We start from the raw sequence: 110,602 nt of genomic DNA on the forward strand, positions 1-110,602 counted from the left end.
TTGGAGCAGCGGGGTCATCGCTTCGTGCGCTATGCCGACGACGCCAACATTTATGTGCGGAGTCGTCGTGCTGGCGAGCGAGTGCTGGTCAGGGTTGAGCGCTTCCTGAATCAACGCCTGAAACTGACGTTGAATCAGGAAAAGAGCCGAGTAGCACGGCCGTGGGCGTGTGATTACTTGGGTTACGGGATGAACCTGCATAAACAGCCGAAGCTGAAAGTAGCTACGATGAGCCTGAATCGCTTGCGCGATCGGCTCAGAGAACTGCTGCGCGGAGCGCGGGGCCACAAGATGGCAAGCGTCATTGAGCGGATTAACCCGGTGCTACGTGGTTGGGCGGGTTACTTCAAGCTTAGCCAGAGCAACCGCCCCCTTGAGGAGTTGGATGGCTGGATGCGCCGTAAACTTCGCTGTGTCATTTGGCGTCAATGGAAGCAGCGCCCAACGAGGGCGCGCAACCTGATACGTCTGGGGATCAGCGAAGCACGCGCCTGCAAATCAGCGTTCAACGGGCGCGGGCCATGGTGGAACTCGGGAGCGTCACATATGAATCACGCGCTGCCGAAGAAGCTGTGGGACAGCCTGGGGCTGGTCTCAATACTGGATACGATAAAACGGCTTATCCGCATAACCTGAACCGCCGTATACGGACCCGTACGTACGGTGGTAATGGAATGGACGCCCCCTGTCCTAACGGCATCGATGTGCCAAAGTGAAAGTGTTAATAGCACTTAACGGAAGGGAGCGTCCTCATGAAGCTTACGACTGTTGGTATCGATTTGGCAAAAAACGTGTTTCAAGTACACGGAGTTGACGAGCGAGGGAAACCAGTACTGAAGAAGCAGCTCAAACGTGACCAGTTTGCCCCTTTCTTTGCAGTATTGGCGCCGTGCTTGATCGGTATGGAGGCTTGCGGAAGTGCCCATCACTGGGCAAGAAAGCTGCAAGCATTTGGACATACGGTCAAGTTGATGGCTCCACAATTTGTTAAGCCCTATGTGAAAACGAACAAGAACGACGTAGCCGATGCAGAGGCCATTTGTGAAGCGGTCGCTCGACCCAATATGCGCTTCGTACCGATCAAGACGACAGAGCAACAAGGGATATTGGCCATGCATCGGGCGCGGCAGGGTTTTGTGAAGGCTCGTACTGCGCAAGCTAACGCAATTCGTGGGCTGCTCGGTGAGTTCGGCATTGTCATCGCACAAGGATCGGGCATATCGCCGAGCGTTTGCCAGGCATCCTGGAAGATGGCGAAAACGGTCTGCCCGGTTCATTCCGGCAGTTGATGCAGCGCCTGGGCGATCATCTGAAGGAGTTGGACCGGCAGGTGGGTCAACTTGAACGGGAAATTCAACAATGGCATCGAGGGAATGAGGCCAGTTGCAAGCTTGCAGAAATACCGGGTATTGGACCGATCACCGCAAGCGCTCTGGTCGCTTCGGTAGGTGATGCGAAGAGTTTTGCCAACGGTCGGCAGATGGCGGCATGGTTGGGATTAGTACCGCGACAGCATTCGAGCGGAGGCAAGTCCACGCTGTTAGGTATCAGCAAGCGAGGCGATAGCTATTTGCGCACATTGCTGGTTCATGGTGCGCGAGCGGTGGTTCGTTACGCCGAAGGTAAAACCGACCCCTCATCGGATTGGCTGAAGGGTTTGTTGGCGCGTCGCAACACGAATGTGGCAGTCATCGCGCAGGCCAACAAGAGTGCCCGGATTGCCTGGGCGCTGCTGGCCCACGACCGCAGATTCCGGTCTGGTTACACCCCTGCTGTCGCAGGCGCGTAACCAGACCGGTGGAGTCAAGCGATGAAGCGTTAGAAAGGAGTACTACCAAGGTTGCCCAGGCAATCATGACGTGATGGCAAGACAGGTCGGACCGGGATCGGGTAACTCTGCCCTCTCACAGGCGCTTCGAGCGCGTGGTGGTGATAAGAGCCCGATCAGCGAATTCCATCAGGGACAGAGGCAGAGCCTCACATAAAGTCCGGATGTATGGCTGCAATCTCAACCCCGTCTGTGTTGTCACGAATTGAAAGCTCGGCAAGCTGGGGGCGTCCATGTATGTGAGAGGACGGCGGATGTAAATCCGCCTCCTACTCGATTGTTGGAACCACAAAACGAACTTCCATTTCTCTATAAAAGCTCCTTTGAAGGCTGTTGTAGGAAAAAGACATTTCCTTTTGACGAAACTTCTTAATCGTTCTTTTGACCCTGCCTTGAGCGTCGCGACGCTGTTAGCGTCCCTCGACATTTCCCGTCGTAGCCTGGTGGACCTCTGTGACAAGGCCGGGACACCGGGCAGGGTAAGTTAAAGCAGGACTGCGAAATTCGAACGGCACCGGAAGGTGCCGTTTTTTCGCCCAAGTAGAACGCCCCTCCTGATTTCAAGACGGCTCTGAATCCATCCGCCGCGCAATCACATCCAACACATCACAACCATCGCGCAACGGCACGCAGCACAACAACGCAAAGTCGCTGAGAACTACCGTATCGCTGGTGATGTCACCACGCATCGCCAGATTTTCAAGAATCTGCGTTACAGCTCGGATTCTGTAACTGGCCGTGCTGAGCAGTGAATGCAGAGGTTGGGTGGTGTTGACGAACAGCGAGGGCAGGTCATCGGCATTGCTGGTTAAAGCGATGTACTCATTCATAAGTGAAGCTCCATTAGTTCATGAGAGCTATCACTCAATCGTCGCCAAACGAGAGGGTGGTAGCCGTACGCGGGTTGGCGAACCGGGCAATGGAGAAACCGGCAGACCCTGAGGTCTCCCGCGCACAGCCACCATAAAACAGGCAGCTAGGTGCGTTCCGAAGCGCTCCGAAATGGTCGAAGACTTCAGTTCAATTGCAATCGAGTCGCCAAACCCGACACGCCGTGAGGGCGTGGGCCGGACTATAGGACTCGTGGCAAAGGCGCAGCAATGGCGGAGTGTACGGACAATTCCTGATGTCGTGTAGGACGCTGCTCTTTTTGAGCAGTGGCACCGTTTTTTAAGACATCGCATTGCCTGAACCAACGCTGACTTGCCGAAAAGTTTCATGATGTGTCGTTGAAATGAGGCATAGGATAACCACCAAAGGTCATGTCCCCCGCGCCTCAACCCACAGGAATAAAAAAATGATCGCAAACCTCGTCAAAGTCTCGCTGATAGCCGGTGCTTTGTTGTTGAGCGCCTGTTCCGGTGTGAGCTCCCATAGCGATTATTCGACCGACTCGGTGCAGCCGGCTGGCTTTGGCCCGGGGCCGACCAACAGCAATGCCGCCAAGATGAATTTCCATGGCAGCGCGCTCGGCAATAGCTTCGGCGAGTACAGTTCAGGATTGCTGCACGACGATTGATACGCGGTCCGCAATGAAAAAAGGGCGCTCCCATGGGAGCGCCATTTTTTGTGCGGGTGAAGAGCGCCCCATTACTTTGCGTCAGGCACCACCAGCCACTGCCGCCGAATCTTCTGGTAGTTGCCCGTCGCCTTGGCCAGATGCAGCCATTGATCGACGTACAGCTTCCAGGTGATGTCGTCGCGGGGCAGCAGGTAGGCTTTTTCGCCGTATTGCAGGTAGTGCGTGGGGTTGACGGCGCACAGGCCCGGTTTGAGCTTCTGCTGATACAGCGCCCCCGATGCGTCGGTGATCATCACGTCTGCCTTTTTATCCAGCAGTTCCTGAAAAATGCTGATGTTGTCGCGCAGCTGCAATTGCGCCTGGGGCAGGTAGGCGTGAACGAACGCTTCGTTGGTGCCGCCGGCAGGTTCGACCAGACGAACCGAGGGCTGGTTGATCTGTTCGACGGTCTGGTACAGCGCCTGGTCTTCGCAGCGCACCAGCGGGATTTTGCCGTCGACGTCCAGGGTGGTGCTGAAGAAGGCTTTTTTCTGCCGTTCCAGGGTGACCGAGATGCCGCCCATGGCGATGTCGCACTTGCCGGCGAGCATGTCGGGCATCAGGGTTTTCCAGGTGGTGGGCACCCACTCGACCTTGACGCCCAGGCTGTCGGCCAGGGTGCGGGCCATGGCGATGTCGATGCCGGAATATTCGCCGTCCCCGGCTTTGAGGGTGTAGGGCTTGTAGTCGCCGGTGGTGCAGACGCGCAGTTGTCCCTGTTGCATGACGCTGTCCAGATGCGAAGGTTCTGCCTGGGCGCCAAGGGCGAGTGCGAGCAAGCCGCCGAGCATCATTGCTCTGTTGATTTTCTTCATTGTTATCGGGCTTTTTTGCTGGAGTGGTTTTGAAGGGGAGTGTAGTGAAACTTTCACCGGTGTGAAAAATCCTGTCCGGGAAGATGTCGTTTTTTAGTTAATCCATCGGACTACGCTCGCACGTGAAATAACCACACACACACAGCGGGCTTCCACTGCGCAAAAAAATACTTCTTGTAACTCCCGTTGTAGGAAATGGGTTGTTGGTTATTGCGAAAATTCCTATTCGTTCATTTTGGCTATGCCATTGGATTGCGTTCAGCAAGCGTCCCACCGTCTTATTCGTCGTCGCCCAATATTCTCTCTGCTCGGCGCTTCTGCCGAGATGAGAAGGAAAGGCAACTCAAACCGATGACGATAAGGAAGTTGCAAATGAATGCACCTGCGCATCCCTTGTATACCAAAGAAGTCTCCGCTGAACTTCTTCGCAGTCTTGACGCCCCCCACTTCACTGAAGGGCGGCTTGCGCACTTTTGCGACGAAGCTCTGGCAGTTGTTCGCCAGGGGCAGGCATACATGGAAGCTCATCCCGCTCACGCCATTTACCGAATCGCAACCGAGGACTTTCTGCCTTCCATCAAGGAGGAAGAACATCAATGAACGAAGGACATTTCATTGGTCTGCATGACAAGACCACCTGTGGCGGTAAGGTCCTGGATGGTGACACCCGGATCATGATGTACGGCATTGCCCATGCCCGCGAGGGTGATCGAGTCACCTGTGGCAAGGACGGCAAGACTTACAAAATTGTCGGTGGCATTTCGCACATGATCAGTCATGGCAAAGCCATGGCGGGCACGCTGGACAGCCACAGCGAATGCCCCTGCAAGGCCCGGCTGATCCCCTCGGTGGTCACGGCGACCTATCGCAGCGCTAACTCCGCACCGCGAACGGGCAGGGACGTTGTGCAACCCGTTTCCAGTGCGGCAACCAGTCAACCGGCCGCGCCACGTCAGCCTGGTTTCGCCCCTTCGTACCCACCGGCGCCTGTCATATTCGCCCGCGTAGACCCTCAAGAACCGGGCTTCTATGTGGTGCCCAAAAGCATGACCCGGGAGGCATTGGAGGCCACGCTGTTCGCCACGCCCGGTGCCGCCGTGATGCGCAAGTTTCGGGCACTCAACCCAGTATCAGACAACATCAAAGCCGGCTCGTTGATCGTACTGAGCGACCCGAACAACACCTCCTGCACCTACCAGGAAGCGCAGCTGATGCAGGCCGCGCAGCAGGTCAAGGCAGCCCTTGATCCCCTGACGCCGGAGGAAGCTGAGTTCATGTTCCGCCATGCAGCGGAAATCGCCAGTTTTACCGGCGAGACTTCGACCTGGCTCGGCGTCAGCGCGGTGGTGATGGAAAAACACCTGGCCCGACTGCGCGACACCCTGCAAGCCATGGAGCGCCTGCATCAAGACAGCTATCGTCAACATGGCCACCTCAAATCACCGCAGTTCTTCGCCGAACGCCAGCGCCTGCTCGCCCAACTCGATGCTCATCTGCTGAACTCCACTCGCCTGCGTGGCCAGACCACCCTGGGCGATCACCCGAAGCTGAAGACGGCGCTCGGCATTTCCAGTCGCAGTCTGGTGCACCACTGGGACAAGGCCGGAGCGCCGGGGCAGATACCGGGTTACGCCACTCATGTGAATGCGATCAGTCGGGCGGCCAAGTACATGAGCACCGGCGGTTACATCGGTGTTGGTATTGGCGGGATATCTTCGTTGTTGGCTGTTCAGGAGGTTTGTGTCGGTGACACTGGAACGGCTTGTGAGAAGGTCAAGTTTACTGAGGGTGGCAAGTTCGTGGGGTCCACCATCGGAGGTGTTGTGGGTGGGGGGATAGCTCAACGTGCCAGTGGTCCGATCTGCCTCGCGCTTGGAGTATCTACAGTAGTCGGTGGAGTTGTCTGCGTCGCGACTGTCATAGGTGTTGGCGCATGGGTGGGTACGACTTATGTTGGTGAAGGCGGCGAGTTCGCTGGTGAGATCTTGTACAAAAAAACACAGCAATGATAGGGGAAGAGACTCGGACCTCTTGGTTAGTTTTCTGGCTTCTGGCTGGTCCAATCCTATTGGGGGCTGTGCATATCGTATTCAGTCTGTACCTGAGCCGGCGTCATCTGGACGCCATGCTAGAAGCCTTGAAAAATAGTCGCTACATCTATATTTGGGGGCCGGGCCTACGGAATCAGGGCTGGTTTGGGGGGGTCGTATTGATCAATAAAATTGGAGGCATGGTGTTATGGCCGAGGGCATACATCCGCATTGGTGACGTGGACCCTGTCGACATCAAAACCTTCCCTCCTCATCTCAAACGACTTCTGCAAATAGATGCAGTGATGCTTTTTGGTAGTGCAATTGGGGTGTTGATTGGATATGTGCTAGTGAAAATAGGGTAATTTATGGCCGATCACCTCAAGAAAAAAACGGCGCTCGGCATTTCCCGCCGTAGCCTGGTGGACCTCTGTGTGACAAGATCGGGACACTGGGCTCGATAAGTTAAAGCAGGACTGCAAAATTGAACGGCACCGGAAGGTGCCGTTTTTTCGGGGGTGTGAAAGGTGAACGATCCCTCTAAACATTGCTCATTTCCACTTCCGGACTCAACGTCCCCAGCCACGCCACCAACCCCACAATCAACACCGCTGCGGCCATTTCCACCACCACACTGCGTCGAAGTGCATGGGCCGCCGCGCGATATTGGCCCTCTCGCAACGACTGCTCCAGCAAGGGGCCAAGATGAAAGCGGTTCAACGCCGCCAACACCAGCATCCCGGCAAACAGCAACACTTTGATCGTCAGCAAAACTCCGTAGTGGCTGCGTAAAACCTCATCGAGCTTCGGCCCGACGATGAACAGGTAGTTCACCACGCCCGTCAGGGTGATGATCACGACGATCAGCGCGCCAGCAAGTTCGAATCGTTTGACCGCGCGAGCCAGCAAGCGAATGTGTGCTTCGGTTTGCAGGGCCCGGGTTTGCGCCATCAGGGCAAACGCAAGCAACGCACCGAGCCAGGCGCCCGCTATTTGCAGGTGCAGGATGTCCGCGGTGAAGTGCCAATAGCGGCGACTTCCGTCGTCCATAGCGCCGTGCCCGCTCCAGGCCAGGCCGGCGAGGGCGATGCCGCCGGCCGTGGCGGCGATCACCAGGCTGATGCCGGGGGCGCGTGAGTGGAACGTCAATGCCAGCCCTACGACCGCCAATGCAATCATCCGCACAGCCCAGGCCAACCCGACATCGGTCTCGAACAGCATCATCTCGATGTGAGGTCGCAACTCGGCAACGTCTGATTCGCCGCTCATGGTGCTGGCCATCAGCACCATGCCGGCGCTCGACAACAATGCCCCGAGTCCGGCAAAACCCGCCAACAATCCGCAAAAGGGCAGCACGGTCCCCGAACGTCGTTCCCGTCCTTTAAGGCTATACAGCCCAAACAGCGCCACGCCAAACAACAGCATCAAATCCACATACAACACAAACCGCAGCACGACGTTGGCCGAGTCGCTCATCGATCATTTCACTTTGAAGGTGACGTTGCCGGTGATCGGGTGGGTGTCCGACGACACTGCGCGCCATTCGACCTTGTAGGTGCCGGCAGTCAAGGGCGCTGTCGGGGTGATGAACATGGTCTTCGGATCACTGCCGCCGCTGACTTTGGCCTTGACCGGCATCGGGGCGTGGGCCATACCGGACATTTCGGTCATCAGCAGTTTGGCGCCAGAAAACTGGGTGACGAGGTTTTCGGAAAAGTGCAGCTCGATCTTGTCGGGCGGCGTACCTTCTGCGCCTTCCGCTGGGGTGGAGGCGAGCAGTTTGGGGTGCGCTTGAGCGAGGGTGCTCATGAGCAGGCCGCTGAGCAACGTGATAACGACGGCGGTGGGTTTGATGAGGCGCATGCAAGGTCCTTTACCGCTTGAAGCGGTTGTTGTTGGTTTGAGGTGAGTCTGTTCAGAACCACAGCCGAATACCGAGCACCAGGCGGGTTTCGCTGCGGTCCTCGCCTTCGTCACTGGCGTAGTCGGCGGTGTTGCCGTAGGTGCGGTTCCAGGTCACGCCGAGGTAGGGCGCGAATTCCCGGCGGATTTCGTAGCGCAGGCGCAGGCCGGCTTCGGTGTTGGACAGCCCCGCGCCGATGCCCCGTTGCGGGTCGTTTTTGCCATAGGCGTTGAGTTCGACGGTTGGCTGCAGGATCAGCCGATTGGTCAGCAGGATGTCGTAGTCGCCTTCCAGCCGCACGGCGCTCTGGCCGCCTTCGCCGATGAAAGCCGTGGCTTCGGCCTCGAAGTTGTACAGCGCCATGCCTTGCACGCCGAACGCGGCCCAGGTTTGCGGGGCGCCGGGCTTGAAGTCCTGGCGCACGCCGCTGACGACGTCCCACCACGGAGAAATGGCGTGGCCCCACAGGGCCTGGATTTCCGCGTCCTCGGTCACGCCATTGCTGCGTTCGCCTTCGGAGCGCAGCCACAGGCGATCGATGTCACCGCCGACCCAGCCGGACAAATCCCAGGCCAGGGTGCTGCCGTCATCGGCGTCCTGCCATTCCAGTTTGTCGGCGAGGAAGAATGAATTGAGCGTGCTGTCATGTACGTGGTGACCGGCGGGATCGGCATACACGGCAGCGCGATCGGCATCGGTCAGCACCGGGATCGGTGTGCGACTTTCGCTGGCGGCGGCGGGCTGCATCTGGCCCTCGTCCATGCTTTGCATCTGACTGTGGTCCATCTGGCTGTGATCCATGCCTTGCATGTCATCGCTGGCGGCCATCGCCGTCGAGGTCGCGAGTGCGAAAAAAACCGGGGTGAATCGAATCATGGGGTGCGCCTCATTCTTCCACGCGAACTTCACGGAACATGCCCATTTCCATGTGGTACAGGAGATGGCAGTGATAGGCCCAGCGGCCGAGCGCATCGGCGGTGACCCGATAGCTGCGCCGGGAGCCCGGTGGCATGTCGATGGTGTGTTTGCGCACCATGAACTGGCCGTTCTCGTCTTCGAGGTCGCTCCACATACCATGCAGGTGGATGGGGTGCATCATCATCGTGTCGTTGACCAGCACGATCCGCAGCCGCTCGCCGTACTTGAGGCGCAGAGGTTCTGCATCAGAGAACTTCACGCCGTTGAACGACCAGGCGAATTTTTCCATGTGCCCGGTCAGGTGCAGTTCCAGGGTGCGGCCGGGCTCGCGGCCGTCCGGGTCTTCGAAGGTGCTGCGCAGGTCGGAATAGGTGAGCACACGGCGACCGTTGTCGCGCAGGCCCATGCCGGGATCGTCGAGTTTCGGTGAGGTGGACATGGCTTGCATGTCCACCAGCGGGTTGTCGGTTTCCGAGGCCGGGTGGGACTGCATGCCGGGCATGTCGCCCATGGCCATGTTGCCGTGATCCATGCCCGCCATGCCCGCCATGCCCGCCATGCTGCCGTGGTCCATGCCGCCCATACCCATGTCATCCATGGTCACCAGCGGGCGCGGGTCCAGTGGCGGCAGCGGCGCAATCAGTCCCGCTTTTACCGCCAGGGTGCCGCGTGCGAATCCGGTGCGATCCATCGCCTGGGCGAACAGGGTGTAGGCCGCTTCGGTCGGTTCGACGATGACGTCGAAGGTTTCCGCCACGGCAATGCGAAACTCGTCGACGCTCACCGGTTTGACGTGCAGGCCATCGGCGGCGACCACGGTCATTTTCAGGCCGGGGATGCGCACGTCGAAGTAGGTCATGGACGAGCCGTTGATGAAGCGCAGCCGCAGCTTTTCCCCCGGGCGGAACACCCCGGTCCAGTTCATGTCCGGCGCCTGGCCGTTCAGCAGGTAAGTGTAAGTGGCGCCGCCGACGTCGGCCAGGTCGGTGGGGTTCATCTTCATCTCGGCCCACATCTTGCGGTCGGCGACGGTCGGCCCCCAGCCTTTTTCGCTGACGTCGTGGATGAAGTCGCCCACGGTGCGTTTGTTGAAATTGTAGTAATCAGACTGCTTTTTCAGGGTCTTCATCAGGCCGACCGGGTCTTCGTCGGTCCAGTCGCTGAGCATCACCACGTAGTCGCGGTCGTACTGGAACGGCTCCGGGTCTTTGGCGTCGATCACCAGCGGGCCGTAGACGCCGGATTGCTCCTGAAAGCCCGAATGGCTGTGATACCAGTAGGTGCCGTTCTGTCGCACGGTGAACTGGTAGACGTACATGCCACCCGGCTCGATGCCCTTGAAACTCAGCCCCGGCACGCCGTCCATGTTGGTCGGCAGCAAGATGCCGTGCCAGTGAATGGAGGTGCTGTCCTTGAGTTTGTTGCGCACCCGCAGCGTCACCGTATCGCCTTCACGCCAGCGCAGCAGCGGGCCGGGGATGCCGCCGTTGATGGTCATCGCGGTGCGCGGGCTGCCGGTGAAGTTGACCGGGGATTCGCCGATGTACAGGTCGAAATCGTGACCGGCCAACACCTGCGGTTCGCCGGGACTGCTGATCGCCCAGACCGGCGTGCGCCATAACCCGAGGCCGCCGAAGAGCCCGCCGATGGCCAGGCCTTTGACGAAGGTGCGTCTTGAAGTGTGGGAGTGCATGCCGTTTGTTCCGCCCGTCAGCCTGTTGAACTTGTCGACGAGGCTAACGGGCGGTGCCTTTCAGCAGGCTGAGGCGGGGATTACAGTTTTGACAGGTTGGGGCGTTGCTTACTGGCGCGAAGTGGTCTTTTCCCTCGAGGCCACGGTATCGCTGCCGCAGTTGATGTAGGAAGACGACTTCAACCAGCGCTGGTCCGGGTAGTAGGAAAACAACAACTGCCCGTCCTTCATCGAATCGATCAGTCGATGGGCAATCGCCGGTCTGACGGCCGGGCAACCCAGGCTGCGGCCGATCCGGCCATTCGCGCGGGCCAGCACCGGGCTGACATAGGGCGCGCCGTGAATGACGATGGCCCGGTCAAAGGCGTTATCGTTGAAGCCGGGCTCCAGGCCTTCCATGCGCAGCGAGTAACCGTTCTGGCCGAGGTAGCTCTCTTGTGTGCGGAACAGGCCGAGGCTGGTGGCGTGGCTTTCATTCTGGTTGGAGAACAGCGTGGCCATGTTTTCACCGCTGTTGCGGCCATGGGCGACCAGTTCGTGAAACAGCAACTTGCGCCGTTTAAGGTCGAAGACCCACAGGCGTTGTTCGGTCGAAGGCAGGGAATAATCGATCACCGCCAGTCTTTGGGCTGGGGCGACACCTTGGGCGCGGCTGCATTGGGTTGCGCGAACCGCCAGGGCAATCACTTTGGCGTCGGCGCCTGGAGCTGCTTTGACCAGCGCGTTTTCAAGCGAATCGGCGTAGGCTGACGTTACTGAAAGGCACGTCAGTAAAATGGCAAATAAAGGGCCAAAGCGGTTGAGCGCCATCGTCGGGTCTCATCATGATAATTTCGAGTCTAGCTGGCAGCGAGTGGAAAGCTAGCCGTTTGAAACGGGTGATTAAGGATTATCCATGGTGCAATTAACAAGGTCATTCGTCATAAGCCGCATATTTTTTATGGGCTTTCTGATCAGCGGTGCGGCGTTTGGGCAAACTTCGCCGATTGAGCCGGTATCTGCGGCAAGCAGCACAATCGATGCCGCAGCGCCCGACGATGCGGTCGGCCAGGCGATTCAGGCAACACTGGAACCGCTGCGCTCGGCCTTTCCGCCGTTGCTCACTTCGCGGCGCTATCAGCGCGTGGATGTCAGCCGGGTGGTGCTGGATTTCTATATGCATCGCAACTATCGCGCCGCGTGGACAGATGAACGTGACGTGGCCCAGTTACTCAAGAGCCTTGAAGACACCCGGATCGACGGCCTGAATCCGGCGGATTTCCGCATCTCCGAACTGGCTCAGGCCCATGAATCGCTGGTAGTGGCCATGCCTTCCACGGCGCAACGGGCGATGTTCGACATGGCGGCGACCCGCACGTTCATCACCGCGCTGCTGCAACTGCGGCGGGGCAAGGTCGATCCGTCGCGGCTGGACATTCACTGGAATTTCGAGCCTTCCGGCGGCGATGCCCGCGAAGACATGAACAACCTGTTCGCCGCCCTCGATGCCCATGACGTGGCGCGTGCCTTTGCCGAGGCGCCTCCTCAGGAAGAGATTTACCGCAACTTGCGTGAGGGCCTGGCCCGGTTGCGCCAGGTTCGTGATGCGGGCGGCTGGCCGAAAGTCACCGAAGGGCAATCGCTCAAGCCCGGCATGGACGGGGTGGCTGTCGCACAATTGCGTGCGCGTCTGGTGGCGGGCGGATACCTGGACCCGCAGCTGTCGAAAAAGGCCGGTTACGACGACAAGGTCATTGCCGCGGTGAAGAAGTATCAGACCGAGCAATACCTGGGTGCCGATGGCGTGGCGGGGGCGGCGACGCTGGCGGCACTGAACGTGCCGGTCGAGGCGCGGATCGATCAGGTGCGGGTCAACATGGAGCGCGCCCGGTGGCTGTTGTACAAGCTTCAGGGCACGTTCGTGATCGTCGATATCGCCGGATACAAGGTGGCGATGTACCGCGACGGTCTGCCGATCTGGCGTTCGCGGGTGCAAGTCGGTAAACCGGTGCGCAGCACGCCGGTGTTCCAGGCCGAAATCACCTACATCACGTTCAACCCGACCTGGACCGTGCCGCCGACCATTCTCAAGCAGGACGTGATTCCAAAAGTCCAGAACGATCCGGGCTATCTGGAGGCCAACCGGATTCGCGTGCTTGATCGCGAAGGCAATGTGCTCGATCCGTCGAGCGTTGACTGGAGCAACCCGCGAGGCATCCACCTGCGTCAGGATGCCGGGCCCGACAGTTCGCTGGGGCAGGTGGCGATCCGCTTCCCCAACGACTATTCGATTTACCTGCATGACACGCCGCACCGCGAACTGTTTGCCAAAACGGTTCGGGCCACCAGTTCAGGCTGCATCCGCGTGGAAAACCCATTGCAACTGGTCGAGTTGTTGTTCAACGACCCGGTGCGCTGGAACAGCGAAGGCATTCAGAAGCAGTTGGCCAATGGCAGGACCGAGAACATCCAGCTACCGGTGAAAGTGCCGGTGCTGTTGGCTTACTGGACCGTGGACCTGAGTAAGGATGGGCGGGTGACATTCAAGCCCGACATTTATGATTACGATGCCAGGGTGCTCCAGGGCTTGAGTCAGCCTGTGAAGTTGCCCGCTCTGGACTTGCGTCGTGCAGAGATACCGCTGGTGGTGAAGGGACAGAACCAACAGTAATGAATAGACGCGGACACTGTAGGAGCGAGCTTGCTCGCGATGGACGTTAACGATAACGCGTGTTGTCTGGATGAACGCGTCGCCCTCAGGTCCATCGCGAGCAAGCTCGCTCCTACAGGGAAGGGCGGTATTCAGCTCCCCCCTAAAGCGCCAACCCTTGTTGCACTACTAAAAGCAGATCGCTTTCCGTCAGCGCCACCGCATCCAGCTGCGCTGTGGCCTGCTCGATCGTTTGTAGCCACCAGTGTGTTTCACCGTGTTCGTCCACGGTACGCAACAGGGCGAATTCGTTGCCTTGGGAGTGAATCTCGACCCGCCCTTCGCCATCGGCGGTGAAGCGTGCAACCGGGTCAAAGGTGAGGCTGTGCTCGTTGCCGGCAATCACCAACTGGTCGATGGCGTAGTTATAAGCGTCGCCATTGGGGTGACTCTCGAACACGTGGGTGGGGTTGCGCCGCAGGACCAGGCCCGCTTCGGTCAAGGGCAGCAGCCAGGCCTCTATCCGTTGATACAGTTCGTAGACCTGGCCCGGCCAGCCATCGATCGCCTGATCCGCGCTGGTCAGCCGTGTCTGTTTCAATTTTGCGGCGAGTTCGTCTGCCTTGCTCATGTCGATTCCCTGTGTGGAGTTCAGACTAATCGTAGCTCGTTGATGCGGGGGGCGCGCTTGCCTTGGGTCATGTTTGCGGCACATGCCGGGTGCAGGCGCTGTGCTTGGGCAGCACCCCCGGGCAGGTGTGATACCGCTGGGCAAGTGGCCACCCATTTATCATGGATAACCCCGTAAACTACGGCCCATAAAGATTGAGGGCTTTGGGTCGGTGCCCATGCCTTGCCCCCGACAGGATGAACTTTTGCCCACTCGCTTTAACGACCCGGACCACGCCCCTGGCGTCGCATTGAAACGCATACCGCTGCGCAAGGCCGCGGTGTTGTTCATTGCCACGGTGTGTCTGTGCCTGTGCGGTTTGCTCTACCTGCAACTGGAACAGTCCCGTCGCCATGATCTGAGCCTGGCGCAAGTGGCGTCTTCGAACCTGACGCGGGCCATGGCGCAGCAAGCCGAAGACACCTTCATGAAGGCCGACCTGGTGCTGACCAGTCTGGTGGACTGGATTCAGGTCGACGGTTTCGGCCCGGACCAACGACCACGCTTGCAGCAGACCTTCGCCCGGCGGGTGCTGGCGCTGGATCAGTTGCACGGCATCCTGCTGTTCGACCAGAAGGGCCAGTGGGTGGTGACCTCGTTTGAGAACCTGCCCCGGGGTGCCGGGGTCGCGGATCGCGAGTACTTCAAGTATCACCAGCAGAACGTATCGTCGGTGGCGCACATCGGCCCGGCCATCCGCAGCCGGGAAAACGGCGAGTGGATCATTCCGGTTTCCAAACGGGTCAACGACAGGAACGGGCATTTCCAGGGCGTGTTGCTGGCCGGCATCAAGATGTCGTACTTCGACCAGTTCTTCAAAAGTTTCAGCCTCGACGACAACGGCTCGATGTTTCTCGGCCTGACCGATGGCACGCTGTTGGCGCGTCGACCTTTTGTAGAGGCGCAGATCGGCGTGTCGCTGGCCCAGGGCGAGATTTTCCAGAAGTTCCTGCCACTGGCCACCTCCGGTAATGCGATGTTCACGTCCATCATCGATGGTGTGACACGCCTGTACGGTTACCGCCAGCTGGAGGCGTATCCGCTGGTGGTCGCCGCTGCGTCGTCCACGGAGACCATTCTCGCGGACTGGTACGACACGGCGTTTCGCTCCAGCCTCATCGTTGCCCTGGTGTTGCTGGTCGTGGGTTTGTTCGGGTGGGTGTTCCTGCATCAGGTGCGTGTTGGCGAGCGGGTCGAGTCGGATTTGCGCAGGGCCCAGCAAGCACTGGAGCTGATCGCCACCCACGACAGCCTGACCGGGCTGGCCAACCGCCGACTGTTCGAGCGGGCGCTGGGCATCGAGTTCGGGCGCGGCGCCCGGCAGGCCAGCCCCTTGAGCCTGATCATGCTCGATATCGATTACTTCAAGCGCTACAACGACACCTACGGCCATGTGGTGGGGGATCACTGCCTGGCCGAAGTGGCACGCGCGTTGAAGAGTTGTTGCCACCGCAAGGCCGATCTGGCGGTGCGTTACGGCGGTGAAGAGTTTGCGGTGTTGCTGCCGGACACCGACATCCACGGTGCCATGACGATTGCCGAGCAGATCCGCCGCAGCGTCATTGACAAGAGCATCAGTCACACCGGCTCGCCCAATGGCTACGTAACGGTCAGTCTGGGTTGCTATTCGTTCGTGCCGTCGGGGCGTGACAGCATGGACGTGTTTGTCGAGCGGGCGGATGCGGCGTTGTATCAGGCCAAGCATTCGGGGCGAAACCGCGTGGCAACGTTGTCGATGGCGGGCGGTGTCGAGGCATTGATGCGTTCCGATCGTTGAAGTGTTGTTCCTGCCGGTGGTCCGCCTCTCGGGCCTGGCTGAATTGATCGTCTAGAGTTCCGTTAGCGCTGCCGAACCCGGCAGGCTCCCCCTCGCACGGACGATCGCCAACATGTTGATACCCCAAGCGTTGACAGCCGTTGCTCTGACCGTCGCAGCCGCTGCCATCTTCCCGCTGGCCAGCCACGCGCAATCGAAAATCACTGCCGCAGAAGCTCACGCGATCGGCGTGGATGCCTACATCTATTTTTACCCGCTGCTGAGCATGGACATTACCCGCAAGCAATTCACCAACATCGAACCGGGCAAGGAATTCGGCAAAGGCCCGATGAACATGTTTGTGAGTGTGCCGCAGTACCCGCCTGCCGATTTCAAAGGGGTGGTGCGTTCCAATTTCGACACCTTGTATTCGATTGCCTGGCTGGACTTGACCAAGGAACCGCTGGTGATCGCCGCGCCTGATACCGATGGGCGTTTCTACCTGTTGCCGATGCTGGATATGTGGACTGATGTGTTCGCTTCGCCGGGCTGGCGCACCACGGGCACCGAGGCCGGGCAATTTTTGGTGACGCCACCGGGGTGGACCGGCACGGTGCCCGCCGGGATGAGTCACCTGTCGGCACCCACGCCCTTTGTCTGGATCATCGGCCGAACCAAGACCGACGGTGCGGCGGATTACGCGGCGGTGCACAAGATCCAGGCCGGCTACACGGTGACGCCGTTGTCCCGGTTGGGTAAGGAACCTGAAGCCGTCACCGTGAAGGTCGACCCGGCGGTGGACATGAAAACGCCGCCGAAGATTCAGGTCGATTCCATGTCGGCTGCCAATTACTTCACTTACGCGGCTGACCTGCTGAAGGTGAACCCGCCGCACAGCACCGACCAGCCAATGCTGGCGCAGATCAAGCGTATCGGCATCGAAGCCGGCAAGCCGTTCGACATGGACGCGCTGGACCCGCAGATCCGGGCCGCGCTGCAAACGGTGCCGCAGGATGCACAGGCCTTGATGACCTGGAAAGTGCCGACCCTGGCGCGGGAGGTCAATGGCTGGTCGATGAACACCGACACCATGGGCGTCTACGGCAACTACTACCTCAAGCGCGCCATCGTTACGCAGATGGGGCTCGGTGCCAACCTGCCCGAGGATGCGATTTATCCGTTGAACATCGGCGACAGTGACGGCAAGCCGCTCGAGGGTGCAAACAAGTACGTGCTGCATTTCAACAAGGGCGAGGCGCCGCCGGTGAACGCCTTCTGGTCGATCACCCTGTATGACCCGGAAGGTTTCCAGGTCGGCAACTCGCTCAATCGTTTTGCGGTCAGTAGCTGGATGCCGTTCAAGGCCAACGCCGATGGCTCGCTGGACCTCTATTTCCAGAACGAAAGCCCCGGCAAGGATCTGGAGGCCAACTGGCTGCCGGCGCCCAAAGGCCCGTTCAACCTGACCATGCGTTTGTACGGCCCGAAAGCCGAGGCGCTGAATGGCCAATGGAACCCGCCGGCGGTCAAGCCGATGTAAGCCCCAGGCGACAAAAAGCAGCCAATGACTGCACGTCATCGGCTGCTTTTGCCTGTCCAGCTGCCCGTCCCGCCGCCAGCACCGCCGGTTCCACCTCCGGGGGCGCCGGTTCCACCACCCGCGCCGCTACCCGGACCATTGACGCTGGTGCTGCCGATTGACGAGCCGGGGCCATGACTGCGGCTGTAGTCACCCGAGGGTGCGCTGGGTCGGTTGTTGTCTGGCCGCATGGCTGGGTTGCGGGTGGCGCCCGATGTCGTACCGGGCGTGCCAGTGCCATTGCCATTGCCATTGCCGGACGCCGCCAACGTGGCCAGGGGCGTTGCCGACAACAATCCCGCCAAGAGCAGCGAAGTCATTCTGATGTTCATCATGGTCGTCTCCAGGGATGAGTCGTTACCTGATGCCGGTGTGTAGGGTTGCGCAAGCGCAGTAGAGTTTTTTCATTTCCGGTGATTGGCTAAATCAATTGTCGGTGGCAGTGCTTGATCCCGTATACATAGCGGCCACTGGCGGAGTAATCCGCCGCTTGCGTGCAAAAGGATTGAGCGATGAGCGAGCCATGCCTGACTGACCGTGCTTTGTATCTGCGACGCCTGGGCTTCGACGCACCTCCGGCACCGACCCTGGAAACCTTGCGCCAACTGCAACTGCGCCATACCGGCGTTTTCCCGTTTGAAAACCTCACCACATTATCCGGCGATCCGGTGCTGATCGATTTGCCGTCCATCGAGCAGAAGGTCTTGCATGACGGTCGTGGCGGTTACTGCTACGAACTCAACAACCTGTTCCTGGCCTTGCTTCAAGCGCTGGGTTTCGACGCCCGTGCCATCAGCGGCCGGGTGGTGATGGGCCAGCCGGAGGGTGCCTGGACTGCCCGGACCCATCGCTTGAGCCTGGTCATCATCGATGACGTGCGCTACATCACCGACGTCGGCTTTGGCGGCATGGTACCGACCGCGCCCCTGTTGCTCGATTCCCGCGCCGAACAACTCACCCCTCACGAGCCGTATCGCATCGACCTGCACGTTGACGGCTTTACCCTGCGCGCCAACGTTGCGGGGGAATGGCGAGCGATGTACATCTTCGACCTGCAACGCCAGGAGGATATCGATTTTGCCGTGGGCAACTGGTACGTCTCGACCCACCCCGAGTCGACTTTCGCCGAGCAATTGATGGTGGCGCGCACCGGGGAGGGGGGGCGGCGTACGCTCAACAACGGCAACTTCGCGATCCACCGGATTGGTCACGACAGCGAGCGGCGGCAGGTGACGGATGTGCAGGAATTGATCGGCCTGCTGGGCAGCGAATTCGGCATTCGCGTACCGGAACAGGCGCAATTGGTGCGGACACTGGAACGATTGATCGCAGCGCCGCAATAGCGGGCTGATCGTAGACATCACCAAGGGCTGATCCGATTGATCGGCCCTTGGTGTTTCAGGGCCGAATACCCGGCTCCATCACCCGTTGAATTTCGCGCAAGGCCTCTGCCAGTTTCTGCTCCAGGCCCTTGAGTTCGGCAGGGGTGAGGGTTGGTTTCAGTTGTGTGGTCTTGCTTTCGTTGAGCAGGGCCCGGCGCAACGTATTGTTGATCGCCGTCTGGTAGCCGTACCCCTCGTTTTCTGCCAGTGCGCGGGCGGCTTCGATGACAGCGTCATCGAGCATGATGGTAATGCGGGTCTTGCCTTTGGCGGGCACCACGGCCCCGCGCCTGGCGTTGCTGAAATCGTATTCGTCTTTCATCGGTCATGCCTCCAGGTACTGACGGCGCTCGCTTTTGGTGGCGATGCGCGCGGAAATGATTCGAACGAAATCCGGATCGCGATGGGTGTACGCGACGACCAGCAATCGGCCTTTGGCATCCAGCCCCAGGGTGATTCAGCGTTGTTCATCATGGTGGTTGTCCTCGATGGTCAGCGCTCGTTCGTCATGGAATACCGGTTCAGTCTCTGCGAGGCTGATGCCTTGGTGCTTGAGTTTGTTGGCTGCGTTCTTTGCCTTGTGGAACTGAATTTCGAATGGCTTCATTATGCATACTTTATATGTATATAGAAGAGGCGGGCCTTACCGATGGTCGCCAGGAATTCGAAAGACTAGCCAGCACCCGCGTTTGGACAGGGAGGGATGTATTTCAAGGTTTTTTGGCGGGGCCTGGAGGGTGGGTAGCAGGTGGAAATGGACAGGTATCCATTTTGTGACTGATAAGTTGTATACAACTCTATAGACATTTGTCCTGACTATTGCATACAGTGTGCGAATAACAAAAACCAGGGAACCCCCTACCATGAAAACGCCCCATGTTTCACACCAACGGCCCGAGGACGAAAATCTTGGGATCGGCGCGAATATGGCTTATGGCCTGCAACATGTTCTGACCATGTATGGCGGTATTGTCGCGGTGCCATTGATCATCGGCCAGGCGGCCGGGCTCTCGCCGGCGGACATCGGTTTGTTGATTGCTGCTTCATTGTTTGCGGGGGGGCTGGCAACGTTGCTGCAAACCCTGGGTTTACCGTTTTTTGGTTGTCAATTGCCGCTGGTACAGGGCGTGTCCTTCTCCGGCGTCGCGACCATGGTGGCGATTGTCAGCAGTGGCGGGGAGGGCGGGTTTCAGTCGGTGTTGGGTGCGGTGATAGCGGCGTCCCTGATCGGGTTGCTGATAACCCCGGTGTTCTCGCGTATCACCAGGTTCTTCCCGCCGCTGGTGACCGGGATCGTGATTACCACCATCGGCCTGACGCTGATGCCGGTAGCCGCGCGCTGGGCTATGGGCGGCAACAGCCACGCGCCGGAATTCGGCAGCATGGCGAACATCGGTCTGGCGGCGGTGACATTGGTGCTGGTGCTGCTGCTGAGCAAAATCGGCAGTGCGACCATCTCCCGCCTGTCGATTCTGCTGGCCATGGTCATCGGTACGGTGATCGCGGTGTTCCTCGGCATGGCGGATTTCTCGTCTGTAACCCAGGGCCCGATGTTCGGCTTCCCGACGCCGTTCCATTTCGGCATGCCGACCTTTCACTTCGCTGCGATCCTGTCGATGTGCATCGTGGTGATGGTGACGCTGGTGGAAACTTCGGCGGATATTCTGGCCGTCGGTGAGATCATCGGCACCAAGGTCGATTCCAGGCGCCTGGGCAACGGTCTGCGTGCCGACATGCTGTCGAGCATGTTCGCGCCGATCTTCGGATCCTTCACCCAGAGCGCTTTCGCCCAGAACGTCGGCCTGGTGGCGGTCACCGGCATCAAGAGCCGCTACGTGGTGGCCACTGGCGGTCTGTTCCTGGTGATCCTCGGCCTGCTGCCGTTCATGGGCCGGGTTATCGCCGCCGTGCCGACCTCGGTACTGGGTGGCGCCGGCATCGTGCTGTTCGGCACCGTCGCGGCCAGCGGCATTCGGACCTTGTCCAAGGTCGACTACCGCAACAACGTCAATCTGATCATTGTCGCCACCTCCATCGGCTTCGGCATGATCCCGATCGCGGCGCCGAACTTCTACGATCACTTCCCAAGCTGGTTCGCGACCATTTTCCATTCGGGCATCAGCTCGTCAGCGATCATGGCTATCGTGCTGAACCTGACCTTCAACCATCTCACCGCCGGTAACTCTGACCAGCAATCGGTGTTTGCGGCCGGTACCGAGCGGGTGCTGCGTTATCAGGATCTGGCGGCGTTGCGCGAAGGGGACTACTTCAGCGACGGTAAACTGCACGATTGCGACGGCAAGGAGATTCCGGTGCTGGAATCGGAACACGGCGTGGCAGAACCACGGGCGGTGCACGCGAAAAGCAGTGAGCATGTCTAAAGGCTGGTAGATCAAAAGATCGCAGCCTGCGGCAGCTCCTACATGGAGCTGCCGCAGGCTGCGATCTTTTGACTTTATGAAAAACTACAAAAAAGCCCCTGATCCTTTCGATACCCCATGAACAGGGCCGCAGCATGTGTGATCGCTCGGAAAAGTCGTTCAAAACGGTCGATTTGTGACTATAAAACTAATCGGTCACAAGTTGTCAGTCTTCGATAGGGTGAGTAAGCTGTGCTCATGAATCAGCCATCAAAATCTTCATCTTCGCCCAGCCCCCGTGGCCCAGCCGATCACGACATTCGAGACCAGATTGTCGCGGCGGCCAATGAACATTTCAGTCAGTACGGCTACGGCAAAACCACGGTTTCCGACCTGGCAAAGGCCATCGGGTTTTCAAAGGCCTACATCTACAAATTTTTTGATTCCAAGCAGGCGATCGGTGAAGCCATCTGCGCAAATTGTCTGGCAGAAATCGTCGCGGCTGTGGAGCAGGCAATCAATGTAGAAGACCTGTCGCCGACGGAGCGCTTTCGACGCTTGGTCAAAACTGTGATCGCCACAGGTGTGAATCTGTTCTTCAACGACCGAAAACTGTATGACATTGCAGCGTTCGCGGCGTCGGAAAGCTGGCCCAGTTCGCAGGTTTATGACGCACAGATCAAACACTTCGTGTTGCAAATCGTGCGGGAAGGGCGAGAAATTGGCGAATTTGAACGCAAGACTCCACTGGACGAGACAGTAGAAGCGATACATCTCGCGCTGCGGCCATTCGTCAATCCTTTGCTGCTGCAGTACAACCTCGATTTCGTCGAGGAAGCGCCCACGCTCACCTCCAACCTCATCTTGCGTAGCCTCATGCCTTGACCCTCGGCTAAAGGTTTACGGCATACCCGGGTAAGCACCAGATCATCAAAACGGCTTTTCGCTTTGCCCTTCTTCTCATCCGTCGAAGGGCATTTTATTTATCTGCCTTGTGACTATTGACTGAATTGGTCACATGAATAAGTATGGGGATGCGTCGCTTCTACTGTTTCATCTCAGTGATACCCATAGAGTTCAAACAATGAAAACAATATTGCTCAAGAGCCCATTGGGCCTTGCTGTCGTGCTCGCATCCTCAAACGTTTTTGCAAGCGGCTTCGCTCTCAATGAACAAAGCATCAGTGGGATGGGATCGGGGTTTGCCGGTCGCGCCTCCTCCGCTGAAGATGCGAGCACGGTCTTCGGTAATCCCGCGGGAATGTCTCGCTTGAAAAGAGAGCAGGTCAGCGTGGGGGCGGCGACTCTTTTCGCCAAGTCCGACATAAGCCAAACCCGCAGTACATTCGGAGGCCAGGAAGACGGCGACATGGTTCCAACCACCACGGTACCTATGGGGTACTACGTCAAACCTATCGATGAGCATTGGGCGTTTGGTGTGGGTTTTTATGTACCTTTCGGTCTGATGACTGACTATGGCAGCGGTTTTGCCGGGCGTTACTACGCCAATAAAAGCGAGGTCACGACTTTTACGTTCCAGCCCACCATCAGCTATGCCTTTAACGACAAAGTTTCGATCGGGTTCGGTCCGACCATCAACCGTATCAGCGGTGAGCTGTCCGGTATGGTGCCCAACCCACTCAGTCCTGGTCGCAACGACGGAAAACTCAAAAGCTCTGGCGACGACACGGCCCTCGGTTTCAACGCCGGTATCCTGGTGCAGGCTACAGACCGAACCCGTTTGGGCATGACCTACCATTCCAGGGTCAGTTATCAATTGGATGCCAAGACCAAGGTCACTGACGGCATCTTTAGCGTGTTGGGGGTCAGCGGCCGGAGTTATGACGCTTCGCTGGATGTGGATACACCAGAGTCAGTGGATTTCTCGGTGACTCATCAGCTTGATAACGACTGGACCCTCTACTTGGGGAGCACCTGGACTCGCTGGAGTCGCTTCAAAGAGTTAACCATCGAGAACACAGGTTTACCCCCTGCGTTGAGCGGCGCGCTAGGCACCATTACCGAAGAACAGAATTGGCACGATACATGGGCTCACGCTATTGGTACGGCGTATCAACTGAACAACCAATGGGTACTTCGCGCAGGTTTGTCGGTTGATCAGTCGCCCACCAACAACACCAACCGGGGACCACGCATTCCTACAGGCGACCGGAAGGTTATCAGCTTCGGTGCTGGCTGGACTCCGGCGGACAACGTCACGATCGATGTTGCTTATTCCTACCTGTGGGAGGAGAGCGTGCAGGTCAACGAAACCTCGCCGACCAGAGGTGCATACAGTGCCAAATATAAGAACAGTGCGAGCGGGCTCGGTACTTCTGTCAGTTACCGTTTCTAGTTGAGTACTGTTACACGATAACTGTCCGGTCGGGAGCACGCGTTGCCTCCCGACCTTTAAGAGCACATCTCGAGCCTTTCTGTAGTGCTACGTCACCTTATCAGGTCATCGTGTCGCAACAGGCTGGGCTTCAAGAGGTTGCCAGCCACCACCTAGCGACTTGAATGCCGCAACCGCCGCTCGTGCCGATTCCGTTCGTGCTTGCGCTCGGGCATCAGAAGCCTGCAGCATCGTCTCGTCGGCGTGCAGCACATCGATCAGGCTGGCCGTGCCTTTCTCATAGGCAATGAACGACGATTGGCGAGCCTGCGTCAGAGACGCCTCTCCCCCGGTGAGGATGGTTGCTTGAGCTTCCCGATTCACCAGGGCGGAGAACGCGTTCTCGACATCCTCGGTGGCGCGCAGCACGGACTGACGGTAAGCGGCCAGGGTTTCGGCTTCCTGTCCCTTGGCTTGGTCGATTTGGGCGTTAATACGACCGAAGTCGAAGAGTCTCCAGCGTAGACCCAATACGCCCGCCGACTGGCTGGCGCCGCTGGTGAAAAGGTTGCCTGCGGATACAGCCGTGGCACTGCCCAGCAATGCGCTAAGGGAGAATTTCGGGTAGTACTCGGCAATCGCCTCCCCGATGCGTGCGTTTGAGGCGGCGAGACGGCGCTCAGCCACAATGAGATCTGGTCTGCGGCGCAGCAAATCGGCCGGCGTTCCCATCGCCTTCAACTGCGGTGCTACAGGAATGCTCCCCGCACTTGCCAGTTGCGTGCGGTGAGTGCCGGGTGGCGTGCCGAGCATCACATCCAGCGCATTCATGGCAGCATCCAGACCGGTCTGCAGGACCGGCACTGTCGCTTGGCCCTGCGATAGCTCCCCCTCGGTCTGACGAACCTGGTAGTTGGCGGCGAGCCCCTTGCTGTAGAGCAATTGGACTTTCTCTAGTAGCGCCTGCTGCGTTTTGACTTGCCGATTCGCAATGTCCAGCCGGGCCTGCAGTCCGCGGATAGTGATGTAGATATCAGCGGTCTGCGCGGCGATGGCCAGTCGTGTGGCAGCGGCGCCCGCCTGGGAAGCCTGGTACTCGGCCAGAGCAGCCTCGCGTCCGCGGCGCAATCCGCCAAAGACATCTGCCTCCCAGCTGGCATTGAGGTTGGCCTCGTAGGAACTTGCGTACCGATCATTGCCAGGCGTTGAGTTCAACACCTGGCCGAGCGGCGTCTCGATTGACTGGTAGGAGCGCGCGGCCTGTCCGCTGATGTTCCCTGAGGGGAGTAAAGCGGCATTTGCAGCACCTAGTCCGGCCCGCGCCTGCGTGACTCGCGCCGACGCCTGCGCCAGGTCCAGATTCTGCTCAAGCGCCTTGGAGATGAATTCGGTTAGCACTGGATCGCCAAAGCCTTCCCACCAGGCTGCAAGGTTGGTCGGCGTCGCTCCACGCCGCTGTTCGACAGAAGGCTGACCCAGGTAACGATCCGAAAGCGGAGCCTCTGGACGATGGTAGTCCGGACCGACCGCGCAACCTGCCAATAAGCCGGCGCTGACCAAAAGAGCAATGGGACGGAGGGGCGGCATTGAGATTCCTTCGATAGAGGATGTTTGTGACCATATTACTTAATAGTCACACTCTGTCAATTGAGGCGATTTGAGCAAATTTTTGGTTTTCCTCGTTGATAACGGTGGTTTCTGTGTTGAGCTTGAGACACTGGATGTTTCATGGTTTGTGACCATTGACACTTATAGTCACCTGGCTGAGAATATGACGCTCGTCCTATTTTTAAGTAAGGGAACCTATGCGCCGGCTTCGACCTTTCCCTATTGCCGCTTGCTTGTTGCCTCTCGTCCTGACGGCGTGCGGTGATTCATCCACCGTTGAAGATCCACGCACGCATGCCCCTTTGGTGAGGTCCACTGCTGTTCAGGCTTCGTCCGACGTCTCGCGTTCTTTCACGGGTGTCGTGGCTGCCCGCGTCCAGGGCGACCTTGGCTTTCGGGTATCAGGCAAGGTACTTGAGCGTCTGGTTGATACCGGTCAGACCGTTAAACGTGGTCAGCCACTCATGCGCCTCGACCCAATCGACCTGGGGTTGCAGGCGCGAGCACAGCAAGAGTCGGTCATAGCGGCTCGGGCCCGAGCCAGGCAGACAGCCGATGACGAGGCGCGATACCGCAGTCTGGTTGCCGCAGGCGCTATTTCTGCATCGGCCTATGACCAGATCAAAGCCGCAGCCGATACCGCAAAGGCGCAACTCAGCGCTGCAGACGCGCAGGCTGACGTTGCCCGTAATGCTTCTGGTTATGCGGTGCTGTTTGCGGATTCCGACGGCGTTGTGGTGGAGACGCTCGCCGAGCCAGGACAAGTTGTCAGCCCGGGACAGCCCGTGGTTCGACTGGCGCGGGCAGGGCAGCGCGAAGCGATCGTGCACCTGCCCGAGACGTTGCGCCCCGCAGCAGGATCCACCGCGCAGGCGACGCTTTATGGCAATGCCACGGATGCTGTTACAGCGAAGCTGAGGCTGCTTTCTGACTCGGCCGACCGAATGACACGTACCTTCGAGGCGCGGTATGTGCTTGACGGCGCGCTGGCCAATGCACCGATAGGTTCGACCGTCACGCTTCGGATCGCTGAGGGCACCACGCAAGGGCAGGGGCTGCAAGTACCGATCGCAGCCGTTTATGACCCAGGCCAAGGCACTGGCGTGTGGGTCATCGCCGGTACACCGGCGAAGGTGGCCTGGCGACCTGTACAAGTCCTGGGCTTGAGCGACGACACAGTGCGAGTCGCGGGCGACCTTAAAGTCGGCGAGCAGATCGTAGCGTTAGGCGCACATCTGTTGCGCGAAGGTGAAGAGGTGAGATTGCCTCAACAGGATGGCGTCAAAGTTGCCGGGGGTCGTCCATGAGCGAGGGGCGCTTCAATCTTTCCGCGATCGCCGTTCGTGAGCGCTCTATCACGGTGTTTCTGATCTTCCTGATTGCCGTTGCGGGCATCTTGTCGTTCTTTCAGCTGGGGCGTGCGGAAGATCCTCCGTTTACGGTCAAGCAGTTGACGGTCATTACCGCGTGGCCGGGCGCCACGGCACAGGAGATGCAGGATCAGGTAGCAGAGCCACTTGAAAAACGCCTGCAAGAACTGAAATGGTACGACCGCACGGAAACCTACACCCGTCCTGGCCTTGCTTTCACGATGGTGTCACTGCTCGATAGTACGCCGCCCTCGCAAGTGCAGGAGGAGTTCTATCAGGCGYGTAAAAAACTCGACGACGAGGCCAGGAAGCTGCCGGCGGGTGTCATCGGGCCAATGGTCAACGACGAGTTTTCGGACGTGACATTTGCGCTTTTCGCCCTGAAAGCCAAAGGCGAGCCGCAGCGACTGTTGGTGCGTGATGCAGAGTCGTTGCGCCAACAACTGTTGCATGTGCCGGGCGTGAAGAAGGTCAACATCATTGGGGAGCAGCCCGAACGTATCTTTGTTTCCTTTTCGCATGATCGGTTGGCCACCTTGGGTGTATCTCCTCAGGACATCTTTGCCGCGCTGAATAATCAAAACGTGCTCACGCCCGCCGGTTCGATCGAAACCAATGGGCCACAGGTCTTCCTCCGGCTGGATGGCGCCCTCGATAAGGTGCAAAAGATTCGTGACACACCCATTGCGGTTCAGGGGCGCACGCTCAAACTCGCCGACGTGGCGACGATCGAACGTGGGTATGAAGATCCGGCAACCTTTCTCGTGCGCAATAACGGTGAAGAAGCCTTGTTGCTGGGGATCGTGATGCGTGAGGGCTGGAATGGTCTTGACCTCGGCAAGGCGTTGGACGCAGAGACGGTCAAGATAAATGAAGGCATGCCTTTGGGCATGACGCTCTCCAAGGTCACCGATCAATCTGTAAATATCGATTCGGCCGTCGGCGAGTTCATGGTCAAATTCTTCGTCGCGCTGCTTGTGGTGATGCTTGTCTGCTTTCTCAGCATGGGCTGGCGTGTAGGCGTTGTGGTCGCTGCGGCTGTGCCGTTGACGTTGGCCGTGGTGTTTGTGGTGATGGCGGCCACTGGAAAGAACTTTGACCGTATTACCCTCGGCTCGTTGATTCTGGCGCTCGGACTGCTGGTGGACGACGCCATCATTGCTATCGAAATGATGGTGGTGAAGATGGAAGAGGGCTACGACCGGATCAAAGCTTCCGCGTACGCCTGGAGTCATACGGCCGCGCCGATGCTTTCCGGTACGCTAGTGACGGCTATCGGCTTTATGCCCAACGGCTTCGCGCAATCGACAGCCGGCGAGTACACCAGCAACATGTTCTGGATCGTGGGCATTGCCCTGATTGCCTCCTGGGTGGTTGCGGTCGCTTTTACCCCATACCTGGGGGTGAAGATGTTGCCGAACATCAAGAAAGTCGAGGGTGGTCACGCGGCCATCTACAACACCCCTAACTACAACCGCTTCCGCCAGGTTTTGACGCGAGTCATCGCTCGCAAATGGCTGGTGGCCGGCACTGTCATCGCTTCGTTTGTCGTGGCGATCCTCGGCATGAGCCTGGTCAAGAAGCAGTTTTTCCCGACCTCGGACCGTCCCGAGGTATTGATTGAAGTGCAAATGCCTTATGGAGCCTCCATTGAGCAGACCAGCGCGACCACCGCCAAGATAGAGACCTGGCTGCAAAAGCAGGCTGAGGCAAAGATCGTCACGGCCTATATCGGGCAAGGCGCGCCGCGCTTCTATCTGGCAATGGCGCCGGAACTCCCTGATCCGTCGTTCGCGAAGATTGTGGTGCTGACGGACAGCCAGGAGGCGCGCGAGACCCTCAAGTTCCGTATCCGCGAAGCGGCGGCCGAGGGACTTGCCCCAGAAGCGCGTGTCAGGGTGACTCAGCTTGTGTTCGGGCCGTACTCGCCATTCCCTGTTGCCTACCGGGTGATGGGACCTGATCCGTCAACGTTGCGCGAGATTGCGGGCCAGGTACAGGACGTGTTGCAGTCGAGCCCGATGATGAGAACCGTCAACACCGATTGGGGGCCGCTGACGCCGACGCTGCATTTTGCTCTGGATCAGGATCGCCTGGAGGCGGTAGGGTTGACGTCAAACTCAGTCGCGCAGCAACTGCAGTTCCTGCTGGCCGGAGTACCGATCACCGCAGTTCGTGAGGACATTCGTTCGGTGCAGGTGGTTGGTCGCGCAGCGGGTGATATCCGGCTCGATCCCGCCAAGATAGAAGGCTTTACGTTGGTAGGTACGGCGGGTCAGCGGATTCCGTTGTCTCAGGTGGGAGCGGTCGATGTGCGTATGGAAGATCCGGTCCTGCGGCGTCGTGACCGCACACCGACCATCACCGTGCGTGGTGACATTGCCGAAGGCTTGCAGCCACCGGACGTCTCGAGCGTGATCATGAAGGAGCTACAGCCGGTCATCGACAAGCTGCCTGGCGGATACCGGATTGAGCAGGCGGGTGCCATCGAGGAGTCGGGCAAGGCCGGTAAAGCGATGTTGCCGTTATTCCCGATCATGATTGCCATGACGCTGCTGGTCATCATTGTGCAGGTCCGTTCGATCTCGGCGATGATCATGGTGTTCCTCACCTCGCCACTGGGGTTGATTGGTGTGGTGCCGACACTGCTTATCTTCCAGCAGCCGTTTGGTATCAACGCTCTGGTCGGTCTAATCGCCCTTTCGGGCATTTTGATGCGCAATACGCTGATTCTGATTGGGCAAATCCATCACAACGCGCAAGAAGGGCTGGACCCGTTTCACGCAGTGGTCGAAGCCACGGTACAACGTGCCCGCCCGGTACTGCTGACAGCGCTGGCGGCAATCCTGGCATTCATTCCGCTGACACACTCCGTCTTCTGGGGGACGCTGGCCTACACGCTGATCGGAGGCACGTTCGTCGGAACCATCATGACGCTGGTGTTCCTGCCAGCGATGTACGCCATCTGGTTCAAGATCCGTCCTGACAATTCGGGTCAAACTGAAACAGCGAATAAGCTGGCAAGCCTGGTGGAGAGAACGCCACCCCGTCCTCTCGTCGATCACCTGACCACAAAGCTTTAGCCGTAGGCCATAGCGTGCTGCTTTTAGCCCAGGCTGTTGAAGAAGTCCGAGCGGGCAAGCTCACCCTGCATGAGTTCTACTGCAAAAGGGGATGCGTTCGAGCGTCGAGCTTTTTCCGCGGTCAGAGGAACACCGCCATGAATGGACGCACGATGTTGCCGCAGAGCATGAATGAAGAAACCATGAACAATTACCACGAATGTGAAACGCTGCTCATCCATATGCCTATTCAAGCGTTACCGCGTGGCATTCATCGTAGGCACGTGACAGCGCCTGAAACGTGTTTGTCCCGGAGCGTTGCGCAGAAAAGGGCACGGTGCCCTGCAGCTCGGCCAGCCATTCGCTGTCCTATTTCTTGCTCAGCGCATTGGCCAGACGCAGCATGGCCGCTTCGATTTCATAGGCGGTCAAGGACGAATAGCCCAATAGCCAACCTTGTTTCTTCTCCTGGCCGGCGTACAGCCGGCTGAGGCCGGGCAGTTGCACGCCCGCGCTGGCAGCTTGGCGGATGGTCTTTTCCTCCGACCAGCCATCGGCCAGCAGGCAGGGAATCTGCAGCCCGCCTTGGGGGCGTAAGGCCGTGGCGATGCCGTCCAGGTGCTTGCCGATGGCATCGAGCATGGTTGCACGGCGTCCGGCGTAGAGTTTGCGCATGGCCCGGACGTGGGAGTTGTAGTGGCCGTCTTCCATGAAGCGCGCCAGGGTCAGTTGAAGGATCTGTGGCGTGTGGCCGTCCATGATGCTGCGCGCGTAGGTGAAGGCTTTGACCAGTTCGAAAGGCAGCACCATGTAGCCCATCCGCAACCCCGGATAGAGCGTCTTGCTGAAGGTACCGAGGTAGATCGTGCGCTGGTATTTGTCCAGGCCCTGCACGCACGCGGTCGGCAGCCCGTCGTAGTGGAACTCGCTGTCGTAGTCGTCCTCGATGATCCACTTGCCATGCTCGGTCGCCCAGCTGATCAGCTCGAGTCGGCGTTCCAGCGGTAAGGTCGCCCCGGTGGGATATTGATGAGAAGGCGTGACATAAACGCAATTGGCGCCGCTGCGGTCTGCCTGCAGCAGGTCCGTGCGTATGCCCAGTGCATCGACGTCAATGGGCACGACCTTGGTCTCAGCCGTTTCAAAGGCCTTCTTGGCGCCGTAGTAGCCCGGGTTTTCCAGCAGGATCGGTTTGCCGGCGTCCACTAGCAACTGGGCACACAGGAACAGGGCTTGGCGAGTACTGCTCAACACCAGGATCTGGTCGGGGGAGCATTTGGCCCCGCGTTCGAGGTTCAAGTAAGTGGCGATCGCCTTGCGCAGAGGCTCGGCGCCTTGCGGGTCGCCATGCAGCAGGACATTGCCCCGATAGTCCTTCATGACCTGGCGCTGCAGGCGTTCCCAGACATCGGTGGGGAAGGTGCGGGTTTCCGGCAGACCTGTGGCAAAGGCCTTGATCACCTGTTGATCGGTAACTCCACCACTGTCGAAAATCATCCGGCCGCGCCGGCTCAAGCCCGATCCTGGCGCCGCCTCGCTGCGTTTGGTGTCTTGCAATTTCATGCGCCGGCGCGCAGCCCCGCGCAATTCGGTGCCAACCGTCTCGGATACATAGCTGCCCGAGCCCTCGCGCCGCACGATGAAGCCATCACGGTGCAATTGCACATAGGCGTTCTCGACCGTGTCGCGGGCAACGCCGAGCGTCTTGGCCAGGGCCCGGGTCGCCGGCAGCTTCAGGCCAGAGTCAAGGGCACCATCGAGGATCAGTGCACGCAGGGCTCGCTGAATCCGCTGGTGCAGATCCAGCAGCTGAAACTCGGCATCGTTGAGTCGCATCTTCAGCGTTTCGAGCTCGAAGGTTTTCGCCATGCGGTCTGCCCTATATGAATAAATTGGCCTGCAAAGGCAGGCCAGTCTATCCGTAGACTCTGTCCGTCGCTATTGCCTTTGTGCTCGGCGATCTATCGCTTGGTGGGCAACTTTGAAAAGGGCGGGATTAAGGTATGGCAAGGTCACACAACTTCAGCGCAGGGCCAACCGCGCTGCCGCTTGAAGTGCTTCGGCAAGCGCACGAAGAGTTTTTCGACTTCGCTGGTACCGGCATGTCAGTGATGGAAATCAGCCATCGCTCAGAGGTGTTCATGGAACTTGCCTATCAGGCCGAACAGGACCTGCGGGCGATTCTGCAGGTGCCCAGCCAGTACAAGGTGCTGTTCGTACAGGGCGGCGCCTCGTTGCAGTTTGCCCAAGTGCCGATGAACCTGTTGGGCGACAAAGGGACTGCGGACTATTTGCATACCGGGCTCTGGTCGGGCAAGGCCATCCAGGCTGCTCAGCGCTATTGCGACGTTCGTATCGCCGCCAGCAGCAAGGCTTCTGGCTTTGATCGCATCCCCGCCGTGACGGACTGGAACCTCAACCCGAACGCCGCCTACCTGCACTACACGGAGAACGAAACGGTGCATGGTGTGCAATTCGCCGGCGCGCCATGCGTGTCGGTTCCTCTGGTCTGCGACGCCTGCTCAAGCCTGCTCTCCAAACCCATGGATGTGGCCAAACACGGCCTTATCTATGCCGCCGCGCAAAAGAACATGGGGTCGGCGGGCCTTACCATCGTGATCATTGACGCCGCGCTACTCGATGCCGCACTGGAGGTCACCCCCGACATTCTCAATTACGCGCACATCGCCAACGCGGAATCGATGCTCAATACGCCGGCAACCTTCCCCTGGTACCTCACCGGTTTGACACTCAAGTGGATTCAACGCTGCGGTGGTATCGAGAAGATCCACCAGACCAACCAGGCCAAGGCCGAACTGCTGTATCGCACGATTGACGACAGCGACGGGTTCTATCGCAACAGTGTGCAAGCGCCGTTTCGCTCGATCAACAACGTGCCGTTCGTGCTCGCCGATACCGCAGTTGAAAAGGACTTCTTGCGCCTGGCCGATCAGTCCGGATTCAAAGGCCTCAAGGGCCATGCCTCGGTTGGTGGCGTCAGGGCCAGCATCTATAACGCGGTCACGCGGCTTGCGGTCGAGGCATTGACCGATTTCATGAAGGACTTCGCCCGCGTGCATGGCTAGGCAAGGACCGCCGCAGGTCCGACAAGTGGTCTGGTTTTATGCGCAAAAGTGTGTGGGTAAAACAGGCCATTTCAGCGCTATAAATCACTTTCCAGTCGAGGCCAAGCACCTCGCTTTGCAAGGAGCAAAGTAAAACCATGCCTTCTTCAGCATCCAGGTCACCTGTTCGCCCCAGCGATCTCATCCCTCCGATTGTCGCCGGTCTGATCTCGGTCCTTGTCAACTATGGCGGCACCTTCATTCTGGTCTTCCAGGCAGCCAAGGTAGCCGGGCTGAGCCCTGAGTTGACGGCTTCGTGGGTGTGGTCCGTGTCGATTGGCGTGGGCGTTACCGGGCTGTTCCTCAGCTGGGTTTCCCGCGCACCGATCATCACCGCCTGGTCGACACCTGCGGCGGCATTCCTGGTCGTCGCCCTGGCCACCACACCCTATGCCGAGGCGGTGGGCGCCTACATGATCTCGGCCGCTGCCTTCGTGCTGCTGGGCTTGTCCGGCTATTTCGAAAAAGTCATCCGACTGATCCCGCCGGGTGTGGCCGCAGGGTTGCTGGCCGGTATCCTGCTGCAGTTCGGCGTCGGTGCTTTTGGCGGCATGAGCCTTGACCCGATGCTGGTCGGGTTGCTGATTGTTGCCTACATCGTGCTCAAACGCTTTACCGCACGCTACGCGGTGGTGGGCATTCTGGCACTGGGGCTGGCCTTCCTGCTGATTCAGGGACGTGTCGATTTGTCGGGGCTGGAGCTGCAACTCGCGGCACCAGTGTTCACCCTGCCTGAGTTCTCGCTCAATGCCTTGCTCAGTGTCGCGCTGCCGCTGTTTCTGATCACCCTGACCGGTCAGTACATGCCTGGCATGCTGGTGCTGCGCAACGATGGGTTCAGCACCAGTGCCAATCCGATCGTGACCATCACCGGGCTAGGTTCCTTGCTCATGGCGCCCTTTGGTTCCCACGCGTTCAACATCGCGGCGATTACAGCAGCCATCTGCACCGGCAAGGAAGCCCACGAAGAGCCCTCCAAGCGCTGGATCGCCGGCATTGCTGCGGGCGTCTTCTACATCCTCGTCGGGGTCTTCGGCGTGACCCTTGCTGCGCTGTTCATGGCCTTTCCGGCAGCCTTCATCACTACTCTGGCCGGGCTCGCCCTGCTGGGCACTATCGGCGGCAGCCTGGCCAGTGCCATGGCCGATGCCAAATCCCGCGAAGCCTCGCTGATTACCTTCCTGGCAGCCGCCGCCAACATCACGTTGTTCGGGATCGGCGGGGCGTTCTGGGGGCTGCTGATTGGTCTGGCGGCGTACGCCGTACTCAACGGCCGTTTGCCGCGTCGCGAGCCGGTCGTCAATCCTGCTGCCGAGCCTGTCACCCGTAAAGGAGCCGCCAACTGATGCAAGCCCGTATTGAAGAGGTCGCCGCTGTCGACACCCTGACCCTGCACGAGTGCCACGGCCGTGACCACCCGCGGGTTCGGAGTGCCTGAGTGCGAGCAACTGGCAGGCTGGCTCTGTGACGTGCTGGACGCACTGGAGTCCGGCGGCAGCGAGCAGGTTGCACATCATGTGCGCGAACAGGTGGTGGCGCTGTGCCGTCGTCATCCTGTATATCGGTAAACCCCATGTCCATTGTGGATGCCGGCCGTCGCCTCGTATTTTGAGCAGAAAAGGGGACTCCCATTCGCCGGTCCCAAGTCGAGGCTAAAAAGCCTACTCGCCCTGCAATTCTGACTGCAGGGTTGCTCCCCAAACTCAATCTGCCCTTTGCGGCCATTGGGTTGGACTAGAAGGTAAAGTCCGTCGCCGTCGAAAAGCTTGTAGGCGCGGTCTGTGGGCTTGGCCGCACGACAGAACGCCAAAACGAAAAAACCCGCCAGAAGGCGGGTTTTTCGGGGGTTTCAGAGATTTTGAAAGCCTTCTCTGGAACCTTGTCTGGCTCCACGACCTGGACTCGAACCAGGGACCCAGTGATTAACAGTCACTTGCTCTACCAACTGAGCTATCGCGGAATGGCGCGTATCTTACTGATTCAAAAAGGGAAGTCAAGCATCGAATGACAATTGGAGCGAATCATCGGGACGGGCGGTGGTTTAGCGGCGATTGGCGGTTACCAGGATCGCCCCAGAGGTCTACCATGGCCGCCCGGAAGTGGTGACACGCGCTGCCGGCCATTCGCCGAAAAGGTACGCGCCATGAATCATTTGACCCTCACACCTCGACACCACGGGGTGCACCCATGAGCATCTCTCAGATCAGCCTGCCCAAAGGTGTCGGCCCCCACGCCGAAAAGTTGTTCGACGCCATCACTCAGGCCGGCACCGCTGAAGCATTGAACCGCGCTGGCGGCAAGGCCGAAGGTTTTGTCCTGGGGCTGGAAAGCACTAAAACGATCAAGAGCCAGGTCGCGGAATCGCTGTATGTCGCCTACGACGACGCTGCCAGCCAGCGTGCGACCGAACTGGCTTAACCGCCGAAGGTAATCGTGCCAAGCATCAGTTTGGCGTAGAGCGCCGTGGCCCCCATTTGCACCAGCCACAGGGCCAAGCCGCCGAGAAACACACCGGCGGCCACTTGCATCACCAGGTTGTTGCCGCGCTTTGTCGGGGGGCGGGGGATGAAGTGATCCAGGTCATCCAGGTCATCGCGGTCGGCGCGAAGGTCATCGTTTTTCATGTGGGTTCTCGAAACATCTGGGTGAAGACAACCTGTAGGAGCTGGCTTGCCAGCGAAGAGGCCATAACGGTCAACATTGATGTTGGTGGATCGACCGCCATCGCCGGCAAGCCGGCTCCTACAGGGTAGATGTGTGCAGTTTAGAGGGGTGGGACAAGGCTTTGAGATTTATCTGCGACAAATAAAAAACGGGAAGCCCCATGGCTTCCCGTTTTTCGTGTCACGACGCGATTCAGATCACCTGAACGATGGCATCCGTAACGGCCTTGATGTTGCTCTGGTTCAGCGCGGCCACGCAGATGCGGCCGGTGTCCAGGGCGTAGATGCCGAACTCGTTGCGCAAGCGGTGAACCTGCTCAACGCTCAAGCCGGAGTACGAGAACATGCCGCACTGACGACCGACGAAGCTGAAATCGCGCTGAGGCGCTTTTTGTGCCAGCAGATCGACCATCTGGGTGCGCATGCCACGAATGCGCAGGCGCATCTCGGCCAGTTCGGCTTCCCACTGGGCGCGCAGTTCCGGGCTGTTCAGCACCGCAGCGACGACGCTGGCACCGTGGGTCGGTGGGTTGGAGTAGTTGGTGCGGATCACGCGTTTGACTTGCGACAGCACGCGCGCGCTTTCTTCTTTCGATTCGCTGACGATCGACAGGGCACCCACGCGCTCACCGTACAGCGAGAACGACTTGGAGAACGAGCTGGAGGCGAAGAAGGTCAGGCCCGACTCGGCGAACAGACGCACGGCAGCGGCGTCTTCGTCGATGCCATCGCCGAAACCTTGATACGCCATGTCGAGGAATGGCACGTGGCCTTTGGCTTTAACGACTTCCAGGACGTTTTTCCAGTCGGCCGGGCTCAGGTCCACGCCAGTCGGGTTGTGGCAGCAGGCGTGCAGCACAATGATCGAGCCGTTTGGCAGCGCGTTCAGGTCTTCCAGCATGCCGGTACGATTCACATCGTGGGTCGCGGCGTCGTAGTAGCGGTAGTTCTGCACCGGGAAACCGGCGGTTTCGAACAGCGCGCGGTGGTTTTCCCAGCTCGGGTCGCTGATGGCCACAACGGCGTTCGGCAGCAGTTGCTTGAGGAAGTCGGCACCGATTTTCAGAGCGCCAGTACCGCCGACGGCCTGGGTGGTGATGACGCGGCCAGCGGCGATCAGCGGCGAGTCATTGCCGAACAGCAATTTCTGCACGGCCTGGTCGTAGGCAGCGATGCCGTCGATTGGCAGGTAGCCACGGGAAACGTGTTGAGCGGCGCGAATGGTTTCGGCTTCGACAACGGCGCGCAGGAGTGGAATTCGCCCCTCCTCGTTGCAGTAAACACCGACCCCCAGGTTGACCTTGTTGGTACGGGTATCGGCGTTGAATGCTTCGTTGAGGCCCAGGATTGGATCGCGTGGTGCCATTTCGACAGCGGAGAACAGGCTCATTATTGCGGCGGCTCTGAATGGAGAGTGGAGGGACGTGTCGCGCTCCAGCCGAATGCACTAGAGCGGTGCACAAACGGGGAGCTAGTATAGAGGCCATCGACGAGTGCTGGCGACAGGCGATTCAGCTTTTCGGGTAAGTTTTTCCGATTATTTTTCGACCGTTAGTCGATTGGTCGTGTCGGAGACTTTACCGGATGTAGGACGTTTGCCTTGAAAGCGCTGGCAATCGGCTCCACATTGAGCACAATCCAGTTTTTTTCTCGGGCGACATCGGTCGTTTGCGGTCTTTCTCGTTCGTGCCGGTTTTGCCGGCAAGAGTGATCCAGAGGTATTTCATGTCTGAATTCCAGCTAGTCACCCGTTTCGAGCCCGCCGGCGATCAGCCGGAAGCCATCCGCCTGATGGTCGAGGGTATCGAGGCCGGGCTGGCGCACCAGACGCTGCTCGGTGTGACCGGCTCGGGCAAGACCTTCAGCATCGCCAATGTGATCGCCCAGGTGCAGCGCCCAACTCTGGTGCTGGCGCCGAACAAGACCCTGGCGGCGCAGTTGTACGGTGAGTTCAAGGCGTTCTTCCCGAACAACGCGGTGGAGTATTTCGTTTCCTACTACGACTACTACCAGCCCGAAGCCTATGTGCCGTCGTCGGACACCTTCATCGAGAAAGACGCCTCGATCAACGACCACATCGAACAGATGCGTTTGTCGGCGACCAAGGCATTGCTTGAGCGCAAGGACGCGATCATCGTCACCACGGTGTCCTGCATCTACGGCCTGGGCAGCCCGGAAACCTATTTGAAAATGGTGTTGCACGTGGATCGCGGCGACCGGCTCGATCAGCGTGAATTGCTGCGACGCCTGGCGGACCTGCAATACACCCGCAACGACATGGATTTTGCCCGCGCGACCTTCCGCGTGCGTGGCGATGTGATCGATATCCACCCGGCGGAATCCGATTTCGAGGCGATCCGCATCGAGCTGTTCGACGATGAAGTGGAAAGCCTGTCGGCGTTCGATCCGCTGACCGGCGAAGTCATTCGCAAACTGCCGCGTTTCACCTTCTACCCGAAGAGCCACTACGTGACGCCACGGGAAACCCTGATGGGCGCGGTCGAAGGGATCAAGGTCGAGTTGCAGGAGCGCCTGGAATACTTGCGCTCCAACAACAAACTGGTGGAAGCCCAGCGCCTGGAGCAGCGCACCCGTTTCGACCTGGAGATGATTCTCGAACTGGGTTACTGCAACGGCATCGAAAACTACTCGCGCTATCTGTCCGGTCGTGAAGCCGGCGCGGCGCCACCAACCCTTTACGATTACCTGCCGGCCGATGCCTTGCTGGTGATCGACGAGTCCCACGTCAGCGTTCCGCAGGTTGGCGCCATGTACAAGGGCGACCGCTCGCGCAAGGAAACCCTGGTCGAATACGGTTTCCGCCTGCCTTCGGCCCTGGACAACCGGCCGATGCGTTTCGATGAGTGGGAAAGCATCAGCCCACAGACGATTTTCGTCTCGGCGACCCCGGGCAACTACGAAGCAGAACACGCAGGGCGCGTCATTGACATGGTGGTGCGTCCGACCGGGCTGGTGGACCCGCAAATCGAGATCCGCCCGGCACTGACCCAGGTCGATGACTTGCTCTCGGAAATCTCCAAGCGTGTCGCTGTCGAGGAGCGGGTGCTGGTCACCACGCTGACCAAGCGCATGGCCGAAGACTTGACCGACTATCTGGCCGACCACGGCGTGCGCGTGCGTTATCTGCACTCGGACATCGACACCGTGGAGCGGGTCGAGATCATCCGCGACCTGCGCCTCGGCACCTTCGATGTGCTGGTGGGCATCAACCTGTTGCGTGAAGGCCTGGACATGCCGGAAGTCTCGCTGGTAGCGATCCTCGATGCCGACAAGGAAGGCTTCCTGCGCTCCGAGCGCTCACTGATCCAGACCATTGGGCGCGCGGCACGTAACCTCAATGGCCGGGCGATTCTCTATGCCGACCGCATTACCGGCTCCATGGAACGGGCGATCGGTGAAACCGAGCGTCGTCGCGACAAGCAGATCGCCTTCAACCTGGCCAATGGCATCACGCCAAAAGGCGTGTTCAAGGACGTTGCCGACATCATGGAAGGCGCCACCGTACCCGGTTCGCGCAGCAAGAAGCGCAAAGGCATGGCCAAGGCCGCCGAAGAGAACGCCAAATACGAAGCGGAATTGCGCTCGCCGGGCGAGATTGCCAAGCGTATCAAGGCCCTGGAAGAGAAGATGTATGCGTTGGCGCGTGATCTGGAGTTTGAAGCAGCGGCGCAGATGCGCGATGAGATTGGCAAGTTACGCGAGCGGTTGCTGACGGTTTGAGAATAGCGCTGACTGTGCGGGCCTCTTCGCTGGCAAGCCAGCTCCTACAGGGAATGTGTGGACACAAAAAATGACGGTGTGTACGCGTTTTTGTAGGAGCTGGCTTGCCAGCGAAGACGGCCGAAAGCGCACTGCAAGTTTCAAAAACGCCTTCGCCGGCAAGCCGGCTCCTACAGCCAGATGGCATCCCACAGTGAGTAGTCATGCACCCGTTTGACCAACCCTGCGCGTAATGGATTGGCAACGATGTAGCGGGCTACCGCCTGCAAATCTTCTTCGCGACGAATCGCTCGGTCATGGAAACCTTTCTGCCACAGCTGCCCCTTGCGTGCCAGACAGGCATTCACTGCTCTCGCACTGCGGGACTTGGTGGCGAGCATCAACCCTGGCAACGTGCTGTTCCTGAGTTCGAGCAACCAGTGAAAGTGGTCGGGCATCACTACCCAGGCAAGGGAGTTGGCCCGTTCGTCTATCTGGGCCTGACGAAATTGATCCACCACCAAACGCCCCACACGCCAGTCACTGAAGAGCGGTTCACGCAGATGGGTGACTGTGGTGAGCAGGTAGATCTGCCCGGATTGAGAGTGGCGCCCTGTGCGCAGGTGGCTGGCGTGTAGACGAGTGAGCAATCCGTTGCCCTCCTTTATCGATCGGAAAGGGTAAGGCTAGTGCGCAGATGAATTTACGTCGTACAGGTTTGGGGCCGGATGTGACAGGACTACCGCCTTCGCCGGCCAGCCGGCTCCTACGGGGAATGTGTGGACACAAAAAATGACGGTGTGTACGCGTTTTTGTAGGAGCTGGCTTGCCAGCGAAGACGGCCGAAAGCGCACTACAAGTTTCAAAAACGCCTTCGCCGGCAAGCCGGCTCCTACAGGGCTCTCGGGTGCACGCAAAACCGTAGGAGCGGGCTTGCCCGCGAAGGCGTCCTGACAATCGCCGCAGAACCTGGTCAGTGCGCTTCGCCAGCCTTCAACCCCTCCGGCAGCTTCCTGGTCAGCAACACCGCCACCATGCTGATCCCCAGCGCAATCCCGACAAAATGAAACGCATCGTTATAGGCCATGATCGACGCCTGTTGATGCGCGATCTCGCTGAGTTTGCCCAGTGCCGCCGTTTCACTGCCCAGTCGGTCGGTCAACGAGGTAATGCGCTCGGCCACCTGCGGATTGCTCGGCACGATGGATTCACGCAGGTAGTCAAAGTAAACCTTGGTCCGCGCATCCAGTAGCGTGGCGAGCAGGGCGATGCCGATGGCGCCGCCGAGGTTGCGCAGGATGTTGAACAGGCTCGACGCCGATCCCGCATCCTGGGGCAGGATGTAGGCGGTCGCGATCAGCGAGATGGTGACCATGATCAGCGGTTGGCCCAGGGCGCGGATGATCTGGATCTGATTGAACTGTGGCCCGGCAAAGTCAGGGTTCAGCACGCCCGAAGAGAAGCTCGCCAGGCCGAATAACCCGAATCCCAATGTGCACAGCCATTTTGGCGAGACGAACTTCATCAGCTTGGGCACCAGTGGAATCAGAAACAGCTGCGGTACGCCCATCCACATGATCACTTCACCGATCTGCAGGGCGTTGTAGTTCTGGATCTGCGCCAGGTACAGCGGCAGCAGATAGATCGAGCCGTACAACCCGACCCCCATTCCGACGCTGGAAATACTGGATAGCCCGAAGTTGCGGTTGCCGAGGATGCCGAGATTGATCAGCGGATTGGGTTTGGAAAACTGCACGATCACAAAGGTGATCAGGCTGACCAGCGCGATGCTGCCCAGGGTCACGATCAGGTTCGACTCCAGCCAGTCCTTGCGATGGCCTTCCTCCAGAAAAACCTGCAAACAACCAAGCCCGACGCCGAGAGTGAGAATGCCGGCGTAGTCGGTGCTTTTCAGCAACTCCCAGTGCGCTTCTTTCTTCTCCAGGCCGTACATCAGGCCGGCGATCATGATCAGGCCGGGCGGGACGTTGATGTAGAAGATGTATTCCCAGCCCCAGTTTTCCGTCAGCCAGCCGCCGAGGGTCGGGCCGATGGAGGGGGCGAAGGTGGCGGTCATGGCGAACATGGCCATGCCCTTGGCGCGGTGGTGTTCCGGGAGTTTGATCAGGGTCAGGGTGAATGCCAGCGGGATCAGCGCGCCGCCGGTAAAGCCCTGCAAGGCGCGAAACATGATCATGCTTTCCAGGCTCCAGGCCATGGAGCAGAGCAGGGAGGCCGCTAGAAACCCGAGGGACACCCACACGGCAAGCCGTCGCGCCGACAGCAACTGCACCAGCCAGGCGGTGAGCGGGATCATGATGATTTCCGCCACCAGGTACGAGGTGGAGATCCACGAACCTTCTTCCAGGGTCGCCGACAGCGCGCCCTGAATATCCTTGAGCGAGGAGTTGGTGATCTGGATGTCCAGCACCGCCATGAACGCACCGAGCATCACGCTCATCACCGCAATCCAGTCCCGCCGGGTCGGTTCGCCGATCGGGCGGATCAGTTGATCACCGGCCATTGTCAGCGGCGTCTTTGCTGCTCACTTTGGTGGTGACATCTTCAGGCGCGTCCTTGATGTTCACCTTGGCGGTCACTGACATGCCCGGACGAATCTTGCCGCGCAACGGGTTGTCCGCGGCGAAGGTCAGTTTTACCGGAATCCGTTGTACGACCTTGGTGAAGTTGCCCGTGGCATTGTCCGGCGGCAACAGGCTGAACTGCGCACCCGAGGCGGCGAACAGGCTGTCGACCCGGGCTTCGATAGGGGTGTCGCTGTAGGCGTCGAAGGTCAGCTCGGCTTTCTGGCCGGGCTGCATGTGGCCGATCTGGGTTTCCTTGAAATTGGCCTGAATCCAGATGTCTTCATCCGGCACGATCGATAACAGGTAAGCGCCGGCCTGCACGTATTGGCCTTCGCGGGCTGCACGCTGGCCGATCAGGCCGCTGATAGGTGCGTGGATTTCGCTGCGGGTCAGGTTCAGTTCTGCCTGGGCGAGGTCGGTCCTGGCGTTGGCGATCTGCGCGTCGAGGCGTTTGATCTCGGCGGTCAGTGCATTGACCTGCTGGCGCTGACTTTGCGCGTCGGCCTGGGCCTTGGCCACTTGCGAGCGGGCAATGTGGGATTCGGCGGAGAGGGTGGTCACCCGTTCTTCCGAGACATAACCGGGTTTGCGCAAGGTCTCGGCGCGGGTCAGGTCGATCTGCGAACGGCCCAGGCTGACCTGGCTGGACGCGACTTGCGCTTCGCTGGCGGCAATCAGGCTGGCCTGCTGGGTCAGTTTGCTCTGGGCTTGCAGGCGCTCGGCCTGGCGGGTGGCCAGGGCGGCATTGGCGCGGTCGACAGCGAGGCGGAAGTCGTCGCCTTCGAGTTTGACCAGCAACTGGCCTTTCTCGACATGCTGGTTGTCCTGCACCAGCACCTGATCGATACGCGCGCCCAATTGGCTCGACACACGGGTGATCTCGCCCTGGACATAAGCGTTGTCGGTGCTTTCATAAAAGCGCCCCTTTAAAAACCAGTGGGCAAACAGGCCCCCGGCAATCAACAGGATGATCAGCAGGAAAAAGGACAGGCGACGCTTGAGTTGGGCAGGCATGGGGAAAACTGTAGTCGAGAAATTGTAAGGGAAGTTATCAGCAGGTGAATCTGGCATACAGCCGATAAACGGTAAATGCCGTCGGCCGATATTCGCGGCATACGGGCGTTACAGCCGCAACCTTGGCTTAAATGCCCTGTTCGCTGGAGCCGGGCGGGTGTCGCCTGTTACCATTCGCGCCTTGTTTGAACTTTGCTTTTTTTCTTTTCGAGACATGCCATGACCACCGTCCGCACTCGCATCGCGCCATCGCCTACCGGGGATCCCCACGTAGGTACCGCTTACATCGCCTTGTTCAACTACTGCTTTGCCAAGCAGCACGGCGGTGAGTTCATCCTGCGGATCGAAGACACCGACCAACTGCGTTCGACCCGCGAGTCCGAACAGCAGATTTTCGACGCCTTGCGCTGGCTCGGCATCGAATGGAGCGAAGGCCCTGACGTCGGCGGCCCGCACGGTCCATACCGTCAAAGCGAGCGCGGCGATATTTATCAGAAGTATTGCCAGCAACTGGTCGACCTGGGTCATGCGTTCCCGTGCTTCTGCACCGCCGAAGAACTGGACCAGATGCGCGCCGAGCAGATGGCCCGTGGCGAAACCCCGCGCTATGACGGCCGCGCGCTGCTGCTGTCCAAGGAAGAAGTCGCCCGTCGCCTGGCCGCTGGTGAGCCCCACGTTATCCGCATGAAGGTGCCGAGCGAAGGCGTCTGCGTGGTGCCGGACATGCTGCGCGGTGACGTTGAAATCCCGTGGGACCGCATGGACATGCAAGTCCTGATGAAGACCGACGGCCTGCCGACGTACTTCCTGGCCAACGTGGTCGACGATCACCTGATGGGCATCACCCATGTCTTGCGCGGCGAAGAGTGGCTGCCATCGGCACCGAAGCTGATCCTGCTTTACGAGTACTTCGGCTGGGAACAACCGGAGCTGTGCTACATGCCGCTGCTGCGTAACCCGGACAAGAGCAAGCTGTCCAAGCGCAAGAACCCGACTTCGGTGACGTTCTACGAGCGCATGGGCTTCATGCCCGAAGCGATGCTCAACTACCTGGGCCGCATGGGCTGGTCGATGCCGGACGAGCGCGAGAAGTTCTCGTTGCAGGAAATGGTCGACAACTTCGATCTGAAGCGCGTGTCCCTTGGCGGGCCGATCTTCGACATCGAGAAACTGTCCTGGCTCAACGGTCAGTGGCTGCGTGACCTGCCGGTGGAAGAGTTCGCTGCGCGCGTGCAGAAGTGGGCGTTCAATTCCGATTACATGATGAAGATCGCACCGCACGTGCAGGGCCGTGTCGAAACCTTCAGCCAGGTGGCACCGCTGGCCGGGTTCTTCTTTGCCGGTGGCGTGAACCCCGATGCCAAGCTGTTCGAATCCAAGAAGCTGTCGGGCGATCAGGTCCGCCAGTTGATGCAGTTGATCCTGTGGAAGCTCGAAAGCCTGCGTCAGTGGGAGAAGGACAGCATCACCGCAACCATTCAGGCGGTGGTCGAATCCCTGGAGCTGAAGCTGCGTGATGCCATGCCGCTGATGTTCGCTGCGATCACCGGCCAGGCCAGTTCGGTGTCGGTGCTCGATGCGATGGAAATCCTCGGGCCGGACCTGACCCGTTTCCGTCTGCGCCAAGCGATCGACCTGCTGGGCGGTGTGTCGAAGAAAGAAAACAAAGAGTGGGAAAAGCTGTTGGGCGCTATCGCTTAAGCGCTTGCGGTCTACTGTAGGAGCTGCCGAAGGCTGCGATCTTTTAATCTTGTTTTCAAAAAGCAAAGCCAAAAGATCGCAGGCTGCGCCAGCTCCTACAGGTCTGCGTTGGTTGCAAACCTCCCGGATTTTCCGGGGGAGGGCGGTAAGTGATTGTTATGTCGGCAAAAAATTTTAAATTTTTTGAAAAATAAGTTTGACAGGCTTTCGATACACCCTTAAGATTCGCCCCGTCCTCAGCGATGACATCAACGATGAGGGGCTATAGCTCAGCTGGGAGAGCGCTTGCATGGCATGCAAGAGGTCGACGGTTCGATCCCGTCTAGCTCCACCAATTTACACTTCAAGGTCTGGCCACACCGGCCTTGAAGCGATCAACACTCAGCGTTGATCTGTTGTATAGAAGGGTTTGCGTCCCCTTCGTCTAGTGGCCTAGGACACCGCCCTTTCACGGCGGTAACAGGGGTTCGAGTCCCCTAGGGGACGCCAGTTTTACAGAAGCGATGTTGCAAGATGTCGCTCCGCCGCGAGGCGAAAAATCCGGGGCTATAGCTCAGCTGGGAGAGCGCCTGCATGGCATGCAGGAGGTCAGCGGTTCGATCCCGCTTAGCTCCACCAATTTTACAGTTCAAGGTCTGGCCACACCGGCCTTGAATCGATCAGCTCTCAGCACTGATCAGTTGTATAGAAGGGTTTGTGTCCCCTTCGTCTAGTGGCCTAGGACACCGCCCTTTCACGGCGGTAACAGGGGTTCGAGTCCCCTAGGGGACGCCACGATTACCCGCTCTGCGGGATTTATAAGGGTCATTCAATTATTGAATGGCCCTTTTGTTTGTCTGGCGTTTGGCCAAATTCCTCCATTTTCCAAAAAACTGTTCTTCAGACCAGCGGTCACACCCATGACTTGCTAAAATTTATTATGAGAATAATATTTCAATCGTAATATTCGGAGGCAACGATGAACGATAAAAAAGCTCAAACCCGCGAACGCATCCTCAAGGCTGCCAGCGCAGCGCTGATTCAGCGCGGCCCGGCCGAGCCAAGCGTGGGCGAAGTGATGGGCGCAGCGGGCCTGACGGTCGGCGGCTTCTACGCACACTTCGAAAGCAAGGACGCGATGATGCTGGAGGCGTTCAAGCAATTGCTCGGTCACCGCCGCGACCTGATTGCCGACATGGACGCGGAGTTGACCGGCGAAGAGCGCCGCACTCTGGTGGCAGCGTTTTACCTGTCGCGCAAGCACCGTGATTCCTCCGAATCGGCGTGCCCGATCCCGGCATCGGTCGGTGAACTGGGGCGGCTGCCGGAAGCGTTTCGTATTGCATTGAATGAACACGTCGAAATGATGGTCGCGCAGTTGGCGGCCAGTCCTGAAGAAACCGAAAAAGCCCTGGCCGATATGGCCTTGATGGTGGGTGGGCTGGCTCTGGCGCGGGCGCTGGGGCCAGGAGAGTTGTCCGATCGATTACTGCGCGCCGCCAAATCGGCAGTGCGTTGACCTGAAGGCTGCGGCCTGAGGAGAATGCGATGAGCGCGTTAAAGTGGGTTCGTGGCGTTAATGGCACCTTGGGCTGGTTTGCCCCGAAACTGGTCGCTAGCAAAATGCGACTGGCCTTCATGACACCGCGGGATCTGCCGCCCCGTGACTGGGAGCTGCCGCTGCTGGCGAGGTCCGAGCGGATCACCTTGCGTTTCGGCCTCTCGGCGTTGCGTTGGGGGCAAGGCCCGGCCGTGTTGCTGATGCACGGTTGGGAAGGGCGGCCAACGCAGTTTGCCAGCCTGATCACGGCGTTGGTCGATGCCGGTTACTCCGTGGTCGCGCTGGATGGTCCGGCTCACGGCCGCTCGCCGGGCAGCGAGGCGAATGTGGTGCTCTTTGCTCGTGCCATGCTCGAAGCCGCCGCCGAACTGCCGCCACTGCAAGCGGTCATCGGCCACTCCATGGGGGGCGCCAGTGCGATGCTAGCGGTGCAGTTGGGCCTGCGCACGGAAACCCTGGTCAGCATCGCTGCCCCGGCGCGGATTCTTGGTGTGTTGCGTGGGTTCGCCCGCTACGTCGGACTGCCACCAAAAGCCCGTTCGGCGTTCATTCGCCAGGTCGAGCAAGACGTCGGCATGCGCGCCGCGACGCTGGATGTCGCACACTATCAACTCGACATGCCCGGACTGATTGTCCACGCCGAAGACGACAATCTTGTCTCTGTGAAGGAATCCCAGCTGATTCACGAAGCGTGGTTCGACAGCCGTTTGCTGCGCCTGCAAGAAGGTGGGCATCAGCGGGTGCTGGCTGACCCTCGGGTGATTGATGGCGTGTTATCACTGCTGGCCGGTCGCCGTCTGCAATCGCGCCAATCCGCTTGAGCATCCGTTACACTGCCCTGGTCGAAATTATCTGACCAGGGAGTCGGGCATGGGCTGGGATCGGGAAACGCCATTTATCATTGATCTGCAAGTGGACGCCGAGGACATTGACGGGTTGGGGCACGCGAACAACGCGGTCTACGTGACCTGGCTCGAACGCTGTGCCTGGCGCCACTCCCAACGCCTTGGCCTGGACCTGGTCGAATACCGGCGGCTGGACCGCGCGATGGCAGTGGTGCGCCACGAGATCGATTACCTGGCGGCAGCCTATGAAGGCGATGAGTTGCAATTGGCGACCTGGATTGTCGATTGGGATCAGCGCCTGAGAATGACCCGGCATTTCCAGTTGAAGCGACCCAGCGACAATTCGACCTTGCTGCGCGCGCAAACCACCTTCGTCTGTATCGAGCTGTCCAGCGGCAAGCCCAAGCGCATGCCGGTAGAGTTCATCGAGGGTTATGCTCCGGCATTGCTATCGCTCTAACCAATGTAGGAGCGAGCTTGCTCGCGAAAAACCTGAGACCGCCGCGGGGCGTCAGGCTGGTCGCGTTAACGTTGACGACCATCGCGAGCAAGCTCGCTCCTACAGGGGATCTGCGATGTTCTGCAGAGTCCTGCTGAAACCAGTAAACTGCCGCACGTTTTTCCTCGAGTGTGTTTTTCATGCAAATTGCTTTGGCGCCCATGGAGGGGTTGGTCGACGACATCCTGCGCGATGTGCTGACCCGCGTGGGTGGTATTGACTGGTGCGTGACCGAGTTCATTCGGGTCAACGACCAGCTGCTGACACCTGCCTATTTCCACAAGTTCGGCCCGGAGTTGCTCAACGGTGCCCGGACGGCCTCCGGTGTGCCGCTGCGTGTGCAACTGCTCGGTTCCGATCCTGTGTGCCTGGCAGAAAATGCCGCGCTGGCTTGCGAGCTGGGTTCTGAAGTGATCGACCTGAACTTCGGCTGCCCGGCCAAGACCGTCAACAAATCCCGTGGTGGCGCGGTGCTGCTCAAGGAACCCGAGCTGCTCAACCAGATCGTCGAATACGTCCGCCGCGCCGTTCCCGCACACATTCCGGTCACCGCCAAGATGCGCCTGGGCTTCGACAGCCCGGACGGTTCGCTGGTGTGTGCCACGGCCCTGGCCGAAGGCGGTGCGGAACATATCGTGGTGCACGCGCGGACCAAGGTTGACGGCTACAAACCGCCCGCGCACTGGGAGTGGATTCCACGGGTGCAGGACGTGGTCAAGGTGCCAGTGTTCGCCAATGGCGATATCTGGAGCGTCGAAGACTGGCGTCGCTGCCGCGAGATCAGCGGCGTGGAAGACATCATGCTCGGTCGTGGCCTGGTGTCGCGTCCGGATCTGGCCCGGCAGATCGCTGCCGCGCGGGCCGGGGAGGAGGTGGTCGAGATGACCTGGGCCGAGTTGCTGCCACTGATCCAGGACTTCTGGCTGCAAGCCAAGGCGCAGATGACACCACGCCAGTCGCCGGGGCGCCTGAAGCAATGGCTGGCGATGCTGACCCGCAATTATCCCGAGGCGGTGGAGCTGTTCACCGTGCTGCGCCGTGAGACCGAACTGGATAACGTCTCGCGTTTGTTGGGTCTGCCGGTGGCTGAAGCGGCCTGAAACTTTTTTGTGCCTTGTCCTCTAAAAACGCTACTTCAGCAGTTTTTGAAACTCCTCAACCGGCAACGGCTGACTGTGCAAATACCCTTGGTAGAAGTGACAATCCAGCCCCTGCAAGAACTCCAGTTGCTCCGCTGTTTCCACCCCTTCGGCAATCACTTTCAAGTCCAGGCTGTGGGCCATGGCGACGATGGCGCGGATGATCTCGGCGTCGTTCGGGTCGCTGGTGGCATCGCGGATGAACGACTTGTCGATTTTCAGGGTGTCGACCGGCAAGCGCTTGAGGTAGGTCAACGAGGAATAGCCGGTGCCGAAGTCGTCCATGGCGAAGCTCACGCCGAGTTTTTTCAGGCGGCGCATTTTGCTGATGGTGTCTTCCAGGTTCTGGATCACGATACCTTCGGTGATTTCCAGCTTCAGCAGGGAGCAGGGCAGGCCATAGCTGTTCAGGCTGTTTTCGACGCGCTCGACGAAGTCGTTCTGGCGGAACTGGCGCGGGCTGATGTTCACGCACAGGCTGAATCTTAGCGGGTCTATCAGGCCGTTTTCGATCAATTGCTTGAAGGCCTGGCAGGCTTCGTCGAGGATCCAGGTGCCGACTTCCAGAATCAGTCCGCTGTCTTCCAGTACCTTGATGAACTCGTTGGGTGACTGCGGGCCAAGCTCCGGATGATTCCAGCGTACCAGGGCCTCGGCACCGACGATGCGGTCGCCCCGGGCGTCGACCTGGGGTTGGTAATGCACGCGAAACTCGCCCCGGGAAAGCGCCAGGCGCAAGTCGGTTTCCATGCGCAGGCGTTCGCTCGCGGCCTTTTGCATGGTGTTGTGGTACATCTGCGCGGTATTGCGCCCCGAGTCCTTGGCGCGATAGAGCGCGATGTCGGCGCGCTTGAGCAGGTCGGTCGGGGTCGAACCGTGATCGGGGATCAGCGCAATGCCGATGCTTGGTGTCACTTGCAGGCGCTGGCCATCGAGGAACATCGGTTCGGACAGCAGTTCGCGGATGGTGTCGGCCAGTTGGCGTACCTGATCGCTGACCTCGCTGCGCGAGCCTTCGAGACCGCTGAGCAGTACCACGAATTCGTCACCGCCCAGGCGCGCAACGGTGTCTTCCATGCGCACGCTGGCCTCCAGGCGCGCGGTGATGATTTTCAGCACGGTATCGCCCACCGGATGCCCGAGGGAGTCGTTGATGTGCTTGAAATGGTCGAGGTCGAGGAACATCAGCGCGCCGCGCAGGTTATGGCGTTTGAGCAGGGCGATCTGCTGGCTCAGGCGGTCCATCAGTAATGCCCGATTGGGCAGGTTGGTCAGTGAGTCGTGGTAGGCCAGGTGGCGAATCTGCGCTTCGGCGTTTTTCAGCAGGCTGACGTCTCGCGCGGTCAACAGCAGGCAGGCGGTTTCATTGAGTGTGATCGGCTCCACCGAGACTTCGACAGTGAGCAGTTCGCCGCGCTTGTTACGCCCGAGCATTTCCTGGTGATGAACCCGGCCCTTGATCTGCAATTCCGCCAGCAGCGCCGAGCGTTGTTTTTCTTCAGCCCAAATCCCCACCTGATACACCGTGCGGCCCACCACTTCTTCGGCGCGGTAGCCGGTCAGGCGGCAGAAGCCGTCGTTGACCTCCAGATAGCGCCCGGTGTCGCGCTCGGTGATGGTGATGGCGTCGGGGCTGGAGTGGAACGCCTTGGCGAATTTCTCTTCACTGGCCTTGAGCGCCGCTTCCGAGCGCTGTTGCTGGGTGATGTCGCGCAGCGTGGTGACAATGCAGGGCTGGTCGCCGACGCTGATCTGGCGGCTGGAAATCACGCAAGTCAGGACCTGTCCGTCCTTGTGCTGGACGAGAATGGCGACGTTGTTCAGGCCTTGTTCGCGGATCACTTGTTCGATCCGTCGCAGGCTTTTCGCTGAAGCGTCCCACAGGCCTATTTCGTCGGCGCTGCGGCCGATCACATCGGCGGTGCTCCAGCCGAAGGTCTGGGTGAAGCTGGAGTTGATTTCAATGAACTGGCCGCTGTCCTGGTGGGTGACGCAGATCGGGTCGGGGCTGACCTGGAACAGCGTGGCGAATTTCTCTTCGGAGGCCACCAGCCGTTGTTCGCGCTCCACCTGGTCGGTGATGTCGAGCAATGTGCCTGCCATGCGCACCGGCACGCCGTTGTCATCGCGGTAGAGGCGGGCGCGGCTTTCCAGGTAGCGCGAGCTGCCGTCAGGCAATTGCACGCGGTAGGTCAATTGATAGTTGCCGGCCGGGCCTTCACGCAGGCTGCGGTAAGCGTCGCGCATGGTGTCGCGTTCTTTGCCGGGCACGCCTTCGAAAAACTCGTCGAAGGACTCGTGAAAGGGTTTGGCGTCCAGGCCGTGCAGTTGGGCGGCCCGTGCCGATCCGTAGAGCATGCCGCTGGGAATGTGCCAGTCCCAGGTGCCGAGCTGCGCGGAGTCCAGGGCCAGGTCGAGGCGTTCCTGGCTGTCCTTGAGGGCATGTTCGGCGACTTTGCGTTCGGTGGTGTCCAGGAACGTGCTCAGTAGATAGGGCTGGCCTTCGAGCTCGACTTTTTGCGCACTGAGGATACCGTCATGGACCTGGCCATTGCTGGCGCGAAACTGCACTTCCATGCTCACCAGGTCGCCTTTGGCCTTGGTGGCCTTGACCAGGTCGGCCCGTTGCTCGGGATGCACCCACAGCCCCAGTTCCAGGGTGGTGCGGCCGATCGCGTTTTGTACCGGCCAACCGAACAGGCTTTCGAAATGCTGGTTGGCTTCGGAAATCAGGCCGTCTTCCTGGCGGGTCAGCAGGACCATGTTCGGGCACAGGTGAAACAGGGTGGCGAAGCGTTTTTCCGAGCTGCTCAACGCCTGCTCGCGCTGGCGCTGGTGGGTAATCTCGCGGATCACGCCGATCATCCGTGGCCTGCCGTGCTTGTCCGGCAACAGGCTGCCGTTGATTTCCAGCCAGTGCAGGCTGCCATCGGGCCAGCGGATGCGGTGATGCATCGCTTGCTCCAGTGGCGCGCCAGCGATGACCGCGTGGAAGGCGCGAAGGGTTTTCGCGCGATCTTCCGGAGGCAGCAGGTCGAGGTATTCCAGATCCGATGGCAATGGTTTGCGGGGGTCGAAGCCGAACAGCGCCTGCGTGCCCCGGGACCAACTGATCTGCCCGCGCTCGATGTCCCAATACCAGGCGCCCAGGCGCGCGCCGTTGAGCGCGGCCAGTAATTGCGAGGCACTTTCCCAGCTCTGTTCGGAGCTTTTCGGATCAAGTGCCTGAATTCGCGGCATCGGCGGAATACGGTCTACAGATTTCGGCATTGGCAAGCCTTGAGCTGAGTTTGGGCGTTTGTTGCAGGAATTCTCGGCTCTATAGGAGTAGCACAAGTTAGCCTTGAGTCCCTGGCGGATCGAGTTGAGCGTCCAGCAAGGCCATGAAGGCCCGCGCAGCATTCGACAGCGTCCTTTCCGTGTGCAGGATATAGCCTAGCTGGCGAGTGAGCTGTATGCCCGGCAAAGGTATGCGTGCTACCTGGTCATCGAGCATGGTGCGCGGCAAAACGCTCCAGGCCAGGCCAATCGAGACCATCATCTTGATGGTTTCCAGATAGTTGGTGCTCATGGCGATGTTTGGCGTCAGGCCCTGGGCTTCAAACAGCCGTTGCACAATGTGGTGGGTAAAGGTATTGCCGCCGGGGAAGACCGCCGGGTGCCGGGCGATGTCTGCCAGGCTGACCTTGCCGTTGTTGAGTAGAGAATGCTCCGGGGCGACCACGAAATCCAGCGGGTCGTTCCACACCGGGGTGGCCTTGACCAGCGCATGGGGCTCTGGCGCGAGGGTGATGACCGCCAGTTCGGCGCGACCATGGAGGATCTCCTCATAGGCTACTTCCGAATCGAGAAACTGGATATCCAGCGCCACCTCGGGATAACGTCGGGTGAACTCCCTTAATAAAGGCGGCAAGCGGTGCAGGCCGATGTGGTGACTGGTGGCCAGGGTCAGACGGCCGGTCACCTCGCCCGTGAGGTTGGTCAAGGCGCGGCGCGTATCATCGAGGACATTCAGAATCTGGTAGGCCCGCGGCAGCAGGGCGCGCCCGGCCTCGGTCAGGCCCACTTCACGACCCAGGCGATCGAACAGCCGCACCTTCAATTGCTGCTCCAGCCCGGCGATGCGTTTGCTGATGGCCGGCTGGGTCAGGTGCAGCCGTTCCCCGGCGCCGGAGAAGCTTCCGGTCTCGGCGATGGCAATAAAAGCATTGAGGTTGGCCAGGTCCATGGTTGTATTCCAGTTGGTTATCCAAAGCATAAAAAATATGAATTTGAGTTATTTAATGTAACCCCATAGGATCAGCCTCACAAGCCAAAGGGTTATTGAGACTTTCAAAACCCGGGGCATAGAAACAAGCTGATGAGGAACCGTCTGATGGCCGGCAAAACGCTCTACGACAAGCTCTGGGATTCGCATTTGGTCAAGCAGCGCGACGATGGCTCTGCGCTGATTTACATCGACCGTCACATCATCCACGAAGTGACCTCGCCGCAAGCCTTCGAAGGCCTGCGTCTGGCCGGGCGCAAGCCATGGCGCATCGATGCCAACATCGCGACCCCGGACCACAACGTACCGACCACGCCGGAGCGCAAGGGCGGCATCAACGCCATCGTTGACCAGGTCTCGCGTCTGCAAGTGCAGACTCTCGATGACAACTGCGATGAATACGGCATCGTCGAGTTCAAGATGAACGACGTTCGCCAGGGCATCGTCCACGTCATCGGCCCGGAGCAGGGCGCAACCTTGCCGGGCATGACCGTGGTCTGCGGCGACTCCCACACCTCGACCCACGGCGCATTCGGCGCGTTGGCGCACGGTATCGGTACTTCCGAGGTCGAGCATGTGCTCGCCACCCAGTGCCTGGTCGCCAAGAAAATGAAAAATATGCGGGTAGCGGTCGAAGGCCAGTTGCCGTTCGGCGTGACCGCCAAGGACATCGTGCTTGCCGTGATCGGCAAGATCGGCACCGCCGGCGGTAACGGCCACGCCATCGAGTTCGCCGGCAGCGCGATTCGCGACCTGTCCGTGGAAGGCCGCATGACCATCTGCAACATGTCCATCGAGGCCGGCGCTCGCGTAGGCCTGGTGGCCGCGGACGAAAAAACCGTGGCTTACGTCAAGGGCCGTCCTTTCGCACCGAAAGGCGCGGAGTGGGACCTGGCTGTTGAAGCCTGGAAAGACCTGGTTTCCGATGCCGACGCCGTCTTCGATACCGTTGTCGAACTCGATGCGGCCGAGATCAAGCCACAAGTCAGCTGGGGCACCTCGCCGGAAATGGTCTTGGCTGTTGATCAGAACGTGCCGGATCCTGCGAAGGAAATGGACCTGGTCAAGCGCGACTCCATCGTCCGCGCCTTGAAATACATGGGGTTGACCGCCAACCAGGCGATCACCGACATTCAGCTCGACCGCGTGTTCATCGGTTCCTGCACCAACTCGCGGATCGAAGACCTGCGTGCGGCGGCCGTGATCGCCAAGGGCCGCAAAGTGGCCTCGACCATCAAGCAGGCCATCGTCGTTCCGGGCTCGGGTCTGGTGAAGGCCCAGGCCGAATCGGAAGGTCTGGACAAGATTTTCCTCGAAGCCGGATTCGAATGGCGTGAGCCGGGTTGCTCGATGTGCCTGGCGATGAACCCGGACCGTTTGGAAAGTGGCGAGCATTGCGCTTCGACCTCCAACCGTAACTTCGAAGGCCGTCAGGGCGCCGGTGGTCGTACCCACCTCGTCAGCCCGGCCATGGCCGCGGCCGCCGCGGTGAACGGTCGTTTCATCGACGTCCGTGAATTGATCCAGGGAGCGCAGTAAGCATGAGAGCATTTACCCAACATACTGGACTTGTCGCGCCTTTGGATCGTGCCAACGTCGACACCGACCAGATCATTCCGAAACAATTTCTGAAGTCGATCAAGCGCACGGGTTTTGGCCCGAACCTGTTCGATGAATGGCGTTACCTGGATGTGGGCCAGCCTTATCAGGACAACTCCAGGCGTCCGCTGAACAAGGACTTCGTCCTCAACGCCGAGCGTTACCAAGGTGCCAGCGTATTGCTGGCCCGCGAGAACTTCGGTTGCGGCTCCAGCCGTGAACACGCGCCGTGGGCGCTGGAAGAGTACGGTTTCCGCAGCATCATCGCGCCGAGCTATGCCGACATCTTCTTCAACAACAGCTTCAAGAACGGCTTGCTGCCGATCATCTTGAGCGATGCCGAAGTCGATGAGCTGTTCCAGCAGGTCGAGGCCAATCCGGGCTATCAATTGCAGGTCGATCTGCAAGCCCAGACCGTGACCCGCCCTGACGGCAAGGTGCTGAGCTTCGAAATCGATGCCTTCCGCAAACACTGCCTGCTCAACGGCCTGGACGATATCGGCCTGACCTTGCAGGACGGCGATGCGATTGCGGTGTTTGAAGCCAAGCACCGGGCGAGCCAGCCTTGGTTGTTTCGTGACGCTTGATTGATCCGAGATTGATGTAGTCAGGGCGGGCCCCTTCGCTGGCAAGCCAGCTCCTACAGTTGAAACGCATTCCCCTGTAGGAGCTGGCTTGCCAGCGAAGAGGCCCGCCCAGACACCCCAAGACTCACCCCAAAAAAGGAAGTCCCCATGACCAGCACCGCCCGACACACCCAAGTAGTCCAGAAGCAATTCGGTGAACAGGCCTCGGCCTACCTGAGCAGCGCCGTACACGCTCAAGGCACTGAATTCGCGCTGCTACAGGCCGAGCTGGCCGGGCAGGGTGATGCGAGGGTCCTGGATCTGGGCTGCGGCGCCGGTCACGTGAGTTTTCACGTAGCCTCATTGGTGAAAGAAGTGGTGGCCTACGACCTGTCGCAGCAGATGCTCGACGTGGTGACCGCTGCCGCCGTCGATCGTGGTTTGAGCAACGTGTCCACGGTCAACGGTGCCGCCGAGCGCCTGCCGTTCGCCGATGGCGAATTCGATTTCGTCTTCAGCCGTTATTCGGCGCACCATTGGAGCGATCTCGGCGTGGCGTTGCGGGAAGTGCGCCGGGTGTTGAAGCCGGGCGGTGTGGCGGCGTTCGTCGACGTATTGTCACCGGGTAGCCCGCTGTTCGACACTTACCTGCAAAGCGTCGAAGTGCTGCGCGACACCAGCCATGTGCGCGATTATTCCGCCGGCGAGTGGTTGCGCCAGGTCAGCGAGGCGGGGCTGCACACCCGCAGTACCACTCGTCAGCGCCTGCGTCTGGAGTACAACAGCTGGGTCGAGCGCATGCGCACACCTGAAGTGATGCGCGCGGCGATCCGCGCGTTGCAGCAGTCGATGGGCAACGAAGTACGCGAATATTTCGAGATTGAGGCCGATGGTTCGTTCAGTACCGATGTATTGGTGCTGATGGCTGAACGATAAGCTTTGAAAGATAAGCTCTGAAAAAAAAAGCACCGAGCGATAGACTTTTTCCGGGAGCGCCGCAGGGCGCACCGACTGATGACATGAGGAACGCATGAGCAAGCAGATTCTGATTCTCCCAGGTGACGGTATTGGCCCGGAAATCATGGCCGAAGCGGTCAAGGTGCTGGAGCTGGCCAGCGACAAGTTCGCCCTGGGCTTCGAGCTGAGCCACGACGTGATCGGCGGCGCTGCCATCGACAAGCACGGCGTGCCGCTGGCCGATGAGACCCTGGAGCGTGCCCGCGCGGCCGACGCCGTGTTGCTGGGTGCCGTTGGCGGCCCGAAATGGGATGCCATCGAACGTGACATCCGCCCTGAGCGCGGCCTGCTGAAAATCCGTGCGCAACTGGGCCTGTTCGGCAACCTGCGCCCGGCGATCCTGTACCCGCAACTGGCCGAGGCTTCCAGCCTGAAGCCGGAAATCGTGGCCGGCCTGGACATCCTGATCGTCCGTGAGCTGACCGGCGGCATCTACTTCGGCGCGCCACGCGGTACCCGTACCCTGGAAAACGGCGAGCGTCAGTCCTATGACACCCTGCCGTACAGCGAAAGCGAAATTCGTCGTATCGCCCGTGTCGGTTTCGACATGGCCATGGTCCGTGGCAAGAAGCTGTGCTCGGTGGACAAGGCCAACGTACTGGCCTCCAGCCAGCTGTGGCGTGAAGTGGTCGAACAAGTGGCCAAGGATTATCCTGAAGTCGAACTGAGCCACATGTACGTCGACAACGCCGCGATGCAGCTGGTGCGCGCACCGAAGCAGTTCGACGTGATCGTCACCGACAACATGTTCGGCGACATCCTGTCCGACCAGGCCTCGATGCTCACCGGTTCCATCGGCATGCTGCCGTCGGCGTCCCTGGACACCAACAGCAAAGGCATGTACGAGCCGTGCCACGGTTCGGCGCCGGACATCGCGGGCAAGGGCATCGCCAACCCGTTGGCGACCATTTTGTCGGTGTCGATGATGCTGCGTTACAGCTTCAACCAGCAGGCCGCGGCCGATGCCATCGAGAAAGCCGTCAGCCTGGTGCTGGATCAGGGCTTGCGCACCGGCGACATCTGGTCGGCAGGTTGCACTAAAGTCGGTACGCAGGAAATGGGTGACGCAGTAGTCGCCGCGCTGCGGAATCTGTAATCTCTCGGGCCCGCTGCCAAATTCAAGACAAGGCAGCGGCCCACATTTCAAGAAGGTGTAGTTGCGATGAAACGTGTAGGTCTGATCGGTTGGCGCGGTATGGTCGGTTCCGTGCTCATGCAGCGGATGCTGGAAGAGCAGGATTTCGATCTTATCGAGCCGGTGTTTTTCACCACTTCCAATGTCGGTGGCCAAGGCCCGTCCGTGGGCAAGGACATTGCTCCGCTCAAGGACGCTTACAGCATTGAAGAGCTGAAAACCCTCGACGTGATTCTGACCTGCCAGGGTGGCGACTACACCAGCGAAGTATTCCCCAAGCTGCGTGAAGCCGGCTGGCAGGGTTACTGGATCGACGCCGCTTCCAGCCTGCGCATGCAGGATGACGCGGTGATCGTTCTGGACCCGGTCAACCGCAAGGTGATCGACCAGCAGCTGGACGCGGGCACCAAGAACTACATCGGCGGCAACTGCACCGTCAGCCTGATGCTGATGGGTCTGGGTGGCCTGTTCGAAGCCGGTCTGGTGGAGTGGATGAGCGCCATGACCTATCAGGCGGCCTCCGGTGCCGGCGCGCAGAACATGCGTGAACTGATCAAGCAGATGGGCGCGACCCACGCCGCTGTTGCCGATCAACTGGCCGATCCGGCCAGCGCGATCCTCGACATCGACCGTCGTGTTGCCGAAGCCATGCGCAGCGACGCGTACCCGACCGAAAACTTCGGCGTACCGCTGGCCGGCAGCCTGATCCCGTGGATCGACAAGGAACTGCCGAACGGCCAGAGCCGCGAAGAGTGGAAGGCCCAGGCCGAGACCAACAAGATCCTTGGTCGCTTCAAGAGCCCGATCCCGGTCGATGGCATCTGCGTACGCATTGGCGCCATGCGCTGCCACAGCCAGGCGCTGACCATCAAGCTGAACAAAGACGTACCGATCGCTGATATCGAAGGGTTGATCAGCCAGCACAACCCTTGGGTCAAGCTGGTACCGAACAGCCGTGAGACCAGCATTCAGGAGCTGAGCCCGAACAAGGTCACCGGCACCCTGAACATCCCGGTTGGACGTCTGCGCAAGCTGAACATGGGTTCGCAGTTCGTCGGCGCGTTCACTGTTGGCGACCAGTTGCTGTGGGGCGCGGCCGAACCGCTGCGCCGCATGCTGCGGATCCTGCTCGAGCGTTGATCGGTTGATGCAATGAAAGAACCCGTGCCTTGAGAGAGGTGCGGGTTTTTTTATCCTTGTAGGAGCGAGCTTGCTCGCGATGAGGCCGGCACGAACACCACAAATCTCCCGCCGAATTGCCTGCATCCCCACCACCCGGTAAAGTGCCGCTCCCCCCGTTTCGCCAGAGGTCAAACCATGAGCCAGTCCATTGATATTGCCGTGATCGGCGCCACCGGTACTGTCGGCGAAACGCTCGTGCAGATTCTCGAAGAGCGCGATTTCCCGATCGGCACCCTTCATCTGTTGGCCAGCAGCGAATCGGCCGGCAGTTCCGTACCGTTTCGCGGCAAGAATGTGCGGGTGCGGGAAGTCGATGAGTTCGACTTCAGCAAGGTGCAGCTTGGGTTTTTCGTGGCCGGCCCGGCGGTTTCGTTGAGTTTTGCTTCCCGCGCGATCGATGCCGGATGCTCGGTGATCGATCTCTCCGGTGCCTTGCCGGCCGAAAAGGCGCCGCAGGTCGTGCCTGAGGCCAACGCTCAGGTGTTGGCCGGCTTGAAAAAACCGTTTCAGGTCAGCAGTCCAAGTCCGTCGGCCACCACGCTGGCGGTGGTGCTCGCGCCGCTGATGGATTTGCTCGATTTGCAGCGCATCAGCCTGACCGCCAGCCTGGCGGTATCGGCCCAGGGCCGCGAAGCCGTGAGCGAGCTGGCGCGGCAAACCGCCGAACTGCTGAATGTGCGGCCGCTGGAGCCGAAATTCTTTGATCGGCAGATGGCCTTCAACCTGTTGGCCCAGGTCGGCAAACCGGATGAGCAAGGTCATACATTGCTGGAAAAACGCCTGGTGCGTGAGCTGCGCCAGGTCATGGCGCGGCCGTCATTGAAGATTTCCGTCACATGCATTCAAGCCCCGGTGTTTTTTGGCGATAGCTATAGCGTGACCCTGCAGTCCGCGAGTGAAATCGACCTGGCGAAAGTCAATGCGGCCCTGGAAGACGCACCCGGCATCGAGCTGGTGGAGGCTGGTGATTACCCGACCCCGGTGGGCGATGCGGTAGGGCAGGATGTGGTCTACGTCGGTCGGGTTCGCCAGGGTATCGACGACCCGTCGGAACTTAATCTGTGGCTGACGTCAGATAACGTACGCAAAGGCGCCGCGCTCAACGCGGTGCAGCTGGCCGAGTTGTTGCTTAAAGACCTGCTGTAAAAGATACTTTGCAACAATTTGTCGAATGATTACGCGCGACGACCCTCGCCGTTGCGCGCAATGCCTTACGGCAGCGGCTATCAATACCTTCTCGCTGGCCGAGGAATGTTCAAACTAAGGATGTGCTAATGGTTCAAGTTCGCAAACTGGTGTTAGCAATAGCGGCCGCCTCGGCGCTGTCCTCCGGTATGGCGCATGCCCTCGGGCTCGGGGAGTTGACCCTGAAATCGACGCTCAACCAGCCGCTGGTAGCGGAAATCGAGCTGCTCGATGTCAAGGATCTCACCGCCGCCGAAGTGGTGCCGAGCCTGGCCTCACCAGACGATTTCGCCAAGGCCGGTGTCGACCGCCAGGCGTTTCTCAACGACTTGACCTTCACCCCGGTGCTTAACGCCAGCGGCAAAAGCATCCTGCGCGTGACCTCCAGCAAGCCACTCTCCGAACCCATGGTGAAGTTCCTGGTTCAGGTCATGTGGCCGAACGGTCGTTTGCTGCGCGACTACAGTGTATTGCTCGATCCGTCCAAATTCTCGCCGCAAACCGCTGAAGCGGCTGCGCAACCAACGTCAACGGTTGCCGCGCCCGTCACCGGTGCGACCAAAGCGTCCCAATACACCACCACACCGCGCGATACCCTGTGGGTAATCGCCGCGAAGGCGCGTAATGGCGGTTCGATCCAGCAAACCATGCTCGCCATCCAGGCGCTGAACCCGGACGCCTTCATTGACGGCAATATCAACCGCTTGAAAACCGGCCAGGTGCTGCGCCTGCCGGACCAGGTGCAGAGCGCGGGCCTGCCGCAAGCCAAGGCCATTGCCGAAGTGGCTGCACAGAACACCGCATGGCGCCAGGGGCGTCGCTACGTGGCCAAACCCGGGGCAGGGCAGCAACAGCTCGACGCTACCAATCGCGCTCGCACCGATGGTGCGCCCGCTCAAGCGGCCACCGACAAACTGAGCCTGGTTTCTGCCGAGTCCGGCAAGAACCGTGGCAAAGGGGCCGCTGGAGATGCCACGGCCCTCAGCAACAAGCTGGCGATGACCCAGGAAAGCCTCGATACCAGTCGTCGTGATAACGCCGAACTGAAAAGTCGCATGACCGACCTGCAAAGCCAGGTGGACAAGCTGCAGCGCCTGATCGAGTTGAAGAACAATCAACTGGCCAAGTTGCAAACCGAGGGCGCTGCGGGTGCACCAGCGGCTGCGACAGCTCCGGCGATGTCGGCCGAGCTGGCTGCCAACCCGGCAGCGCCTGCTCCGGCTGACACTGCACCAGTGCCCGAGAAGCCCGTTGAGGCGACACCGGCAGCATCCGACGATCAGAAATTCAATGAGTTGCTGAGCAATCCGGTGCTGCTGGGCCTGGTGGGTGGCGGTGCGGTGGTTCTGCTGCTCTTGCTGCTGTTGCTGGCGCGCCGCCGCAAAGCCCGGCAAGAAGCCGAAAAGCATATGCGCATGGCCCGTGCCTTGGCTGAAGAACAGCCGTTCTCGGCCGATTTCGACTTGCCGGAAACCAGCTTCGAAGGCCTGGAAGTTCCATCGCCGAGCGTGAAGCTGGCGACTGCCCCGACGCCTGCTCCCGCGCCAGCGCCGGTGGTTGCCCCGGTCGTGATGACCACGCCGATCGCCGCGCCATTGGTGGCGCCGGCTGCCGAGCGTTCCGACGATGTGCTGGGCCAGGCTCAGTCGCACATCAATGCCGGTCGCCTGAACCAGGCTGCCGCGTTGCTGGAGGACGGCGTCAAGCAAGAGCCGAAGCGCAGCGACTTGCGCTTGAAACTGATGGAAGTCTACGGCCAGCAAGGCGACCGCGATGCGTTCGTCGGCCAGGAGCGTCAGTTGGTGGCCAATGGCGACAACTTCGCCCAGGTTGAAAAGCTCAAAAGCCGCTTCCCGGCCATGGCGCTGGTGGCTGCCGGTGGCATCGCCGCAGCCGCCGTTGCTGCCGAGCTGGATGCGCAATACGTCAAGGACCTGTTGCTCGATGAGCCGCAAGCACCGGCGCCAGAGCCGGTGCCAGCGCCGTTCGAGGATGACCTCGACAGCGCCTTCGACCTGAGCCTGGATGATCTGGACGCGATCACGCCTGTGGCGCCTGCGCCTGCACCTGCGCCGGAGCCTGAAGTGACGGCGCTGGCGGACCTGGACGAGTTCCCGCTGGATGACGATCTGAGTTTTGAGTCGGTGTTGCAGCAACAGACTGAAATCAAGGAAAACCTCGACGACCTGTCGGACTTCGATCTCGACCTGGATCTCGGTGCGCAACCGTCGCCGGCGATACTGGCTGAAGACGATTTCCTGCTGGATCTGGACGAAGGCGTGAAGGATTTTCCGGTCGCTGAAACCCCGGCTGTTCCTGAGGTCGCGCTGGATGACCTGGAATTGCCGGCCGATTTCGATCTGTCGCTGGCCGACGAAATGGACGCACCGGATGCGTTCGCGGCTGAGCTGGATGATGTCAACGCCGAGCTGGAGAGCCTGTCCAGCAGCATCGGCGAACCGACCTTCACCGAAGCAGATGCCGCGCTGGGCGACGATGATGACTTCGACTTCCTCTCGGGTACTGACGAAGCCGCTACCAAGCTCGATCTGGCTCAGGCCTATATTGACATGGGCGACAGCGATGGCGCTCGCGACATCCTCAATGAGGTGGTGAGCGAAGGCAGTGTCGAGCAGAAGAGCGAAGCCGAGGAAATGCTTTCGCGCCTGGCTTGAGTGATCGGTATGTTTTAAAAAAAGCGGCAGCCCATTGAGGCTGCCGTTTTTGTTTGGCTGGTGTGCGTTGGTGACTGTGAAATTGCTTTCGCGGGCAAGCCCGCTCCTACAGTGATTTATGTCGCCCACAGAACCCTGTAGGAGCGGGCTTGCCCGCGAAGAGGCCGGTGCAGTCAAAGGAGATCTCTCTGGCATCCCCGCCCGGCGGCCTTATAATGCCCGCCTTTGGTACATCAGCAGGCTGTCTCTCCTTGGCAAATATAGATAACCCGGCCGCCGAAATGGCAGCCGACGGCTTTTTCCGCATCGCGCTGGGCGTCGAATACAAGGGCTCGCGCTACCGTGGCTGGCAGCGCCAGGCGTCCGGGGTGCTCACCGTGCAGGAAACCCTCGAAAACGCCTTGTCCAAAGTCGCCGACTCACCCGTTTCGCTGATGTGCGCCGGGCGTACCGACGCCGGGGTGCATGCCTGCGGACAGGTGGTGCATTTCGACACCCAGGTCGAGCGTTCGATGAAGGCCTGGACCATGGGCGCCAACATCAACTTGCCCCACGACGTCAGTGTCAGTTGGGCCAAGGTCATGCCGGCGCATTTCCATGCACGGTTCAAGGCCATCGCCCGGCGTTATCGCTACGTGATCTACAACGATCAGATCCGCCCGGCGCACCTGAACGAAGAAGTGACCTGGAACCACCGTCCGCTGGACGTCGAGCGCATGGCCGAGGCCGCCCAGTACCTGCTCGGTACCCATGATTTCAGCGCGTTTCGTGCCGGCCAGTGCCAGGCCAAGTCACCGATCAAGGAACTGCATCATCTGCGCGTCACCCGTCACGGCAAGATGATCGTGCTGGATATTCGTGCCAGCGCCTTCCTGCATCACATGGTGCGTAACATTGCCGGCGTGCTGATGACCATCGGCGCCGGAGAGCGTCCGGTGGAGTGGATGAAAGAGGTGCTGGAGAGCCGGATTCGGCGGACCGGTGGCGTGACGGCGCATCCGTTCGGGTTGTATCTGGTGCAGGTCGAGTACCGTGACGAGTTCCAATTGCCCGAGCGTTACATCGGTCCACACTTCCTGACCGGTTTCTCGGAACTTGGCGGCTGACGCCCTCGAATGCTTTTGTTACCATCCGGGACTTTCCCGGATTTGTCTTGGAGTTGTGTCGACATGTCAGCCGTTCGCAGCAAGATCTGTGGGATTACCCGCATGGAAGATGCGTTGGCAGCCGTCGAGGCCGGGGCGGATGCCATCGGATTCGTGTTCTACGCCAAAAGCCCTCGCGCGGTGACGTTCCAGCAGGCGCGCTCGATCATCAAGGCGCTGCCGCCGTTCGTGACCACCGTGGGCTTGTTCGTCAATGCGAGCCGTTGCGAATTGGGTGAAATTCTCGACGCGGTGCCCCTGGACCTGCTGCAATTTCACGGCGATGAAAGCGCGGCCGAGTGCGAAGGTTGGCATCGCCCGTACATCAAGGCGCTGCGGGTCAAGGCGGGTGATGACATCGCCGCGGCCTGTGATGCCTATGCCAGTGCCAGCGGCATCTTGCTCGATACCTATGTCGAAGGCGTTCCCGGAGGAACCGGTGAAGCATTTGACTGGTCACTGATACCGCAAGGCCTGAGCAAGCCGATCATTCTGGCGGGCGGTCTGACGCCGGGCAACGTCGCCGAAGCGGTTGCGCGCGTTCGACCTTACGCCGTGGATGTCAGCGGCGGGGTAGAGGCGAGCAAGGGCATCAAGGATCACGCAAAGATTCAGGCATTTATCAAAGCGGTACGCGGTAGCACCTGTTGATGTGACGGCTGGCAGACTGCCGCCGTCCACTGCACTGTAAAAAGCGGATGCACTGCACACAGCAGGCAGATCCGAGGGTTTGTGGTTGCACGCAGGTCATGTTTCGCGCTGACCGTGGCAGTCCATCGACCGTCGCCGCACACATGAATTTAGCGCTAGGGCATACACGGGGCCGCGAACCAGAGCGTTCGGGCCGCCGGTACTGGAGAAAGAAAGCATGAGCAACTGGTTAGTAGACAAACTGATCCCTTCGATCATGCGTTCCGAGGTCAAGAAGAGCTCGGTGCCTGAAGGTCTTTGGCACAAATGCCCGTCTTGCGAGGCTGTGCTTTATCGCCCGGAATTGGAAAAGACCCTGGACGTTTGCCCCAAGTGCAATCATCACATGCGTATCGGCGCCCGCGCCCGTATCGACATCTTCCTCGACGTTGAAGGCCGTACCGAGCTGGGTGCAGACCTGGAACCGGTTGACCGTCTGAAATTCCGCGACGGCAAGAAGTACAAGGACCGCCTGACCGCTGCACAAAAGCAGACCGGCGAAAAAGACGCGCTGGTTTCCATGAGCGGCACTTTGCTGGGCATGCCGGTCGTGGTTTCGGCGTTCGAGTTTTCCTTCATGGGCGGTTCGATGGGCGCCATCGTCGGTGAACGTTTCGTTCGTGCCGCCAACTACGCCCTGGAAAAACGTTGCCCGATGATCTGCTTCGCCGCTTCCGGCGGTGCGCGGATGCAGGAAGCGCTGATTTCCCTGATGCAAATGGCCAAGACCTCTGCGGTGCTGGCGCGTCTGCGTGAAGAAGGCATCCCGTTCATCTCTGTGCTGACCGATCCGGTCTACGGTGGCGTTTCCGCCAGTCTGGCGATGCTGGGCGACGTGATTGTCGGTGAGCCGAAGGCGTTGATCGGTTTTGCCGGTCCGCGTGTGATCGAGCAAACCGTGCGTGAAAAACTGCCGGAAGGCTTCCAGCGCAGCGAGTTCCTGCTGGAGCACGGTGCCATCGACATGATCATCGATCGTCAGGAGCTGCGTCCGCGTCTGGGCAATTTGTTGGCGCAAATGATGGGGCTGCCGACGCCGACGTTCGTTGCTGCACCCATCGAGCCGATCGTGGTTCCGCCGGTGCCAGCCAGCCTATGATCGAACGTACCCTTGGCGAATGGCTCGCCTACCTCGAGCAGTTGCACCCTTCGGCCATCGACATGGGCCTGGAGCGGTCGCAGCAGGTAGCGTCCCGCATGGGACTGGGCAAGCCGGCGCCTCGGGTGATTACGGTCACCGGGACCAACGGCAAGGGTTCCACCTGTGCGTTCGTGGCGTCCTTGCTGCGAGCCCAGGGCTTGAGCGTGGGGGTTTACAACTCCCCACACCTGCTGCGTTACAACGAGCGGGTGCAGCTCAATGGCGTCGAAGCCACGGACGCCGAGCTGTGCGAGGCCTTTGCTGCGGTAGAGGCCGGGCGCGGTGATACTTCCCTGACTTACTTCGAAATGGGCACCCTGGCGGCGTTCTGGCTGTTCCAGCGCTCCGGGCTCGATGCGGTGGTGCTGGAAGTCGGTCTGGGCGGTCGCCTGGATACGGTCAACGTGGTGGACGCCGACGTGGCGCTGGTCACCAGTATTGGCGTCGATCATGCGGATTACCTCGGTGATACCCGTGAGTCCGTGGCCTACGAGAAGGCCGGTATTTTCCGTCAGGGCGCGCCTGCGCTCTGCGGCGATCTGAATCCTCCACAACCGTTGCTGGACAAGGCGCGCGAGCTCAAATGCCCGTTTTTCCTGCGTGGGCGCGATTTTGATCTCGGCGTCACCGATCACAACTGGCAGTGGCGTGGTGTCGATGCGCAAGGGCGTGCGGTTGAACTGCGCGACCTGCCACTGCTCGATCTGCCGATGGAAAACGCTGCGCTGGCGTTGCAGGCGTACCTGCTGCTCGGCTTGCCTTGGGTGGATGCGCAGATTATCGAGGCGCTGCGGGCAACGAAGGTGGTCGGTCGTCTGGATCGCCGTGAGTTCGAGTGGAAAGGCAAGCGCTTGAATCTATTGCTGGATGTGGGGCATAACCCGCATGCGGCGGAGTATCTGGCGCGTCGCTTGGCCAGTCGTCCGCCGGTCGGCAAGCGTCTGGCGGTGTTCGGTCTGCTGGCGGACAAGGATCTGGATGGTGTTGTCGGCGAATTGAATGCTAGTGTCCAGCACTGGGCAGTAGCACCTCTGGATTCGCCTCGGGCGCGTCCGGTTGCGGATTTGCACGATGCGTTGCAAGGTCTTGGTGCGTCGGTCACGCCCTACGAAAGTGTCGCGGCCGCCCTGGAAGGGCAGTGCGCGCAGGCCACGAGCGACGACGAAATCCTGTTGTTCGGATCATTTTATTGTGTCGCCGAGGCCCTTGAATGGCTGGCCCGGCGCTCCACGGAGGACGCGGCGAATGGCATTGCTGGATAAGGCATACAAGCAGCGCATGGTTGGCGCCCTGGTGTTGGTCGCGCTGGCGGTGATTTTTCTGCCGATGCTGTTTTCCCGCCAGGATGAACAGCGCCGGGTGACAGTCGAAGCGCCTGCGGCTCCGCAGGCGCCTGTGATGCCCCAGGTACAGGTCGAGCCCGTGGTGGTGCCCGAGCCGCAAGCCTTGCCTCAGGAGCCCGTGCCGAGCGATGAGGAAATCGCCCAGCAGGAATCGGCGGTGCCAACTGCGCCGGTGGTTCCAGCGCATGCGGCTCCAGCGCCAGCGGCCAAACCGGCTGCGTCCGCGCCGGTCCCGGCTTTGGCGGCCAAGCCTGCGACAGCGCCTGCTCAGCCGATCACGGCGGCACCGGGCAAGCCGGACACCACGCAAAGCCGTGTCGATGCCAATGGCTTGTCTGTCAGTTGGTCGGTGCAACTGGCCAGCCTGTCGAGTCGTGAAAGCGCGGAAAAGCTTCAAAAAACCCTGCGCAGCCAGGGTTACAACGCCTACATTCGTACCGCCGACGGCAAAAACCGGGTGTTTGTCGGGCCGCTGATCGAGCGCGCCGAAGCCGACCGGCTGCGTGACTTATTGAACCGCCAGCAGAATCTCAAGGGGTTTGTCGTGCGCTTTCAACCGGAACGTGGCTAAAACTATCGCCCCGATATGAAATGCACTGACAATAGCAGCTTACCGATAAGCATGGGCTCTGCTAAAATGCGCCGCCTTATCCGTCTGTAGGCTGCACTGTGCCATTTACCTGGGTTGACTGGGCGATCGTAGCAATCGTCGCCATCTCCGCATTGATCAGTCTGAGTCGCGGCTTCGTCAAAGAAGCATTGTCGCTGCTGACCTGGATCATCGCAGGAGTCGTTGCCTGGATGTTCGGTGGCTCACTGTCCGAGTACCTCGGCGGGTACATTCAAACGCCATCGGCTCGTATAATCACGGGCTGTGCCATCATGTTTGTCGCCACTTTAATCGTAGGCGCAATGATCAATTATCTTATCGGCGAACTGGTTCGCGTCACCGGGCTCTCCGGGACCGACCGATTCCTCGGCATGGCCTTCGGCGCCGCGCGTGGCGGGTTGCTGGTGGTTATCGCCGTCGGGCTGTTGAGCCTGGGGCCGGTACAGCAGGACGGGTGGTGGAAAGAGTCACAGCTCGTGCCAAAATTTTTATTGGTCGCCGACTGGTCCAAAAACCTGATCCTCGGGTGGAGCAGTCAGTGGCTTGCCAGCGGAATCAGCGTACCCGCTGATATACCGTTCAAGGAGCACCTCTTGCCGATGGCCAAAACGCCTCAGTGAGTTGTGTTCAGTTCAGATCCATTAAGTAGGGGTTGCGTCGCATGTGTGGCATCGTCGGTATCGTCGGTAAGTCGAACGTCAATCAGGCGCTGTATGACGCGCTAACCGTCCTCCAGCACCGCGGCCAGGACGCTGCCGGTATCGTGACCAGCCATGATGGCCGGTTATTCCTGCGCAAGGACAACGGCCTGGTGCGTGACGTGTTCCATCAGCGTCACATGCAGCGTCTGGTCGGTCACATGGGTATTGGCCATGTGCGCTACCCGACCGCGGGCAGCTCGACCTCGGCCGAAGCTCAACCGTTTTACGTCAACTCGCCTTACGGCATCACCCTGGCGCACAACGGTAACCTGACCAACGTTGAACAACTGGCCAAGGAGATTTACGAATCTGACCTGCGCCACGTCAACACCAGCTCCGATTCGGAAGTGCTGCTCAACGTGTTCGCGCACGAACTGGCCCAGCGCGGCAAGTTGCAGCCAACCGAAGAAGACGTGTTCGCCGCCGTGACTGACGTGCACAACCGTTGTGTCGGTGGCTACGCTGTCGTGGCGATGGTGACCGGCTACGGCATCGTCGGTTTCCGCGACCCGCACGGCATCCGTCCGATCGTGTTCGGCCAGCGTCACACCGACGAAGGTGTCGAGTACATGATCGCCTCCGAAAGCGTTTCCCTGGACGTGCTCGGCTTCACCCTGATTCGCGACCTGGCACCGGGCGAAGCGGTCTACATCACTGAAGACGGCAAGCTGCACACCCGTCAATGCGCGACCAACCCGTCGTTGACTCCGTGCATTTTCGAACATGTGTACCTGGCGCGTCCGGATTCGATCATCGACGGCGTGTCGGTCTACAAGGCCCGCCTGCGCATGGGTGAGAAACTGGCCGAGAAGATCCTGCGCGAGCGTCCGGATCACGATATCGACGTGGTCATCCCGATCCCGGACACCAGCCGCACTGCGGCCCTGGAACTGGCGAACCACTTGGGCGTGAAGTTCCGCGAAGGTTTCGTGAAGAACCGCTACATCGGCCGGACCTTCATCATGCCGGGCCAGGCCGCGCGGAAAAAATCCGTACGCCAGAAGCTCAATGCCATCGAGCTGGAATTCCGCGGCAAGAACGTGATGCTGGTGGACGACTCCATCGTTCGCGGCACCACCTGCAAGCAGATCATCCAGATGGCTCGCGAAGCAGGCGCCAAGAACGTCTACTTCTGCTCCGCAGCGCCGGCGGTGCGTTTCCCGAACGTCTATGGCATCGACATGCCGAGCGCCCACGAGCTGATCGCCCACAATCGTTCGACCCAGGACGTGGCTGACCTGATCGGCGCCGACTGGCTGATCTATCAGGACCTGCCTGACTTGATCGAAGCGGTCGGTGGCGGCAAGATCAAGATCGACAAGTTCGATTGCGCGGTGTTCGATGGCCAGTACGTCACCGGCGACGTCGACGAGGCTTACCTGAACAAGATCGAGCAGGCACGCAACGATGCCTCCAAGGTCAAGACGCAGGCAGTCAGTGCGATCATCGATCTGTACAACAACTGATTTAACACCGGCCCTGTAGGAGCTGGCTGTAGGAGCTGGCTTGCCAGCGAAGGCGGTATCACAGGCAATGGTGATGTTGAATGTGACGCCTTCTTCGCTGGCAAGCCAGCTCCTACACAAGCCAGCTCCTACAAAAGGCGTCTCTCCTCAAGGCCGGTTTCGTACCTACTATCGAATAAGGCAAGGAGTGACAGCATGAGTCAGGAATGGGATGCCGGTCGGCTGGACAGCGACCTCGAAGGTGTAGCGTTCGATACCCTGGCCGTACGCGCCGGTCAGCACCGTACGCCGGAAGGCGAACACGGTGATCCGATGTTCTTCACCTCCAGCTACGTGTTCCGTACCGCCGCCGACGCCGCTGCGCGCTTCGCTGGCGAAGTGCCGGGCAATGTTTATTCGCGCTACACCAACCCGACCGTGCGCGCGTTCGAAGAGCGCATCGCCGCGCTGGAAAGCGCCGAGCAGGCCGTGGCGACCGCCACCGGCATGGCGGCCATCATGGCCGTGGTGATGAGCCTGTGCAGCGCCGGTGATCATGTGCTGGTGTCGCGCAGCGTATTCGGCTCGACCATCAGCCTGTTCGAGAAGTACTTCAAGCGTTTCGGTATCGAAGTCGATTACGTGGCCCTGGCGGACTTGTCCGGTTGGGATGCAGCGATCAAATCCAACACCAAATTGCTGTTCGTCGAGTCGCCGTCCAATCCGCTGGCCGAATTGGTAGATATCGCCGAACTGTCGAAAATCGCCCACGCCAAAGGTGCGATGCTGGTGGTCGACAACTGCTTCTGCACCCCGGCCTTGCAGCAGCCGCTGAAAATGGGCGCGGACATCGTCGTGCACTCGGCCACCAAGTTCATCGACGGCCAAGGCCGTTGCATGGGCGGCGTGGTTGCCGGTCGCAGCGAGCAGATGAAGGAAGTGGTGGGTTTCCTGCGTACCGCCGGCCCGACCCTGAGCCCGTTCAATGCGTGGATCTTCCTCAAGGGCCTGGAAACCCTGAACCTGCGGATGAAGGCCCATTGCGCCAACGCCCAGCAACTGGCCGAGTGGCTGGAGCAGCAGGAAGGCATCGAGAAAGTCCATTACGCCGGCCTCAAGAGCCATCCGCAGCACGAACTGGCGCTGCGCCAGCAGAAGGGTTTTGGTGCGGTCGTCAGTTTTGAGGTGAGGGGCGGCAAAGAGGGCGCCTGGCGCTTTATCGATGCCACGCGTCTGATTTCGATCACCGCCAACCTGGGCGACAGCAAAACCACCATCACCCATCCGAGCACCACGTCCCATGGCCGCCTGGCGCCGCAGGAGCGTGAAGCGGCGGGTATTCGTGACAGCCTGATCCGCATTGCGGTCGGTCTGGAAGACGTGGCGGACCTGCAAGCCGATCTGGCGCGCGGCCTGGCTGCGTTGTGATCGACTTGTCTGCGCCGATCGCAGGCTCAAATGGCCGCGTAGCGCTGGTGACCGGTGCTGCGCGGGGCATTGGCCTGGGGATCTCGGCCTGGCTGCTCAGCGAAGGCTGGCAAGTCGTGCTGACGGATCTGGACCGCGAGCGCGGCTCGAAAGTGGCGAAAGTGCTGGGTGACAACGCCTGGTTCATCGCCATGGATGTCTCGAATGAAGGGCAGGTCGCGCTGGGGGTGGCCGAGGTGCTCGGCCAGTTCGGGCGCCTGGATGCGCTGGTCTGCAATGCCGCGGTTGCCGATCCGCATAACATCACCCTGGAAAGCCTCGATCTGGCTCACTGGAATCGGGTGTTGGCGGTGAACCTCAGCGGGCCGATGTTGCTGGCCAAGCACTGTGCGCCGTACCTGCGCGCTCATGGCGGTGCCATCGTCAATCTGGCCTCGACCCGCGCCGGGCAGTCGGAACCCGACACAGAGGCCTATGCGGCGAGCAAGGGTGGTTTGTTGGCTCTGACCCATGCACTTGCAATCAGTCTTGGCCCGGAGATCCGGGTCAATGCCGTCAGCCCTGGCTGGATCGACGCGCGCGATCCTTCGGTGCGGCGTGCCGAACCCTTGACCGAAGCCGATCATGCCCAGCATCCGGCGGGCAGGGTAGGGACGGTCGAGGATGTCGCGGCGATGGTGGCCTGGCTGCYGTCGCGAAATGCCGGGTTTGTCACCGGCCAGGAATTCGTCGTCGATGGTGGCATGACCAAGAAGATGATTTACAGCGAGTGATACTGGCGTTGAATGTATCGCCCTCATCGTCGGACTGATGGTTGCCGACATTGGCCGGAATGAAATGATTTTGTCTTTTTCAGAAAAACTTCAATCCTGCTATTGACTTAGGTTCGCTACCTGCGTAAATTTCGCGGCCTCGGAGATGCAAACGGGTGATTAGCTCAGCTGGGAGAGCGTCTGCCTTACAAGCAGAATGTCGGCGGTTCGATCCCGTCATCACCCACCACTCCCGAGATACTTGCGAAAGCAAGAGGTAGGCTGAAATGCCTCCACCGACGCGCAGCGGTAGTTCAGTCGGTTAGAATACCGGCCTGTCACGCCGGGGGTCGCGGGTTCGAGTCCCGTCCGCTGCGCCATATTTTCCGAGTCGGGCATGCCTGGCTCGAGATTGAAAAGCTACTGAGTTTTCAATCAGACGAGTTACTTGGGCATCTGCTCAAAGCGATACGCAGCGGTAGTTCAGTCGGTTAGAATACCGGCCTGTCACGCCGGGGGTCGCGGGTTCGAGTCCCGTCCGCTGCGCCATATCTGCCCCGAGGCCCACTGAACGCCTTGGAGCTACGAAGAAAGCCGTTGGTTTACTTCGAGTCGATAGCAAAGACCCTGGTCGAAAGACCGGGGTTTTTTGTGTCTGAAATTCAGGTTTTTCTCCTCTCGCCTTTTTCCAAACGGACCTTTCTGCATGCCCCTTTGCATGAGTGGCCGATTGGAGATGACGACGCCGTCGTTCAGCGGCGCCTCTGACCTCGCGCTACCGAGATTCATGGCTACTGTTAACGTGCTGCGTTGAATAGTCGCATTTTTTTGATTTGTCGGTCAGTTTTTGGTTTTCCGTAAGGTCATAAGTCTATAAACTTAACCTTTCGGTCAGCTTTGCACTGTCAACAACAGCCCTTTGCATCGTCGAAAAGGGCTTCTGCAAGACTCGAGATTTCCAGTACATAACCAGAAGGGCGGACCCCATGACCGCCCAGAGGATGATCCATGTCCAACCGTGATATATCCCGGCGCTCGTTCCTTCAGGGCGGGCTGGTAGCGGGCGTGAGCGTGACGCTCACGCCATTGAGCAGCCAGGCGCTGGCCGCCTTGATGGAAAACAGCGTGACCGTGCCGTCCGAGCAGTGGCTCGGCAACAACGGCAAGGCGCGCGCCCGTAACGATGCCTTGTCCAAGGTCTGCGGCAGCAAAGTCTTTGCCCGCGACATCCGCGCCAAGGACATGCCGGGCTGGCCGCAGCAGCAAGGCCACGCCATGCTGCTCAAAACCATCAAGGCGGACCGTATCTACGCGGGTCTGGACCTTTCATGGCTCGGTGCCGAGTTGCAGCCGGACCGCATCGTCACCGCCGAAGACCTGGTCAAGGACGGCATCGTGTTCCCAGAGGAGCACGCCCCGGACCCACTGCTGCCGGCCGGCAAGGTGCCAATGTTCATCGGTCACCCGGTGGCGATCCTGATCTGGAACGACTTCGAGCGTTTCCGTCAGGCCAAGAACAAGCTCAAATTCAATGACAAGGCAATCCGCTACGGCGATATAGCGCCGTTCTACGAAGGCGATCCTTACGGCAGCTTCCGCTACGTACGCGTCGGCGGTGCGACCTCGGCGGACGAAGATGAGTTCGCCAGCCTCAAGGATTCGATCCTGTTCCCGATGCTGCGCAATCGCCGTCCAGTGTGGAATGCCCAGCCGAACCTGCACGGCAACCTGACCGAGCGTGGGTTGTTCTACGCCGAGCGCATGAAGCAGCAGATCGATACGCCGCCGGACAACTGGCTGGTGTTCGACGAACGCTACAAGACCCCGTCGATCGAGCCGGCCGCCCTGGAGCCGGACAACGGCAACGGCTGGTACGACCCGGCGACCAAGACCCTGCATTTCGTCGTCGCTACCCAATGCCCGCTGGAAGCCGCGACCGAGACCGCGAAGATGATCGCGCCGTCGCGTTTCGGCCTGGCCAACCTGAACATGCACCCGGGTTATACTGTCGGTTACGGCTCCAAAGACCACAACATTTTCGTCTACTACGCAGCTCTCGCAGCGTTGTACGGCGCTGGTGTACCGGTGCGCCTGGCCAACGATCGCTACGAGCAGTTCCAGAGCGGCATCAAACGGCACCCGTTCGACATTCGCTATCAATTGGCGGTGGACAAGACCGACCACAGCTTCAAGATTTTCCGCTCCGAGATGAGCGTCGACGGTGGCGGGCGAATCAACTACAGCCCGTCGGTGGCGGCGGTGGGCGCCACGGCAGCACAATCGATCTACTACATGCCGCAGAACGATCTGCAGGTCACGGCCTATCACTCCCGCGCCGTTGAAGCCGGGTCGATGCGTGGCTATGGCACCCTGCAAAGCATGGCGGCGACCGAGATGATGGTCGATGAAATCGCCGGTCGCCTCGGTGTCGATGCCATTGAGCTGCGCCGCAAGAACGCATTGCGCTCGGGCATGAAAAACACCCAGGGCGCGATCCCGGCCGGTGCCTTGCGCCTGCACGAGATTCTCGACAAGGCGGCCGTCCACGACACCTGGAAAAACCGCGACGCGATCAAGAAACAACGCGAAGCCGCCGATCCGGACAACTGGTACGGCGTCGGTTTCGCCATCTGCCAGAAAGACTTCGGCACCGGTTCCGAAGCGCCGATGGCCAGCATTGAATTCACCGCCGAAGGTCGCATCAGCCTGCGCCACATCGGTATCGAAATCGGCACCGGCATGTCCACCTCCCAGGCCATGGTCGTGGCCGATTTCCTCGGTGTCCCGGCGCACGAAGTGAAGACTGGCGAAACCGAATGGAAAGAGTTGCAGCTGATCAGTGGCGGCAACCCGTACATCATGAGCCAGGCCGAGCAGGACAATTTCCTGCGCAATCCACGCTGGGTCGGCAAGGTCGCTTCGGCTTCGTCGGCCACCAACTCGGCGTACTACTTCAGCCACGCCACCCGCGAAGCGGCGCGTGTGCTGTTCAACCACGGCCTGTGGCCGGCGGCGCTGGAGATCTGGCGACAAGGCCCTTACGGCGGTCAGGCCAACCCTTACGTGGTGCGCCGCGAAGACGCCCATTGGGTCGACGGCAAGCTCACGGCCAACGGCATGGAGCCACTGCCATTCGCCATGCTCGCCAAACGCGTTCACGAGCGTGGCCTGGTAAGCGGCGCCACCGTGCACGGTTTCAACCGCTGGAGCTGGGCCGAGGCCGAGTTCAGCATCGACGGCGTACGTGAGCGCTTGCCGCTCGATGGCCTGGCCGTGAAGTACGGCGACGGTGCACCGAAGGCGAAGAAGGCGCAGATGAACAGTGCCGGGTTCCATCTGCTGGACCGGCAGGGCATCGCCTACCCGGCGACCCAGCTGAACAACGCGGCGGTGACTTACTACAGCCCGGTCGCGACGCTGGTGGAAGTGAAGGTCAACAAGGGTTCGAACGAAGTGTCGGTACTCAACCATCACTCGTGGGTCGAGTGCGGTCGGGTGCTGGTGGAAGAACTGGTCAGGGGCCAGCTCGAAGGCGGGATCGCCATGGGCATCGGCCACGCGCTGATGGAGGAAATGCCGTTGTACGAAGGTGGTCCGGGGGAGGGTGACTGGAACTTCAACCGTTACCGCCTGCCGATGGCGCGTCACGTCGCGGTGTGGAAACAGACGGCGGACATCCTGCCACCACTGTCGCCAAGCGACCCGTCGAAGGGCATCGCTGAGGTGGTGATGATCCCGGTGGTCGGCGCCATCGGCAACGCCGTAGCCCATGCCATCGGTAAACGTGTCCGCGACCTGCCTATCACTTCTGCACGCATCAAGGAGGCCCTCAATGGCTAACCGTCCGCTTCAACTGACCCTGAACGGTCAATCCGTCGGCCCGGTGGACATCCCTGATGACCTGCCGATGATCGACTACCTGCACGAATACAAGAACCTCACCGGTTCGCGCCTGGGCTGCGGCCAGGGCATCTGCCACGCCTGCGTGGTGATCGTCGACAACCCCGACGGCACCAGCGAAGAAGTGCGCACCTGCATCACTGGCGCACACTATTTCGAAGGCAAGAAGGTTCGGACCATCGAAGGCCATGCGACCCGCGACGAGCAGGGCAAGGTCACCGAGCTGAACCCTATCCAGCAGCGCTTCGTCGATGAATTCGCTTTCCAGTGCAGCTATTGCGCGCCGGGCTTCGTGAATGCCGCGACCGTGCTGGTGGAAAAGCTGCAGCGTCAGCCCATCGTCAAAAGCCAGCTGGAAAAAGTCATCGAGGACAGCCTCGGTCATCACATCTGCCGTTGCACCGGGTATGTGCGCTACTACAGCGCCACCCGCAACGTGTTGACCGATCTCGGCCTGGTCAAGGAGGGTTAAGCATGAAGCTTCTACTTGGCCGCCTGGCGTTGGCGGTTGGTCTGGCTGCGCCTGTGGTGGCAGCTCACGCGGATGATGCGCAGGTCAAGCAAGGCGAGTACCTCGCCCGCGCCGCCGACTGCATGGCCTGCCACACTGCGCCGGGTGGTGCGCCGTACGCGGGCGGCCTGCCGATTGTTTCGCCGTTCGGCACGATCTACGGGACCAACATCACCCCGAGCAAAGAGCACGGCATCGGCTTGTACAACGATGACGAGTTCTTCGCCGCGCTGACCGCAGGCAAGCGCCGTGATGGCGCCAACCTGTATCCGGCGATGCCGTACACTTCGTATCACCTGATTCCGCGCGCAGATTCCGACGCGATTCATGCCTACCTGAAAACCGTCGAACCGATCGAGCGCGCCGCGCCGGTCACCAGCCTGAGCTTCCCGTTCAATGTGCGCCTGGGCCTGATGGGCTGGAACATGATGTACGGCAAGGACGTGAAGCTGGAGCCTGCCGAAGGCAAGAGCGAAGCCTGGAAGCGTGGCCAGTACATGGTCGACGTGCTGGGTCACTGTGGTGAATGCCATACGCCGCGCGGCTTGCCTGGTGCGATGCAGATGGACAAGCGCATGACCGGCGGCATTCTCAATGGTTATCTGGCGCCGAGCCTGCTGGCCACTGACCTGGCGGCCCGTGGCTGGAATCATCAGGACCTGAGCTCGTTCCTCAAGCACGGCATGAGCGCCCAGGGCACGATGTTCAACGAGATGTTCCCGGTGTTCCACAACAGCACCCAGGGCCTCAGCGATCCGGTTCTGGCGGCGATGGCGACCTTCCTGCTCGGCGATCAGCCGCCCGCGGCGAAAATGCTCACCGAAGTGCCGTTGGACAAGCTGAGCCCAAGTGCCCAGCGCGGCCGTCAGGAATATTTGAATGTCTGCGCCGGTTGCCATGCGCCGGGCGGCGAGGGTAAGCCGCACATTGCCGTGGCCATGCGCGGCAACACCACGTTGCGCCTGGAAGATCCGCGCAACCTGGTGCGGGTGATCGACGACGGTATCGGTGAGCAGAAGTTCTCCGGTTTCGAACACATGCAACCGATGCCAGGGTTCGCCGGGAAATTGAGCGACGAGCAACTCACGGATCTGCTGAACTACCTGCGTCAGGGCTGGGGCGGTCAGCCGAATGATCTGGCGGTGAACGACGTGCAGAAGCTGCGGGCCGATGCGCCGCCGCTCGAGCACAAGGCCCACTGACATGCAGCATCTCGATCTGCAAGTGATACGCCGGGCACTGGAGTGGTCGGCGGCCGGTCAGCGCATCTGGCTGTGTACGGTGCTGGCCACTTATGGCTCGGCACCGCGCGCACCGGGTTCGCTGCTGGCGGTGAACACGCAGGGGCACTGGATTGGCTCGCTGTCCGGTGGTTGTGTCGAGGAGGACTTTCTCGAGCGAGTCGCCGAGGGCGCGTTTCTGCAGCCGGTCAGCGTTGTTCGTTACGGCGAAGACAACGACCCACGCTCGCGCGTCAGCCTGCCGTGTGGCGGGGTGCTGGATGTGCTGGTCGAGAAGCTGGATGCCGATTGCGAGGTGCAAGCGCATCTGTGCGAGCTTGAGTCGGCGCTGTTGGGCCGACGGCGGTTGATCCGCGAAGTGGATCTGCAAAGCGGTGCGTGCAGCCTGTTCGATGATCGTGAGCAGGGTGTGCGTATCGAGCGTGAAATCGACCGGGTGCGCGTGCGCGTCGGCGCGGCCCAGCGCTTGCTGCTGGCGGGGTATTCCAGTGTCGCCCAGGCCTGTGCGGAGTTTGCCGTGGGCCTGGGCTTCGAGGTGATTCTGTGTGACCCGCGGGACGAAGTGCTGGAAGGCGTCGTGCTGGATAACGTGGAGATTCGCCGTCAACTGCCGTCGATGTTCATCGCTGACGGCGGCTGTCACAGCGACACGGCGGTGGTGGCGTTGACCCACGATCCACGTATCGATGACCTGGCGATGATGGAGGCTGTTCGCACCGAGGCGTTTTACATCGGTGTGATGGGCTCCCTGCAGACCTCGCAAAAGCGCTTCGAGCGCTTGCGGCGCATTGGTGGTCTGGGAGATGCCGAGTTGGCGCGGATTCATGCGCCCATCGGGCTGAACCTGGGCAGCAAGACGCCAGCAGAGATCGCCCTGGCAGTGCTGGCGGACATCCTGCGGATTCGCAGCGGTATCCCACGGGACCGGCTGTAACCACCGTCCCCCTGTAGGAGCTGGCTTGCCAGCGAAAGACGTCTAGACAACAACAATGTTGGCTGGCGAAACATTTTCGCTGGCAAGCCAGCTCCTACAGATCCTTACACGCCGAACTTGTCGCGCAATCCGTAATACCAGGCGCCCAGCGCCGCGAACGGGGTACGCAGCATTTGTCCGCCGGGGAACGGATAGTGGGGCAGGTCGGCAAAGGCATCGAAACGCTCGGCCTGGCCGCGCAATGCTTCGGCCAGCACCTTGCCCGCCAGATGCGTGTAAGTCACGCCATGGCCGCTGCAGCCCTGGGAATAGTAGATGTTGTCGCCCAGGCGTCCGACCTGAGGCAGGCGCGACAGGGTCAGCAGGAAGTTTCCGGTCCACGCGTAATCTATTTTCACGTCCTTGAGTTGCGGGAATGCCTTGAGCATCTTCGGTCGAATGATCGCTTCGATGTTCGCCGGATCCCGAGCGCCGTACACCACGCCGCCACCGAAGATCAGACGCTTGTCGCCGCTGAGGCGGTAGTAGTCGAGCAAGTAATTGCAATCTTCAACGCAGTAGTCCTGAGGCAGCAGGGTCTTCGCCAGTTCTTCGCCCAGTGGCTCGGTGGTAATCACTTGAGTGCCGCAAGGCATCGACTTGGCGGCCAGTTCCGGCACCAGATTGCCCAGATAAGCGTTGCCGGCGACGATGATGAATTTGGCCCGGACCTTACCCTGCGGCGTGTGCACCACCGGATTCGCGCCGCGCTCGATGCGCACCGCGGGCGACTGCTCGTAAATCGTGCCACCCAGGGACTCGACCGCCGCCGCTTCACCCAGTGCCAGGTTAAGCGGATGGATGTGGCCGCCACTCATGTCGAGCATCCCGCCGATGTACTGATCGCAAGCAACCACCTCGCGGATGCGACGTTGATCCATCAGCTCAAGCTGGGTGTGCCCGAAACGCTCCCACAGGCGCTTCTGGGATTCGAGGTGCCCTATTTGCCTGGCGGTCATCGCGGCGAACACGCCACCGTCTTTCAAGTCGCACTGAATGTTGTATTTGGCGACGCGCTCACGAATGATTCGCCCACCCTCGAACGCCATCTGCCCCAGCAACTGGGCCTGCTTGGGACCGACCGTGCGCTCGATGACATCGATATCGCGGCTATAGCTGTTAACGATCTGCCCACCATTACGCCCGGACGCCCCGAAACCCACCTTGGCGGCTTCGAGCACCGTGACCTTGAAGCCGCTCTCCAGCAGAAACAGGGCAGAGGACAACCCCGTATAACCGGCGCCAATCACACAGACATCGGTCTCGACATCATCCTGCAACGCCGGGCGCGGCGGAACCGCATTGGCCGATGCGGCGTAGTAGGACTCGGGGTAGGGAGTGTTAGCCATCCGGCAGCCTCTGTTTAATATATTTTACGAGTGCGCCGATCGTACCCGAGTTGAAAATCGCCCGCCAGCCACCCGGAAAATCTTCTTTGCACCGGCAAAATTAAATATTTTGCATATTCATAGGGTTAGCTCGAAAAAAGGTGTTGACACCCCTCCGGAATTCCGTAGAATGCCGCCTCACAGCAGGCACGTAGCTCAGTTGGTTAGAGCACCACCTTGACATGGTGGGGGTCGTTGGTTCGAGTCCAATCGCGCCTACCAAACAAAATCCGCTCTGCTGGGCGGTCTGGAAGGGCTCACCGAAAGGTGGGCCCTTTTTCGTTGTTTGAAATTTTATGAGATTTTTCCTGGTCTGCTAAAAGCAGGAGGCCTAAGCCTCTTGCCTCGCGTTACTGCGCCGTCGTTTGTACGGCGATACTCATGATCCCCCCTATAGCCGGTGTTACCATCCGATATTCAATCGTGATGTTCGTAGTGCCCACTACATAACAGCGCATGCAGCCAGGCTCCAATGTTTTTACCATTAACCCTGTCAGTGACGGCTTAATATCCTGGTGCCTGGACGTATCAATAAAACAGTGAGGAATAACCATGCCTTTAACTCCGGTAGTGTCTGGATTGCCGTCTATGGATGACTGCTCTTTAGAAAGGTTAGTTGACTTGGTACTACCGCTAAAATCCGTTCCGTCGATATTTAAACGGTCCGGGTTTGCTATTGGCGAATTGCCTGTTGTATAGGTGCCCGATGTAAATGTTCTTGCGCTTGCGACCGCGACCGCTTGCACTTGTCGCTCTTGTGGGTGACGGGCATAGCGATTGATTCAGGTAGGCGCCGCTTTCCATGATCGTTGGTGCCATTAACGAAGGCGTCGATAGCAACGCCTGGTTTTTTCTCTCGTCTTTAACAATTTTCAGGCGCCAAATATTTGAACTTTTGAAGTTGATCGAAAAGCGATTGGCCTTAGCACGATTTATTCATACGCGTCATTACAATCTCAGCCATAAGTAAGAAAACGTCCAACTAGAGCAAGCGGCGAGGAGTACTGCAATCCGACAAAAGCCAAAATAATGACAACAAAAAACAGTCGCATTCTCCCAATTAAGTCGGTGATATATCATGATCAAGATCATGGCCTACTTTTTAATTGGAGCTGTAACTGCAGGATGCAACGGCATCGTAAAACCCGACTTTTCGGGTCCTGCCAATGATTCATACTTTTTAGTCCACTCGGGGTTTCCCGCACCGTATCTATACGTGGCCTCGGCCGTGCAATGGAACGATGACTATGCGGTAACCACCCGCCACACTCCGTTCATCCCCAACGTGAAGTACAGCTGCAGTACAGGCTGCGATCTCGTCTTCATCCAGCACAAGGCCAGCGGCCGCTACCCATCATGGCGCGCACCGCGTGTGGGCGAGAGCATCACTGCCGTTGGGACGAGTCCTTACCTCATGACCACTACCGGGAAAGGCAAGGTGTATCAAACGCCTTTCGTCAATGCCGACGAACACAGCGGTGATCTCTATGCCATCCATGATGCCCCGCTGGTCAAGGGCATGTCGGGTGGGCCGGTCCTCACCAGTGACGGCTGTATTGTTGGCATCAATATCGGTTTCTACTCAACCACTCTGAACGATGTGAGCACTCACTCCGGCGTAAAGGAGGCTGAGAGGATCAGCATCTTTATTCCTTACTCGATCATTCAGCGCGAGTGGGGGATATTGCAGGCAAAACTCAACGATCCACACGGCACGAGGTATGTCGTGAAGTAGCTTTTAGCTATCAATCAATAAGCGGCGTGGCGGCCGGGTTCTGCTGTCACTCTTGAATGGGAAGGTCAGCTCGCAGCTCCTGCATGGTGAGCTCACCGAGGCTTCTCGGGTTGCAATACATCCAGCAAGAGCAGACCTTGCCATGATTTGCGAAGACGCCTGCATCTCGAGCAGGAGCGTCCCGGTATTTGGTTCTCTGGTGGCTCCCCACGCATACGTCCGCATGCCGATCGCTGCGCAGCTGTTGCTGGATACATCGATCCGGGTGTCGCCTGCCTCATAAAAGGTCAGAGCGCGAAACCCGTCGCATGGGCAAGATGTCCCTCCTGCACTCCCGCGATCAGGTGCAGTGGGATGTTCTGCTGTACTTCAATGGACGGTACCTCGATGCTTCCTACAATCTGGAGTTGCCGCTCGCTCGGTTCGGTCGATTCTGCTGCCTTTTCCCTGGCCATTCTTGCGTGGTTCATTGCGATTTCGTTGAGCGTTGACACGTTACATCTCCTGGTGACTGGCCAAGCGTATCGCTGGAGTCCTTAAGCATTGGTTGAATGGCTACTGCGTCAGAATCATGTCGTTCCGGCCGCTGCTACGCGCGATCTTAGCAATCCTCAAGCCGCGGATGTGGGTGAGTTCTTCGTTGTGTTTTCGTAGGCGACGAATGGCGGGCCACTGTGGATGATAGTCCGGATTCTTTGCCATTCAGGCGTAAACTGGTGGGGCTGCCTCATCGAAAGGAGCCGCCTATGAACGTCGATCAAATCAGCAAGCAGGTATCTGTGGACAAGGCTGTTTGGGATCAATACTTCTGCACTGCATTGATTGCGGAAAGCAATCTGACTGCCCCGGTTGTGGGCGGTGCTACGCACGAAGACAGGCAGAACCTGTTGATCGAGAGGGCTAAAGCCCTCGCCGACAAAATGATGGAAAATCGAAAATAAACAGAGCCCAGCCATCGCGCTGGGCTCTTTGATGCGCGGTTGTGCTCCGATGCAGGCGATGTGCGTGTTGCGGTTCAAACGATCAACTCTACCTTGCCGCTTGCCAGGCGATAAATGCCTCCCACTATCTTCAACTTGCCCTTGCTCTGGGCATCTGTCAGCAATGGCGAGGCCTGTTTCAGGCTGTTGACAGAGTTTTTGACGTTTTGCGCGGTGGCGTTTTCCATCAAGCTCCCGGGTTGCTTCAGCACTGTCTCGATTGCCGACTTGAGTGCGTCCGTCAGTTTCGGGATATGGCCGGGGAAAATCGTCTGTTCCTTGACGGCCTTGATGCCTGCCTCGATGGCGCCACAGCTCTCATGACCGAGTACGAGAATCAGCGGTGCGCCCAGTACGGCAACCCCGTATTCAAGACTGGCCAGGCCTTCCGGGGTCACGAAGTTGCCCGCGACGCGGATGGAGAAAAGATCGCCTCGCGCGGTATCAAACGCATATTCCGGGGCGATCCGCGAGTCGGAGCAGCTCAGTACTGCCACGAACGGATTTTGACCGGACACCAGGGCCTCTCGCTCAGCCTTGAAATCGTGTGTAGTGGAAGTACCGCTTACATATCGTTCATTGCCCTCCATCAGTCTTTTCAGCGCCATATCGGGACTGATTACGTTTTGAGGTTTGGGTGGGGCTGACGCTTTTTCGGCTGCCTGGATGAGCTTGCCGGGCAGTGTGCCGGTCAGCAGCAGGGCGCCTGCGCCCAATCCGGCAAGTTGAAGAAAACGACGACGGCCTGTTGTGTTTGAAGCAGAGCTTGAATCACATGATTCACACATGATTTTGTTTACTCAGTTCAATGCGGTGAGAGTGAGTTGTCGTTGGGGCTGGTACTGTCACGGACACTCAATACCAGCGCAATGGAGTCTAGTCGGTCTGTCATTTGTGTTCCGGACAATGTCCGCAGATGCCGTGCAAGCAGCCATTTCATGGGCTACTACTGACAGGCTCATACAACTTCGACCTGGCAGGAGTTTCTCGATGCTGACTCACTGGTTTCTAGCGGCGGTTCATCTTTTGGCATTTGCCTTGGGATTTTGGGCTGTGTTGGTTCGAGGCACAGCTTTTCGGCGTTTGGCCGATGGGGCCGCGCAAGTGCGCAGTGTTCTGATGGCGGACAATATCTGGGGTATTTCAGCTGTCGTTTTGCTGGTCAGCGGGGGGGTGCGAGCCTTTGGCGGGTACGAGAAAGGCACGGACTATTACCTGCATCAGCCGCTGTTTCATCTGAAGATGACGCTGTTCGTCCTGATCTTGCTGCTGGAGATTGCGCCAATGGTGACGCTGATCAAATGGCGGATAGCGCTTGCCCGTAAAGTGGCGATCGATACGGGCCGCGCGAAGCTATTTGCGCGGATCAGTCATGTCGAGGCGCTGCTGGTGCTGCTGATGGTGGTGGCGGCGACTGGTATGGCGCGTGGCGTGATGTTTGGTTGATCACGCAGCTAGCGCGTACTTCCGTGGGGTGAACCAGAAATGTCTGACAGCCAGAGCGTTGAGCTTGTCGCTAGTATCGGACCTTGGAGGCTTGTGTGGAAAGCAGGCGGAAGCGATGCAATGCCGAATCTTTAGCCAGCCGTGATTCCGGACTGAACGGGCTGGCTACTGACTGCAACAGGATTCAGGGTTGCGGCTTTTCCGGGGCGGTCAGGCCAGCCTGAATGCGCTGATAAATTTCTTCACGATGCACTGCAACGTCCTTCGGGGCGTTGATGCCGATCCTGACTTGCTGGCCGCTTACGCCCAGGATGGTGATCGTAATGTCATCACCAATGTTTATGCTTTCACCGACTTTGCGGGTGAGTATCAGCATGGTCTTCTCCTTGATTGCTTTGTGGGGCACCTGATTCGGACAGTGCAGAGGTCGGTGGTACGTATAGATTAGTGCGAAGTCTCGCGGTTTGGGTGCCTCTTTCTGACGTGCAGATGCGGCATTAATTCCCAAGGCGTAACTATACAGAGGCCGCAACCATCATTCTCGTTGTTTTGAGCCCATTTTACGGCACTCGCGAAGTATTCATGGATGTTAAAATCCCTGCTTTATGGATTTAGAGGGAAACGCCGTGCGCAAAATGGTTTTGGTAATCGCGATATTGGCGCTGGCGGGATGTGGCGAGGGCAGTAGTGTGGATGCGCCGAAGCCTGAACCGGCCATGGCTGCCGTACCCGCGGCGGTGTCCGGCCCGCAATGGGATCTTGAAGTGCGAGGTGAAACCCCTCAGGCGGTCAGCGATTTGAGTGGCTGGCTGATCGAGCACAGCTTCATGTCCAGCGTCGTCAAGGAAAATGGCAATACACGAATCCTGATGGGGCCGTTCAATTCGAAAGCCGAGGCCGAAGCCAAACAGGATGAAGTCCGTGCCGCGCTCACTCGCGCGAAGAAACAGAACATCGAATTGCTGGTGCTTGAGCGTCCGGCCGCTCAATAACATTCAGTAGCGCAGACGTTGAAGAAACAAAAAAAGGCCTCGGGTGGTTAGTCCCGAGGCCTTTTTTGTTTCAGGTGTCGCCTGGATTCAACCGCAGGCCTTCATGTCTACCGGGCCGACGAACTCGTTGCCGCGCCCCATGACACACGCCACGCTCTGGTTGCGTTGCCGTTCCCAGGCCTGAACCGGATAGGTTTTGTCCCACGCTTCGTACAGTTGCCGATCCCGTTTCGACAGACGTAAACCATACTGCTTGCTCATGTAGAAGTACGTTCGGGCGATCATGCCGCGGATGGACGGGCGGGGCATGACTTTCCTGGCCTTGAAGTCGACCTGGGTCAGGCAGGAACCATATTGCCCCGACTGCTCGGGCAGCCAGCCGAAGCTGAAGTTGCTGCGATCGCCATTGACCTCGCCAATGCTGGGCACCAGGTTGTGCAGATCGGACTCGGCCTTTTGGTAAACCGGGTCGTAGCGGGTGCAGTTCTTGCGGCCACCTTCTTGCCAGCACTGGCGTTGATGGCCGATCTGCCAGGCAGGAACGATATGCTCCCATTCGATGCGGGATGCGCGTTTGGCATTTTTACGTGGCACGTAACCGCAGGCGGCAAGGTTCACCCGGTTGCCGGTGTACTTGCAGCCACAGTAAAACTCGGTGGATTGGGGCGCGTAGAGCTTCCACGCCACCTTTTTCGCTTCGGTGAAGGTGCGCGGGGCGTCGGCTTGCGCGCCCATGACAAAAAACAGGAACAACAAAGCAAACCAGCGGGCACTCATCGACTCAGTCTTCCTTCGGCAAAACCCAGAAAATCTGCACGCCGCCATCGTCGCGATAGGCGAGGGTGACGTTGTCGTTTTCGTCGATTTCTTCCAGCAAGCGTTCCCATTCATCCACCGGCTCGTCAGGAAGGCGGAAGATCAGTGCTGCCCTGGCCTTTTGTGCGGTGGGAGAGTTGATGATTTTCTGAACGCGCAGGCCCATGCGTACATAGGTGTCAGGAGAGGAGGGGGTGGTGTCCACGGAATTATCCTTATTAAGCTGTACGTGCATACAGTATTTAACTGTAGGCCATTTCGCAACTGCTTAAAAATCAAGAAAATCGTCTGACAGCGATTTGTTCCGTTTGGCATAAGGCGAAGGGAGTTTTTTTGTCAGATCCAGCGGCAGCCACTCGCCAAGGCTGGCGAATGGCGCATGGGGTGCCCGACCGGATCGGTCGGGCGAGGGCGAATCAGTATTCCCAGAACATCCGCTGCAGCTCTTTGCTGTCGTTGGTCTTGGTCAGCGCGACCATCGCCAGGATACGGGCCTTTTGCGGGTTCAGGTCGTGGGCCACGACCCAGTCGTATTTATCGTCAGGCTGTTCGGCGTTGCGCAATACAAAGCCACCGGCGTTGACATGGGAGGAGCGAATGATCTGCACGCCGTCCTTGCGCAAGGCTTGCAGGGATGGAACTACCCGCGACGATACCGAGCCATTGCCAGTGCCGGCGTGGATGATGGCTTTGGCGCCGGATTGAGCCAGGGCCTTGTAAGCGGTATCGCTGACGTTGCCGTAGGAATAGGCGATCTCGACGTCAGGCAGGCTCTTGATGGTCTTGATGTCGAACTCGGAATCCATGGTGTGGCGCTTGGCTGGCAAGCGGAACCAGTAGGATTTGCCTTCTACTACCATGCCCAGCGGACCCCAGGCGCTTTTAAACGCTTCGGTCTTGATATTGATCATCTTGCTGACGTCGCGACCCGACTGGATTTCATCGTTCATGGTCACCAGCACGCCTTTGCCCCGCGCGTCTTTGCTGCCGGCCACGGCCACCGCGTTGTACAGGTTCAACATGCCATCGGCGGACATCGCGGTGCCCGGGCGCATCGAGCCCACGACAATGATCGGCTTCTCGGTTTTTTCCACCAGGTTCAGGAAGTACGCGGTTTCTTCCAGGGTGTCGGTGCCGTGGGTGATCACGATGCCATCGACGTCTTTGCTGTCGGCCAGTTCAGCCACGCGGCGACCCAGTTGCAGCAGGTTTTCGTTGGTAATGCTTTCGGAGGCGATCTGCATGACCTGTTCGCCGCGAACGTTAGCCAGTTGGCTCAGCTCAGGAACGCCAGCGATCAACTGTTCGATGCCGACTTTCGCCGCTTGATAGGTTGCGCTGTTGGCGGAGCTGGCCCCTGCGCCGGCAATGGTGCCGCCGGTGGCCAGGATCACCACGTTGGCCAGTTTCTGTTGGGTTTCGGCTTCTTTGGCCTGAAGGGCGGTGGGCAGAAGCAGGAGGAGGGCCAAGGCGCCCGGAACAAAGGTCTTGAGTGCAGATGTCATTATTTTTCTCTTCTAGTTGTGAGGTGGTGCAGATGCAAGTTCATCTAGATACGCCCCAGGCGAATCTGAACGCTGGGGTGCGAGGGGAAGAGCAGGATCTGTACCAGCAACACTCTGAATCGAAAAAAACGCTTAACTTAATGATTTGTAACGGTATTGCTGTTTGTGTCCGGAGGCGGTTTTGGGTCTTGGCGTCCGGATTACCGAACATGTTTAACTTTCGCGTTCGGCTCTCCGAAACGGATTGCAGTTCTGTTTAAGACTTCAACGCCTCAAATCGTCGTTAACGACTAAAGAAACGCGTGCGTCGGTCGATGCTCCTTCAAGGGGTCTTTTTCTGCAGGAGTTCACATGTCGTTATCTATTGGCTTCCCAAATGCCGCGGGCATCACCATCGGGGGAAAGTCTGCGACGACCATTCGTGCTTTAGGCGATGCGACAGGGGATGCGGCTGCTCAAGCGCTGGGTGCAAAGGAAGGCGACGGTACCCAGGTTAAAACGGGCCCGGTAGGTCTGGAAGAAAGTGCCGGCGCACAGGCCGAATCGCAAACCGGCGATAACACCAGCGTTACGGTGAAGGTCCTGCTCAAGCGCTTGAAGGAGCTTCAGCAGCAATTGCGCGAGCAACAGCAGCAACTGGCGCAAGCCCAGGCGGCGGCCTATCCGACTCCGCAAGCCAAGACCACCGCGGTAGCGGCCATTGAGGGGCAGGTTGCCGACACCAACGGCGCCATCCTGCAAGTGAGTGCGAGCCTGATCAAAGAGCTGGCCAAGGGTTCTGGCACGGGATCGGTGGTCAACACCACGGCGTGAACGGGATGCCGTTTTTCGCTGAACATCTCTGAAAGCACTTTTCAGGTCGTTGACAAATACCGGCAGGGTTCGCATAGTTTGCTTCACGCAAACGTTTGCGCGGCTCCAGTGATGGCTTTTCATCGCAGTGGGCCGTGAAGCTTACGCCAGCGCAAGCGTTGCTCACAATAATCATAAGATCGGAGTGAACCCATGAAGCTGCCATTCGCTGGACGTCTTCTCGCTGTCGCTATATTGGCTGCCGCATCCGCTGCACTGCCTGTCTCTTCGGCTTTTGCTGAAACCACTGAAAAACCGAAAGTCGCACTGGTCATGAAATCCTTGGCCAATGAGTTCTTCCTGACAATGGAAGACGGCGCCAAGGCCTACCAGAAAGATCACTCCGGCGAATTCGAGCTCATCTCCAACGGCATCAAGGATGAAACCGACACCGCAGGTCAGACGCGCATCGTCGAGCAGATGATCCTGGCCAAGGTCAATGCACTGGTGATTGCGCCGGCAGACTCCAAAGCCATGGTCCCGGTGATCAAGAAAGCCATCGATGCCGGTATCACCGTGATCAACATCGACAACCAGCTGGACCCCGCCGTCGTCAAAAGCAAAAACATCAATGTGCCGTTCGTAGGCCCGGACAACCGCAAGGGTGCGCGGTTGGTGGGCGATTACCTGGCCAAACAGCTGAAGGCCGGTGACGAAGTCGGCATCATCGAAGGTGTGTCCACCACCACCAATGCCCAGCAGCGGACCGCGGGTTTCAAGGATGCGATGGAGGCGGCACAGATCAAGGTCGTGTCCCTGCAATCCGGTGACTGGGAAATCGACAAAGGCAACAAGGTGGCCGCCTCGATTCTCAGTGAATACCCGCAAACCAAGGCCCTGTTGGCCGGCAACGACAGCATGGCGGTCGGTGCGGTGTCTGCCGTGCGCGCCGCGGGCAAGGCCGGCAAGGTGCAAGTGGTCGGCTACGACAACATCAATGCCATCCAGCCAATGCTCAAGGACGGTCGCGTGCTGGCCACCGCGGACCAGTTCGCGGCCAAACAGGCGGTGTTCGGTATCGAGACTGCACTGAAAATTCTCAAGGGTGAAAAGGTCGACGGCGGCGCCAATGGCGTGATTGAAACGCCGGTAGAGCTGGTCACCAAGTAGCCTTCTGGCGACATAACGGCGCTCGTCCAGCCGGACGAGCGCATGGAGAGTTTTTATGTCAGTTTGCGCTCCGAACGCTGTCCTCTCGGTCAGCGGTATCGGCAAGACCTACGCCCAACCGGTCCTGGCCGGCATCGACCTGACACTCATGCGCGGGGAAGTGCTGGCGTTGACCGGTGAAAACGGTGCAGGCAAAAGCACGCTTTCGAAGATTATTGGCGGGCTGGTCACGCCGACCACCGGCCAGATGCAGTTTCAGGGGCAGGACTATCGTCCGGGTAGCCGGGCTCAGGCTGAAGCGCTGGGTATCCGCATGGTTATGCAGGAGCTCAATCTGCTGCCGACCCTGTCGGTGGCGGAAAACCTGTTTCTCGACAATCTGCCCAGCAAAGGTGGCTGGATCAGCCGCAAGCAATTGCGCAAGGCTGCGATCGAGGCCATGGCTCAGGTCGGGCTCGACGCCATTGACCCGGACACCCTGGTCGGCGAACTGGGCATCGGCCACCAGCAAATGGTCGAGATCGCCCGCAACCTGATTGGCGATTGTCATGTGCTGATTCTCGACGAGCCGACCGCGATGCTCACTGCACGCGAAGTCGAAATGTTGTTCGAGCAGATCACCCGCCTGCAAGCTCGCGGCGTATCGATCATCTACATCTCTCACCGCCTCGAAGAGCTGGCGCGGGTGGCGCAACGCATTGCAGTGCTGCGCGATGGCAACCTGGTCTGTGTCGAGCCGATGGCCAACTACAACAGTGAGCAACTGGTTACCTTGATGGTCGGTCGCGAGCTCGGCGAACACATCGATATGGGGGCGCGCAAGATTGGCGCTGCGGTGTTGACGGTCAAGGGCCTGAGCCGTTCCGACAAGGTTCGCGACGTGTCGTTCGAAGTTCGTGCCGGTGAGATTTTCGGGATATCCGGTTTGATCGGCGCGGGGCGCACCGAGTTGCTGCGCCTGATCTTCGGTGCCGATATCGCTGACAGCGGCACGATTGCCCTGGGCTCGCCGGCGCAGGTTGTCGGCATCCGTTCGCCGGTGGATGCGGTGGGGCACGGTATCGCGTTGATCACCGAAGATCGCAAGGGCGAAGGCCTTTTGCTGACCCAATCGATCGGCGCCAACATCGCCTTGGGCAACATGCCCGGCATCTCCAGTGCTGGCTTGGTCGACAACGATGAGGAGAACGCCCTGGCCCAGCGTCAGATCGACGCCATGCGCATTCGCAGTTCCGGTCCGGCACAGTTGGTGTCCGAGTTGTCCGGCGGTAATCAGCAGAAAGTCGTCATCGGCCGTTGGCTGGAGCGCGATTGCACGGTGCTGCTGTTCGACGAGCCGACCCGCGGCATCGACGTCGGCGCCAAGTTCGATATCTACAACCTGCTCGGCGAATTGACCCGCCAGGGCAAGGCGCTGGTGGTGGTCTCCAGCGACTTGCGCGAGCTGATGCTGATCTGCGACCGGATCGGTGTGCTGTCGGCGGGGAGGCTGATCGATACATTCGAGCGCGACAGCTGGACCCAGGATGAGTTGCTCGCCGCTGCTTTCGCCGGCTACCAAAAACGTGATGCGCTGCTCTTTGAAGCCGCGCCTAGGGATCTTCCATGAAAACCGCTTCTTTTGCCGGCAAACGCAATGGCAACTTCTACGGCCTGGGCACCTATCTGGGCCTGGCGGGTGCCTTGTTGGCGATGATCGTGCTGTTCTCGGTGCTGAGCAGTCACTTCCTGTCCTACGATACTTTCAGCACCCTGGCCAACCAGATTCCGGACCTGATGGTGCTGGCGGTCGGCATGACCTTTGTGTTGATCATCGGTGGCATCGACCTGTCGGTAGGTTCGGTGCTGGCATTGGCGGCTTCGACCGTGAGTGTGGCGATTCTTGGCTGGGGCTGGGGCGTTCTGCCGGCGGCGCTGCTGGGCATGGCCGTCGCGGCGCTCGCCGGTACCGTCACCGGCTCGATCACGGTGGCGTGGCGGATTCCGTCGTTCATCGTGTCCCTGGGCGTGCTGGAAATGGCTCGCGGGGTGGCGTACCAGATGACCGGTTCGCGTACGGCCTACATCGGCGATGCGTTCGCCTGGTTGTCCAACCCGATCGCCTTCGGCATTTCACCCTCGTTCATCATCGCGTTGCTGATCATTTTCATCGCCCAGGCCGTGTTGACCCGCACGGTGTTCGGTCGTTACCTGATCGGTATCGGCACCAACGAAGAGGCCGTGCGGCTGGCGGGGATCAATCCCAAGCCCTACAAAATCCTGGTCTTCAGCTTGATGGGGTTGCTGGCCGGTATTGCCGCGTTGTTCCAGATTTCTCGCCTGGAAGCCGCGGACCCGAATGCCGGCTCCGGCCTTGAGTTGCAGGTGATTGCAGCCGTCGTGATCGGCGGGACCAGTCTGATGGGCGGGCGCGGTTCGGTGGTCAGCACGTTTTTTGGCGTCCTGATCATTTCCGTGCTGGCCGCGGGGCTGGCGCAGATCGGCGCAACCGAGCCGACCAAACGCATCATTACCGGCGCGGTGATCGTGGTGGCGGTGGTGCTGGACACCTATCGCAGTCAACGCGCAAGCCGGCGGACCTGAGTCATGGCGACTATCAAAGATGTGGCAGCCCTTGCCGGCATTTCCTACACCACGGTTTCCCATGTGGTGAACAAGACCCGCCCGGTCAGTGAAGAGGTCCGGATCAAGGTCGAGGCGGCAATCCAGACCCTCGACTACGTCCCCAGCGCCGTGGCCCGTTCGCTCAAGGCCAAGACCACAGCGACCATCGGCCTGTTGGTGCCCAACAGCCTCAACCCGTATTTCGCCGAGCTGGCCCGGGGTATCGAGGATTACTGCGAGCGAAACGGTTACTGCGTCATCCTGTGCAACTCCGACGACGATCCAGACAAGCAGCGCAGCTATCTGCGTGTACTGCTGGAAAAGCGTATCGACGGCCTGATTGTCGCCTCGGCCGGCGGCGACAATGGCCTGGTGCAAGGTCTTAAAGGCGTCCGCACGCCCATGGTGATCGTCGACCGCGGACTGGACGGTATCGATGCGGACCTGGTGCGCATCGACCATGAATACGGCGCGTATCTGGCGACCCGGCACCTGCTGGAACTGGGGCATCGGGATATCGCCACGATCAGCGGGCCGGAGAACACCAGCGTGGCGCAGATGCGTCTGGCGGGTTATCGCCGGGCCTTGAAGGAGGCGGGCGTCGAAGTCTCTCCCGAGCGCATGCTGGAAAGCGATTTCACCAGCACTGGCGGTTACAGCGCTGCCGCGGTTTTGCTGGAAAACAAGCCGCCTACCGCCATTTTTGCGGCCAACGACATGATTGGCATCGGCGTGCTACGGGCCGCCGCCGAGCGCAATATTCGCGTACCGATTGAGTTGTCGGTGATCGGCTTCGACGATATCCAGATGAGTCGGTATGTCTATCCGTCGTTGACCACGGTGGGGCAATCGATCCTGCAACTCGGTGAAATGGCCGCCGAAGTGCTTTTACGGCGAATCGCCACGCCGGGCCTGGCGACCGATCAGCGGATCGTGACGCCGAGTATCGTCATACGTGAATCGACGGCGCCGCTGGCCGGCGTGTTTGCCCACTTCCGTTGAAACAGAAAGCCGTTGAAAACAGAGAGCCGTTGAAAACAGAAAGCCGTTGAAAATAGAACGCCGCTGAACCAACAGCGCCGCCGAAACAGAATCGTGAGTAGCAATGTATGCCAGCAAAAGTAGTGGTAATAGGCAGTTTGAACATGGACCTGGTGACCCGGGCGCCGCGCTTGCCCAAGGGCGGTGAAACGCTGATTGGTCAGTCGTTTACCACCGTCTCCGGCGGCAAGGGCGCCAATCAGGCCGTGGCTGCGGCGCGGCTGGGAGCCCGGGTGTCGATGATCGGGTGCGTGGGCAGTGACGCCTATGGTGAGGCGCTGCGCGGGGCGCTGTTGGCCGAGCAGATCGATTGCCAAGCGGTGAGCACCATTGACGGTTCCAGCGGCGTGGCGTTGATTGTGGTCGACGACAGCAGTCAGAACACCATCGTGATCGTCCCCGGTGCCAACGGTGCATTGACCGCTGAAGCCATTGACCGTTTTGATTCGGTGATACACGCGGCGGATGTGCTCATTTGTCAGCTGGAAGTGCCCGATGCTTCTGTTGGCCATGCGCTCAAGCGCGGTCGCGAGTTGGGCAAGACCGTCATCCTCAATCCGGCACCGGCCAGTCGTCCGTTGCCATCGGACTGGTACGCGTCCATCGATTACCTGATTCCCAACGAAAGCGAAGCGTCGGCCCTGAGCGGTCTGTCGGTGGACTCCCTGGACACCGCGCAAGCCGCGGCGACCCGCCTGATAGCCCTGGGCGCCGGCAAGGTGATCATCACCCTCGGTGCGCAAGGTTCGCTGTTTGCCGATGGCCAACGCTTCGAACATTTCCCCGCACCCGTGGTAAAGGCTGTCGATACCACGGCGGCCGGCGATACGTTTGTCGGCGGTTTCGCTGCGGCGCTGGCCGCGGGTAAAGATGAAGCGCAGGCGATCCGCTTCGGGCAGGTGGCCGCAGCGCTGTCGGTGACCCGGGCCGGCGCGCAACCTTCGATTCCCGCCTTGAGCGATGTACAGGCGTTTAAAACTCCATGAAAAAGACACCCCTGCTCAACATTGCGCTGTCGCGACTGATCGCGTCTTTGGGACATGGCGACTTGGTCGTCATCGGAGATTCGGGGCTGCCGGTTCCACCGGGCGTTGAATTGATCGACCTGGCCTTGACCCCCGGCATACCGGATTTTGTCAGCACCTTGAAGGTCGTGCTCAGTGAGATGCAGGTCGAAAGCCATGTGCTGGCACAGGAAATCTTCGATAAAAAGCCGTCGGCCCTGGTCGCGCTGGAAGAACTGAACGGCGAAGGCGCGTTGGGTCGGCGTGAAGTGCTCACCCATGAACAATTCAAGGTCCTGAGTCGACAAGCGAAGGCGATTGTTCGTACAGGCGAATGCCAACCGTACTGCAACATTGTGCTGGTCGCCGGCGTTACGTTTTGACTGGCTGTCCGCGTTTTGATGTCCCTGGCACAAAGAGTGCGCCCCGTATCGCTATGCTCAGAAACTGCACCCACTGCTCCGGAGTCTGCTGCTTTTGTCCCTGATGACCGCAACCAACGCCCAGGCGGCACCAAAGATCGACCTGATCATCGACACCGATCCAGGGGCTGACGATGTCGTTGCCCTGTTGTTCGCCCTGGCATCGCCGGACGAGCTGAATGTCCGCGCATTGACCACCGTTGCCGGCAACGTTCGCCTGGACAAGACCTCGCGCAATGCGCGATTGGCCAGGGAGTGGGCGGGGCGCGAAGAGGTTCCGGTCTATGCGGGGGCGCCCAAGCCCCTGATGCGCACACCCATCTACGCCGAGGACATTCATGGCAAGGAAGGGTTGTCGGGCATTGCCGTGCATGAGCCCAGGCAAGGCCTGGCCAAGGGCAGCGCCATCACCTACCTGATTGATACCCTGAAATCGGCCAGGCCCAACAGCATTACCATCGCCATGCTAGGCCCGCAGACCAACCTGGCCCTGGCGCTGATCCAGGAGCCGGGTATCGTTCAGGGCATCAAGGAAGTGGTGGTCATGGGCGGTGCGCACTTCAACGGCGGCAACATCACGCCAGTGGCCGAGTTCAACCTGTTCGCCGACCCGCAAGCGGCCGAAGTGGTGCTCAACAGCGGCGTGAAGCTGACCTACCTGTCGCTGGATGTGACCCACAAGATCCTTACCAGCGAAGCGCGCCTGAAACAGATTGCCGCGCTGAACAACAACGCCAGCCGACTGGTGGGCGACATTCTCAATGAATACATCAAGGGCGACATGGAACACTACGGCATTCCGGGCGGCCCGGTGCATGACGCCACGGTTGTCGCTTATCTGCTCAAGCCGCAATTGTTCAGCGGTCGCTCGGTCAACGTGGTGGTCGACAGCCGCGAAGGGCCGACCTTTGGACAAACCATCGTCGACTGGTATGGCGGCTTGAAAGCGCCAAAGAATGCCTTCTGGGTTGAAAGCGGCGATGCCCAGGGCTTCTTCGATCTGCTGACCGAGCGCCTGGCCCGCCTGAAATAAGCATCATCTCCCGCAGGTGCTTGCCTGCGGGGCTCACTCCCTCGCGCTAACCGCTTCGGCCTTTTGGTCCGACAGATGTTTCTCGAAAATCTGCTCGATGAACGATTGGGCGGCTTCGGTTCCAAGGTCCCTGACCAGCAGGTCGATACCGATAATGGCGAGCTCTTCCGTGCTGCCTGGACTGTAGGAGCTGTGGCCGTCTTGCCACTTGGCCTTGATGTCAGCGTCGATGCTTACGGTGGTCATGATGGCGCTCGTGAGGTCGGGGAAGTCTGAGTGCCGAGTTAACCATTTTACGGGGCTTTTGACACGTCGACTTAGGCATGAAAGGAGGGCTGTGCGACACTTGGTCTCTGACGAATATTCAAGGAATGCGCTGTGCAGATCGATTTGAACTCCCCGGATGGCCTGACCCTCGAGGCGGTGCGTCAGTTGCTGGCCGGCGCCAGTGACGATGAGCACACCCAGTTGCGGGTCACCAAAGGAGGCATTGCCTATATCTCCTCGGGTGTCGTGGGCGGTACCGATATCGACGGGTTGTTGTTTCGACTCGAAACCTGGGCCAAGGGCTCCGGTTATGTCGGGCGGGTCGCGGCCAGCGATGAAGTCTGGGTCATGCAAATCTTCAATGCCTTGAAAGAGAACTGGCCCAATCCGCCTTACGACTACATCGACGTCTATTGAGCGTCGTTCATATTCAGTCACGATTCAATGATCAAGGGCAGCGCCGCGCTCAGGCAGAATCGCGGCTCGTCCGGATTACGGGCAGGGTGCTAGCACTGCCTGTGAAACCAAACGCCAGTCTGGTTGTCGCACGATCTCAGCTTAATCATTGAATAAGGAGGCTTCATGCCTTGGAAGCTCGCGTCATTGGGTACTTTGTTGGCCGTTGCCATGCTGGCCGGTTGCAGCACTACCTCTACGGAGCCGGCAACAACGGATGTTGCGACGACTGACACGGGTCACAGTCGCTGTGAGGCAAAGGCTGCCGAGTTCACCATCGGCAAACAGGCATCGCCGCAATTGCTTGAGCAAGCGCGTACCCGCGCAGGAGCGCAAAACGCGCGGTTCCTGCTGCCAACCGATATGGTGACGCTGGAGTACCGTTCAGACCGTCTTAACCTGAACACCGATGCCAATAAAGTGGTCACTCGCGTCAACTGCGGCTGATCACTCGGCTTTTGTTTCGCCCATAAAAAACCCCGTCACATGGACGGGGTTTTTTTAGTGCGCCTGGAAATTACTCTGGGCGAACTTGAGCAGCTTGCATACCCTTTTGGCCTTTCTCAGCCACGAAGGAAACAGTCTGGCCTTCTTTCAGGCTTTTGAAACCGTCGCTTTCGATAGCTTTGAAGTGTACGAACAGGTCGTCACCGCCACCTTGAGGAGTGATGAAGCCGAAGCCTTTTTCATCGTTGAACCATTTAACGGTGCCGGTTTGGCGATTAGACATGGTGTATCTCCAAGAAACATATATTTTCAGTAGTACTGTGCTGCTCAGGCCAACTGGGCACACCCGGATATCATAGTCGAAATGTTCGCTTTGGGAGCCCCCCGGGCGAGCTGTTTGCCTTACTGTCGAGCGGTCTTTGGTGCTTCATATCGCTGGAGGCCCCGTTTTAAAAGGCTTTCAGCCGAAAGAAAAGACGAAAAAAAAGACGAAAAACCTTCATAAAATGTCAGGCAAAGCGACATTCGGCCTGTTTTTTCGGTCATTGCAGGTGAAAAAATCAATGCGAGAAGCTTATTTCTTCGCCCCGGCATCGACCCTGCAAGTGGCGATTTTCTGCATCGCCTGATTTCCCAGTTCTTGACTTGCCGTGCCGTCCATCAATGCCTGAAGGTCTTTGGCAGGATAGGATTTGAGCTGGTCGGCGCCGCAACCACAGACGGCTTTTGCCTTCGCATCACCGATCTTTTGTGCCGCTGCAGGGACGCATTGCGCCATGTATTTCTCGCGCTCACCCTTTGGCCAGTCGGCGTGGGCGGCCAATGGCAGCAGCAGAACGATGGGTGCGACTACGGCGAACAAACGGTTCAGACGCATGCTGGGATGCTCCTTGTGGGTCAATGACGTGTTATCTGAGGGGCGAAGCGGTGTTCAAGTTCATCACTCTGGCATAAAAATGACCGATTTGCCCCCGCACAAAGTCTGCGTGCATCGACGACCGTTCATCTGTGCTAGCATGCCTCGCTCGGGCGTTTGCAAGCTCCGGATGACCTTCAGTCCCGGCGGCGGCAGATGCGCGATTAACCCTGATTTGAATCCCAGTCACTCTGGTTCGGTTTTCCGGTTGGCCGCAAGGCTCCTGCCGCTGTAAGGCAGGCGTTCGTCATTGAATGGCCTGGACCGGATCTTGTACTGGCTCATCCCAACCCACGTGACCTTTGGTAGGGGTCACCACTAGGAGAGGAGGCGCCATGCCAACTATTACTCTTCCCGACGGCAGTCAACGTTCATTCGATCACCCGGTTTCCGTAGCCGAGGTCGCCGCATCCATCGGTGCAGGCCTGGCCAAGGCCACCGTGGCCGGCAAGGTCAATGGCAAGCTGGTCGACGCCAGCGACATCATCGACAGCGACGCGTCGCTGCAAATCATCACGCCAAAGGATGAAGAGGGGCTGGAGATCATTCGCCACTCTTGCGCCCACCTGGTTGGCCATGCGGTCAAGCAGTTGTACCCGACCGCCAAAATGGTCATCGGTCCGGTCATCGACGAAGGTTTCTATTACGACATCGCCTTCGAGCGTCCTTTCACTCCGGACGACCTGGCGGCCATCGAACAGCGCATGCAGCAGCTGATCGAGAAAGATTACGACGTGATCAAGAAAGTCACTCCGCGCGCCGAAGTGATCGAAGTGTTCAAGGCCCGTGGCGAAGACTACAAGTTGCGCCTGGTCGAGGACATGCCGAACGAGCAGGCCATGGGCCTGTACTATCACGAAGAATACGTCGACATGTGCCGCGGTCCGCACGTGCCGAACACCCGCTTCCTGAAATCCTTCAAGCTGACCAAACTGTCCGGTGCCTACTGGCGCGGCGATGCCAAGAATGAGCAATTGCAGCGCGTCTACGGCACCGCCTGGGCCGACAAGAAGCAACTGGCCGCCTACATCCAGCGCATCGAAGAAGCCGAGAAGCGCGACCACCGCAAGATCGGCAAGCGCCTGGGCCTGTTCCACACCCAGGAAGAAGCGCCGGGCATGGTGTTCTGGCACCCGAATGGCTGGACTTTGTACCAGGTGCTCGAGCAGTACATGCGCAAGGTGCAGCGCGACAACGGTTACCTGGAAATCAAGACGCCCCAGGTCGTTGACCGCAGCCTGTGGGAAAAGTCCGGGCACTGGGCCAACTACGCCGACAACATGTTCACCACCCAGTCGGAAAGCCGCGACTACGCGATCAAGCCGATGAACTGCCCGTGCCACGTGCAGGTGTTCAACCAGGGCCTGAAGAGCTACCGCGAGTTGCCGATGCGCCTGGCCGAATTCGGTGCCTGCCACCGTAACGAGCCATCGGGTGCCTTGCACGGCATCATGCGCGTGCGTGGATTCACCCAGGACGACGCGCACATTTTCTGCACCGAAGAACAGATGCAGGCTGAATCCGCTGCGTTCATCAAGCTGACCATGGATGTCTACGCCGACTTCGGCTTCACCGATGTCGAGATGAAGCTGTCCACTCGTCCGGAAAAACGCGTCGGTTCCGACGAGCTTTGGGATCGCGCCGAAGCTGCGCTGGCCGCAGCCCTTGATAGCGCGGGCCTGCCGTACGATCTGCAGCCGGGCGAGGGGGCGTTCTACGGTCCGAAGATCGAGTTCTCGCTGAAAGATTGCCTCGGCCGCGTTTGGCAATGTGGTACCCTGCAGCTCGATTTTAACCTGCCTGTCCGTCTGGGAGCCGAATACGTCTCCGAAGACAACAGTCGCAAGCACCCGGTCATGTTGCACCGGGCGATCCTGGGGTCCTTCGAACGTTTCGTCGGAATCCTGATCGAGCACTACGAGGGCGCATTCCCCGCGTGGCTGGCTCCGACCCAGGCAGTGGTGATGAATATCACTGATAAACAGGCTGATTTTGCCGCCGAAGTGGAAAAAACTCTCAACGAAAGCGGGTTTCGTGCCAAGTCTGACTTGAGAAATGAAAAGATCGGCTTTAAAATCCGCGAGCATACTTTGCTCAAGGTTCCTTTTCTCTTGGTTATCGGAGATCGGGAAGTCGAGATGCAGACTGTCGCTGTGCGTACTCGTGAAGGTGCTGACCTGGGCTCGATGCCCGTCGCCCAGTTCGCTGAGTTTCTCGCGCAAGCGGTTTCCCGGCGTGGTCGCCCAGATTCGGAGTAATTATTATTAAGCGTGAAATGAGACAAGATAAACGAGCTGCACCGAAAGCCCCGATCAACGAGAATATCTCGGCACGCGAGGTTCGGTTAATTGGAGCTGAAGGTGAACAGCTTGGGATTGTGTCAATTGAAGACGCGCTTCTTAAGGCTGAAGAGGCCAAGCTGGATCTGGTGGAGATTTCCGCCGATGCAGTACCCCCTGTTTGCAAACTGATGGACTACGGCAAATCGATCTTCGAAAAGAAGAAGCAGGTTGCCGCGGCCAAGAAAAACCAGAAGCAGATCCAGGTTAAAGAAATCAAGTTTCGTCCAGGGACGGAGGAAGGGGATTACCAGGTAAAACTGCGCAACCTGGTACGTTTCCTGAGTGATGGGGACAGGGCCAAGGTATCCTTGCGATTCCGCGGCCGTGAGATGGCCCACCAGGAGCTGGGGATGGAACTCCTCAAGCGAGTTGAAGGTGACTTGCTCGAGTACGGTTCGGTCGAACAGCATCCTAAGATGGAAGGACGCCAGCTGATCATGGTCATCGCCCCGAAAAAGAAGAAGTAATCAACAGGGCACGGCAGGCCTTCTGATTATGTTTATCAACTGAATGCGGAGTATCCGAACATGCCAAAAATGAAGACCAAAAGTGGTGCTGCTAAGCGGTTTCTGAAAACTGCTAACGGTATCAAGCACAAGCACGCTTTCAAGAGCCACATCCTGACCAAAATGTCGACCAAGCGTAAGCGTCAACTGCGCGGTAGCAGCTTGCTGCATCCGTCTGACGTGGCAAAAGTCGAGCGCATGCTGCGCCTTCGTTAATTTTAGTCAAGAATAGAGGAAGTAACTCATGGCTCGTGTAAAGCGTGGCGTCATTGCCCGTAAGCGTCACAAAAAAATTCTGAAACTTGCTAAAGGCTACTACGGCGCACGCTCCCGCGTATTCCGTGTTGCCAAGCAAGCGGTAATCAAGGCAGGCCAATACGCCTACCGTGACCGTCGTCAGAAAAAACGTCAGTTCCGCGCTCTGTGGATCGCTCGTATCAACGCTGGTGCTCGTATCAACGGTCTGTCCTACAGCCGTTTCATCGCCGGCCTGAAAAAAGCGTCCATCGAGATCGACCGTAAGGTTCTGGCTGATCTGGCAGTGAACGAAAAAGCGGCGTTTGCTGCGATTGTCGAGAAAGCTAAAGCCACCTTGGCTTAAGTACCCCCGACAGTCACCCGGCCTCGCATCTGTGGGGCCAGGTGTTAAACGTCATAAATAGGGGAAGAGCCTTCAAGCTCTTCCCCTATTTTGTATCTGGAGTCTGTACATGGAAAACCTGGATGCGCTCGTCTCTCAAGCTCTAGAGGCTGTGCAAAGCGCTGAAGATATCAATGCCCTGGAGCAAATCCGGGTTCACTACCTTGGCAAGAAGGGTGAATTGACTCAGGTGATGAAGACCCTGGGGAATTTACCGGCAGAAGAGCGTCCGCAGGTCGGTGCGCTGATCAACGTTGCCAAGGAGCGTGTCACAGAGGTCCTTAATGCGCGCAAGGCATTGTTTGAAGAAGCCGATCTGGCTGCCAAACTCTCCGCCGAGTCCATTGACGTGACCCTGCCTGGCCGTGGTCAGACCTCCGGTGGTCTGCATCCGGTTACCCGCACTCTGGAACGCGTCGAACAGTTCTTCACCCGTATTGGCTACGGCATCGCCGAAGGCCCTGAGGTCGAAGACGACTATCACAACTTCGAAGCGCTCAACATCCCAGGCCACCACCCGGCCCGGTCGATGCATGACACCTTCTATTTCAATGCGAACATGCTGTTGCGCACCCATACCTCGCCGGTACAGGTCCGCACCATGGAGTCGAAACAGCCGCCGATCCGCATCGTCTGCCCAGGCCGTGTATACCGCAGCGACTCCGATATCACCCACTCGCCGATGTTCCACCAGGTCGAAGGCCTGCTGGTCGATCGCGACATCAATTTCGCCGACCTCAAAGGCACCATCGAAGAGTTCCTGCGGGTGTTCTTCGAAAAAGAACTGGCCGTGCGTTTCCGCCCTTCGTACTTCCCGTTCACCGAGCCATCCGCTGAAGTCGACATGGAATGCGTGATGTGCAGCGGTAAAGGCTGCCGCGTCTGCAAGCAGACCGGCTGGCTGGAAGTGATGGGCTGCGGCATGGTTCACCCGAACGTGCTGCGCATGTCCGGGATCGACCCGGAAGAGTTCTCGGGCTTTGCCTTCGGCATGGGTGTCGAGCGTCTGGCCATGCTGCGTTACGGCGTGAATGACTTGCGTCTGTTCTTCGACAACGACTTGCGGTTCCTCGCGCAATTTCGCTAGTCGTAACGAATTCTTAGGAGAGCAGGATGAAATTCAGTGAACAATGGCTGCGTGGCTGGGTTAGCCCGCAGGTAAGTCGCGACGAGCTGGTTGCTCGTCTGTCGATGGCCGGTCTTGAGGTCGATAGCGTTACGCCGGCCGCCGGTGTTTTCAGTGGCGTGGTAGTGGGCGAGGTGCTGAGCACCGAACCGCACCCGGACGCCGACAAGCTGCGCGTGTGCCAGGTCAGCAACGGTTCGGAAACCTTCCAGGTGGTTTGCGGCGCGCCAAACGTGCGCCCGGGCCTGAAGATTCCTTTCGCCATGATCGGCGCCGAGCTGCCAGGTGACTTCAAGATCAAGAAGGCCAAGCTGCGTGGCGTTGAGTCCAACGGCATGCTGTGCTCGCAATCCGAGCTGCAGGTTGGTGAAGGTAATGACGGCTTGATGGAGCTGCCGGTCGATGCGCCGGTGGGTGAGGATTTCCGCGTTTATCTGGACCTGGAAGACGCCAGCATCGAGGTCGATCTGACCCCGAACCGTGGCGACTGCCTGTCCCTGGCCGGTCTGGCTCGTGAAGTCGGCGCACTGTACGCCGCTCCTGTGGTCCGTCCGGTGGTGGCTTCGGTTCCTGCCGCCCACGACGAAGTGCGTTCGGTAGAAGTGCTGGCGCCCGCCGCGTGCCCGCGCTACCTCGGTCGTGTGATTCGTAACGTCGACCTGTCCAGGCCTACGCCGCTGTGGATGGTTGAGCGCCTGCGTCGTGCAGATGTGCGCAGCATCGATGCTGCCGTCGACATCACCAACTACGTGATGCTGGAACTGGGTCAGCCGCTGCACGCCTTCGATCTCGCCGAAATCAACGGTGGCATCCGTGTGCGCATGGCCGAAGAGGGCGAGAAACTGGTGCTGCTCGACGGTCAGGAAGTCAGCCTGCGTAGCGATACGCTGGTGATTGCCGACCATTCCCGAGCGCTGGCCATTGCCGGTGTCATGGGTGGCGAGCACAGCGGTGTTTCCGCGACCACCCGTGATGTGTTCCTGGAAAGCGCTTTCTTCGACCAGATCGCCGTAGCGGGCAAGGCCCGTTCCTATGGCCTGCACACCGATGCGTCGCATCGCTATGAGCGTGGTGTGGACTGGCAACTGGCCCGCGAAGCCATGGAGCGCGCGACTGGCTTGCTGTTGGAGATCACCGGTGGTGAAGCGGGTCCGATCATCGAGACCGTCAGCGAACAGCACCTGCCGAAAATTGCTCCGATCACCCTGCGTGCCCAGCGCATTACCCAGATGCTGGGTATGGAAATGGATTCGGCTGAGGTGGAGCGTCTGCTCAATGCCTTGGGCCTGACCATTACTGCCGACGGGGCAGGGCAGTGGCGTGTAGACGTACCGAGCCATCGCTTCGATATCAGCCTGGAAGTCGACCTGATCGAAGAGCTGGCACGCCTGTACGGCTACAACCGTTTGCCGGTTCGTTATCCGCAAGCGCGTCTGGCGCCGCAAGCCAAGGCAGAAGCCCGTAGCGACCTGCCTGAACTGCGTCGTCTGCTGGTTGCCCGTGGTTATCAGGAAGCCATTACCTACAGCTTCATCGACCCGAAACAGTTCGAACTGTTTAATCCGGGTGTTGAGCCGCTGCTGCTGGCTAACCCGATCTCCAATGACATGGCTGCCATGCGTTCGTCGCTGTGGCCAGGTCTGGTCAAGGCGCTTCAGCACAACCTGAACCGTCAGCAGGATCGCGTGCGTCTGTTCGAAAGCGGCCTGCGTTTCGTTGGTCAGCTCGAAGGTCTGAAGCAAGAGCCGATGTTGGCGGGTGTTGTTTGCGGTAGTCGCCTGCCGGAAGGCTGGGCGCAGGGTCGCGATACCGTCGACTTCTTCGACGTCAAGGCTGACGTCGAAGCGGTGCTGGGCTTCGCCGGTGCTCTGGAAGCGTTCACTTTCGTGCCGGGCAAACACCCAGCGTTGCACCCGGGTCAAACCGCGCGCATCGAGCGTGATGGTCGTCTGGTCGGCTTCATTGGCACGATCCACCCTGAGTTGTCGAAAACCCTCGGTCTCGACCGTCCGGTCTTCGTCTTCGAGTTGGTTCTGGCGGAAGTGGCGTCGGGCAAAATGCCAAAATTCCACGAGTTATCACGCTTTCCTGAAGTTCGTCGTGACCTTGCACTGATTGCGGATAAAGACGTTGCAGCCACGGCTGTACTGGACGTAATCCGTGAAAATGCAGGCGAATGGCTGACAGACCTCAGGCTATTTGACGTGTATCAGGGTAAAGGCATTGATCCTGATAGAAAAAGCCTCGCAGTCGGCTTGACCTGGCAGCATCCATCGCGCACTCTTAATGACGATGAGGTGAATACCGCAACGCAAAACATCCTCACCTCGCTCGAACAAAGGTTGAACGCCACGTTAAGGAAGTGACGTATGGGGGCTCTGACGAAAGCTGAGATGGCGGAACGTCTGTATGAAGAGCTGGGCCTGAACAAACGGGAGGCCAAGGAATTGGTCGAACTGTTTTTTGAAGAAATCAGGCACGCTCTTGAAGACAACGAACAAGTCAAATTGTCCGGTTTCGGCAATTTCGACCTTCGGGACAAACGCCAGCGGCCTGGCCGCAATCCGAAAACGGGGGAAGAAATCCCGATCACGGCTCGCCGTGTGGTCACCTTTCGTCCAGGGCAGAAGTTGAAGGCCCGAGTTGAGGCTTATGCTGGAACCAAGTCATAACGACGAGCTCCCCGTCATCCCGGGCAAACGCTACTTCACCATTGGTGAAGTCAGCGAGCTGTGTGCGGTAAAACCACACGTGCTGCGCTACTGGGAGCAGGAGTTTCCTCAACTCAACCCTGTCAAACGCCGCGGAAACCGCCGGTATTATCAGCGCCAGGACGTGCTGATGATCCGGCAGATCCGCGCGCTTCTTTACGATCAGGGGTTCACCATCGGCGGAGCGCGCCTGCGTTTGTCCGGTGATGAAGCCAAAGACGACACCACCCAATACAAGCAAATGATCCGCCAGATGATCGCCGAGCTCGAAGATGTTCTGGTGGTACTCAAGAAATAAATTCCTGCTTTTAAATACTTCCAGTTTTCAAAAGCTTGCGATATATTCTTGAGCGTTCCTCGAGATGAGGGATGAGTTTCACGCCTAGTCGGGGCGTAGCGCAGTCCGGTAGCGCACTAGCATGGGGTGCTAGGGGTCGAGTGTTCGAATCACTCCGTCCCGACCATATTTTTCAATGACTTAGCCCAACTCTAGCCAGTTGGGCTTTTTCATTGGTGGGGAGTTTTTCGGGACTTCATCCAGTTTTCCTCTTCAAGATCGTCAGCACCGGTCCACGCGAATCGGTTGCTGATACCCTATTTGCAGCCTCAATCAGATGCCCGAGCTCAGCGCCCGAATAGTGACTGGTGATGCTGCCGTTCTTGTGTCCCAGCAGGGCCTTTCGATCTTCCTGTGTGACACCTGCCGCCCGAAGGCGACGGCCAAACGTGTGCTTCAAGTCATGCACCCGGATGGATGCGTACCCTGGATGAGCGGGGCGAAGGTTTTCCTCCTGCCAGAGTTTCGCCGCTCTCACCCGCGCTTTCTTCCAGGCTGAGTCGTTCATCCGGTGCATCGCGTTGCCGCTGTACGGAAAAACCCAGTCCTTGCTCAGGCCGCGTTGCTTGTCGATGATCGATTTCGCTACGCTGTTCAGCACGACCAGTCGCTCATCGCCATTTTTCACACCTGACCGCTCGTTTCGGCCGCCAAAGTCGGAAGGAATCAGGAACACGCTGGTGCCAAGTTCCGGTACCGAGATTTCCCAGTCCCACCTCAATTTGCAGACCTCCTGCTCGCGGCAACCTGTGTTCACCTTGAACAGGGCCATCGTCTGCAGGTGTGCCGGCAACTCTCCGAAAAGGATCGATTGCTCTTCCCATGTCATGGGGTAGGGCTCGCGAACCTTTTTCTTCAGGTCCAGCTTGGCCAACATTGGCACCGAATCAAGCCAGGGTCTGCGCTCTTCATCCCGCCACTTCCTCGCACAAAGCGAAAGAACCCGTATCACCCGCTCGATTGAGATGTTGATCGTGCGAGGTGCCACCGGCTTCAACTGCTTACCGCATGGCAACACCATTCCTTTCAATCGGTCCTTCACGAACGGCTCAAGTGCCTGGTCATCGATGTGCGTCAGTGGCAGGTCCTTGAGGTATGGATGGAGCTGCTTCAGATGATGCGCCGTCAACTTGATCGAGGGCTGGTCCTTGCTCTCGATCAGAAACCTTGTCGCCGCTTCCTCCCAAGTTCGGGTACGGCGCACGCCGTATACCTTTTGCTGTCGAAGTTGCTCCAGCCGGTGAATCAGGTACTGCTCGGCTTCTTGCCGGTCACCAGTTCCAGTGCTCTCTCGAAGGCGCTCGCCTCGGAATACTTTGTCGATTTGCCAGACTCCACCTTTCTGGTAGAGGCCAGAGATCGCTTTTCTCGCCATGGTTTAACTCCTTTGGCTTCACCCTGGCGCTCGCTGCGAGGCCGATTGTTGTCCTGATTGGCTGCCTTTTCAATCGACTTGCTTTCGATATAGGCGTCGGCCCACTCATCCAGCTCAATACGATCAAACGCCACGCCCTGTTTCCCGATAGGAAATTCACGAACGTTCGGCCTGACAGTTTTGTTGAATTCATCCCGGCACATGCCGAGATAGCCGGGGGCATCCATGAAGCGGATGAACCTCGGAGGGATGCTGCTGGCCTTAGCTGCTGTAGCGTTTGCCATGGGAAATACTCCATGCCGCGCGTGGCGGAAGAAGGTGATTATTCGGTTACGCCGCGGCTTTGCGCCGCTGGTTCATTTGGTGATGCAGTCAATAGGTCCTGAATCGACGACCGTCCCCTACTGCAATTTCCTGAGCCATGTTCGCCAAGTGTTCCTCGAGCATGCCGAAGTAATAGAGGTGATCGTCTCTGCCGCCCCACTCAGGTTGTGTGGTGGCCCAATTACGGACTGATCGGCAAGGCATGCAGGTCTTGAAGGAATCCATGCTGCCTTCCCATGACCCCGAAATGAGTTGGTACTTGCGGCAGGGTTGGATATCGCCCTGACATTCACAGCAGGTGTGCACTTTGCGGGCGGTGGGAAAGCTCTTTGTCTGAAAATCGGACATAGCGATTCCTCGCCCGCCGTTCACCGGCAGGCAGGTAGGTATAAGAGGAAGGTGGGTTGTGTATTGAATACAATCGACAATATATGGTTTTATGTCTGAGAGGCCGGCAGTTCGCTGGTGACTACGGCTATATAAGGATTATATGGATCTTCAGAATCTCGATAAAATTGATTTCTCAATTTCGGCGAATGTAGTTGTATTCTTTGTTTCATTTGTGGGTCCGGGTTTTTTGCTCTGGTATATCCATAGCCCAGAACTTTTCGAAAGATTGGATTTTTTAAATTGTTGTTTTTGGCTATAGCGGTTTCGACACCAACATTCCTTATTTCGTTTGGATGCACTGCATTGCAACATCGTGTCCTGTCTAGGGACAGGCCTGAACTGGTTTCGCTGTGGGGAACTCCTGTTGACTGGTATTTACGTCATGGGTTTATCAATGCATTGAATATGTATTCAATTATTTTCTTTGTGTGGCTGGCTAACTTGCATGGGCGTGGATTTATATATCTAGTTCTTGGTGTGATAATTACAAATGTTATTGGGGAGCTCATTGGATATAAGCTTTTCCTTAAGCGTCCTAGCTCTGTGTATTGGGTGTGGCTTGATAGGCATGGCAAAGCAAAGGTTGATAAGGCCTGAGTTGTTTTTCCGAAGGAAGATCGATTTCTGCGGGTTAATTATCTGTTGGCTAGCGGCGCGGAGGCGAGCGACCATTGGGTGGATGGCCGGGAAGTTCAGGCTGGGCAGATTGCTCATGGGGCCTCTGAGATAGATGCGCTTCATGCGGCCACCTGTTGTTGTTCCTAGCGCAGCGTTTGCTGAACAGCCTCGACAACGCGGCGCAGGTACGTGAATTCGTGGTTTTCTTCGACAGCCTTACCATCGAGCGAGTAATGCCATTCCTCGCCGAACAGCTCGGTCAGCAGCTTGCTGTGATGCCAGCATTCGTTTGACGTCTCGATGCTGCGAAGAACATCAATATCGTGCCAAAGCTCGCGGGCTTCGCCTTTGCTCAGTTCGCTCAGTTCGCTCAGTTCCCAGTCATGGCGCCCGGTCTGTTGCCGACGGCGCTGGACGATGCACTTTTTGGCGAAAGCATGGAGCGCATCACCGCTGAATCTCGTGCTGCTGATCCCGCGATCCAAGCAGTTCAGGACGTAGTCCCAGCCGCAGTCGGCGACGAACTCCGCGACGGTGCGCGGCCCCATGCCGCCCCAGTAAGCGTTCCAGCTCTTGTCCCAGCAGTTGATGGTGATCTTGCCTTGAGCAGTCTGGTAGTTCGGATCGGATTCGATGGGGCAGTCCCGGCGACCGAAGTCCTCGAAGAACACGGTTATCGGATCAAGCCGCGATGCGCCGGTGATCACCAGCTTCGTAACTGTCGACCGCTCAACCTGCAGTAGCTCGGCCGGTTTGTTTTCTATGGGCATGGGATTACCTCGTGTAGCTGGCGTCATGGGTTTTGATGAACTATTGCTTAATGGATCGGCAATCACGTCGATGCAAGGAGATGCCTTATGGGAGGAAGCAGTGGTGGAGATGGTGGTGGAGACGTGCCATGGCCTTTTGATTACCGGCCGGTGCCATTCCCACTATCCAATGCGCCAATGTCGCTAAAGGACCTAATCGGTAGAAAGTGTCGCGTAGTGCGTCGCGGTGAGGCTGTTACCCAGGAAATTGAGCCGGGACGAGTCACTGTTCTTCTAAGCGACAGCGGTAGAGTCGAAGAAATTTATTGCGATCCTGATTTGCCAAGCAAATAGAGCTTCATCTGTTTCACGCCCTGCTCGAGGCCGTGCCTTCGCGGGTTGCAGGGCTTTTAGGCTTTTAGTTGACGTAATAACCGCATCCCGATCCAGCGAACGACCGTGACCGCCTTGCTGTTACCGATCGCCTTGTAGCGCGGTCCGTCCGGACATTCGCTTGCAGTCTTGCCGCGCCATGGGATCTGCGTGTAATTGTCGGGAAAGCCTTGGCACCGCTCCCACTCAATCACGCTGGTTCGGCGCACGCCTCCGGGCTCCAGTACATATGCCTCTCGATCATCGAGAGAGCCCCCGCCTTGTGCCGTGAGAGTAGGGTGAAGTGCATACTCCGCAGGCCGTCCCGGCGGGCTATCCCTGCGAGTGCCTTCTCGCTCAAAAAGTACCTCGGTGGGATCGAATCCGTCTCGAGCACTTGCGACAACGAACACACGACGGCGTCGTTGGGCCAAGCCGAAATATTGGGCGTCCAGGACCCGCCACGCGATTGTTCTTTTGGGTCCATACACACAACCAGCGTCCGGCCATTTCTTCCCTGAAGGCTGCAATTCGCAGTCTTCCCCAGCAAGCGCGCCAAGAAAGCATCCGAAGGCGTTCCCTTTGTCGCTGAGAACGCCGGGGACGTTTTCCCAGACGATGACGCAGGGAGGCTTTCGCTGGTTGGCGCGAACATAGTCAGTTGCATCTGCAAGCTCCACGTATTTGATGGTGAGGGCGCCGCGCGGGTCGGCCAGGCCTTCGCGCATACCTGCGACACTGAAGGCCTGGCATGGGGTTCCGCCGACGAGGATGTCAGGCGCGGCAATCTTGCCGGCCAGCATCTGGGCGCCGAGTTTGGTCATGTCACCGAGGTTCTGTGTGTTGGGGTAGTGGTGGGTCAGCACCGCGCTGGGAAAGGCTTCGATCTCGGCGAACCAGGTGGCGCGCATGCCCAACGGGTGCCAGGCCATAGTTGCGGCCTCAATACCGCTGCAAACACTTCCGTAAGTGATGGGCATAGTGGCACCTTGCCGATATATTGGATTTTTGAATTTTCGTCAGGTGAGGCAAGGCATGACTGATTCGGGGATGATGCGGGTTTACCATTTCTGCGATGAGGTTTACGGGCTGCAGAACATTGAAAAATCTAGATTGAAGGTAGCAACGATAATGGATCTTAATGATCCATTCGAAATGGTGTGCTATTCATCTCCTGATAAAGATGTTCGGAAGAAGCTGAACGATTTTAAAAAGGCAATTGCTACAAAATTTGGATTGCTATGCTTTAGCCAGTCCTTTCGAAGCCCCGTTCAGTGGGCTCACTATTCCAATAAGCATAAGGGCCTCTGCTTAGTATTCGATGTCCCTAGTAACAATATGCATTGTGTCGAGTACAAGTTTGGAAGGATGAATTTTGACGTTGCGCAATATGCGGATTTAGATAAGCGTGAGCGATCTGAAATGATGCAGAAACAGCTTCGCATTAAACATTCTCAATGGAGGTATGAGCGAGAAGTTCGTAGGATTTTCCTGTTGAGTGAAGCAGATTCCGAAGATGGTTTGTATTTTAGATCTTTCGATAGTATCGGCATGCTCAGTCAAGTAATTGTCGGGTGCAACTCAACAATAACACCCCAGGACTTGAAAAAAAGCTTAGGCGCGCGCAAAGATATGGTTGAGTGCTTTAAAGTTCGCACCGCGTTTAAGTCCTACAAAATAGTAAAAAATAAGGACGATAGCCTCTGGCGCTGAGCCAATGAACGGCGCATTCGGCTGTTCGAATGCGCGCTTGCTGGCTGGCGTGATTCGTTGAGGTAGGGTATTTGTGTTTAGCCCGGCACGGAGCCGGATCAAGGAGGCAGAGATGGACAGTAACCTTCCAACAAGCTGCTTGCGGAGCAGAGCGGCCTGACCGAGGTAGAGGTTGGGGCGTACGTGGCGGCCCTTGAGTTGCAGTCCGATGGAAGCAGGAAGGCTTACTTCAGAGTAGAAATTGAGCAATCGCCAGATGCCAGCAAAAAGCTCGACTCATCGAGGACACTATTGATCCCAAGCTGGCTGGCCAAGCACTGGGTCGACCGAGATATTGGTTAGGGTGCCGTCCACCGTGATTGGATGCGACGATGGTGGTGGCAATTTGGTTTTTTTGGACCGTGCATTGAATTTGGATATAGATTAATCTTTACGTCCATGTCGTAAGGAGAAAGTATGTCTATATCTAAAAGTATGCACTCGTCTTTCACTGAATTTTTCGAGCGCCCTAGTAGTGAGACGTTGCGGCCATTGCTGAAATTGGGT

The 110,602-nt window shown here is 59.0% G+C and carries 103 protein-coding genes, 10 tRNA genes and 5 pseudogenes (2 of these 118 cut by a window edge); 79 read left to right on the forward strand and 39 right to left on the reverse strand.

The genetic code is table 11. The features are described 5' to 3' along the window. Positions 1-636: pseudogene (gene ltrA, locus AC1DWG_RS04015) on the forward strand (group II intron reverse transcriptase/maturase); it begins 785 nt to the left of the window's first position. A gap of 116 nt (positions 637-752) precedes the next feature. Next, positions 753-1,789: pseudogene (locus tag AC1DWG_RS04020) on the forward strand (IS110 family RNA-guided transposase). A 599-nt stretch (positions 1,790-2,388) separates the two neighbouring features. Here AC1DWG_RS04020 and AC1DWG_RS04025 read toward each other — a convergent pair. Then, positions 2,389-2,658, reverse strand: a complete 270-nt coding sequence (locus AC1DWG_RS04025) for a short-chain dehydrogenase (protein WP_115947664.1) — start codon at positions 2,656-2,658, stop codon at positions 2,389-2,391. Positions 2,659-3,125: 467 nt separating this feature from the next. Here AC1DWG_RS04025 and AC1DWG_RS04030 point away from each other — a divergent pair, with 467 nt between their 5' ends. Beyond that, a complete protein-coding gene (locus AC1DWG_RS04030; protein ID WP_223462685.1) occupies positions 3,126-3,347 on the forward strand; it encodes a hypothetical protein in 222 nt (73 codons plus the stop codon). 71 nt (positions 3,348-3,418) lie between these two features. Here the strand turns inward: AC1DWG_RS04030 and AC1DWG_RS04035 are convergent, their stop codons facing one another. Next, complete coding sequence (locus AC1DWG_RS04035; protein WP_477787436.1) at positions 3,419-4,180, reverse strand: transporter substrate-binding domain-containing protein; 762 nt, start codon at positions 4,178-4,180, stop codon at positions 3,419-3,421. A 396-nt stretch (positions 4,181-4,576) separates the two neighbouring features. Between AC1DWG_RS04035 and AC1DWG_RS04040 the strand changes: the two genes are divergently transcribed. Both AC1DWG_RS04040 and AC1DWG_RS04045 read left to right on the forward strand, forming a co-directional pair. Beyond that, complete coding sequence (locus AC1DWG_RS04040) at positions 4,577-4,804, forward strand: hypothetical protein (protein WP_477787277.1); 228 nt, start codon at positions 4,577-4,579, stop codon at positions 4,802-4,804. After that, positions 4,801-6,213, forward strand: a complete 1,413-nt coding sequence (locus AC1DWG_RS04045; RefSeq protein WP_477787278.1) for a PAAR domain-containing protein — start codon at positions 4,801-4,803, stop codon at positions 6,211-6,213. Before AC1DWG_RS04040 ends, AC1DWG_RS04045 begins: the two co-directional genes overlap by 4 nt. A 561-nt stretch (positions 6,214-6,774) precedes the next feature. On the opposite strand, the gene copD is transcribed toward AC1DWG_RS04045, so the two are convergent. The 5 genes from copD to AC1DWG_RS04070 all read right to left on the reverse strand — a co-directional run bounded on the left by copD (position 6,775) and on the right by AC1DWG_RS04070 (position 11,558). Beyond that, positions 6,775-7,710 carry a copper homeostasis membrane protein CopD gene (copD, locus tag AC1DWG_RS04050; RefSeq protein WP_477787279.1) on the reverse strand — a complete coding sequence of 312 codons (936 nt, stop codon included), beginning with the start codon at positions 7,708-7,710 and terminating at the stop codon, positions 6,775-6,777. A gap of 3 nt (positions 7,711-7,713) precedes the next feature. Beyond that, a complete protein-coding gene (gene copC / locus AC1DWG_RS04055) occupies positions 7,714-8,097 on the reverse strand; it encodes a copper homeostasis periplasmic binding protein CopC (protein WP_477787280.1) in 384 nt (127 codons plus the stop codon). 52 nt (positions 8,098-8,149) lie between these two features. Further along, on the reverse strand, positions 8,150-9,013 hold the full coding sequence (locus AC1DWG_RS04060; protein WP_477787281.1) for a copper resistance protein B: 864 nt from the start codon (positions 9,011-9,013) through the stop codon (positions 8,150-8,152). Between the two features lie 10 nt (positions 9,014-9,023). Further along, a complete protein-coding gene (locus AC1DWG_RS04065) occupies positions 9,024-10,748 on the reverse strand; it encodes a copper resistance system multicopper oxidase (protein ID WP_477787282.1) in 1,725 nt (574 codons plus the stop codon). Positions 10,749-10,856: 108 nt separating this feature from the next. Beyond that, positions 10,857-11,558, reverse strand: a complete 702-nt coding sequence (locus AC1DWG_RS04070; RefSeq protein ID WP_477754074.1) for a murein L,D-transpeptidase catalytic domain family protein — start codon at positions 11,556-11,558, stop codon at positions 10,857-10,859. An 85-nt stretch (positions 11,559-11,643) separates the two neighbouring features. Between AC1DWG_RS04070 and AC1DWG_RS04075 the strand changes: the two genes are divergently transcribed. Next, positions 11,644-13,398 carry a L,D-transpeptidase family protein gene (locus AC1DWG_RS04075; RefSeq protein WP_477787283.1) on the forward strand — a complete coding sequence of 585 codons (1,755 nt, stop codon included), beginning with the start codon at positions 11,644-11,646 and terminating at the stop codon, positions 13,396-13,398. Positions 13,399-13,540: 142 nt separating this feature from the next. On the opposite strand, the gene AC1DWG_RS04080 is transcribed toward AC1DWG_RS04075, so the two are convergent. Then, a complete protein-coding gene (locus AC1DWG_RS04080; RefSeq protein ID WP_477763487.1) occupies positions 13,541-14,008 on the reverse strand; it encodes a hypothetical protein in 468 nt (155 codons plus the stop codon). Between the two features lie 217 nt (positions 14,009-14,225). Between AC1DWG_RS04080 and AC1DWG_RS04085 the strand changes: the two genes are divergently transcribed. Then, entirely contained in the window at positions 14,226-15,824 is a 1,599-nt protein-coding gene (locus tag AC1DWG_RS04085) for a sensor domain-containing diguanylate cyclase (protein ID WP_477787284.1), read from the forward strand. Positions 15,825-15,936: 112 nt separating this feature from the next. Next, positions 15,937-17,343, forward strand: coding sequence for a DUF1254 domain-containing protein (locus tag AC1DWG_RS04090; protein WP_477787285.1), 1,407 nt, complete (start codon positions 15,937-15,939; stop codon positions 17,341-17,343). 35 nt (positions 17,344-17,378) lie between these two features. Here the strand turns inward: AC1DWG_RS04090 and AC1DWG_RS04095 are convergent, their stop codons facing one another. Next, a complete protein-coding gene (locus AC1DWG_RS04095; protein WP_477787286.1) occupies positions 17,379-17,717 on the reverse strand; it encodes a hypothetical protein in 339 nt (112 codons plus the stop codon). A 177-nt stretch (positions 17,718-17,894) separates the two neighbouring features. On the opposite strand from AC1DWG_RS04095, the gene AC1DWG_RS04100 reads away from it, so the two are divergent. Further along, positions 17,895-18,725, forward strand: coding sequence for an arylamine N-acetyltransferase family protein (locus AC1DWG_RS04100; RefSeq protein ID WP_477787287.1), 831 nt, complete (start codon positions 17,895-17,897; stop codon positions 18,723-18,725). Between the two features lie 55 nt (positions 18,726-18,780). On the opposite strand, the gene AC1DWG_RS04105 is transcribed toward AC1DWG_RS04100, so the two are convergent. Then, complete coding sequence (locus AC1DWG_RS04105; protein WP_477787288.1) at positions 18,781-19,086, reverse strand: BrnA antitoxin family protein; 306 nt, start codon at positions 19,084-19,086, stop codon at positions 18,781-18,783. Positions 19,087-19,089: 3 nt separating this feature from the next. Continuing rightward, a pseudogene (locus AC1DWG_RS04110) lies at positions 19,090-19,371 on the reverse strand (BrnT family toxin). Between the two features lie 256 nt (positions 19,372-19,627). On the opposite strand from AC1DWG_RS04110, the gene AC1DWG_RS04115 reads away from it, so the two are divergent. The 3 genes from AC1DWG_RS04115 to AC1DWG_RS04125 all read left to right on the forward strand — a co-directional run bounded on the left by AC1DWG_RS04115 (position 19,628) and on the right by AC1DWG_RS04125 (position 23,480). After that, complete coding sequence (locus AC1DWG_RS04115) at positions 19,628-21,145, forward strand: nucleobase:cation symporter-2 family protein (protein ID WP_477754066.1); 1,518 nt, start codon at positions 19,628-19,630, stop codon at positions 21,143-21,145. A 237-nt stretch (positions 21,146-21,382) separates the two neighbouring features. After that, complete coding sequence (locus tag AC1DWG_RS04120) at positions 21,383-22,009, forward strand: TetR/AcrR family transcriptional regulator (protein ID WP_477754065.1); 627 nt, start codon at positions 21,383-21,385, stop codon at positions 22,007-22,009. 199 nt (positions 22,010-22,208) lie between these two features. After that, the gene (locus tag AC1DWG_RS04125) at positions 22,209-23,480 is read left to right on the forward strand and encodes an OmpP1/FadL family transporter (RefSeq protein WP_477763492.1); all 1,272 of its coding nucleotides are present in this window, start codon (positions 22,209-22,211) and stop codon (positions 23,478-23,480) included. Between the two features lie 105 nt (positions 23,481-23,585). Here AC1DWG_RS04125 and AC1DWG_RS04130 read toward each other — a convergent pair whose 3' ends face one another. Beyond that, positions 23,586-25,046 carry an efflux transporter outer membrane subunit gene (locus AC1DWG_RS04130; RefSeq protein WP_477787289.1) on the reverse strand — a complete coding sequence of 487 codons (1,461 nt, stop codon included), beginning with the start codon at positions 25,044-25,046 and terminating at the stop codon, positions 23,586-23,588. Positions 25,047-25,116: 70 nt separating this feature from the next. On the opposite strand from AC1DWG_RS04130, the gene AC1DWG_RS04135 reads away from it, so the two are divergent. Genes AC1DWG_RS04135 through AC1DWG_RS04145 form a run of 3 tightly spaced genes read left to right on the forward strand, consistent with a single transcriptional unit; the run spans position 25,117 to position 29,520 of the window. After that, entirely contained in the window at positions 25,117-25,332 is a 216-nt protein-coding gene (locus AC1DWG_RS04135) for a hypothetical protein (RefSeq protein ID WP_477754083.1), read from the forward strand. Continuing rightward, a complete protein-coding gene (locus AC1DWG_RS04140; RefSeq protein ID WP_477763494.1) occupies positions 25,265-26,374 on the forward strand; it encodes an efflux RND transporter periplasmic adaptor subunit in 1,110 nt (369 codons plus the stop codon). The genes AC1DWG_RS04135 and AC1DWG_RS04140 overlap by 68 nt, the downstream gene beginning before the upstream one ends. After that, a complete protein-coding gene (locus AC1DWG_RS04145) occupies positions 26,371-29,520 on the forward strand; it encodes an efflux RND transporter permease subunit (RefSeq protein ID WP_477787290.1) in 3,150 nt (1,049 codons plus the stop codon). The genes AC1DWG_RS04140 and AC1DWG_RS04145 overlap by 4 nt, the downstream gene beginning before the upstream one ends. 23 nt (positions 29,521-29,543) lie before the next feature. Here the strand turns inward: AC1DWG_RS04145 and AC1DWG_RS04150 are convergent, their stop codons facing one another. Continuing rightward, positions 29,544-29,741, reverse strand: a complete 198-nt coding sequence (locus AC1DWG_RS04150) for a hypothetical protein (protein ID WP_477763496.1) — start codon at positions 29,739-29,741, stop codon at positions 29,544-29,546. 127 nt (positions 29,742-29,868) lie between these two features. Further along, the gene (gene pdxR / locus AC1DWG_RS04155; RefSeq protein WP_477763497.1) at positions 29,869-31,368 is read right to left on the reverse strand and encodes a MocR-like pyridoxine biosynthesis transcription factor PdxR; all 1,500 of its coding nucleotides are present in this window, start codon (positions 31,366-31,368) and stop codon (positions 29,869-29,871) included. A gap of 134 nt (positions 31,369-31,502) precedes the next feature. On the opposite strand from pdxR, the gene serC reads away from it, so the two are divergent. The 3 genes and pseudogenes from serC to glyA all read left to right on the forward strand — a co-directional run. Beyond that, entirely contained in the window at positions 31,503-32,585 is a 1,083-nt protein-coding gene (gene serC, locus AC1DWG_RS04160; RefSeq protein ID WP_477763498.1) for a 3-phosphoserine/phosphohydroxythreonine transaminase, read from the forward strand. Between the two features lie 137 nt (positions 32,586-32,722). Next, a complete protein-coding gene (locus tag AC1DWG_RS04165; protein ID WP_477763499.1) occupies positions 32,723-33,970 on the forward strand; it encodes a benzoate/H(+) symporter BenE family transporter in 1,248 nt (415 codons plus the stop codon). Positions 33,971-34,030: 60 nt separating this feature from the next. Next, positions 34,031-34,192, forward strand: a pseudogene (gene glyA / locus AC1DWG_RS04170) (serine hydroxymethyltransferase); the annotation flags it as partial. A 143-nt stretch (positions 34,193-34,335) separates the two neighbouring features. Here the strand turns inward: glyA and AC1DWG_RS04175 are convergent. Next, positions 34,336-34,452 (reverse strand): annotated as a pseudogene (locus tag AC1DWG_RS04175) (Arm DNA-binding domain-containing protein); the annotation flags it as partial. A 56-nt stretch (positions 34,453-34,508) separates the two neighbouring features. Further along, positions 34,509-34,584, reverse strand: a tRNA-Asn gene (locus AC1DWG_RS04180). A 227-nt stretch (positions 34,585-34,811) separates the two neighbouring features. Here AC1DWG_RS04180 and AC1DWG_RS04185 point away from each other — a divergent pair. Continuing rightward, complete coding sequence (locus AC1DWG_RS04185) at positions 34,812-35,042, forward strand: hypothetical protein (RefSeq protein ID WP_477787291.1); 231 nt, start codon at positions 34,812-34,814, stop codon at positions 35,040-35,042. Here the strand turns inward: AC1DWG_RS04185 and AC1DWG_RS04190 are convergent. Together AC1DWG_RS04190 and AC1DWG_RS04195 are read right to left on the reverse strand one after the other, a co-directional pair. Continuing rightward, entirely contained in the window at positions 35,039-35,248 is a 210-nt protein-coding gene (locus AC1DWG_RS04190) for a hypothetical protein (RefSeq protein WP_477754977.1), read from the reverse strand. The two genes, AC1DWG_RS04185 and AC1DWG_RS04190, sit on opposite strands and share 4 nt — an antisense overlap. Positions 35,249-35,480: 232 nt before the next feature. Beyond that, a complete protein-coding gene (locus AC1DWG_RS04195) occupies positions 35,481-36,677 on the reverse strand; it encodes an amino acid aminotransferase (RefSeq protein ID WP_477763500.1) in 1,197 nt (398 codons plus the stop codon). 335 nt (positions 36,678-37,012) lie between these two features. On the opposite strand from AC1DWG_RS04195, the gene uvrB reads away from it, so the two are divergent. Beyond that, positions 37,013-39,028, forward strand: a complete 2,016-nt coding sequence (uvrB, locus tag AC1DWG_RS04200) for an excinuclease ABC subunit UvrB (protein WP_477763502.1) — start codon at positions 37,013-37,015, stop codon at positions 39,026-39,028. A gap of 170 nt (positions 39,029-39,198) precedes the next feature. Here uvrB and AC1DWG_RS04205 read toward each other — a convergent pair whose 3' ends face one another. From AC1DWG_RS04205 to AC1DWG_RS04215, 3 genes are all read right to left on the reverse strand, one after another. Further along, on the reverse strand, positions 39,199-39,657 hold the full coding sequence (locus AC1DWG_RS04205) for an REP-associated tyrosine transposase (protein WP_477763503.1): 459 nt from the start codon (positions 39,655-39,657) through the stop codon (positions 39,199-39,201). Between the two features lie 323 nt (positions 39,658-39,980). Beyond that, entirely contained in the window at positions 39,981-41,531 is a 1,551-nt protein-coding gene (locus AC1DWG_RS04210; protein ID WP_477787292.1) for an MDR family MFS transporter, read from the reverse strand. Next, on the reverse strand, positions 41,521-42,609 hold the full coding sequence (locus tag AC1DWG_RS04215) for an HlyD family secretion protein (RefSeq protein WP_477763505.1): 1,089 nt from the start codon (positions 42,607-42,609) through the stop codon (positions 41,521-41,523). Before AC1DWG_RS04215 ends, AC1DWG_RS04210 begins: the two co-directional genes overlap by 11 nt. A 219-nt stretch (positions 42,610-42,828) precedes the next feature. Here AC1DWG_RS04215 and gltX point away from each other — a divergent pair, with 219 nt between their 5' ends. The 9 genes from gltX (at position 42,829) to AC1DWG_RS04260 (ending at position 48,294) form a co-directional block, all read left to right on the forward strand. After that, on the forward strand, positions 42,829-44,310 hold the full coding sequence (gene gltX / locus AC1DWG_RS04220) for a glutamate--tRNA ligase (RefSeq protein ID WP_477763506.1): 1,482 nt from the start codon (positions 42,829-42,831) through the stop codon (positions 44,308-44,310). Positions 44,311-44,568: 258 nt separating this feature from the next. Further along, a tRNA-Ala gene (locus tag AC1DWG_RS04225) sits at positions 44,569-44,644 on the forward strand. 79 nt (positions 44,645-44,723) lie between these two features. Further along, positions 44,724-44,799: transfer RNA gene (locus AC1DWG_RS04230), tRNA-Glu, on the forward strand. 53 nt (positions 44,800-44,852) lie between these two features. Further along, a tRNA-Ala gene (locus AC1DWG_RS04235) sits at positions 44,853-44,928 on the forward strand. A gap of 80 nt (positions 44,929-45,008) precedes the next feature. Then, a tRNA-Glu gene (locus tag AC1DWG_RS04240) sits at positions 45,009-45,084 on the forward strand. 184 nt (positions 45,085-45,268) lie between these two features. Beyond that, on the forward strand, positions 45,269-45,808 hold the full coding sequence (locus tag AC1DWG_RS04245) for a TetR/AcrR family transcriptional regulator (RefSeq protein ID WP_477755760.1): 540 nt from the start codon (positions 45,269-45,271) through the stop codon (positions 45,806-45,808). Positions 45,809-45,837: 29 nt separating this feature from the next. Beyond that, on the forward strand, positions 45,838-46,671 hold the full coding sequence (locus tag AC1DWG_RS04250; protein ID WP_477755761.1) for an alpha/beta fold hydrolase: 834 nt from the start codon (positions 45,838-45,840) through the stop codon (positions 46,669-46,671). Positions 46,672-46,720: 49 nt separating this feature from the next. After that, the gene (locus AC1DWG_RS04255; protein ID WP_477755762.1) at positions 46,721-47,155 is read left to right on the forward strand and encodes an acyl-CoA thioesterase; all 435 of its coding nucleotides are present in this window, start codon (positions 46,721-46,723) and stop codon (positions 47,153-47,155) included. Positions 47,156-47,334: 179 nt separating this feature from the next. Further along, complete coding sequence (locus AC1DWG_RS04260; protein WP_477763507.1) at positions 47,335-48,294, forward strand: tRNA dihydrouridine synthase; 960 nt, start codon at positions 47,335-47,337, stop codon at positions 48,292-48,294. 30 nt (positions 48,295-48,324) lie between these two features. Here AC1DWG_RS04260 and AC1DWG_RS04265 read toward each other — a convergent pair whose 3' ends face one another. After that, positions 48,325-51,603: a sensor domain-containing protein gene (locus tag AC1DWG_RS04265; protein WP_477760701.1), complete on the reverse strand. Its 3,279-nt coding sequence runs from the start codon at positions 51,601-51,603 to the stop codon at positions 48,325-48,327. 67 nt (positions 51,604-51,670) lie between these two features. Further along, positions 51,671-52,561 carry a LysR family transcriptional regulator gene (locus tag AC1DWG_RS04270; protein ID WP_477763508.1) on the reverse strand — a complete coding sequence of 297 codons (891 nt, stop codon included), beginning with the start codon at positions 52,559-52,561 and terminating at the stop codon, positions 51,671-51,673. Positions 52,562-52,708: 147 nt separating this feature from the next. Between AC1DWG_RS04270 and leuC the strand changes: the two genes are divergently transcribed. The 23 genes from leuC to AC1DWG_RS04385 all read left to right on the forward strand — a co-directional run bounded on the left by leuC (position 52,709) and on the right by AC1DWG_RS04385 (position 77,800). Then, a complete protein-coding gene (gene leuC / locus AC1DWG_RS04275) occupies positions 52,709-54,139 on the forward strand; it encodes a 3-isopropylmalate dehydratase large subunit (protein ID WP_477787293.1) in 1,431 nt (476 codons plus the stop codon). Between the two features lie 2 nt (positions 54,140-54,141). Then, entirely contained in the window at positions 54,142-54,786 is a 645-nt protein-coding gene (gene leuD / locus AC1DWG_RS04280; protein ID WP_477763510.1) for a 3-isopropylmalate dehydratase small subunit, read from the forward strand. 147 nt (positions 54,787-54,933) lie between these two features. Then, positions 54,934-55,701 carry a class I SAM-dependent methyltransferase gene (locus tag AC1DWG_RS04285; RefSeq protein WP_477763511.1) on the forward strand — a complete coding sequence of 256 codons (768 nt, stop codon included), beginning with the start codon at positions 54,934-54,936 and terminating at the stop codon, positions 55,699-55,701. 94 nt (positions 55,702-55,795) lie between these two features. Further along, positions 55,796-56,878 carry a 3-isopropylmalate dehydrogenase gene (gene leuB, locus AC1DWG_RS04290; protein ID WP_477787294.1) on the forward strand — a complete coding sequence of 361 codons (1,083 nt, stop codon included), beginning with the start codon at positions 55,796-55,798 and terminating at the stop codon, positions 56,876-56,878. Positions 56,879-56,944: 66 nt separating this feature from the next. Next, positions 56,945-58,057 carry an aspartate-semialdehyde dehydrogenase gene (gene asd, locus AC1DWG_RS04295; protein ID WP_007975660.1) on the forward strand — a complete coding sequence of 371 codons (1,113 nt, stop codon included), beginning with the start codon at positions 56,945-56,947 and terminating at the stop codon, positions 58,055-58,057. A gap of 177 nt (positions 58,058-58,234) precedes the next feature. Further along, the gene (locus AC1DWG_RS04300; protein ID WP_477787295.1) at positions 58,235-59,245 is read left to right on the forward strand and encodes an aspartate-semialdehyde dehydrogenase; all 1,011 of its coding nucleotides are present in this window, start codon (positions 58,235-58,237) and stop codon (positions 59,243-59,245) included. Between the two features lie 128 nt (positions 59,246-59,373). Next, positions 59,374-61,959, forward strand: coding sequence for a motility hub landmark protein FimV (locus AC1DWG_RS04305; protein WP_477787296.1), 2,586 nt, complete (start codon positions 59,374-59,376; stop codon positions 61,957-61,959). Between the two features lie 281 nt (positions 61,960-62,240). Beyond that, positions 62,241-63,065 (forward strand): tRNA pseudouridine(38-40) synthase TruA, encoded by an 825-nt coding sequence (gene truA / locus AC1DWG_RS04310; RefSeq protein ID WP_095943676.1) that lies wholly within the window; start codon positions 62,241-62,243, stop codon positions 63,063-63,065. Positions 63,066-63,128: 63 nt separating this feature from the next. After that, positions 63,129-63,755 carry a phosphoribosylanthranilate isomerase gene (locus AC1DWG_RS04315; RefSeq protein ID WP_477753996.1) on the forward strand — a complete coding sequence of 209 codons (627 nt, stop codon included), beginning with the start codon at positions 63,129-63,131 and terminating at the stop codon, positions 63,753-63,755. A 217-nt stretch (positions 63,756-63,972) separates the two neighbouring features. Then, complete coding sequence (accD, locus tag AC1DWG_RS04320) at positions 63,973-64,893, forward strand: acetyl-CoA carboxylase, carboxyltransferase subunit beta (protein ID WP_477753997.1); 921 nt, start codon at positions 63,973-63,975, stop codon at positions 64,891-64,893. Then, the gene (folC, locus tag AC1DWG_RS04325; RefSeq protein ID WP_477787297.1) at positions 64,890-66,197 is read left to right on the forward strand and encodes a bifunctional tetrahydrofolate synthase/dihydrofolate synthase; all 1,308 of its coding nucleotides are present in this window, start codon (positions 64,890-64,892) and stop codon (positions 66,195-66,197) included. The genes accD and folC overlap by 4 nt, the downstream gene beginning before the upstream one ends. Then, on the forward strand, positions 66,181-66,849 hold the full coding sequence (locus AC1DWG_RS04330; protein ID WP_477787298.1) for an SPOR domain-containing protein: 669 nt from the start codon (positions 66,181-66,183) through the stop codon (positions 66,847-66,849). The genes folC and AC1DWG_RS04330 overlap by 17 nt, the downstream gene beginning before the upstream one ends. Positions 66,850-66,947: 98 nt before the next feature. Beyond that, positions 66,948-67,508, forward strand: coding sequence for a CvpA family protein (locus AC1DWG_RS04335; RefSeq protein ID WP_223457095.1), 561 nt, complete (start codon positions 66,948-66,950; stop codon positions 67,506-67,508). A 41-nt stretch (positions 67,509-67,549) separates the two neighbouring features. Further along, the gene (purF, locus tag AC1DWG_RS04340; RefSeq protein ID WP_020795479.1) at positions 67,550-69,055 is read left to right on the forward strand and encodes an amidophosphoribosyltransferase; all 1,506 of its coding nucleotides are present in this window, start codon (positions 67,550-67,552) and stop codon (positions 69,053-69,055) included. A 195-nt stretch (positions 69,056-69,250) separates the two neighbouring features. Beyond that, on the forward strand, positions 69,251-70,462 hold the full coding sequence (locus tag AC1DWG_RS04345; protein WP_477787299.1) for an O-succinylhomoserine sulfhydrylase: 1,212 nt from the start codon (positions 69,251-69,253) through the stop codon (positions 70,460-70,462). Beyond that, positions 70,459-71,235: an SDR family oxidoreductase gene (locus AC1DWG_RS04350; RefSeq protein ID WP_477787300.1), complete on the forward strand. Its 777-nt coding sequence runs from the start codon at positions 70,459-70,461 to the stop codon at positions 71,233-71,235. The genes AC1DWG_RS04345 and AC1DWG_RS04350 overlap by 4 nt, the downstream gene beginning before the upstream one ends. 153 nt (positions 71,236-71,388) lie before the next feature. Next, positions 71,389-71,464, forward strand: a tRNA-Val gene (locus AC1DWG_RS04355). Between the two features lie 53 nt (positions 71,465-71,517). After that, positions 71,518-71,594, forward strand: a tRNA-Asp gene (locus AC1DWG_RS04360). A gap of 92 nt (positions 71,595-71,686) precedes the next feature. Continuing rightward, positions 71,687-71,763 (forward strand) — tRNA-Asp (locus AC1DWG_RS04365). A 459-nt stretch (positions 71,764-72,222) separates the two neighbouring features. Beyond that, a complete protein-coding gene (locus AC1DWG_RS04370) occupies positions 72,223-75,054 on the forward strand; it encodes a xanthine dehydrogenase family protein molybdopterin-binding subunit (RefSeq protein WP_477787301.1) in 2,832 nt (943 codons plus the stop codon). Next, positions 75,047-75,586, forward strand: a complete 540-nt coding sequence (locus AC1DWG_RS04375; protein WP_007982256.1) for a (2Fe-2S)-binding protein — start codon at positions 75,047-75,049, stop codon at positions 75,584-75,586. Before AC1DWG_RS04370 ends, AC1DWG_RS04375 begins: the two co-directional genes overlap by 8 nt. Positions 75,587-75,588: 2 nt before the next feature. After that, positions 75,589-76,827: a c-type cytochrome gene (locus AC1DWG_RS04380; protein WP_477787302.1), complete on the forward strand. Its 1,239-nt coding sequence runs from the start codon at positions 75,589-75,591 to the stop codon at positions 76,825-76,827. 1 nt (position 76,828) lies between these two features. Continuing rightward, positions 76,829-77,800, forward strand: a complete 972-nt coding sequence (locus AC1DWG_RS04385) for an XdhC family protein (RefSeq protein ID WP_477787303.1) — start codon at positions 76,829-76,831, stop codon at positions 77,798-77,800. Positions 77,801-77,904: 104 nt separating this feature from the next. On the opposite strand, the gene AC1DWG_RS04390 is transcribed toward AC1DWG_RS04385, so the two are convergent. Then, on the reverse strand, positions 77,905-79,188 hold the full coding sequence (locus AC1DWG_RS04390; RefSeq protein WP_477787304.1) for an NAD(P)/FAD-dependent oxidoreductase: 1,284 nt from the start codon (positions 79,186-79,188) through the stop codon (positions 77,905-77,907). Between the two features lie 184 nt (positions 79,189-79,372). On the opposite strand from AC1DWG_RS04390, the gene AC1DWG_RS04395 reads away from it, so the two are divergent. Further along, positions 79,373-79,449, forward strand: a tRNA-Val gene (locus tag AC1DWG_RS04395). Positions 79,450-79,577: 128 nt separating this feature from the next. Here AC1DWG_RS04395 and AC1DWG_RS04400 read toward each other — a convergent pair. Then, on the reverse strand, positions 79,578-79,973 hold the full coding sequence (locus tag AC1DWG_RS04400; RefSeq protein ID WP_477787305.1) for a hypothetical protein: 396 nt from the start codon (positions 79,971-79,973) through the stop codon (positions 79,578-79,580). Positions 79,974-80,305: 332 nt separating this feature from the next. Between AC1DWG_RS04400 and AC1DWG_RS04405 the strand changes: the two genes are divergently transcribed. After that, positions 80,306-80,962, forward strand: coding sequence for a trypsin-like peptidase domain-containing protein (locus tag AC1DWG_RS04405; protein ID WP_477756023.1), 657 nt, complete (start codon positions 80,306-80,308; stop codon positions 80,960-80,962). A 287-nt stretch (positions 80,963-81,249) separates the two neighbouring features. Here the strand turns inward: AC1DWG_RS04405 and AC1DWG_RS04410 are convergent, their stop codons facing one another. Then, entirely contained in the window at positions 81,250-81,456 is a 207-nt protein-coding gene (locus tag AC1DWG_RS04410; protein ID WP_108217769.1) for a hypothetical protein, read from the reverse strand. 252 nt (positions 81,457-81,708) lie between these two features. Between AC1DWG_RS04410 and AC1DWG_RS04415 the strand changes: the two genes are divergently transcribed. Further along, entirely contained in the window at positions 81,709-81,903 is a 195-nt protein-coding gene (locus tag AC1DWG_RS04415) for a hypothetical protein (protein WP_477787306.1), read from the forward strand. 74 nt (positions 81,904-81,977) lie between these two features. On the opposite strand, the gene AC1DWG_RS04420 is transcribed toward AC1DWG_RS04415, so the two are convergent. Further along, entirely contained in the window at positions 81,978-82,730 is a 753-nt protein-coding gene (locus tag AC1DWG_RS04420) for a carbonic anhydrase (RefSeq protein ID WP_477787307.1), read from the reverse strand. Positions 82,731-82,932: 202 nt separating this feature from the next. Here AC1DWG_RS04420 and AC1DWG_RS04425 point away from each other — a divergent pair, with 202 nt between their 5' ends. Beyond that, on the forward strand, positions 82,933-83,388 hold the full coding sequence (locus AC1DWG_RS04425; RefSeq protein WP_477787308.1) for a DUF2214 family protein: 456 nt from the start codon (positions 82,933-82,935) through the stop codon (positions 83,386-83,388). A 184-nt stretch (positions 83,389-83,572) separates the two neighbouring features. Here AC1DWG_RS04425 and csrA read toward each other — a convergent pair whose 3' ends face one another. Next, positions 83,573-83,764 carry a carbon storage regulator CsrA gene (csrA, locus tag AC1DWG_RS04430; RefSeq protein WP_053161267.1) on the reverse strand — a complete coding sequence of 64 codons (192 nt, stop codon included), beginning with the start codon at positions 83,762-83,764 and terminating at the stop codon, positions 83,573-83,575. Positions 83,765-84,014: 250 nt separating this feature from the next. On the opposite strand from csrA, the gene AC1DWG_RS04435 reads away from it, so the two are divergent. Next, the gene (locus AC1DWG_RS04435) at positions 84,015-84,380 is read left to right on the forward strand and encodes an SPOR domain-containing protein (protein ID WP_477756027.1); all 366 of its coding nucleotides are present in this window, start codon (positions 84,015-84,017) and stop codon (positions 84,378-84,380) included. A gap of 87 nt (positions 84,381-84,467) precedes the next feature. Here the strand turns inward: AC1DWG_RS04435 and AC1DWG_RS04440 are convergent, their stop codons facing one another. From AC1DWG_RS04440 to AC1DWG_RS04450, 3 genes are all read right to left on the reverse strand, one after another. Next, a complete protein-coding gene (locus tag AC1DWG_RS04440; protein ID WP_477787309.1) occupies positions 84,468-85,157 on the reverse strand; it encodes an endonuclease in 690 nt (229 codons plus the stop codon). A gap of 4 nt (positions 85,158-85,161) precedes the next feature. Next, positions 85,162-85,431 (reverse strand): DUF1654 domain-containing protein, encoded by a 270-nt coding sequence (locus AC1DWG_RS04445; protein ID WP_477787310.1) that lies wholly within the window; start codon positions 85,429-85,431, stop codon positions 85,162-85,164. Positions 85,432-85,612: 181 nt separating this feature from the next. Further along, a complete protein-coding gene (locus AC1DWG_RS04450; protein WP_477763548.1) occupies positions 85,613-86,701 on the reverse strand; it encodes an asparaginase in 1,089 nt (362 codons plus the stop codon). Positions 86,702-87,052: 351 nt separating this feature from the next. Between AC1DWG_RS04450 and AC1DWG_RS04455 the strand changes: the two genes are divergently transcribed. From AC1DWG_RS04455 to AC1DWG_RS04490, 8 genes are all read left to right on the forward strand, one after another. Continuing rightward, a complete protein-coding gene (locus AC1DWG_RS04455) occupies positions 87,053-87,514 on the forward strand; it encodes a hypothetical protein (RefSeq protein WP_477787311.1) in 462 nt (153 codons plus the stop codon). A 192-nt stretch (positions 87,515-87,706) separates the two neighbouring features. Beyond that, positions 87,707-88,663 (forward strand): substrate-binding domain-containing protein, encoded by a 957-nt coding sequence (locus AC1DWG_RS04460; RefSeq protein WP_477763550.1) that lies wholly within the window; start codon positions 87,707-87,709, stop codon positions 88,661-88,663. A gap of 55 nt (positions 88,664-88,718) precedes the next feature. Continuing rightward, a complete protein-coding gene (locus AC1DWG_RS04465) occupies positions 88,719-90,272 on the forward strand; it encodes a sugar ABC transporter ATP-binding protein (RefSeq protein ID WP_477763551.1) in 1,554 nt (517 codons plus the stop codon). Next, positions 90,269-91,246 (forward strand): ABC transporter permease, encoded by a 978-nt coding sequence (locus AC1DWG_RS04470; RefSeq protein ID WP_477787312.1) that lies wholly within the window; start codon positions 90,269-90,271, stop codon positions 91,244-91,246. Before AC1DWG_RS04465 ends, AC1DWG_RS04470 begins: the two co-directional genes overlap by 4 nt. Positions 91,247-91,249: 3 nt before the next feature. Further along, complete coding sequence (locus AC1DWG_RS04475) at positions 91,250-92,269, forward strand: LacI family DNA-binding transcriptional regulator (protein WP_477787313.1); 1,020 nt, start codon at positions 91,250-91,252, stop codon at positions 92,267-92,269. Between the two features lie 107 nt (positions 92,270-92,376). Beyond that, positions 92,377-93,294, forward strand: a complete 918-nt coding sequence (gene rbsK / locus AC1DWG_RS04480; RefSeq protein ID WP_477787314.1) for a ribokinase — start codon at positions 92,377-92,379, stop codon at positions 93,292-93,294. Then, entirely contained in the window at positions 93,291-93,695 is a 405-nt protein-coding gene (gene rbsD, locus AC1DWG_RS04485; RefSeq protein WP_477754771.1) for a D-ribose pyranase, read from the forward strand. Before rbsK ends, rbsD begins: the two co-directional genes overlap by 4 nt. Before the next feature lie 103 nt (positions 93,696-93,798). Beyond that, positions 93,799-94,767, forward strand: coding sequence for a nucleoside hydrolase (locus AC1DWG_RS04490; RefSeq protein ID WP_477787437.1), 969 nt, complete (start codon positions 93,799-93,801; stop codon positions 94,765-94,767). 33 nt (positions 94,768-94,800) lie between these two features. On the opposite strand, the gene AC1DWG_RS04495 is transcribed toward AC1DWG_RS04490, so the two are convergent. Beyond that, entirely contained in the window at positions 94,801-95,013 is a 213-nt protein-coding gene (locus AC1DWG_RS04495) for a hypothetical protein (RefSeq protein ID WP_477763555.1), read from the reverse strand. Positions 95,014-95,145: 132 nt separating this feature from the next. Between AC1DWG_RS04495 and AC1DWG_RS04500 the strand changes: the two genes are divergently transcribed. Continuing rightward, a complete protein-coding gene (locus AC1DWG_RS04500; protein WP_007975706.1) occupies positions 95,146-95,451 on the forward strand; it encodes a hypothetical protein in 306 nt (101 codons plus the stop codon). A 165-nt stretch (positions 95,452-95,616) separates the two neighbouring features. Then, the gene (locus tag AC1DWG_RS04505) at positions 95,617-95,937 is read left to right on the forward strand and encodes an I78 family peptidase inhibitor (RefSeq protein ID WP_477787315.1); all 321 of its coding nucleotides are present in this window, start codon (positions 95,617-95,619) and stop codon (positions 95,935-95,937) included. Between the two features lie 70 nt (positions 95,938-96,007). Here AC1DWG_RS04505 and AC1DWG_RS04510 read toward each other — a convergent pair whose 3' ends face one another. Both AC1DWG_RS04510 and AC1DWG_RS04515 read right to left on the reverse strand, forming a co-directional pair. Further along, positions 96,008-96,220 (reverse strand): cold-shock protein, encoded by a 213-nt coding sequence (locus tag AC1DWG_RS04510; RefSeq protein WP_003179963.1) that lies wholly within the window; start codon positions 96,218-96,220, stop codon positions 96,008-96,010. A gap of 291 nt (positions 96,221-96,511) precedes the next feature. Next, positions 96,512-96,814, reverse strand: coding sequence for a hypothetical protein (locus AC1DWG_RS04515; RefSeq protein ID WP_477754767.1), 303 nt, complete (start codon positions 96,812-96,814; stop codon positions 96,512-96,514). A 374-nt stretch (positions 96,815-97,188) separates the two neighbouring features. Here AC1DWG_RS04515 and thrS point away from each other — a divergent pair, with 374 nt between their 5' ends. From thrS to AC1DWG_RS04560, 9 genes are all read left to right on the forward strand, one after another. After that, positions 97,189-99,111 (forward strand): threonine--tRNA ligase, encoded by a 1,923-nt coding sequence (gene thrS / locus AC1DWG_RS04520; protein ID WP_108217750.1) that lies wholly within the window; start codon positions 97,189-97,191, stop codon positions 99,109-99,111. Then, positions 99,111-99,662, forward strand: coding sequence for a translation initiation factor IF-3 (gene infC, locus AC1DWG_RS04525; RefSeq protein ID WP_172668659.1), 552 nt, complete (start codon positions 99,111-99,113; stop codon positions 99,660-99,662). The genes thrS and infC overlap by 1 nt, the downstream gene beginning before the upstream one ends. 60 nt (positions 99,663-99,722) lie before the next feature. Further along, complete coding sequence (rpmI, locus tag AC1DWG_RS04530) at positions 99,723-99,917, forward strand: 50S ribosomal protein L35 (protein WP_002553160.1); 195 nt, start codon at positions 99,723-99,725, stop codon at positions 99,915-99,917. Positions 99,918-99,945: 28 nt separating this feature from the next. Further along, positions 99,946-100,302: a 50S ribosomal protein L20 gene (gene rplT / locus AC1DWG_RS04535; RefSeq protein WP_007905879.1), complete on the forward strand. Its 357-nt coding sequence runs from the start codon at positions 99,946-99,948 to the stop codon at positions 100,300-100,302. A 109-nt stretch (positions 100,303-100,411) separates the two neighbouring features. Further along, complete coding sequence (gene pheS, locus AC1DWG_RS04540) at positions 100,412-101,428, forward strand: phenylalanine--tRNA ligase subunit alpha (RefSeq protein ID WP_007992477.1); 1,017 nt, start codon at positions 100,412-100,414, stop codon at positions 101,426-101,428. Positions 101,429-101,454: 26 nt separating this feature from the next. Continuing rightward, on the forward strand, positions 101,455-103,833 hold the full coding sequence (gene pheT, locus AC1DWG_RS04545) for a phenylalanine--tRNA ligase subunit beta (protein ID WP_477787316.1): 2,379 nt from the start codon (positions 101,455-101,457) through the stop codon (positions 103,831-103,833). 3 nt (positions 103,834-103,836) lie between these two features. Further along, on the forward strand, positions 103,837-104,139 hold the full coding sequence (gene ihfA / locus AC1DWG_RS04550; RefSeq protein ID WP_002553164.1) for an integration host factor subunit alpha: 303 nt from the start codon (positions 103,837-103,839) through the stop codon (positions 104,137-104,139). Next, a complete protein-coding gene (locus AC1DWG_RS04555; RefSeq protein WP_003179985.1) occupies positions 104,120-104,476 on the forward strand; it encodes a MerR family transcriptional regulator in 357 nt (118 codons plus the stop codon). Before ihfA ends, AC1DWG_RS04555 begins: the two co-directional genes overlap by 20 nt. A gap of 89 nt (positions 104,477-104,565) precedes the next feature. Further along, positions 104,566-104,642, forward strand: a tRNA-Pro gene (locus AC1DWG_RS04560). Between the two features lie 69 nt (positions 104,643-104,711). On the opposite strand, the gene AC1DWG_RS04565 is transcribed toward AC1DWG_RS04560, so the two are convergent. From AC1DWG_RS04565 to AC1DWG_RS04580, 4 genes are all read right to left on the reverse strand, one after another. Beyond that, on the reverse strand, positions 104,712-105,875 hold the full coding sequence (locus AC1DWG_RS04565; protein ID WP_477787438.1) for a tyrosine-type recombinase/integrase: 1,164 nt from the start codon (positions 105,873-105,875) through the stop codon (positions 104,712-104,714). Further along, a complete protein-coding gene (locus AC1DWG_RS04570) occupies positions 105,761-106,174 on the reverse strand; it encodes a hypothetical protein (protein ID WP_477787317.1) in 414 nt (137 codons plus the stop codon). Before AC1DWG_RS04570 ends, AC1DWG_RS04565 begins: the two co-directional genes overlap by 115 nt. An 88-nt stretch (positions 106,175-106,262) precedes the next feature. Next, on the reverse strand, positions 106,263-106,562 hold the full coding sequence (locus AC1DWG_RS04575) for a hypothetical protein (RefSeq protein WP_477787318.1): 300 nt from the start codon (positions 106,560-106,562) through the stop codon (positions 106,263-106,265). An 803-nt stretch (positions 106,563-107,365) separates the two neighbouring features. Then, positions 107,366-107,992 carry a phiTE_072 family protein gene (locus AC1DWG_RS04580; RefSeq protein ID WP_477787319.1) on the reverse strand — a complete coding sequence of 209 codons (627 nt, stop codon included), beginning with the start codon at positions 107,990-107,992 and terminating at the stop codon, positions 107,366-107,368. Positions 107,993-108,169: 177 nt separating this feature from the next. Here AC1DWG_RS04580 and AC1DWG_RS04585 point away from each other — a divergent pair, with 177 nt between their 5' ends. Next, entirely contained in the window at positions 108,170-108,325 is a 156-nt protein-coding gene (locus tag AC1DWG_RS04585; protein WP_477787439.1) for an I78 family peptidase inhibitor, read from the forward strand. A gap of 56 nt (positions 108,326-108,381) precedes the next feature. On the opposite strand, the gene AC1DWG_RS04590 is transcribed toward AC1DWG_RS04585, so the two are convergent. Continuing rightward, on the reverse strand, positions 108,382-109,323 hold the full coding sequence (locus AC1DWG_RS04590) for a DNA cytosine methyltransferase (RefSeq protein ID WP_477787320.1): 942 nt from the start codon (positions 109,321-109,323) through the stop codon (positions 108,382-108,384). A gap of 55 nt (positions 109,324-109,378) precedes the next feature. Here AC1DWG_RS04590 and AC1DWG_RS04595 point away from each other — a divergent pair, with 55 nt between their 5' ends. Further along, the gene (locus tag AC1DWG_RS04595; RefSeq protein ID WP_477787321.1) at positions 109,379-110,056 is read left to right on the forward strand and encodes a DUF2971 domain-containing protein; all 678 of its coding nucleotides are present in this window, start codon (positions 109,379-109,381) and stop codon (positions 110,054-110,056) included. Between the two features lie 456 nt (positions 110,057-110,512). Beyond that, positions 110,513-110,602, forward strand: the beginning of a protein-coding gene (locus AC1DWG_RS04600; protein WP_477787322.1) for an AlbA family DNA-binding domain-containing protein. Its footprint extends 702 nt past the window's final position; the window shows 90 of its 792 coding nt (coding positions 1-90); the start codon lies at positions 110,513-110,515; the stop codon falls past the right edge of the window.

This window comes from Pseudomonas sp. P4_B3, assembly GCF_056402295.1.

What these genes read in the sequence shown, in the direction of transcription:
- AC1DWG_RS04025 (WP_115947664.1), bottom strand. Translation starts at nt 2,658, where the DNA reads ATGAATGAGTACATCGCTTTAACCAGCAATGCCGATGACCTGCCCTCG.
- AC1DWG_RS04030 (WP_223462685.1), top strand. Translation starts at nt 3,126, where the DNA reads ATGATCGCAAACCTCGTCAAAGTCTCGCTGATAGCCGGTGCTTTGTTG.
- AC1DWG_RS04035 (WP_477787436.1), bottom strand. Translation starts at nt 4,180, where the DNA reads ATGCTCGGCGGCTTGCTCGCACTCGCCCTTGGCGCCCAGGCAGAACCT.
- AC1DWG_RS04040 (WP_477787277.1), top strand. Translation starts at nt 4,577, where the DNA reads ATGAATGCACCTGCGCATCCCTTGTATACCAAAGAAGTCTCCGCTGAA.
- AC1DWG_RS04045 (WP_477787278.1), top strand. Translation starts at nt 4,801, where the DNA reads ATGAACGAAGGACATTTCATTGGTCTGCATGACAAGACCACCTGTGGC.
- copD (WP_477787279.1), bottom strand. Translation starts at nt 7,710, where the DNA reads ATGAGCGACTCGGCCAACGTCGTGCTGCGGTTTGTGTTGTATGTGGAT.
- copC (WP_477787280.1), bottom strand. Translation starts at nt 8,097, where the DNA reads ATGCGCCTCATCAAACCCACCGCCGTCGTTATCACGTTGCTCAGCGGC.
- AC1DWG_RS04060 (WP_477787281.1), bottom strand. Translation starts at nt 9,013, where the DNA reads ATGATTCGATTCACCCCGGTTTTTTTCGCACTCGCGACCTCGACGGCG.
- AC1DWG_RS04065 (WP_477787282.1), bottom strand. Translation starts at nt 10,748, where the DNA reads ATGCACTCCCACACTTCAAGACGCACCTTCGTCAAAGGCCTGGCCATC.
- AC1DWG_RS04070 (WP_477754074.1), bottom strand. Translation starts at nt 11,558, where the DNA reads ATGGCGCTCAACCGCTTTGGCCCTTTATTTGCCATTTTACTGACGTGC.
- AC1DWG_RS04075 (WP_477787283.1), top strand. Translation starts at nt 11,644, where the DNA reads ATGGTGCAATTAACAAGGTCATTCGTCATAAGCCGCATATTTTTTATG.
- AC1DWG_RS04080 (WP_477763487.1), bottom strand. Translation starts at nt 14,008, where the DNA reads ATGAGCAAGGCAGACGAACTCGCCGCAAAATTGAAACAGACACGGCTG.
- AC1DWG_RS04085 (WP_477787284.1), top strand. Translation starts at nt 14,226, where the DNA reads ATGCCTTGCCCCCGACAGGATGAACTTTTGCCCACTCGCTTTAACGAC.
- AC1DWG_RS04090 (WP_477787285.1), top strand. Translation starts at nt 15,937, where the DNA reads ATGTTGATACCCCAAGCGTTGACAGCCGTTGCTCTGACCGTCGCAGCC.
- AC1DWG_RS04095 (WP_477787286.1), bottom strand. Translation starts at nt 17,717, where the DNA reads ATGATGAACATCAGAATGACTTCGCTGCTCTTGGCGGGATTGTTGTCG.
- AC1DWG_RS04100 (WP_477787287.1), top strand. Translation starts at nt 17,895, where the DNA reads ATGAGCGAGCCATGCCTGACTGACCGTGCTTTGTATCTGCGACGCCTG.
- AC1DWG_RS04105 (WP_477787288.1), bottom strand. Translation starts at nt 19,086, where the DNA reads ATGAAAGACGAATACGATTTCAGCAACGCCAGGCGCGGGGCCGTGGTG.
- AC1DWG_RS04115 (WP_477754066.1), top strand. Translation starts at nt 19,628, where the DNA reads ATGAAAACGCCCCATGTTTCACACCAACGGCCCGAGGACGAAAATCTT.
- AC1DWG_RS04120 (WP_477754065.1), top strand. Translation starts at nt 21,383, where the DNA reads ATGAATCAGCCATCAAAATCTTCATCTTCGCCCAGCCCCCGTGGCCCA.
- AC1DWG_RS04125 (WP_477763492.1), top strand. Translation starts at nt 22,209, where the DNA reads ATGAAAACAATATTGCTCAAGAGCCCATTGGGCCTTGCTGTCGTGCTC.
- AC1DWG_RS04130 (WP_477787289.1), bottom strand. Translation starts at nt 25,046, where the DNA reads ATGCCGCCCCTCCGTCCCATTGCTCTTTTGGTCAGCGCCGGCTTATTG.
- AC1DWG_RS04140 (WP_477763494.1), top strand. Translation starts at nt 25,265, where the DNA reads ATGCGCCGGCTTCGACCTTTCCCTATTGCCGCTTGCTTGTTGCCTCTC.
- AC1DWG_RS04150 (WP_477763496.1), bottom strand. Translation starts at nt 29,741, where the DNA reads ATGGATGAGCAGCGTTTCACATTCGTGGTAATTGTTCATGGTTTCTTC.
- pdxR (WP_477763497.1), bottom strand. Translation starts at nt 31,368, where the DNA reads ATGGCGAAAACCTTCGAGCTCGAAACGCTGAAGATGCGACTCAACGAT.
- serC (WP_477763498.1), top strand. Translation starts at nt 31,503, where the DNA reads ATGGCAAGGTCACACAACTTCAGCGCAGGGCCAACCGCGCTGCCGCTT.
- AC1DWG_RS04165 (WP_477763499.1), top strand. Translation starts at nt 32,723, where the DNA reads ATGCCTTCTTCAGCATCCAGGTCACCTGTTCGCCCCAGCGATCTCATC.
- AC1DWG_RS04185 (WP_477787291.1), top strand. Translation starts at nt 34,812, where the DNA reads ATGAGCATCTCTCAGATCAGCCTGCCCAAAGGTGTCGGCCCCCACGCC.
- AC1DWG_RS04190 (WP_477754977.1), bottom strand. Translation starts at nt 35,248, where the DNA reads ATGAAAAACGATGACCTTCGCGCCGACCGCGATGACCTGGATGACCTG.
- AC1DWG_RS04195 (WP_477763500.1), bottom strand. Translation starts at nt 36,677, where the DNA reads ATGAGCCTGTTCTCCGCTGTCGAAATGGCACCACGCGATCCAATCCTG.
- uvrB (WP_477763502.1), top strand. Translation starts at nt 37,013, where the DNA reads ATGTCTGAATTCCAGCTAGTCACCCGTTTCGAGCCCGCCGGCGATCAG.
- AC1DWG_RS04210 (WP_477787292.1), bottom strand. Translation starts at nt 41,531, where the DNA reads ATGGCCGGTGATCAACTGATCCGCCCGATCGGCGAACCGACCCGGCGG.
- AC1DWG_RS04215 (WP_477763505.1), bottom strand. Translation starts at nt 42,609, where the DNA reads ATGCCTGCCCAACTCAAGCGTCGCCTGTCCTTTTTCCTGCTGATCATC.
- gltX (WP_477763506.1), top strand. Translation starts at nt 42,829, where the DNA reads ATGACCACCGTCCGCACTCGCATCGCGCCATCGCCTACCGGGGATCCC.
- AC1DWG_RS04245 (WP_477755760.1), top strand. Translation starts at nt 45,269, where the DNA reads ATGAACGATAAAAAAGCTCAAACCCGCGAACGCATCCTCAAGGCTGCC.
- AC1DWG_RS04250 (WP_477755761.1), top strand. Translation starts at nt 45,838, where the DNA reads ATGAGCGCGTTAAAGTGGGTTCGTGGCGTTAATGGCACCTTGGGCTGG.
- AC1DWG_RS04255 (WP_477755762.1), top strand. Translation starts at nt 46,721, where the DNA reads ATGGGCTGGGATCGGGAAACGCCATTTATCATTGATCTGCAAGTGGAC.
- AC1DWG_RS04260 (WP_477763507.1), top strand. Translation starts at nt 47,335, where the DNA reads ATGCAAATTGCTTTGGCGCCCATGGAGGGGTTGGTCGACGACATCCTG.
- AC1DWG_RS04265 (WP_477760701.1), bottom strand. Translation starts at nt 51,603, where the DNA reads ATGCCGAAATCTGTAGACCGTATTCCGCCGATGCCGCGAATTCAGGCA.
- AC1DWG_RS04270 (WP_477763508.1), bottom strand. Translation starts at nt 52,561, where the DNA reads ATGGACCTGGCCAACCTCAATGCTTTTATTGCCATCGCCGAGACCGGA.
- leuC (WP_477787293.1), top strand. Translation starts at nt 52,709, where the DNA reads ATGGCCGGCAAAACGCTCTACGACAAGCTCTGGGATTCGCATTTGGTC.
- leuD (WP_477763510.1), top strand. Translation starts at nt 54,142, where the DNA reads ATGAGAGCATTTACCCAACATACTGGACTTGTCGCGCCTTTGGATCGT.
- AC1DWG_RS04285 (WP_477763511.1), top strand. Translation starts at nt 54,934, where the DNA reads ATGACCAGCACCGCCCGACACACCCAAGTAGTCCAGAAGCAATTCGGT.
- leuB (WP_477787294.1), top strand. Translation starts at nt 55,796, where the DNA reads ATGAGCAAGCAGATTCTGATTCTCCCAGGTGACGGTATTGGCCCGGAA.
- asd (WP_007975660.1), top strand. Translation starts at nt 56,945, where the DNA reads ATGAAACGTGTAGGTCTGATCGGTTGGCGCGGTATGGTCGGTTCCGTG.
- AC1DWG_RS04300 (WP_477787295.1), top strand. Translation starts at nt 58,235, where the DNA reads ATGAGCCAGTCCATTGATATTGCCGTGATCGGCGCCACCGGTACTGTC.
- AC1DWG_RS04305 (WP_477787296.1), top strand. Translation starts at nt 59,374, where the DNA reads ATGGTTCAAGTTCGCAAACTGGTGTTAGCAATAGCGGCCGCCTCGGCG.
- truA (WP_095943676.1), top strand. Translation starts at nt 62,241, where the DNA reads ATGGCAGCCGACGGCTTTTTCCGCATCGCGCTGGGCGTCGAATACAAG.
- AC1DWG_RS04315 (WP_477753996.1), top strand. Translation starts at nt 63,129, where the DNA reads ATGTCAGCCGTTCGCAGCAAGATCTGTGGGATTACCCGCATGGAAGAT.
- accD (WP_477753997.1), top strand. Translation starts at nt 63,973, where the DNA reads ATGAGCAACTGGTTAGTAGACAAACTGATCCCTTCGATCATGCGTTCC.
- folC (WP_477787297.1), top strand. Translation starts at nt 64,890, where the DNA reads ATGATCGAACGTACCCTTGGCGAATGGCTCGCCTACCTCGAGCAGTTG.
- AC1DWG_RS04330 (WP_477787298.1), top strand. Translation starts at nt 66,181, where the DNA reads ATGGCATTGCTGGATAAGGCATACAAGCAGCGCATGGTTGGCGCCCTG.
- purF (WP_020795479.1), top strand. Translation starts at nt 67,550, where the DNA reads ATGTGTGGCATCGTCGGTATCGTCGGTAAGTCGAACGTCAATCAGGCG.
- AC1DWG_RS04345 (WP_477787299.1), top strand. Translation starts at nt 69,251, where the DNA reads ATGAGTCAGGAATGGGATGCCGGTCGGCTGGACAGCGACCTCGAAGGT.
- AC1DWG_RS04370 (WP_477787301.1), top strand. Translation starts at nt 72,223, where the DNA reads ATGTCCAACCGTGATATATCCCGGCGCTCGTTCCTTCAGGGCGGGCTG.
- AC1DWG_RS04375 (WP_007982256.1), top strand. Translation starts at nt 75,047, where the DNA reads ATGGCTAACCGTCCGCTTCAACTGACCCTGAACGGTCAATCCGTCGGC.
- AC1DWG_RS04380 (WP_477787302.1), top strand. Translation starts at nt 75,589, where the DNA reads ATGAAGCTTCTACTTGGCCGCCTGGCGTTGGCGGTTGGTCTGGCTGCG.
- AC1DWG_RS04385 (WP_477787303.1), top strand. Translation starts at nt 76,829, where the DNA reads ATGCAGCATCTCGATCTGCAAGTGATACGCCGGGCACTGGAGTGGTCG.
- AC1DWG_RS04390 (WP_477787304.1), bottom strand. Translation starts at nt 79,188, where the DNA reads ATGGCTAACACTCCCTACCCCGAGTCCTACTACGCCGCATCGGCCAAT.
- AC1DWG_RS04405 (WP_477756023.1), top strand. Translation starts at nt 80,306, where the DNA reads ATGATCAAGATCATGGCCTACTTTTTAATTGGAGCTGTAACTGCAGGA.
- AC1DWG_RS04415 (WP_477787306.1), top strand. Translation starts at nt 81,709, where the DNA reads ATGAACGTCGATCAAATCAGCAAGCAGGTATCTGTGGACAAGGCTGTT.
- AC1DWG_RS04420 (WP_477787307.1), bottom strand. Translation starts at nt 82,730, where the DNA reads ATGTGTGAATCATGTGATTCAAGCTCTGCTTCAAACACAACAGGCCGT.
- AC1DWG_RS04425 (WP_477787308.1), top strand. Translation starts at nt 82,933, where the DNA reads ATGCTGACTCACTGGTTTCTAGCGGCGGTTCATCTTTTGGCATTTGCC.
- csrA (WP_053161267.1), bottom strand. Translation starts at nt 83,764, where the DNA reads ATGCTGATACTCACCCGCAAAGTCGGTGAAAGCATAAACATTGGTGAT.
- AC1DWG_RS04440 (WP_477787309.1), bottom strand. Translation starts at nt 85,157, where the DNA reads ATGAGTGCCCGCTGGTTTGCTTTGTTGTTCCTGTTTTTTGTCATGGGC.
- AC1DWG_RS04445 (WP_477787310.1), bottom strand. Translation starts at nt 85,431, where the DNA reads ATGCACGTACAGCTTAATAAGGATAATTCCGTGGACACCACCCCCTCC.
- AC1DWG_RS04450 (WP_477763548.1), bottom strand. Translation starts at nt 86,701, where the DNA reads ATGACATCTGCACTCAAGACCTTTGTTCCGGGCGCCTTGGCCCTCCTC.
- AC1DWG_RS04455 (WP_477787311.1), top strand. Translation starts at nt 87,053, where the DNA reads ATGTCGTTATCTATTGGCTTCCCAAATGCCGCGGGCATCACCATCGGG.
- AC1DWG_RS04460 (WP_477763550.1), top strand. Translation starts at nt 87,707, where the DNA reads ATGAAGCTGCCATTCGCTGGACGTCTTCTCGCTGTCGCTATATTGGCT.
- AC1DWG_RS04465 (WP_477763551.1), top strand. Translation starts at nt 88,719, where the DNA reads ATGTCAGTTTGCGCTCCGAACGCTGTCCTCTCGGTCAGCGGTATCGGC.
- AC1DWG_RS04470 (WP_477787312.1), top strand. Translation starts at nt 90,269, where the DNA reads ATGAAAACCGCTTCTTTTGCCGGCAAACGCAATGGCAACTTCTACGGC.
- AC1DWG_RS04475 (WP_477787313.1), top strand. Translation starts at nt 91,250, where the DNA reads ATGGCGACTATCAAAGATGTGGCAGCCCTTGCCGGCATTTCCTACACC.
- rbsK (WP_477787314.1), top strand. Translation starts at nt 92,377, where the DNA reads ATGCCAGCAAAAGTAGTGGTAATAGGCAGTTTGAACATGGACCTGGTG.
- rbsD (WP_477754771.1), top strand. Translation starts at nt 93,291, where the DNA reads ATGAAAAAGACACCCCTGCTCAACATTGCGCTGTCGCGACTGATCGCG.
- AC1DWG_RS04490 (WP_477787437.1), top strand. Translation starts at nt 93,799, where the DNA reads ATGACCGCAACCAACGCCCAGGCGGCACCAAAGATCGACCTGATCATC.
- AC1DWG_RS04495 (WP_477763555.1), bottom strand. Translation starts at nt 95,013, where the DNA reads ATGACCACCGTAAGCATCGACGCTGACATCAAGGCCAAGTGGCAAGAC.
- AC1DWG_RS04505 (WP_477787315.1), top strand. Translation starts at nt 95,617, where the DNA reads ATGCCTTGGAAGCTCGCGTCATTGGGTACTTTGTTGGCCGTTGCCATG.
- AC1DWG_RS04510 (WP_003179963.1), bottom strand. Translation starts at nt 96,220, where the DNA reads ATGTCTAATCGCCAAACCGGCACCGTTAAATGGTTCAACGATGAAAAA.
- AC1DWG_RS04515 (WP_477754767.1), bottom strand. Translation starts at nt 96,814, where the DNA reads ATGCGTCTGAACCGTTTGTTCGCCGTAGTCGCACCCATCGTTCTGCTG.
- thrS (WP_108217750.1), top strand. Translation starts at nt 97,189, where the DNA reads ATGCCAACTATTACTCTTCCCGACGGCAGTCAACGTTCATTCGATCAC.
- rpmI (WP_002553160.1), top strand. Translation starts at nt 99,723, where the DNA reads ATGCCAAAAATGAAGACCAAAAGTGGTGCTGCTAAGCGGTTTCTGAAA.
- rplT (WP_007905879.1), top strand. Translation starts at nt 99,946, where the DNA reads ATGGCTCGTGTAAAGCGTGGCGTCATTGCCCGTAAGCGTCACAAAAAA.
- pheS (WP_007992477.1), top strand. Translation starts at nt 100,412, where the DNA reads ATGGAAAACCTGGATGCGCTCGTCTCTCAAGCTCTAGAGGCTGTGCAA.
- pheT (WP_477787316.1), top strand. Translation starts at nt 101,455, where the DNA reads ATGAAATTCAGTGAACAATGGCTGCGTGGCTGGGTTAGCCCGCAGGTA.
- ihfA (WP_002553164.1), top strand. Translation starts at nt 103,837, where the DNA reads ATGGGGGCTCTGACGAAAGCTGAGATGGCGGAACGTCTGTATGAAGAG.
- AC1DWG_RS04555 (WP_003179985.1), top strand. Translation starts at nt 104,120, where the DNA reads ATGCTGGAACCAAGTCATAACGACGAGCTCCCCGTCATCCCGGGCAAA.
- AC1DWG_RS04570 (WP_477787317.1), bottom strand. Translation starts at nt 106,174, where the DNA reads ATGGCAAACGCTACAGCAGCTAAGGCCAGCAGCATCCCTCCGAGGTTC.
- AC1DWG_RS04575 (WP_477787318.1), bottom strand. Translation starts at nt 106,562, where the DNA reads ATGTCCGATTTTCAGACAAAGAGCTTTCCCACCGCCCGCAAAGTGCAC.
- AC1DWG_RS04580 (WP_477787319.1), bottom strand. Translation starts at nt 107,992, where the DNA reads ATGCCCATAGAAAACAAACCGGCCGAGCTACTGCAGGTTGAGCGGTCG.
- AC1DWG_RS04585 (WP_477787439.1), top strand. Translation starts at nt 108,170, where the DNA reads ATGTCGCTAAAGGACCTAATCGGTAGAAAGTGTCGCGTAGTGCGTCGC.
- AC1DWG_RS04590 (WP_477787320.1), bottom strand. Translation starts at nt 109,323, where the DNA reads ATGCCCATCACTTACGGAAGTGTTTGCAGCGGTATTGAGGCCGCAACT.
- AC1DWG_RS04595 (WP_477787321.1), top strand. Translation starts at nt 109,379, where the DNA reads ATGACTGATTCGGGGATGATGCGGGTTTACCATTTCTGCGATGAGGTT.